This window comes from Paracoccus sigandri (genome assembly GCF_003709565.1).
GTDB lineage: Bacteria > Pseudomonadota > Alphaproteobacteria > Rhodobacterales > Rhodobacteraceae > Paracoccus > Paracoccus siganidrum.
Map to the genome: position 1 here is coordinate 56371 of NZ_QNRC01000006.1, position 112101 is coordinate 168471.

General features: G+C 70.0%; 102 protein-coding genes (1 of these 102 only partly in view). 57 read left to right on the plus strand and 45 right to left on the minus strand.

Annotated features, from left to right (window positions below):
* On the minus strand, nucleotides 1-1934 hold the 5' portion of the coding sequence (locus tag C9E82_RS24960) for a calcium-binding protein (RefSeq protein WP_119899773.1). Its footprint begins 154 nt before the window's first position; only the first 1934 of its 2088 coding nucleotides appear in the window; its start codon is at nucleotides 1932-1934; its stop codon lies beyond the left edge, outside the window.
* Nucleotides 1935-2151: 217 nt separating this feature from the next.
* On the opposite strand from C9E82_RS24960, the gene C9E82_RS07055 reads away from it, so the two are divergent.
* A complete protein-coding gene (locus C9E82_RS07055; RefSeq protein ID WP_119899776.1) occupies nucleotides 2152-3159 on the plus strand; it encodes a MarR family transcriptional regulator in 1008 nt (335 codons plus the stop codon).
* A gap of 15 nt (nucleotides 3160-3174) precedes the next feature.
* Here the strand turns inward: C9E82_RS07055 and C9E82_RS07060 are convergent, their stop codons facing one another.
* A complete protein-coding gene (locus C9E82_RS07060) occupies nucleotides 3175-4128 on the minus strand; it encodes a LysR family transcriptional regulator (RefSeq protein ID WP_119899778.1) in 954 nt (317 codons plus the stop codon).
* A gap of 119 nt (nucleotides 4129-4247) precedes the next feature.
* Between C9E82_RS07060 and chvE the strand changes: the two genes are divergently transcribed.
* From chvE to C9E82_RS07140, 16 genes are all read left to right on the plus strand, one after another.
* Nucleotides 4248-5303, plus strand: a complete 1056-nt coding sequence (chvE, locus tag C9E82_RS07065; protein WP_119899780.1) for a multiple monosaccharide ABC transporter substrate-binding protein — start codon at nucleotides 4248-4250, stop codon at nucleotides 5301-5303.
* 72 nt (nucleotides 5304-5375) lie between these two features.
* A complete protein-coding gene (gene mmsA, locus C9E82_RS07070; RefSeq protein ID WP_119899782.1) occupies nucleotides 5376-6896 on the plus strand; it encodes a multiple monosaccharide ABC transporter ATP-binding protein in 1521 nt (506 codons plus the stop codon).
* Between the two features lie 9 nt (nucleotides 6897-6905).
* Nucleotides 6906-8093: a multiple monosaccharide ABC transporter permease gene (mmsB, locus tag C9E82_RS07075; RefSeq protein ID WP_119899785.1), complete on the plus strand. Its 1188-nt coding sequence runs from the start codon at nucleotides 6906-6908 to the stop codon at nucleotides 8091-8093.
* Nucleotides 8094-8095: 2 nt separating this feature from the next.
* On the plus strand, nucleotides 8096-9088 hold the full coding sequence (araD1, locus tag C9E82_RS07080) for an AraD1 family protein (RefSeq protein ID WP_119899788.1): 993 nt from the start codon (nucleotides 8096-8098) through the stop codon (nucleotides 9086-9088).
* Nucleotides 9089-9095: 7 nt separating this feature from the next.
* The gene (gene araD / locus C9E82_RS07085; protein ID WP_119899790.1) at nucleotides 9096-10838 is read left to right on the plus strand and encodes an L-arabinonate dehydratase; all 1743 of its coding nucleotides are present in this window, start codon (nucleotides 9096-9098) and stop codon (nucleotides 10836-10838) included.
* A 23-nt stretch (nucleotides 10839-10861) separates the two neighbouring features.
* The gene (locus tag C9E82_RS07090; protein WP_119899799.1) at nucleotides 10862-11785 is read left to right on the plus strand and encodes a Gfo/Idh/MocA family protein; all 924 of its coding nucleotides are present in this window, start codon (nucleotides 10862-10864) and stop codon (nucleotides 11783-11785) included.
* Nucleotides 11785-13308: an aldehyde dehydrogenase (NADP(+)) gene (locus C9E82_RS07095; protein ID WP_119899792.1), complete on the plus strand. Its 1524-nt coding sequence runs from the start codon at nucleotides 11785-11787 to the stop codon at nucleotides 13306-13308. Before C9E82_RS07090 ends, C9E82_RS07095 begins: the two co-directional genes overlap by 1 nt.
* Nucleotides 13309-13350: 42 nt before the next feature.
* Entirely contained in the window at nucleotides 13351-14310 is a 960-nt protein-coding gene (ytfQ, locus tag C9E82_RS07100) for a galactofuranose ABC transporter, galactofuranose-binding protein YtfQ (RefSeq protein WP_119899795.1), read from the plus strand.
* A gap of 56 nt (nucleotides 14311-14366) precedes the next feature.
* Nucleotides 14367-15878 carry a sugar ABC transporter ATP-binding protein gene (locus C9E82_RS07105; protein WP_119899797.1) on the plus strand — a complete coding sequence of 504 codons (1512 nt, stop codon included), beginning with the start codon at nucleotides 14367-14369 and terminating at the stop codon, nucleotides 15876-15878.
* Nucleotides 15878-16906 (plus strand): ABC transporter permease, encoded by a 1029-nt coding sequence (locus C9E82_RS07110; RefSeq protein WP_122449227.1) that lies wholly within the window; start codon nucleotides 15878-15880, stop codon nucleotides 16904-16906. The genes C9E82_RS07105 and C9E82_RS07110 overlap by 1 nt, the downstream gene beginning before the upstream one ends.
* Nucleotides 16903-17877, plus strand: a complete 975-nt coding sequence (gene yjfF / locus C9E82_RS07115) for a galactofuranose ABC transporter, permease protein YjfF (protein ID WP_119901153.1) — start codon at nucleotides 16903-16905, stop codon at nucleotides 17875-17877. Before C9E82_RS07110 ends, yjfF begins: the two co-directional genes overlap by 4 nt.
* Nucleotides 17874-18722: an SMP-30/gluconolactonase/LRE family protein gene (locus C9E82_RS07120; protein ID WP_119901152.1), complete on the plus strand. Its 849-nt coding sequence runs from the start codon at nucleotides 17874-17876 to the stop codon at nucleotides 18720-18722. The genes yjfF and C9E82_RS07120 overlap by 4 nt, the downstream gene beginning before the upstream one ends.
* On the plus strand, nucleotides 18719-19699 hold the full coding sequence (locus tag C9E82_RS07125; protein WP_119901151.1) for an aldose epimerase family protein: 981 nt from the start codon (nucleotides 18719-18721) through the stop codon (nucleotides 19697-19699). The genes C9E82_RS07120 and C9E82_RS07125 overlap by 4 nt, the downstream gene beginning before the upstream one ends.
* Entirely contained in the window at nucleotides 19696-20595 is a 900-nt protein-coding gene (locus tag C9E82_RS07130) for a 2-dehydro-3-deoxygalactonokinase (RefSeq protein WP_122449228.1), read from the plus strand. The genes C9E82_RS07125 and C9E82_RS07130 overlap by 4 nt, the downstream gene beginning before the upstream one ends.
* Nucleotides 20592-21215, plus strand: coding sequence for a 2-dehydro-3-deoxy-6-phosphogalactonate aldolase (locus C9E82_RS07135; protein ID WP_119901089.1), 624 nt, complete (start codon nucleotides 20592-20594; stop codon nucleotides 21213-21215). The genes C9E82_RS07130 and C9E82_RS07135 overlap by 4 nt, the downstream gene beginning before the upstream one ends.
* Before the next feature lie 162 nt (nucleotides 21216-21377).
* The gene (locus C9E82_RS07140) at nucleotides 21378-23141 is read left to right on the plus strand and encodes a calcium-binding protein (RefSeq protein ID WP_170162188.1); all 1764 of its coding nucleotides are present in this window, start codon (nucleotides 21378-21380) and stop codon (nucleotides 23139-23141) included.
* Between the two features lie 64 nt (nucleotides 23142-23205).
* Here C9E82_RS07140 and C9E82_RS07145 read toward each other — a convergent pair whose 3' ends face one another.
* Nucleotides 23206-23859, minus strand: a complete 654-nt coding sequence (locus C9E82_RS07145) for a GntR family transcriptional regulator (protein WP_119901091.1) — start codon at nucleotides 23857-23859, stop codon at nucleotides 23206-23208.
* Nucleotides 23860-24144: 285 nt separating this feature from the next.
* Here C9E82_RS07145 and C9E82_RS07150 point away from each other — a divergent pair, with 285 nt between their 5' ends.
* The 9 genes from C9E82_RS07150 to otnC all read left to right on the plus strand — a co-directional run bounded on the left by C9E82_RS07150 (nucleotide 24145) and on the right by otnC (nucleotide 34534).
* Nucleotides 24145-25098 (plus strand): sugar phosphate isomerase/epimerase family protein, encoded by a 954-nt coding sequence (locus C9E82_RS07150; protein WP_240643710.1) that lies wholly within the window; start codon nucleotides 24145-24147, stop codon nucleotides 25096-25098.
* Nucleotides 25082-26827 (plus strand): dihydroxyacetone kinase family protein, encoded by a 1746-nt coding sequence (locus C9E82_RS07155; protein ID WP_122449230.1) that lies wholly within the window; start codon nucleotides 25082-25084, stop codon nucleotides 26825-26827. Before C9E82_RS07150 ends, C9E82_RS07155 begins: the two co-directional genes overlap by 17 nt.
* A gap of 144 nt (nucleotides 26828-26971) precedes the next feature.
* Nucleotides 26972-28033, plus strand: coding sequence for a 4-hydroxythreonine-4-phosphate dehydrogenase PdxA (locus C9E82_RS07160; RefSeq protein WP_119897951.1), 1062 nt, complete (start codon nucleotides 26972-26974; stop codon nucleotides 28031-28033).
* Nucleotides 28034-28079: 46 nt separating this feature from the next.
* On the plus strand, nucleotides 28080-29072 hold the full coding sequence (locus C9E82_RS07165) for a tripartite tricarboxylate transporter substrate binding protein (protein ID WP_119897917.1): 993 nt from the start codon (nucleotides 28080-28082) through the stop codon (nucleotides 29070-29072).
* Between the two features lie 100 nt (nucleotides 29073-29172).
* Nucleotides 29173-29685 (plus strand): tripartite tricarboxylate transporter TctB family protein, encoded by a 513-nt coding sequence (locus tag C9E82_RS07170; RefSeq protein WP_119897918.1) that lies wholly within the window; start codon nucleotides 29173-29175, stop codon nucleotides 29683-29685.
* Between the two features lie 13 nt (nucleotides 29686-29698).
* Nucleotides 29699-31204 carry a tripartite tricarboxylate transporter permease gene (locus tag C9E82_RS07175; protein WP_119897919.1) on the plus strand — a complete coding sequence of 502 codons (1506 nt, stop codon included), beginning with the start codon at nucleotides 29699-29701 and terminating at the stop codon, nucleotides 31202-31204.
* A 13-nt stretch (nucleotides 31205-31217) separates the two neighbouring features.
* Complete coding sequence (locus tag C9E82_RS07180; RefSeq protein WP_119897920.1) at nucleotides 31218-32609, plus strand: SAF domain-containing protein; 1392 nt, start codon at nucleotides 31218-31220, stop codon at nucleotides 32607-32609.
* 12 nt (nucleotides 32610-32621) lie between these two features.
* The gene (otnK, locus tag C9E82_RS07185) at nucleotides 32622-33884 is read left to right on the plus strand and encodes a 3-oxo-tetronate kinase (protein WP_119897921.1); all 1263 of its coding nucleotides are present in this window, start codon (nucleotides 32622-32624) and stop codon (nucleotides 33882-33884) included.
* Nucleotides 33881-34534 (plus strand): 3-oxo-tetronate 4-phosphate decarboxylase, encoded by a 654-nt coding sequence (gene otnC / locus C9E82_RS07190; protein ID WP_119897922.1) that lies wholly within the window; start codon nucleotides 33881-33883, stop codon nucleotides 34532-34534. Before otnK ends, otnC begins: the two co-directional genes overlap by 4 nt.
* A gap of 3 nt (nucleotides 34535-34537) precedes the next feature.
* Here otnC and C9E82_RS07195 read toward each other — a convergent pair whose 3' ends face one another.
* The 6 genes from C9E82_RS07195 to C9E82_RS07220 all read right to left on the minus strand — a co-directional run bounded on the left by C9E82_RS07195 (nucleotide 34538) and on the right by C9E82_RS07220 (nucleotide 42147).
* A complete protein-coding gene (locus tag C9E82_RS07195) occupies nucleotides 34538-36187 on the minus strand; it encodes a glycerol-3-phosphate dehydrogenase/oxidase (protein ID WP_119897923.1) in 1650 nt (549 codons plus the stop codon).
* 3 nt (nucleotides 36188-36190) lie between these two features.
* A complete protein-coding gene (locus tag C9E82_RS07200) occupies nucleotides 36191-37714 on the minus strand; it encodes an FGGY-family carbohydrate kinase (protein ID WP_119897924.1) in 1524 nt (507 codons plus the stop codon).
* Between the two features lie 121 nt (nucleotides 37715-37835).
* Entirely contained in the window at nucleotides 37836-38783 is a 948-nt protein-coding gene (locus C9E82_RS07205; protein ID WP_119897925.1) for a D-ribose ABC transporter substrate-binding protein, read from the minus strand.
* A gap of 96 nt (nucleotides 38784-38879) precedes the next feature.
* Nucleotides 38880-39920 carry an ABC transporter permease gene (locus tag C9E82_RS07210; RefSeq protein ID WP_119897926.1) on the minus strand — a complete coding sequence of 347 codons (1041 nt, stop codon included), beginning with the start codon at nucleotides 39918-39920 and terminating at the stop codon, nucleotides 38880-38882.
* 26 nt (nucleotides 39921-39946) lie between these two features.
* Nucleotides 39947-41485, minus strand: coding sequence for a sugar ABC transporter ATP-binding protein (locus C9E82_RS07215; protein WP_119897927.1), 1539 nt, complete (start codon nucleotides 41483-41485; stop codon nucleotides 39947-39949).
* Nucleotides 41482-42147, minus strand: a complete 666-nt coding sequence (locus C9E82_RS07220; RefSeq protein ID WP_119897928.1) for a DUF2291 family protein — start codon at nucleotides 42145-42147, stop codon at nucleotides 41482-41484. Before C9E82_RS07220 ends, C9E82_RS07215 begins: the two co-directional genes overlap by 4 nt.
* Nucleotides 42148-42570: 423 nt before the next feature.
* On the opposite strand from C9E82_RS07220, the gene C9E82_RS07225 reads away from it, so the two are divergent.
* The 4 genes from C9E82_RS07225 (at nucleotide 42571) to C9E82_RS07240 (ending at nucleotide 47636) form a co-directional block, all read left to right on the plus strand.
* The gene (locus C9E82_RS07225) at nucleotides 42571-44163 is read left to right on the plus strand and encodes an FGGY-family carbohydrate kinase (RefSeq protein WP_119897929.1); all 1593 of its coding nucleotides are present in this window, start codon (nucleotides 42571-42573) and stop codon (nucleotides 44161-44163) included.
* Entirely contained in the window at nucleotides 44147-45664 is a 1518-nt protein-coding gene (locus C9E82_RS07230; protein WP_119897930.1) for a glycerol-3-phosphate dehydrogenase, read from the plus strand. Before C9E82_RS07225 ends, C9E82_RS07230 begins: the two co-directional genes overlap by 17 nt.
* A 10-nt stretch (nucleotides 45665-45674) precedes the next feature.
* Nucleotides 45675-46607 carry a sugar phosphate isomerase/epimerase family protein gene (locus C9E82_RS07235; RefSeq protein WP_119897931.1) on the plus strand — a complete coding sequence of 311 codons (933 nt, stop codon included), beginning with the start codon at nucleotides 45675-45677 and terminating at the stop codon, nucleotides 46605-46607.
* Nucleotides 46608-46685: 78 nt separating this feature from the next.
* On the plus strand, nucleotides 46686-47636 hold the full coding sequence (locus tag C9E82_RS07240) for a sugar-binding transcriptional regulator (protein ID WP_119897932.1): 951 nt from the start codon (nucleotides 46686-46688) through the stop codon (nucleotides 47634-47636).
* Between the two features lie 60 nt (nucleotides 47637-47696).
* Here the strand turns inward: C9E82_RS07240 and fba are convergent, their stop codons facing one another.
* Genes fba through C9E82_RS07265 form a run of 5 tightly spaced genes read right to left on the minus strand, consistent with a single transcriptional unit; the run spans nucleotide 47697 to nucleotide 51732 of the window.
* Nucleotides 47697-48737: a class II fructose-bisphosphate aldolase gene (fba, locus tag C9E82_RS07245; RefSeq protein ID WP_119897933.1), complete on the minus strand. Its 1041-nt coding sequence runs from the start codon at nucleotides 48735-48737 to the stop codon at nucleotides 47697-47699.
* A 12-nt stretch (nucleotides 48738-48749) separates the two neighbouring features.
* A complete protein-coding gene (locus tag C9E82_RS07250; RefSeq protein WP_119897934.1) occupies nucleotides 48750-49730 on the minus strand; it encodes a class 1 fructose-bisphosphatase in 981 nt (326 codons plus the stop codon).
* 3 nt (nucleotides 49731-49733) lie between these two features.
* Nucleotides 49734-50195, minus strand: coding sequence for a D-erythrulose-4-phosphate isomerase (gene derI / locus C9E82_RS07255; RefSeq protein WP_119897935.1), 462 nt, complete (start codon nucleotides 50193-50195; stop codon nucleotides 49734-49736).
* Between the two features lie 12 nt (nucleotides 50196-50207).
* Nucleotides 50208-50963 (minus strand): triose-phosphate isomerase, encoded by a 756-nt coding sequence (locus tag C9E82_RS07260; RefSeq protein ID WP_119897936.1) that lies wholly within the window; start codon nucleotides 50961-50963, stop codon nucleotides 50208-50210.
* A gap of 4 nt (nucleotides 50964-50967) precedes the next feature.
* The gene (locus tag C9E82_RS07265; RefSeq protein ID WP_119897952.1) at nucleotides 50968-51732 is read right to left on the minus strand and encodes a DeoR/GlpR family DNA-binding transcription regulator; all 765 of its coding nucleotides are present in this window, start codon (nucleotides 51730-51732) and stop codon (nucleotides 50968-50970) included.
* A 133-nt stretch (nucleotides 51733-51865) separates the two neighbouring features.
* Here C9E82_RS07265 and tkt point away from each other — a divergent pair, with 133 nt between their 5' ends.
* The gene (gene tkt / locus C9E82_RS07270; protein WP_119897937.1) at nucleotides 51866-53896 is read left to right on the plus strand and encodes a transketolase; all 2031 of its coding nucleotides are present in this window, start codon (nucleotides 51866-51868) and stop codon (nucleotides 53894-53896) included.
* 71 nt (nucleotides 53897-53967) lie between these two features.
* Here the strand turns inward: tkt and C9E82_RS07275 are convergent, their stop codons facing one another.
* From C9E82_RS07275 to C9E82_RS07320, 11 genes are all read right to left on the minus strand, one after another.
* The gene (locus tag C9E82_RS07275; protein ID WP_119897938.1) at nucleotides 53968-54741 is read right to left on the minus strand and encodes a SagB/ThcOx family dehydrogenase; all 774 of its coding nucleotides are present in this window, start codon (nucleotides 54739-54741) and stop codon (nucleotides 53968-53970) included.
* Between the two features lie 4 nt (nucleotides 54742-54745).
* Nucleotides 54746-56056, minus strand: a complete 1311-nt coding sequence (locus C9E82_RS07280; protein ID WP_119897939.1) for a YcaO-like family protein — start codon at nucleotides 56054-56056, stop codon at nucleotides 54746-54748.
* Nucleotides 56053-57177 carry a TOMM precursor leader peptide-binding protein gene (locus C9E82_RS07285; protein ID WP_119897940.1) on the minus strand — a complete coding sequence of 375 codons (1125 nt, stop codon included), beginning with the start codon at nucleotides 57175-57177 and terminating at the stop codon, nucleotides 56053-56055. Before C9E82_RS07285 ends, C9E82_RS07280 begins: the two co-directional genes overlap by 4 nt.
* On the minus strand, nucleotides 57149-59011 hold the full coding sequence (locus C9E82_RS07290; protein WP_170162059.1) for a RiPP maturation radical SAM C-methyltransferase: 1863 nt from the start codon (nucleotides 59009-59011) through the stop codon (nucleotides 57149-57151). Before C9E82_RS07290 ends, C9E82_RS07285 begins: the two co-directional genes overlap by 29 nt.
* A 61-nt stretch (nucleotides 59012-59072) precedes the next feature.
* Nucleotides 59073-59501 carry a hypothetical protein gene (locus tag C9E82_RS24455; RefSeq protein WP_170162060.1) on the minus strand — a complete coding sequence of 143 codons (429 nt, stop codon included), beginning with the start codon at nucleotides 59499-59501 and terminating at the stop codon, nucleotides 59073-59075.
* Nucleotides 59502-59806: 305 nt separating this feature from the next.
* A complete protein-coding gene (locus C9E82_RS07295) occupies nucleotides 59807-60895 on the minus strand; it encodes a glycosyltransferase family 4 protein (protein WP_119897942.1) in 1089 nt (362 codons plus the stop codon).
* A complete protein-coding gene (locus C9E82_RS07300) occupies nucleotides 60892-62448 on the minus strand; it encodes an ABC transporter permease (protein ID WP_119897943.1) in 1557 nt (518 codons plus the stop codon). The genes C9E82_RS07295 and C9E82_RS07300 overlap by 4 nt, the downstream gene beginning before the upstream one ends.
* Nucleotides 62445-63242, minus strand: a complete 798-nt coding sequence (locus tag C9E82_RS07305) for an ABC transporter ATP-binding protein (RefSeq protein WP_119897944.1) — start codon at nucleotides 63240-63242, stop codon at nucleotides 62445-62447. Before C9E82_RS07305 ends, C9E82_RS07300 begins: the two co-directional genes overlap by 4 nt.
* Nucleotides 63232-64230 carry an ABC transporter substrate-binding protein gene (locus C9E82_RS07310; RefSeq protein ID WP_119897945.1) on the minus strand — a complete coding sequence of 333 codons (999 nt, stop codon included), beginning with the start codon at nucleotides 64228-64230 and terminating at the stop codon, nucleotides 63232-63234. Before C9E82_RS07310 ends, C9E82_RS07305 begins: the two co-directional genes overlap by 11 nt.
* A gap of 103 nt (nucleotides 64231-64333) precedes the next feature.
* Nucleotides 64334-65887: a sulfatase-like hydrolase/transferase gene (locus C9E82_RS07315; protein ID WP_342354322.1), complete on the minus strand. Its 1554-nt coding sequence runs from the start codon at nucleotides 65885-65887 to the stop codon at nucleotides 64334-64336.
* Entirely contained in the window at nucleotides 65887-66543 is a 657-nt protein-coding gene (locus tag C9E82_RS07320) for a CDP-alcohol phosphatidyltransferase family protein (RefSeq protein ID WP_119897947.1), read from the minus strand. Before C9E82_RS07320 ends, C9E82_RS07315 begins: the two co-directional genes overlap by 1 nt.
* A 187-nt stretch (nucleotides 66544-66730) precedes the next feature.
* Here C9E82_RS07320 and C9E82_RS07325 point away from each other — a divergent pair, with 187 nt between their 5' ends.
* Entirely contained in the window at nucleotides 66731-67282 is a 552-nt protein-coding gene (locus C9E82_RS07325; RefSeq protein ID WP_119897948.1) for a cytochrome b, read from the plus strand.
* Nucleotides 67283-67369: 87 nt separating this feature from the next.
* Here the strand turns inward: C9E82_RS07325 and glyA are convergent, their stop codons facing one another.
* Complete coding sequence (gene glyA, locus C9E82_RS07330) at nucleotides 67370-68665, minus strand: serine hydroxymethyltransferase (protein WP_119897949.1); 1296 nt, start codon at nucleotides 68663-68665, stop codon at nucleotides 67370-67372.
* Nucleotides 68666-68842: 177 nt separating this feature from the next.
* On the opposite strand from glyA, the gene C9E82_RS07335 reads away from it, so the two are divergent.
* Both C9E82_RS07335 and C9E82_RS07340 read left to right on the plus strand, forming a co-directional pair.
* Complete coding sequence (locus C9E82_RS07335) at nucleotides 68843-69604, plus strand: NAD kinase (protein ID WP_119897950.1); 762 nt, start codon at nucleotides 68843-68845, stop codon at nucleotides 69602-69604.
* 92 nt (nucleotides 69605-69696) lie between these two features.
* Nucleotides 69697-70266 (plus strand): hypothetical protein, encoded by a 570-nt coding sequence (locus tag C9E82_RS07340; protein WP_122449231.1) that lies wholly within the window; start codon nucleotides 69697-69699, stop codon nucleotides 70264-70266.
* 20 nt (nucleotides 70267-70286) lie between these two features.
* Here the strand turns inward: C9E82_RS07340 and C9E82_RS07345 are convergent, their stop codons facing one another.
* The 4 genes from C9E82_RS07345 to C9E82_RS07360 all read right to left on the minus strand — a co-directional run bounded on the left by C9E82_RS07345 (nucleotide 70287) and on the right by C9E82_RS07360 (nucleotide 74989).
* Entirely contained in the window at nucleotides 70287-71696 is a 1410-nt protein-coding gene (locus tag C9E82_RS07345; protein WP_122449232.1) for an amidase, read from the minus strand.
* 44 nt (nucleotides 71697-71740) lie between these two features.
* Entirely contained in the window at nucleotides 71741-72760 is a 1020-nt protein-coding gene (locus C9E82_RS07350) for a hypothetical protein (protein ID WP_119900928.1), read from the minus strand.
* A gap of 102 nt (nucleotides 72761-72862) precedes the next feature.
* Entirely contained in the window at nucleotides 72863-73768 is a 906-nt protein-coding gene (gene rpoH / locus C9E82_RS07355; protein ID WP_119900927.1) for an RNA polymerase sigma factor RpoH, read from the minus strand.
* Nucleotides 73769-73942: 174 nt separating this feature from the next.
* A complete protein-coding gene (locus C9E82_RS07360; RefSeq protein WP_119900926.1) occupies nucleotides 73943-74989 on the minus strand; it encodes an RluA family pseudouridine synthase in 1047 nt (348 codons plus the stop codon).
* Between C9E82_RS07360 and C9E82_RS07365 the strand changes: the two genes are divergently transcribed.
* Nucleotides 74988-75314 carry a DUF6476 family protein gene (locus C9E82_RS07365; RefSeq protein WP_119900925.1) on the plus strand — a complete coding sequence of 109 codons (327 nt, stop codon included), beginning with the start codon at nucleotides 74988-74990 and terminating at the stop codon, nucleotides 75312-75314. The genes C9E82_RS07360 and C9E82_RS07365 overlap by 2 nt on opposite strands.
* A gap of 30 nt (nucleotides 75315-75344) precedes the next feature.
* On the opposite strand, the gene C9E82_RS07370 is transcribed toward C9E82_RS07365, so the two are convergent.
* Nucleotides 75345-75596, minus strand: coding sequence for an accessory factor UbiK family protein (locus tag C9E82_RS07370; RefSeq protein WP_119900924.1), 252 nt, complete (start codon nucleotides 75594-75596; stop codon nucleotides 75345-75347).
* A 143-nt stretch (nucleotides 75597-75739) separates the two neighbouring features.
* On the opposite strand from C9E82_RS07370, the gene lgt reads away from it, so the two are divergent.
* Genes lgt through pgeF form a run of 3 tightly spaced genes read left to right on the plus strand, consistent with a single transcriptional unit; the run spans nucleotide 75740 to nucleotide 78430 of the window.
* Nucleotides 75740-76624, plus strand: coding sequence for a prolipoprotein diacylglyceryl transferase (gene lgt / locus C9E82_RS07375; protein WP_119900923.1), 885 nt, complete (start codon nucleotides 75740-75742; stop codon nucleotides 76622-76624).
* Nucleotides 76621-77682, plus strand: coding sequence for a class I SAM-dependent methyltransferase (locus C9E82_RS07380; protein WP_119900922.1), 1062 nt, complete (start codon nucleotides 76621-76623; stop codon nucleotides 77680-77682). The genes lgt and C9E82_RS07380 overlap by 4 nt, the downstream gene beginning before the upstream one ends.
* Nucleotides 77672-78430: a peptidoglycan editing factor PgeF gene (gene pgeF / locus C9E82_RS07385; RefSeq protein ID WP_119900930.1), complete on the plus strand. Its 759-nt coding sequence runs from the start codon at nucleotides 77672-77674 to the stop codon at nucleotides 78428-78430. Before C9E82_RS07380 ends, pgeF begins: the two co-directional genes overlap by 11 nt.
* Here pgeF and pdxY read toward each other — a convergent pair.
* The 4 genes from pdxY to C9E82_RS07405 form a co-directional block, all read right to left on the minus strand.
* Nucleotides 78427-79302: a pyridoxal kinase gene (gene pdxY, locus C9E82_RS07390; protein WP_122449233.1), complete on the minus strand. Its 876-nt coding sequence runs from the start codon at nucleotides 79300-79302 to the stop codon at nucleotides 78427-78429. The genes pgeF and pdxY overlap by 4 nt on opposite strands.
* 97 nt (nucleotides 79303-79399) lie before the next feature.
* Entirely contained in the window at nucleotides 79400-80389 is a 990-nt protein-coding gene (gene bioB, locus C9E82_RS07395; protein ID WP_122449234.1) for a biotin synthase BioB, read from the minus strand.
* Nucleotides 80386-80943 (minus strand): biotin transporter BioY, encoded by a 558-nt coding sequence (locus tag C9E82_RS07400; RefSeq protein WP_119900010.1) that lies wholly within the window; start codon nucleotides 80941-80943, stop codon nucleotides 80386-80388. The genes bioB and C9E82_RS07400 overlap by 4 nt, the downstream gene beginning before the upstream one ends.
* Before the next feature lie 85 nt (nucleotides 80944-81028).
* Complete coding sequence (locus C9E82_RS07405) at nucleotides 81029-81697, minus strand: GntR family transcriptional regulator (protein ID WP_119900008.1); 669 nt, start codon at nucleotides 81695-81697, stop codon at nucleotides 81029-81031.
* A gap of 34 nt (nucleotides 81698-81731) precedes the next feature.
* On the opposite strand from C9E82_RS07405, the gene C9E82_RS07410 reads away from it, so the two are divergent.
* From C9E82_RS07410 to C9E82_RS07435, 6 genes are all read left to right on the plus strand, one after another.
* Complete coding sequence (locus C9E82_RS07410; RefSeq protein WP_119900014.1) at nucleotides 81732-82307, plus strand: GNAT family N-acetyltransferase; 576 nt, start codon at nucleotides 81732-81734, stop codon at nucleotides 82305-82307.
* 9 nt (nucleotides 82308-82316) lie between these two features.
* Nucleotides 82317-82673, plus strand: a complete 357-nt coding sequence (locus tag C9E82_RS07415) for an MliC family protein (protein WP_119900006.1) — start codon at nucleotides 82317-82319, stop codon at nucleotides 82671-82673.
* On the plus strand, nucleotides 82670-83485 hold the full coding sequence (locus tag C9E82_RS07420; RefSeq protein ID WP_119900004.1) for a GNAT family N-acetyltransferase: 816 nt from the start codon (nucleotides 82670-82672) through the stop codon (nucleotides 83483-83485). Before C9E82_RS07415 ends, C9E82_RS07420 begins: the two co-directional genes overlap by 4 nt.
* Nucleotides 83486-83604: 119 nt before the next feature.
* A complete protein-coding gene (locus C9E82_RS07425; protein ID WP_119900002.1) occupies nucleotides 83605-85422 on the plus strand; it encodes a M3 family oligoendopeptidase in 1818 nt (605 codons plus the stop codon).
* A gap of 113 nt (nucleotides 85423-85535) precedes the next feature.
* Nucleotides 85536-86714, plus strand: coding sequence for a dipeptidase (locus C9E82_RS07430; RefSeq protein ID WP_119899999.1), 1179 nt, complete (start codon nucleotides 85536-85538; stop codon nucleotides 86712-86714).
* Nucleotides 86715-86809: 95 nt separating this feature from the next.
* Nucleotides 86810-86962 carry an entericidin A/B family lipoprotein gene (locus C9E82_RS07435; RefSeq protein WP_119899997.1) on the plus strand — a complete coding sequence of 51 codons (153 nt, stop codon included), beginning with the start codon at nucleotides 86810-86812 and terminating at the stop codon, nucleotides 86960-86962.
* Nucleotides 86963-87015: 53 nt separating this feature from the next.
* Here C9E82_RS07435 and C9E82_RS07440 read toward each other — a convergent pair whose 3' ends face one another.
* Both C9E82_RS07440 and C9E82_RS07445 read right to left on the minus strand, forming a co-directional pair.
* Complete coding sequence (locus C9E82_RS07440; protein WP_119899995.1) at nucleotides 87016-87408, minus strand: DoxX family protein; 393 nt, start codon at nucleotides 87406-87408, stop codon at nucleotides 87016-87018.
* A gap of 56 nt (nucleotides 87409-87464) precedes the next feature.
* On the minus strand, nucleotides 87465-87779 hold the full coding sequence (locus tag C9E82_RS07445; RefSeq protein WP_119899993.1) for a TIGR02300 family protein: 315 nt from the start codon (nucleotides 87777-87779) through the stop codon (nucleotides 87465-87467).
* Nucleotides 87780-87897: 118 nt separating this feature from the next.
* On the opposite strand from C9E82_RS07445, the gene C9E82_RS07450 reads away from it, so the two are divergent.
* Both C9E82_RS07450 and C9E82_RS07455 read left to right on the plus strand, forming a co-directional pair.
* A complete protein-coding gene (locus C9E82_RS07450) occupies nucleotides 87898-88605 on the plus strand; it encodes a M48 family metallopeptidase (protein WP_119899991.1) in 708 nt (235 codons plus the stop codon).
* A 71-nt stretch (nucleotides 88606-88676) separates the two neighbouring features.
* Nucleotides 88677-89321, plus strand: a complete 645-nt coding sequence (locus tag C9E82_RS07455; protein WP_119899990.1) for a GntR family transcriptional regulator — start codon at nucleotides 88677-88679, stop codon at nucleotides 89319-89321.
* A 24-nt stretch (nucleotides 89322-89345) separates the two neighbouring features.
* Here the strand turns inward: C9E82_RS07455 and C9E82_RS07460 are convergent, their stop codons facing one another.
* Nucleotides 89346-89972, minus strand: coding sequence for a lipid-binding SYLF domain-containing protein (locus C9E82_RS07460; RefSeq protein ID WP_420849847.1), 627 nt, complete (start codon nucleotides 89970-89972; stop codon nucleotides 89346-89348).
* 70 nt (nucleotides 89973-90042) lie between these two features.
* A complete protein-coding gene (hemB, locus tag C9E82_RS07465) occupies nucleotides 90043-91038 on the minus strand; it encodes a porphobilinogen synthase (RefSeq protein ID WP_119899986.1) in 996 nt (331 codons plus the stop codon).
* Between the two features lie 120 nt (nucleotides 91039-91158).
* Here hemB and C9E82_RS07470 point away from each other — a divergent pair, with 120 nt between their 5' ends.
* Nucleotides 91159-91731 (plus strand): hypothetical protein, encoded by a 573-nt coding sequence (locus C9E82_RS07470; protein WP_119899984.1) that lies wholly within the window; start codon nucleotides 91159-91161, stop codon nucleotides 91729-91731.
* Between the two features lie 38 nt (nucleotides 91732-91769).
* A complete protein-coding gene (gene mfd, locus C9E82_RS07475; protein WP_119899982.1) occupies nucleotides 91770-95228 on the plus strand; it encodes a transcription-repair coupling factor in 3459 nt (1152 codons plus the stop codon).
* Nucleotides 95229-95289: 61 nt separating this feature from the next.
* Here mfd and C9E82_RS07480 read toward each other — a convergent pair whose 3' ends face one another.
* Nucleotides 95290-95916: a 50S ribosomal protein L25/general stress protein Ctc gene (locus tag C9E82_RS07480; protein ID WP_119899980.1), complete on the minus strand. Its 627-nt coding sequence runs from the start codon at nucleotides 95914-95916 to the stop codon at nucleotides 95290-95292.
* Between the two features lie 198 nt (nucleotides 95917-96114).
* On the opposite strand from C9E82_RS07480, the gene C9E82_RS07485 reads away from it, so the two are divergent.
* Nucleotides 96115-97065 (plus strand): acyltransferase family protein, encoded by a 951-nt coding sequence (locus C9E82_RS07485; protein ID WP_119899978.1) that lies wholly within the window; start codon nucleotides 96115-96117, stop codon nucleotides 97063-97065.
* A 42-nt stretch (nucleotides 97066-97107) separates the two neighbouring features.
* Here C9E82_RS07485 and C9E82_RS07490 read toward each other — a convergent pair whose 3' ends face one another.
* Nucleotides 97108-98289 (minus strand): alpha-hydroxy acid oxidase, encoded by a 1182-nt coding sequence (locus tag C9E82_RS07490; RefSeq protein ID WP_119899975.1) that lies wholly within the window; start codon nucleotides 98287-98289, stop codon nucleotides 97108-97110.
* A 64-nt stretch (nucleotides 98290-98353) separates the two neighbouring features.
* Nucleotides 98354-98638: a hypothetical protein gene (locus tag C9E82_RS07495; protein WP_119899973.1), complete on the minus strand. Its 285-nt coding sequence runs from the start codon at nucleotides 98636-98638 to the stop codon at nucleotides 98354-98356.
* Between the two features lie 75 nt (nucleotides 98639-98713).
* Between C9E82_RS07495 and C9E82_RS07500 the strand changes: the two genes are divergently transcribed.
* From C9E82_RS07500 to ribD, 8 genes are all read left to right on the plus strand, one after another.
* Nucleotides 98714-99301, plus strand: coding sequence for a TetR/AcrR family transcriptional regulator (locus C9E82_RS07500; RefSeq protein ID WP_119899971.1), 588 nt, complete (start codon nucleotides 98714-98716; stop codon nucleotides 99299-99301).
* Between the two features lie 87 nt (nucleotides 99302-99388).
* On the plus strand, nucleotides 99389-101323 hold the full coding sequence (dnaG, locus tag C9E82_RS07505) for a DNA primase (RefSeq protein ID WP_122449235.1): 1935 nt from the start codon (nucleotides 99389-99391) through the stop codon (nucleotides 101321-101323).
* A gap of 147 nt (nucleotides 101324-101470) precedes the next feature.
* Nucleotides 101471-103459 carry an RNA polymerase sigma factor RpoD gene (rpoD, locus tag C9E82_RS07510; protein WP_119901010.1) on the plus strand — a complete coding sequence of 663 codons (1989 nt, stop codon included), beginning with the start codon at nucleotides 101471-101473 and terminating at the stop codon, nucleotides 103457-103459.
* Nucleotides 103449-103874, plus strand: coding sequence for a BLUF domain-containing protein (locus C9E82_RS07515; RefSeq protein WP_119901011.1), 426 nt, complete (start codon nucleotides 103449-103451; stop codon nucleotides 103872-103874). Before rpoD ends, C9E82_RS07515 begins: the two co-directional genes overlap by 11 nt.
* 69 nt (nucleotides 103875-103943) lie before the next feature.
* Nucleotides 103944-105422, plus strand: coding sequence for a DNA recombination protein RmuC (locus C9E82_RS07520; RefSeq protein WP_119901012.1), 1479 nt, complete (start codon nucleotides 103944-103946; stop codon nucleotides 105420-105422).
* On the plus strand, nucleotides 105419-105841 hold the full coding sequence (locus C9E82_RS07525; RefSeq protein WP_119901013.1) for a secondary thiamine-phosphate synthase enzyme YjbQ: 423 nt from the start codon (nucleotides 105419-105421) through the stop codon (nucleotides 105839-105841). The genes C9E82_RS07520 and C9E82_RS07525 overlap by 4 nt, the downstream gene beginning before the upstream one ends.
* A gap of 165 nt (nucleotides 105842-106006) precedes the next feature.
* Nucleotides 106007-106471: a transcriptional regulator NrdR gene (nrdR, locus tag C9E82_RS07530; RefSeq protein WP_119901014.1), complete on the plus strand. Its 465-nt coding sequence runs from the start codon at nucleotides 106007-106009 to the stop codon at nucleotides 106469-106471.
* Complete coding sequence (ribD, locus tag C9E82_RS07535) at nucleotides 106468-107478, plus strand: bifunctional diaminohydroxyphosphoribosylaminopyrimidine deaminase/5-amino-6-(5-phosphoribosylamino)uracil reductase RibD (RefSeq protein WP_342354323.1); 1011 nt, start codon at nucleotides 106468-106470, stop codon at nucleotides 107476-107478. Before nrdR ends, ribD begins: the two co-directional genes overlap by 4 nt.
* Nucleotides 107479-107490: 12 nt before the next feature.
* On the opposite strand, the gene C9E82_RS07540 is transcribed toward ribD, so the two are convergent.
* From C9E82_RS07540 to C9E82_RS07550, 3 genes are all read right to left on the minus strand, one after another.
* Nucleotides 107491-109500, minus strand: a complete 2010-nt coding sequence (locus C9E82_RS07540; protein WP_119900942.1) for a capsular polysaccharide biosynthesis protein — start codon at nucleotides 109498-109500, stop codon at nucleotides 107491-107493.
* A 7-nt stretch (nucleotides 109501-109507) separates the two neighbouring features.
* On the minus strand, nucleotides 109508-110626 hold the full coding sequence (locus C9E82_RS07545) for a polysaccharide biosynthesis/export family protein (protein ID WP_420849870.1): 1119 nt from the start codon (nucleotides 110624-110626) through the stop codon (nucleotides 109508-109510).
* Nucleotides 110627-110729: 103 nt separating this feature from the next.
* Entirely contained in the window at nucleotides 110730-112064 is a 1335-nt protein-coding gene (locus C9E82_RS07550; RefSeq protein WP_119900943.1) for a capsule biosynthesis protein, read from the minus strand.
* Nucleotides 112065-112101: the final 37 nt, after the last annotated feature.

Here is a 112101-nt window from a genome sequence, read left to right on the forward strand (position 1 = left end):
AAGGCCAGGCTCTGGTTGCCCGCCAGGCCGGTATCGGCGTCGATCTGGCGCAGGTCCAGCCGGTCGAGGCCGCGCTGGAAATCCATGATCCGGTCGCGCCCGGCGCCCACCGGGCTGTCGGAGGGGGCGCGGAACACGAAGATATCCGCCCCGGCGCCGCCGTAAAGCACATCGCTGCCCGCGCCGCCGATCAGCCGGTCCTGGCCCGCGCCTCCGCGCAGCGTGTCGTTGCCGGCGCCGCCGTCCAGCAGGTCGTTGCCCGCGCCGCCCTGCAGCAGGTCATTGCCGGCCTGCCCGAACAGCCGGTCATTGCCATTGCCGCCCAGCAGGCGGTCGGCACCCTGGCCGCCATGCAGGCTGTCGTTGCCGTTCCCGCCCAGCAGCGTGTCGCGGCCGGCCGCACCGCGCAGGATGTCGTTGCCTGCCCCGCCTTCCAGCCGGTCATGCCCGGCGCCGCCGTTCAGCGTGTCGTTCCCCGCGCCGCCGCGCAACAGGTCGTCGCCCGCGCCGCCCTGCAGCTGGTCGCGCCCCGCTCCGCCCAGAAGCGTGTCGTTGCCCGCCCCGCCCAGCAGGGTGTCGTTGCCCAGGCCCCCCGTCAGGCGGTCGTCGCCCCGATGGCCCGCCAGCCAGTCGTCGCCCGCGCGCCCGTTGATGATGTCGGCGGTCTGCGTGCCGGCGATGCGGTCGTCCTGGGCGGTGCCGTTGCGGGCCGGCAGCACCAGGTCGAAGACATTGCCGATGATATCCTCGTCCATGCTGGTCTCGGCCTCGCGGATCGAGGCGATCCTGCCGTTCTGCAGCAGCACCAGGTTGCCGCCGCCCATGTCCTCCAGCGCCAGCTCGCTCAGCTGGAAGCGGCTGGTGATCGCGCGCCCGCCGGCATCGAAGACGCGGCCCATCAGCGCGAAGTCGTCATCGCCGCGCTGGCTGTAATAGCTGGCCAGCAGCCGCCCGCCGCCCAGGTCGATCACGTCATGGGGGATCTGCTCGCCCACCCGGTCGCCCTGGTTGACCAGCACCGCCGGGCCGCGCGGATTGCCGCTGCGGTCCAGCAGGCGCAGGAAGACGTCGGTTTCCTCCAGGTCGTCGGGATCCATGCGGCGGCTCCAGATCACCGCGAAGCCGCCCGAGGCCAGCGCCGTGATCTCGGGATGCTGCTGGTGCAGCCCCCGGCCGCTGGGATCCTGCCCGACAATCCGCGCCGGGCCGCGCGCGCCGCCGTCATTGTCGAAGGCGCGGAAATAGATCCGCCGCCCGTCCGGCCCGTCCAGCAGGTCCTCGTAGCCGTACCAGGTGACGCCATAGCCGCCGCCGGGCAGCACGGCGATCCTGGCGCCGGGCTGGCTGTAGAACCCCAGCGAGGTGGTGATCTGGTCGATGTCGCTGACCAGCACCGTGGGCGTGCCGATGGCGGTGCCGTCGGGCCGGGTGCGATAGGCGACCAGGTCATAGGTCGCGCCGGTCAGCTTGTGGGCGGCGACGGTCAGGATCCCGCCGCCGGGCAGCTGCTGCACGTCCTGGACGAACACGTCGTTGTTGCGCTGCGGGCTCAGCTGGATCTCGCCCGTGCGGGGCGTGCCGTCGGCGTTGAAGATACGGATATAGGTGTCGTAATAGCCGTCGTCGATGCCGCTGCGCTGCGAGGGCCCCTCGCTTTCCCAGGCGATGGCATAGCCGCCGTCGCGCAGGGCGGTGATCTGCGGCGCGCGCTGGATGCCGTCGGTTTCCTGCGGGATGCGGGTGTCGATCCGATAGCCCACCCGCATGTCGTCGCGGAACATCGAGCTGTAGACCCCATAGCTGCCCGCGACGCCGGGATCGAGGCGCAGGTCCTCCCACACGCCGACCAGGCGGCCGTTGTTCAGCTGCACCATCTGCGGCGAGGTCTGGCTGGATACGCGCGTCTGGTTCAGGATATAGTCGGTGGTCGGCATCGAGTGGTCTCCTGCGGGCGCGTGGGGCGGGATCGGGTGTCGCGCGGTCTGCGGATATCTTTCGCCCAGGCCGTGATGTGGCGCAACGGTGGGGATGCGGAAGTCGGTCCCGCCGCGGCGATCCGGGAAGAAATCCGCCGATCGCTCGGGGCCGGGAACGCATCGGGGTTGAGCGGGTCGGGCAGCAGGATTCGCAAAGCGGGTATGGGACGCAAGGATGGATGACGAGGACGATCAGTTCGGGGCCGGTTTCGACGCGCTGCCGCCCTTGCCCAGGGCGCCGCGCGGACGGCTGATCGAATCGCGCGACTGGCTGCGGGCCGAGGCGCGATCGGCGCGCGCGCTGGCCCAGGCGGCGATGGCTGTCGGGCGGCTGGACCAGATGCTGGCGGCGATGGACCGGGGCCACCGCGCCGGCGCGACGCGGCGGCTGGCGCTGATCGAGATCGAGGCGATGCTGTGGGCGCAGGCCATCCCCATGCGCCGCGAGGAGATCGGCCGCGACCTGATGGAGGCCCGCGCCGATACCGACCTGGAGGCGATGCGCCTGGCGCGATGGGCCCTGCGGCGGCTGGAGGGGCAGGGCGATCTGGCCGACCTGCGCGGCTTCCTGGGCCTGCGCCGGGTCGATGTCGCGGGCCTGGACGATCCGATCGCGCCGCGCCCGGCGGGCCAGGATTTCGACGCCGCCGCCGCCGCCTTCTTCGAGGTCCTGGCCGAGCTGGCGCCGCTGCACCCGATCAGCCGCGCCCCGGTGGCGCGGATCGCCTGGCGGCTGGCCGAGGTCTCGCCGCCCGAGGACCTGATCGAGGCGGCCTGCTGGAACGCCCGCGCCATGGCCGAGGGATGCGATGCGCTGGCCTTCCTGCCGCTTGGCCGGCACGGCCGCGCGGTCTGGAACGACGGCGGCGAACCCGAGGGGCGGCTGCAGCGCCACCTGGCCGCGGCGGCGGCGGGCGCGGACGAGGCGCGCCAGGCCCTGCGCCGGGTCGCCGACTGGGCCGCCGAGGCGCGCCGCCGCACCGCCCGCATCAAGGGCGACAACCCCGGCCGCATCATCGCGGCGCTGAGTGCCAATCCGCTGATGACCACGGCGATGGTCGAGGCGGCCACCGGCACCAGCCGCGACACGGCCGAGCGGCTTCTGGCCCGGATGCAGGCCGGCGGGTTGGTCCGCGAAGTGACCGGCAGCCGCCGCTTCCGCCTGTGGAGCGCCGCCGCCTGACGGCCTCCGCGCCGCTCAGTCCGTCTGCGACAGTCCCGCGATGGGATTGCCCGAGCTGCGGATCAGGTGGTTGCGCAGCCTTGCGGCCAGGGGCGACAGCGGCCGGCGCTTGACATGCAGCAGGTAATAGGTCGAGACGCGCAGGTCGTAGGGCAGCCGCAGCGCCGCGAAATTGGCCGCGACCGGAGGCCGGATCAGCAGCTGGGCGACCTCTTCCGAGACCGGAGAGATCGCGTCGCTCTGCGCCAGATAGGCGATGGTCAGCAGCAGCGAGGGGCTGTTGACGATGTTCGCGGGCTCGGGCAGGCCGACATCGGCGAAGGCGGCCAGCGTCGCCTCGCGGATCGGCGCGCCGCGCTGCTGCATGATCCATTCGTAATCCGACAGCTCGGTCAGGGTCAGCGCCGAGGCGCGGGCCAGCGGATGCGCGGCGCGGCAGATGAAGGCGACCTTTTCGTCGCGCATCGGCAGGATGCTGAAATCGTTGCTGTCGAATTCCGGCAGGATCCGGCACAGCACGAAATCCATCTCGCCGCTGGAAAGCTGCTGCAGCAATTCGCGGGACGGCATCACGTCGACGGTGATCTCGGCCCCCGGCGAATCGCGCTTCACCTCGCGGATGGCCGAGACCAGGTAGCTGACCGCCGGGCCGGTCACCGCGCCCACATGCAGGCTGCCCGCATCGCCCTGGCGCAGCGCCCGGACATCGGTCTCGATGCTGCCCAGCTCGCGCAGGATGACGCGGGCGCGGCGCAGCACGGTCCGGCCGATCTCGGTGGGGGCCATGCCCTTGGGCTGGCGGTCGAACAGCGGCGCGCCGATCTGGCGCTCGGTCTCGGCCAGCATCCGCGAGGCGGCGGGCTGGGTCATGGCCAGCGCGTCGGCGGCCAGCTGCAGCTGGCCATGCGCGGCGATCTCGTCCAGCAGGCGCAGCTGCGTGGGTTTCAGGGCAAGGCGGCGCTGTGACATATCATTACCGGTATGCAGATTGGCGTTAAACTCATTTTACCGGCATGTGGCTTGGGGCGTAAGAACAAAAGCGCAAACAGAGGGCCGCGGCCGGAAGGGGCGGCGGCAGGGGGAAACCGATGAAACTCAGAACCGCCGCGATCGCGCTTGCGATCGGTGTGTCGTCCATGGCCTTTGCCGCGGCTGCCGAAACCGTGGGGATCTCGATGCCGACGAAATCCTCGGCCCGCTGGATCTCGGACGGGAATTCCATGGTCGAGCAGTTCCGCGCCGCCGGCTACGACACCGACCTGCAATATGCCGAGGACGACATCCCGAACCAGTTGGCGCAGGTCGAGAACATGATCACCAAGGGCGTCGACGTGCTGGTGATTGCCGCCATCGACGGCACCACGCTGTCGAACGCGCTGGCCAATGCCAAGGCCGCCGACATCAAGGTCATCGCCTATGACCGGCTGATCCGCGACACGCCCGACATCGACTATTACGCGACCTTCGACAATTTCAAGGTCGGGGTCGAGCAGGCCAATTCGCTGGTCGGCGGGCTGAAGGAACGCTTCCCGGACGAACAGCCCTGGAACGTCGAGCTGTTCGGCGGCAGCCCCGACGACAACAACGCCTATTTCTTCTATGACGGCGCGATGAGCGTCCTGCAGCCGATGATCGACGCGGGCGAGATCCAGATCGTCTCGGGCCAGACGGGCATGGACCGGGTCGGCACGCTGCGCTGGGACGGCGCGGTCGCGCAGGCGCGGATGGATAACCTGCTGTCGGCCAATTACACCGACAAGGCGGTCCATGGCGTGCTGTCGCCCTATGACGGGCTGTCGATCGGGATCCTGTCATCCTTGAAGGGGGTGGGCTACGGCTCGGGCGACATGCCGATGCCGATCGTGACCGGGCAGGATGCCGAACTGCCCTCGGTCAAGTCGATCCTGGCGGGCGAGCAGTATTCGACGGTTTTCAAGGACACCCGAGAGCTGGCGCGCGTCACCGTGGGCATGGTCGATGCGATGCTGAAGGGCGGCGAGCCCGAAATCAACGACACCGAGACCTATGACAACGGCGTCACCGTCGTGCCTTCCTACCTGCTGGAGCCGGTGGGCGTTGACGGCTCGAACTGGGAAGAGGTGCTGGTCGCCTCGGGCTATTACGGCAAGGACCAGGTGGAATAGCCCGCCTGCGGGGCCGCGCGCGCCGCGGCCCGTCCCGCCCGTTTTCCGCATCCATCCACCAAGGCCAGCCCCATGTCAGCGCTTCTGGAAATGCGCAGCATCACCAAGACCTTTCCCGGCGTGAAGGCGCTGGACAATGTCAGCATCTCGGTCCGCGAGGGCGAGATCCACGCCATCTGCGGCGAGAACGGCGCGGGCAAGTCGACGCTGATGAAGGTGCTGTCGGGCGTCTATCCGGCGGGCAGCTATGACGGGCAGATCACCTATGACGGCCGGCCCGCCGAGTTCCGCACCATCCGCGACAGCGAGGAACGCGGCATCATCATCATCCACCAGGAACTGGCGCTGGTGCCGCTTCTGACCATCGCCGAGAACATCTTCCTGGGCAATGAATGCGCCACCCGCGGCGTCATCGACTGGCCCGAGACCTTCCGCCAGACCGAGGCATTGCTGGCCAAGGTCGGGCTGCGCGAGACGCCGGGCGCGCGGGTGGGCAGCCTTGGCGTCGGCAAGCAGCAGCTGGTCGAGATCGCCAAGGCGCTGTCGAAGAACGTCCGCCTGCTGATCCTGGACGAGCCGACCGCCGCGCTGTCCGAAGGCGACAGCCAGGCGCTGCTGGACCTGCTGCTGGAGCTGAAGGCGCAGGGCGTCACCTCGATCATCATCAGCCACAAGCTGAACGAGGTGCGCCGCGTCGCCGACAGCGTGACGGTGATCCGCGACGGCGCGACCATCTCGACCATCGACGCGCGCGCCGAGCCGCTGACCGAGGACCGCATCGTGCGCGACATGGTCGGCCGCAGCATGGAGAACCGCTTTCCCGACCGCCAGCGCCGCGCGGGCGAGGTGGTGTTCGAGCTGAAGGACTGGAACGTCTGGCATCCCGAACAGGCGGACCGGCAGATGATCCGCGACCTGTCGATGACGGTCCGCGCCGGCGAGGTGGTCGGCATCGCCGGCCTGATGGGGGCGGGGCGGACCGAACTGGCGATGAGCATCTTCGGCCGCAGCTGGGGCCGCAACATCTCGGGCCAGGTGCTGATGCGGGGCCGGGTGGTCGATGTCTCGACCGTCGACCGGGCGATCCGGGCCGGGCTGGCCTATGTCACCGAGGACCGCAAGACCCTTGGCCTGATCCTGGAGGAAACCATCCGCCGCAACACGGTCCTGGCCAATCTGGACGCCGTGGCCACCCGCGGCGTGGTCGAGGAGGGCCGCGAGACCGAGGTGGCCGAGAAATACCGCCGCGCGCTGAGGATCCGCACGCCCTCGGTCTTCCAGAAGGTGATGAACCTGTCGGGCGGCAACCAGCAGAAGGTGGTGCTGGCGAAATGGCTGTTCACCGACCCCGACCTGTTGATCCTGGACGAACCGACGCGCGGCATCGATGTCGGCGCGAAATATGAAATCTACAGTATCATCAACGAGTTGAGCGCGGCCGGCAAGGCCGTCGTCATGATCTCGTCCGAGATGCCCGAGCTTCTGGGCATGTGCGACCGGATCCACGTCATGAACCAGGGCGGCTTCGTGGGCGAACTGGCGGCCGAGGAGGCCAGCCAGGAAGCCATCATGTCGCTGATCGTCAGGGAATAAGGGGGCGCCATGCAGGCAACCAGCACCGCGACCGCGCCGGGGATCGGCGCCTATCTGACCCGGCATATCCGCGAATACGGGCTTCTGTTCGCGCTGATCGCCATCATGGCCTTCTTCCAGGTCGTGACCGGCGGCACGCTGCTGAGGCCGGTCAACATCACCAACCTGTTCTTGCAGAACAGCTATATCATCATCATGGCGCTTGGCATGCTGCTGGTCATCGTCGGCGGCAATATCGACCTGTCGGTCGGCTCGGTCATGGGCTTCATCGGAGCCTTAGCGGCGGTGATGATCGTGAACTGGCAATTGCCGGTGGGCGTGGCGATCCTGCTGTGCCTCATGACCGGCATGGCCATCGGCGCGGTGCAGGGCTATTTCGTGGCCTATTGGCGCATCCCCTCGTTCATCGTGACGCTGGCCGGGATGCTGGTCTTTCGCGGGCTGTCGCTGTGGCTTCTGGCCGGGCAGTCCATCGGCCCCTTCCCGCGCAGCTTCCAGGCGCTGTCCACCGGCTTCATCCCCGACCTGTTCGCCCTCGATCGCCCGAACGGGCTGGCGCTGGCGGTGGGCGTGGCGGCGGTGCTGCTGATCCTGTGGCTGGGCCTGCGCGCCCGTGCCCGCAACGCCCGCTACGGGATCGAGGACGAGCCCTGGGGCCTGTTTCTGCTGCGCAACGCCATCGTCGCCGCCGCGCTGCTGTTCGTGACCTGGAAACTGGCCTGGTTCCGCGGCCTGCCCAACGTGCTTCTGTCCATGGTCGTGCTGACGGTGATCTATGTCTTCATCACCGAACGCACCACGCTTGGCCGGCGCATCTATGCCGTCGGCGGCAATGCCAAGGCCGCGAAACTGTCGGGCATCCGCACCGAGCGGCTGACCTTCCTGACCTTCGTCAACATGGGGCTGCTGGCGGCGCTGGCCGGGCTGGTCTTCGCGGCGCGGCTGAACACCGCCACCCCCAAGGCCGGCTTCGCGGTCGAGCTGGACGTGATCGCCGCCGTCTTCATCGGCGGGGCCTCGATGGCCGGCGGCTCGGGGCGGATCGTCGGCGCGGTGGTCGGCGCCTTCATCATGGGGGTGATGAACAACGGCATGTCGATCCTGGGCATCGGCATCGACTACCAGCAGGTCATCAAGGGGCTGGTGCTGCTCGCCGCCGTCGTCTTCGACGTCTACAACAAGAACAAAGAGGTCTGACCATGTTTCTGTCGCAACTTCGCCTTCCGGGCGGCCGCCGCGCCGTCGCCCTGCGGCAAGACCAGTCGGCCCATCTGGTGCCCGGCGCCACCGGCACGCGCGACCTGGCGCTGGACGCCATCGCGGCGGGCCGCAGCCTGCGGGCCGAGATCGCCCTGCGCGGCCAGGGCGAGCCGGTGGACCTGGCCGCCGCGCTGGCCGAGGGGCGGATGCTGCTGCCCGTCGATCATCCCGATCCCGCGCATCTGCACCTGACGGGAACCGGGCTGACGCATCTGGGATCGGCTTCCACCCGCGACTCGATGCACCAGAAGGCCGATCCCGACCAGCTGACCGACAGCATGAAGATGTTCCGCATGGGGCTGGAGGGCGGCAGGCCGAAGCCCGGCGCGATCGGCGTGCAGCCCGAATGGTTCTGGAAGGGCAACGGCCACAACGCCGCCGCCCCCGGCGCCAGCCTGTGTTCGCCCGCCTTCGCGCTGGACGCCGGAGAAGAGCCCGAGGTCGCGGGGATTTACGTGATCTGCCCCGAGGGCCGCCCGTTCCGGCTGGGCTTCGCCCTGGCCAACGAATTCTCGGACCATGTGACCGAGCGCGGGAACTATCTGTGGCTGGCCCATTCCAAGCTGCGCCCGGCCAGTTTCGGCCCCGAGCTGCTGCTGGGCGATCTGCCCGACCATGTCGAGGGCGAAAGCCGCATCCTGCGCGACGGCCGGGTGATCTGGCAGAAGCCCTTCCTGTCGGGGGAATCGAACATGTCCCACAGCCTGGCCAACCTGGAGCATCACCATTTCAAATACGGGCTGTTCTGCCAGCCGGGCGACGTGCATGTGCATTTCTTCGGCACCGCCACGCTGTCCTTCGCCGATGGCGTCAAGGCCCGGCAGGGCGATGTCTTCGAGATCCGCTGCCCGGCCTTCGGGCTTCCCCTGCGCAACCCGCTGGACCAGCAGCCGCCGCAGGGCGAGGCGCCGGTCGCGGTCGCCAGCCTCTGAGGTCGCCATGTCCTTCACCCCCGCCCCCTGGCCGCGCCGGCTGCGTTCGCAGGAATGGTATGGCGGCAATTCGCGCGACACGATCTATCACCGCGGCTGGATGAAGAACCAGGGCTGGCCGCATGACCTGTTTGACGGCCGCCCGGTCATCGGCATCCTGAACACCTGGTCCGACCTGACGCCCTGCAACGGCCATCTGCGCGAACTGGCCGAAAAGGTGAAGGCCGGCATCTGGGAGGCCGGTGGCTTTCCGGTCGAGGTCCCGGTCTTTTCCGCCTCGGAAAACACCTTCCGCCCCTCGGCGATGATGTTTCGCAACCTTGCCGCCCTGGCCATCGAGGAACAGATGCGCGGCCAGCCCATCGACGGCGCGGTGCTGCTGGTCGGCTGCGACAAGACCACGCCCAGCCTGCTGATGGCGGCGGCCTCGACCGACCTGCCGTCGATCGTCGTGACCGGCGGGCCGATGCTGAACGGCTATTTCCGGGGCGAGCGGGTGGGATCGGGCACCCATCTGTGGAAATTCTCGGAAGCGGTGAAGGCCGGAGAGATGACCCAGGCCGAATTCCTGGAGGCCGAGGCCAGCATGTCGCGGTCCTCGGGGACCTGCAACACGATGGGCACGGCCTCGACCATGGCCTCGATGGCCGAGGCGCTGGGGATGGCGCTGTCGGGCAATGCCGCGATCCCGGCCGTGGATTCGCGCCGCCGGGTGATGGCGCAGCTGTCGGGACGGCGGATCGTGCAGATGGTCCGGGACGACCTGAAGCCCTCGGACATCCTGACCCGCGCCGCCTTCGAGAACGCGATCCGCACCAATGGCGCCATCGGCGGTTCGACCAATGCGGTGATCCACCTGCTGGCGCTGGCCGGCCGCGTGGGCGTCGACGTGACGCTGGACGACTGGGACCGGCTGGGCCGCGACGTGGCGACCATCGTGAACCTGATGCCCTCGGGCGAATACCTGATGGAGGAGTTCTTCTATGCCGGCGGCCTGCCTGTCGTGCTGAAGCGGCTGGGCGAGGCGGGGCAGCTGCACAAGGACGCGCTGACCGTCAGCGGCCGCAGCATCTGGGAGGAGGTCCGCGAGGTGGTGAACCACAACGAGGAGGTGATCCTGCCGCTGGACCGGGCGCTGACCCGGCAGGGCGGCATCGCCGTCCTGCGCGGCAACCTGGCCCCGCGGGGGGCGGTCCTGAAGCCCTCGGCCGCCAGCCCGCATCTGCTGACCCATCGCGGCCGCGCCGTGGTCTTCGAGGATATCGACGACTACAAGGCGCGGATCGAGGACGAGGCGCTGGACATCGACGAGACCTGCGTCATGGTGCTGAAGAATTGCGGCCCCAGGGGCTATCCGGGCATGGCCGAGGTCGGCAACATGGGCCTGCCGCCCAAGGTGCTGCGCAAGGGCATCACCGACATGGTGCGGATCTCGGACGCGCGCATGTCGGGGACGGCCTATGGCACGGTGGTCCTGCATACCGCCCCCGAGGCGGCGGCCGGCGGCCCGCTGGCGGTGGTCCGCGACGGCGACATGATCCAGCTGGACGTGCCGAACCGGCGCCTGCACCTGGAGATCGGCGACGATGAGCTGGCCGCGCGGCTGGCGGCCTGGCAGCCCCGGCATGAGAGGCCCGACAGCGGCTATGCCTGGCTGCACCAGGCCCATGTCGAGGGGGCCGATACCGGCGCGGACCTGGATTTCCTGAAGGGCTGCCGGGGCAATCCGGTCGGAAGGGACAGTCACTGATGGGGGCACGGATGGGGGCCGGGATGAAGATCGCGCTGGTGGGCATCGGGAAGATCGCGCTGGACCAGCATGTCCCGGCGCTGGCCGCCAGCCCGGACTGGAAGCTGGCGGCGACCGTCTCGCGCAATGGCTCGGTTCCGGGGGTCGAGTCCTTCGCGAATCTCGCCGATATGCTGGCGGCGCGTCCCGACATCGCCGCCGTCAGCCTGTGCCTGCCGCCGGTGCCGCGTTTCGAGGCCGCGCAGGCGGTCCTGCGCGCGGGCCGCCACCTGATGCTGGAAAAGCCCCCCGGCGCCACGCTGGCCGAGGTCCACCATCTGGCCGATCTGGCGCGGGCGCAGGGGGTGACGATCTTCGCCACATGGCATTCGCGCATGGCCCACGGGGTCGCGGCGGCGAAGGCCTGGCTGGCCGGCCGCAGCATCCGCGCCGGCCGGATCACCTGGCGCGAGGACGTGCGCAAATGGCATCCCGGCCAGGACTGGATCTTCGAGGCCGGCGGCATGGGCGTCTTCGATCCGGGCATCAACGCCCTGTCGATCCTGACCGAGATCCTGCCCGATCCCCTCCGCCTGACCGAAGCCGAGCTGGACTTTCCCGCCAACCGCCAGGCCCCGATCGCCGCGCGGCTGGGTTTCGCCGGCGGCATCAGCGCCGATTTCGACTTCCGCCAGCAGGGGCCGCAGACCTGGGACATGGAATTTTCGACCGATGGCGGCGATCTGGCGCTGCGCATGGGCGGCAACCGGCTGGAGATCGGTGGTGCGCATCGCGAAGGCTCGGACGACATCATGGGCGAATATCCGGCGCTCTATGCGCGGATGGCCGGGCTGGTGCGCGAGGGCCGATCCGATGTCGACCTGTCGCCGATGGTGCTGGTCGCCGATGCCTTCACGCTGGGGCGGCGGAATACCGTCGCCGATTTCGACTTCCAAAGGATGGGATAATGAGCTTCGAACCGCATGGCAGGCACCTGATCGCAGGGGAATGGGTCGGCAGCGCGCGGCGCTTTTCCAGCGCCCCCGCGCATGGCCCGGCGTATGAGTTCTCGATCGGCACGCCCGAGCTGGTGAACCGTGCCTGCGAAGCCGCCGAGGATGCCTTCTGGTCCTATGGCCATGCCAGCCGCGAGGATCGCGCGACGCTGCTGGACGCCATCGCCGACGAGATCGAGGCCCGCGCCGAGGCCATCACCCGGATCGGCACGCAGGAAACCGGCCTGCCCGAAGCCCGCCTGCAGGGCGAGCGCGCCCGCACCGTGGGCCAGCTGCGGCTGTTCGCGGATCACATCCGCAAGGGCGACTATCTGGACCGCCGCCATGATCCGGCGCTGCCCGAACGCCAGCCGCTGCCGCGCCCCGACCTGCGGCTGATCCAGCGCCCGGTCGGCCCGGTCGCGGTCTTCGGCGCCTCGAACTTCCCGCTGGCCTTCTCGACCGCCGGCGGCGACACGGCGGCCGCGCTGGCCGCAGGCTGCCCGGTCGTCGTCAAGGGCCATCCCGCCCATCCCGGCACCGGCGAGATCATCGCCGAGGCGATCCATGCCGCGATCCGTTCATTGCAGCTCCCTTCCGGAGTGTTTTCGCTGATCCAGGGCGACGGGCGGGATATTGGCACGGCGCTGGTTACGAATCCGTTGATCCGCGCGGTGGGCTTCACCGGCAGCCTGGCCGGGGGCCGGGCGCTGTTCGACCTCTGCGCGCAGCGCCCCGAGCCGATTCCCTTCTTCGGCGAGCTGGGCAGCATCAATCCGGGCTTCGTGCTGCCCCAGGCGCTGGCCAGGCGCGGGCAGGCCATCGCTAAGGGCTGGGCGGCCAGCCTGATCCTGGGGGCGGGGCAGTTCTGCACCAATCCCGGCCTGATGGTCCTGCCCGAGGGCGAGCTTGCCGATGCCTTCGCCCAGGCCGCCGCGCAGGCGCTGCGGGACGCGCCCGCGCAGGTGATGCTGAGCGACGGCATCGCGCGGGCCTATCGCGAGGGCGCGGGCCGGGTCGCGGGGCGGGCCGTGCCGGTGCTGTCGCGCGACAGCGCGGGGCGCGAGGCGCTGCCGAACATCTGCCGGACCACCGCCGCCGAATTCCTGCGCGATCCCGTCCTGTCGGACGAGGTCTTCGGCCCGCTGGGGCTGATCGTCACCGCCCCGGATGCCGGGCAGATGCTGGCGCTGGCCCGCGCGCTGCAAGGCCAGCTGACCGCCACCCTGCACATGGAGGACGAGGACCTGGAGCCTGCCCGCCCGCTGCTGCCGGTCCTGGAACGCAAGGCGGGCCGCGTGCTGGTCAACGGCTTTCCCACCGGGGTCGAGGTGGCCGATGCCATGGTCCATGGCGGCCCCTATCCCGCCAGCACCAATTTCGGCGCGACCAGCGTCGGCACCCTCTCGATCCGCCGCTTCCTGCGGCCGGTCTGCTACCAGAACGTCCCCGAGGCGCTGTTGCCCGAGGACCTGCGGGAGGCGACATCCCGCTAATGCCTGCCGGGACGGCCCGGCACAACACTCAGGGAGGAACACATGAAACTCGGAACTCTGCTCGGCAGCGCGGCCATGCTGGCCATGACCGGCACTGCGGCCCTGGCCGAGGGCGAAACCGTCGGCTTCTCGCAGATCGGCTCGGAATCGGGCTGGCGGGCGGCGGAAACGACGCTGACCCGCCTGCAGGCCGAGGAACGCGGCTATCGGCTGCAATTCTCGGACGCGCAGCAGCGCCAGGAAAACCAGATCGCCGCGATCCGGTCCTTCATCGCGCAGGGCGTGGACGCGATCCTTCTGGCCCCGGTGGTCGCCACCGGCTGGGATTCGGTCCTGCAGGAGGCGAAGGAGGCCGAGATCCCGGTCGTGCTGCTGGACCGCCAGGTGGACAGCTCGGAAGACCTTTACCTGACCGCCGTGGGCTCGAACCTGGTCCATGAGGGCGAGGTGGCGGGCGAATGGCTGGCCGCCGAGGTCGGCGAGCGCGACTGCCGCATCGTCGAATTGCAGGGCACCACCGGATCGTCCCCGGCCATCGACCGCAAGGCCGGCTTCGAGAACGCCATCGCCGCGCACGAGAACCTGACGATCGTGCGCAGCCAGACCGGCGATTTCACCCGCGCGCAGGGCAAGGAGGTGATGGAGAGCTTCCTGCAGGCCGAGAATGGCGGGCGCGACATCTGCGCGCTTTACGCCCATAATGACGACATGGCGGTGGGTGCCATCCAGGCGATCAAGGAGGCGGGGCTGAAACCCGGCGAGGACATCCTGATCGTCTCCATCGACGGGGTGCCGGACATCTTCCAGGCGATGGCCGCGGGCGAGGCGAATGCCACGGTCGAGCTGACCCCGAACATGGCCGGGCCCGCCTTCGACGCGCTGGAGGCCTTCTGGGCGGACGGGACGCTGTCCGAGAAGTTCATCCAGACGGAATCGAAGCTGTTCACCCAGGCCGACGACCCGGCGGGCGAATACGAGGCCCGCAAGGACCTGGGCTATTGACCGACCTGCCGGGCCGCCCGCCGCGCGGCCCGGCCCCATCTGCAAGAGGGGTCGCCATGCTGCTGACCATCCGATCGCTGGACAAGCGCTTTCCCGGAACCCGCGCGCTGGACGGGGTCGATTTCGACCTGCGCGCGGGCGAGGTCCATGCGCTGCTGGGCGAGAACGGCGCGGGCAAGTCCACGCTGATCAAGTGCCTGACCGGCGCCTATCGCCGCGATGGCGGCGAGATCCGGCTGGAGGGCGCGGCGATCGACCCGCGCTCGACCGTCGAGGCGCAGGACCTGGGCATCGGCACCGTCTATCAGGAGGTGAACCTGCTGCCCAACCTGACCGTGGCGCAGAACCTGATGTTCGGGCGCGAGCCCCGGCGCTTCGGGCTGATCGACGCCCGCGCCATGCGATGGCAGGCCCGCGCGATGCTGGCGGATTACGGGCTGGACCTGGACGTGGAGCGCGACCTGGGCAGCTATCCGGTCGCCATCCGGCAGATCGTCGCCATCGCCCGCGCGGTGGCGCTGTCGGGCAAGGTGCTGATCCTGGACGAGCCGACCGCCAGCCTGGACGCGCGCGAGGTCGGCATGGTCTTCGACGTGGTGCGCGGCTTGCGCGACCGCGGGCTGGGGATCGTCTTCGTGTCGCATTTCCTGGACCAGGTCTTCCAGCTGACCGACCGGATCACCGTCCTGCGCAACGGCCGCAAGGTCGTGACCGAGGAGACGCGCGGCCTGGACCGGATGCGGCTGATCCGGCACATGCTGGGACGGGAACTGGAGGCCGAGACCGCGGACCGCGCCGCGCGGGATCGCGGCTCGCGCCCGGCGATGCTGGAATTCCGGGGTATGGGGCGTCCCGGCCTGATCGAGCCCTTCGACCTGGAGATCGCGCAGGGCGAGGTCGCGGGCCTTGCCGGGCTTCTGGGCTCGGGGCGGACCGAAAGCGCCGAATTGCTGTTCGGCCTGCGCGGTGCCCGGACGGGCGAGGCCCGCGACCAGTCGGGCCCGCTGCAGCTGCGCAGCCCGCGCGCGGCCATCGCGGCGGGCTTCGGCTTCGCGCCCGAGGATCGCAAGACCGACGGCATCGTCGCCGACCTGTCGGTGCGCGAGAACATCGCCCTTGGCCTTCAGGCGCGGCGCGGCTGGGCGCGGCCCATCGCGCGGGCGGAACGCAACCGGCTGGCCGACGACTATATCCGCCGCCTCGACATCCGCACCTCGGGCCGCGAGAAGCCGGTCGGAGAGCTGTCGGGCGGCAACCAGCAGAAGGTGGTGCTGGCGCGCTGGCTGGCGATGAACCCGCGCTTCCTGATCCTGGACGAGCCGACGCGCGGCATCGACGTGGGCGCCCATGCCGAGATCCTGCGCCTGATCCGCGAACTGACCGAGCAGGGCATGTCGCTGATGGTCATCTCCTCCGAGATCGACGAGCTGATCGCGGTCTCGGACCGGGTGATCGTGCTGCGCGACCGCCGCCACGTGGCCCAGCTGGCGGGCGAGGAGATCACCGGCGACCGGATCATGCGCGCCATCGCCGCCACCGATGCCGCGGATAGCGGGGAGGCGGCGTGATGGCCGCGACGCTGCGCCGCATCGCCCCGCAACTGGTCGCGCTGGCCGCGCTGGTGGCGCTGGTCACGGCCTTCTATCCGGCCTTCCTGGACATTTCCGTCAACAATGGCCGCCTTGTCGGCCCGATCATCGACGTGCTGAAACGCGCCGCCCCCGTGGCGCTGCTGGCGGTGGGCATGACGCTGGTCATCGCGACGCGCGGGATCGACCTGTCGGTCGGCACGATCATGGCGATCTGCGGCGCCGTCGCCGCCTCGGCCGTCGCCGCGGGCTGGGGGCCGGTCGCGGCGGTGACGCTGGCGCTGGGGGCGGGGGCGCTGGCCGGGCTGTGGAACGGGACGCTGGTGGCGGTGGTGGGCATCCAGCCCTTCGTCGCCACGCTGATCCTGATGACCATGGGCCGCGGCCTGGCGCAGCTGATCACCGAAGGCCGGATCCTGACCTTCACCGATCCGGGCTTCGCGCGGATCGGCTCGGGCAGCTTCCTGGCTTTGCCGGTGCCGGCCTGGATCTGGTTGCTGACCGCGCTGCTGGTCGCGCTTCTGATGCGGCGCACGGCGCTTGGCCTGCTGATCGAGGCGATCGGCATCAACCGCCGCGCCAGCATGCTGGCCGGGGTCAATGCGACCGTGCTGCTGATCGCGGTCTATGTCGCCTCGGGGCTCTGCGCGTCGCTGGCGGGGCTGATCGTGACCGCCGACATCCGCGGCGCGGATGCCAACAACGCCGGATTGTGGCTGGAGCTGGACGCGATCCTGGCGGTGGTGATCGGCGGCAACTCGCTTCTGGGCGGGCGGTTTTCCATCGCCGCCTCGGTGATCGGGGCGCTGATCATCCAGACCATCACCATCGGCATCCGGCTGGCGGGCTTCCCCTCGGAATACAACCTGATCATCAAGGCGGTGCTGGTGCTGATCATCCTGGTGCTGCAATCGCCCCGCATCGCGGCGGAATGGCGGCTGTGGAAGGACAGCCGCCGCGCCGCGCGCGAGGCGGCGTTGAAGCCCGCGGAAAGGGCCGCAAAATGAACACCCGCGCCTTGCCCCTCTATGCCACCATCGCGATCTTCCTGCTGGCCTGGCTGGTCTTCTGGCTGCAGTTCCCGACCGTGCTGTCCACCCGCGTGATCGGCAACCTGCTGACCGACAACGCCTATCTGGGCATCGTCGCGGTCGGCATGACGCTGGTCATCCTGTCGGGCGGGATCGACCTGTCGGTGGGCGCGGTCATCGCCTTTTCGGGCGTCTTCATCGCGGTGATGCTGCGCGATACCGGGCTGCACCCGCTGGTGGTCTTCGCGATGCTGCTGGCGCTGACCACCGCCTTCGGCGCGGCGATGGGCTTCCTGATCGACCGGCTGGCCATGCCCGCCTTCATCGTCACCCTGGCCGGGATGTTCCTGGCGCGCGGCGCGGCCTATATCCTGTCGATCGATTCCGTGCCGATCCAGCATCCCTTCTATCAAAGCCTGCAATCGGCCTATTGGCTGATGCCGGGCCGGGGGCGGCTGACGCTGATCGGCGTGCTGATGGTGCTGACCTTCGTGCTGGGCATGGTCATCGCGCACCGGACCCGCTTCGGCGCCAGCGTCTATGCGCTTGGCGGGGGCGAGGCGACCGCGCGGCTGATGGGCGTCCGGCAGGGGCGCACCATCGTCATGGTCTATGCCTTTTCGGGCGCGATGGCCGGGCTGTCGGGCATCGTCTTCTCGATCTATACCGGCTCGGGCTATTCGCTGGCCACCGTCGGGACCGAGCTGACCGCGATCGCGGCGGTGGTGATCGGTGGCACGCTGCTGACCGGCGGCTCGGGCTACATGTTCGGGACCTTCATCGGCGTGCTGACCATGGGGCTGATCCAGACCTACATCGTCTTCGACGGCAGCCTGTCCAGCTGGTGGACCAAGATCGTCATCGGTATCCTGCTGCTGGCCTTCATCCTGCTGCAGAAGGGAATCATGAAACTGTCCGACCTGCGCCTTGCGAGGCAGGCGCGATGAGCTGCCTGATCCATGACGACCGCCCCTGCGAGCTGGGCGAGGGCGCGCTGTGGCACCCGCAGCGGCGGCAGTTCTTCTGGTTCGACATCCTGGGCCGCCGGCTTTTGTCGCGCGACGGCTCGGGCGCGCGGGAATGGCGCTTCGACCGGATCGCCTCGGCCGCGGGCTGGATCGACCGGGACCGGCTGCTGGTCGCGACCGAGACCGGGCTGGCGATCCTGTCGCTGGAAACCGGCGGGCTGCGCGACCTGGTCACGGTCGAGGCCGGGCAGCCGGGCACCCGATCGAATGACGGGCGGGCGGACCGGCAGGGCGGGTTCTGGTTCGGCACGATGGGCAAGGCGGCCCAGGCCGGCGCGGGCGCGATCTATCGCTTTTACCGGGGGCAGCTGCGGCGGCTTTTCGACGGGATCTCGATCCCCAATTCGATCTGCTTCTCGGCCGATGGGGGGATGGCCTATTTCTCGGACACGGCGCGCGGCATCGTCTGGCGGCAGGCGCTGGACGGCGACGGCTGGCCCGAGGGCGCGCGGCAGGTCCATCTGAACCTGGGGCCCGACGGGTTCAGCCCGGACGGCGCGGTCATCGACGCGGATGGCGGCCTCTGCTGCGCGATCTGGGGCGAGGGCGCGGTGATGCGCTTCGATGCCGGGGGGCGGCCGACCCACCGTTTCGCGGTGCCGGGGCGCCATGCCTCTTGCCCGGCCTTCGGGGGCGAGGGCTTCAGGCAGATGCTGGTGACGACCGCGCGCGAGGGGATCGCGCGGCCCGACCGCCACCAGGGGCTGACCTATCTGCTGGAGCCCGGCCTGGCCGGGCTGGCCGAGCCGAGGGTGATCCTGTGAGCGCGGGCGCGACCCTGACCCTGCCCGACGGGCGCGCGGTGCGGCAGGTCGCGCTGCGCGGCGGCGGGCTGTCGGCGAAGGTGCTGACGCTTGGCGCCATCCTTCAGGACCTGCGGCTGGAGGGGGTCGATCATCCGCTGGTGCTGGGCTGCCCCAAGGTCGCGGATTACCTGGGGCCGGGGCGCTATCTGGGCGCGGTCGTCGGGCGCTATGCCAACCGGATCGCGGGCGCGCGCTTCGGCCTGGAGGGCAGGGTGTTCCGCACCGATCCAAACTTCCTTGGCCGGCACACGCTGCATGGCGGCGCGGACGGCGTGGACATCCATATCTGGCGGATCGAGGAGCTGGCGCCGGACCATGTCGCGATGCGCCTCGATCTGCCCGACGGCCATATGGGCTTTCCCGGCAACCTGCGGATCGGCGTGACGATCGCGCTGCGGGACGGCGCGCTTTCGCTGGATTTCGCGGCCGAAACCGATGCGCCCACGCCCTGCAGCCTGGCCCATCACGGCTATTTCGACCTCGACGGGACGGGCGATGTCCGCGACCACCGCCTGCGCATCGCGGCCGCCCATTACCTGCCCGTCGATGCCGAGCTGATCCCCTTGCCCGGCACCGCGCCGGTCGCGGGCACGCGCTTCGATTTCCGCGCGCCGCGCCGGATCGGCCCGGGCGGCCATGACCACAATTTCTGCCTGTCGGACGGCCCGGTCGCCGCGCGGGTCGTGGCGGAACTGACCGGCCTCTCGGGCCTGTCGATGCAGGTCGAGACCGACGCGCCGGGGCTGCAGCTCTACGATGGCGGCCATTTCGACGGCGTGCCGGGGCTGGAGGGGCGCCTTTACGGCCCCCATGCCGGGCTGGCGCTGGAGACCCAGCACTGGCCCGATGCGCCGAACCGGCCGGATTTCCCCGATGCGATCCTGCGCCCCGGCGGCATCTATCGCCACCACGTCGCCTACAGGTTCCGGCGATGAGCGCGGCGCTGATCGGCATCGACTGGGGCACCAGCTCGTTCCGGGCATGGCGCATGGACCGGGACGGGGCGGTGATCGACTCCGTTGCCGAGGGGCCGGGCATCCTTGCCGCCGCCGCGCGGCCCGGCGGGTTCGAGGCCGCGCTGCAGGAGGTCCTCGGGCCGTGGCTCGGCAGCGCGCCGATCATCGCCTCGGGCATGGTCACCAGCCGCAACGGCTGGGCCGAGACGCCCTATCTGCCCCTGCCGCTGGACGCCGCGGCGCTGGCCGGGGCGCTTCATCCGCATCGCTGCGGGCTGGGCGTGGTCCATCTGGTGACCGGGGCCGTCAGCGATCCCGACGGCCCCGCCCCGGACGTCATGCGCGGCGAGGAAACCGAGATCGTCGGCCATCTGGCGGACGGGGCCGGCGAGGGGCTGTTCGTGCTGCCCGGCACCCACAGCAAATGGGCCCGCGCCGAGGCCGGGCGGCTGGTCGGGTTCCGCACCGCGATGACCGGAGAGCTGTTCCAGCTGCTGCGCGACGGCTCGATCCTGGGGCGCCCGGCCCGGCCCGGCCCGTTCAGCGCCGAAGGTTTCGCGCGCGGGCTGGAGGCGGGGCGGGCGGGGGGATCGCTGGCCGGCCGGCTGTTCTCGGCGCGGGTGCTGCCGCTGCTGGACCGGATGGCCGGGAACCAGGTGGCGGACTATCTGTCGGGGCTGCTGATCGGCGACGAGATCGCGCAGGGCCTGGCCGGACATGCGGGCGGTGCGCCGGTCATCATCGGGCGGGGCGACCTGGCCGAACGCTATCGCCTGGCCTTCGCCGCCTTCGGCCAAGAGGCGCAGGTCGCCGCGCCCGGCATGGCGCGGCGCGGCCTGTGGGAAATCGCAAGACGCGCGGGGATCATCGCATGACCGACTGGACCAGGGCCTTCACCACCTGCCCGCTGATCGCCATCCTGCGGGGCCTGCCCGCAACGGATGCCGAGGATACCGCGCTGGCCCTGACCGGGGCCGGATTCACCATCATCGAGGTGCCGCTGAATTCGCCCGACCCGCTGGACAGCATCGGCCGGATCGCGGCCCGCGCGCCCGATGCGCTGGTCGGGGCGGGCACGGTGCTGACCCCCGCGCAGGTCCGCGACGTCGCCGCGGCGGGCGGGCGGCTGATCATCGCGCCGAATTTCGACCCCCGCGTCGCGGCCGAGGCCGCGCGCCTGTCGCTGTCCTATTGCCCCGGCATCGCCACCGTCTCGGAAGCCTTCGCGGCGCTGGAGGCCGGGGCGGCGGCGCTGAAGCTGTTCCCGGCCGAGATGATCCCGCCGGCGGCCCTGGGCGCGATGCGCGCGGTGCTGCCGCGCGCGACCAGGCTGCTGCCGGTGGGCGGCATCACCCCCGGCAGCGTCCCGGCCTATCGCGAGGCGGGCGCGGACGGCTTCGGCCTCGGCTCGGCGCTCTACCGGCCCGGCCAGGCGCCCGGCGTGACGGGGGAAAGGGCGGCCGCCTTCCTGGCGGCCTGGCGCGGCGCGGCCTGACCCTCCGATCCCCCGGCCCGCGCCGGATCCCCGTCCCGATCTCGTCGCACGGCCAAGGCCTTGGGCTTCATTCACGACCGTTTCACGCCGCCGGCGGTATCGATGGGGGCGGGATCTGATCCCGTTTGCGCAGGCAACGCTCGGAAGCGAAAGGAGCTCGAGATGCCTATTGGAACCAATTTCAACGACACGCTCATCGGGGACAACACCGCCGAACTGTTCTTCGGCCTTGGCGGCAACGACCTGATCCTTGGCAATGGCGGCAACGACACCATCTATGGCGGCACCGGAAACGACACGGTCGATGGCGGCAGCGGCAACGACCTGATCTATGGCGAGGCCGGCAATGACAGCCTGGTCGGCGGTGGCGGTACCGACACCATCTATGGCGGCGAAGGCAATGACACGATCCGCTCCAGCGGGGCGGGTTTCTATGACGGCGGCAATGGCAACGACTATGTCTATGCCGGGCTGGGCGTTGCGGAAACGCTGCGCGGCGGCGCCGGGGTCGACTGGCTGAACACCACCAATTGGAATTCCGCCTATGTCATCAACCTGGCCACCGGCCTGACCAACTTTGCCGGCGAAAGCTTCACCCAGTTCGAGAACCTGGTCACCGGCAACGGCAATGACAGCCTGACCGGCACGGCCGATGCCAACACCATCTACAGCGGCGGCGGCGACGATACCGTGCGCGGCGAGGCCGGCAACGACTATATCTCGGCCGGCGGCGGCAATGACCTGCTCTATGGCGGCAGCGGCAACGACACGGTCCTGGGAGGCGACGGCAACGACCGGCTCTATGGCGAGGCCGGCAACGACTATCTCTATGGCGATGCCGGAAACGACACGATCGATGGCGGCAGCGGCAACGACTATCTCTCGGGCGGCAGCGGCAATGACAGCCTGACCGGCGGCGGCGGCACCGACACCATCTATGGCGGCGAGGGCAATGACACGATCCGCTCCAGCGGGGCGGGGGTCTATGACGGCCAGGCGGGCGACGACCATGTCTATGCGGGCCTGGGCGTCGCGGAAACGCTGCGCGGCGGCGCCGGCGTCGACTGGCTGGACACGACCACCTATGGCGGCAACTACCAGGTCGACCTGGCCAGCGGGCTGACGAATTACGCGGGCGAGAGCTTCGTCCAGTTCGACCATCTGCAATCGGGCCAGGGCCACGACACCCTGTTCGGGACCGCCGGGGACAACCAGATCCGCGGCGGCGGGGGTGCGGACCGGATCCACGGCCGCGCCGGGCATGACCTGCTGAACGGCCAGGCCGGCCATGACACGCTGAACGGCAACAACGGCAACGACACTTTGCTTGGCCAGGCCGGCAACGATGTCCTGAACGGCGGCGCCGGGCAGGACGTGCTGCGCGGCGGCGCGGGCAGCGACATCCTGTCCGGGCAGCAGGGGCATGACCAGCTGTTCGGCGAGGCGGGACCCGACCAGCTGCTGGGCGGGGCCGGCAACGACACGCTGAACGGCGGTGCCGGTCACGACACGCTGAATGGCGGCGCGGGCAATGACCTGCTGATCGGCGGGGCCGGCAACGACCTGCTGATCGGGGGCGGAGGAGAGGACACGTTCCGCTTCGTCAGCATCTCGGATTCGCCCAGTGGCGGCAATCACGACACGATCAGCGGCTTCCAGGGTGCCGGCAACCGGCCCGCCGCCGCGATCGAGGACCTGATCGACCTGTCCCAGATCGACGCGAACACGCTGGTGGGCGGCAACCAGGCCTTCACCTTCAACGGCACCACGCCGGGCGGGGTGGGCACGATCTGGCTGCAGAATGTCGGCAATGCGACCTGGCTGCACCTGAATGTCGACAATGACGCCGCGCCCGAGATGACGATCCGCATCCTGGACGGCGCCACCACGGCCGGCGACTATTGGGCGGGCGATTTCATCCTGTGAGGGCGCGCCCGGCCCCTCTCTGCCCGGCGTGGCGGGGAGGGGCTGTCGCGGTCGCCCCCGGCGTTCAGGCGTCCAGTCCGTCCTTGACCCGTTCCCAGGCCTGGGTCAGGTGCTTGCCCAGGATCGCCGCCAGGCGATCCGCGTCGCGGGCCTCCAGCGCGGCGATCATCTCCTCGTGTTCGGCCACGGCATTTGCCCATTTCTCAGGACCCTCGTGGCCGACGAAGCGGATGCGCTTCAGGCGGGTCTGCAGCCGCGCATGGACCTCGGACAGCGATCCGTTGTCGGCCAGGGCGACGATGCCGGTATGGATCGCCTGGTTCAGCTTGTAATAGGCCAGCCGGTCTTGGCGCCGGTAGCAGGCCAGCATCTCGTCATGCAGCGCGCGGATCTCGGCGATGGCCTCGTCGCTGGCGATCTCGCAGGCGCGCGCGCCCGCGTGCTGTTCCAGCATCCGCAGCACCTCGATCATGTCCAGCACCTCCTTGGCGCCGAATTTCTTGACGACCGCGCCGCGCGTCGGGACCAGCTCGACCAGCCCTTCGCTGGCCAGGAACTTGATGGCCTCGCGCAGCGGGGTGCGCGAGACGCCGAGCTGCGCGCCGATCTGGCCTTCGTTCAGCCGCGAGCCCGGCGGCAGGTGGCCCTCGATGATCATGTCGCGCAGACGGTTCAGGATGGCGTCGTGCAGCGATTGCCGCTCGATCCTGACTTCCATGCCCTGCGTATCCGATATGCCGGATCTCTCCACGTTCCTGCCTCTCCTCACCCGTCTTTCCGAATGGCTATGCGCCGCGTGGGGATAAGTCAATAATGCGTTCTGAACTCTGTATACAGCATACTTGATAACGCCTTTGCGGCGTGCTAGCACCTTCCTGGCAGGGGGACTGATTCGGGAGGAGCCAATGTCGCCAGATCGGCAGGGACCGCGTGTCCGGCTTGCGCTTGCGCAGGGCGGGCGGCATCCAGCCAGCTGCAGCAGCCGTCGCGCGGGGGTCGGGTCGTGACCCGCCGCTGGAGCGCCGGAGACTGGCCCATCGCGGCGGCGATGATCCCGTTTCCCAACCACCTGCCGGACGGGCGCCCGATCCAGGATGCGGCGCCCGAGGTCTGGGCGCGCGACCTGGTCCAGGTCGCGGATGCCGGGTTTGATGCCGTCGATCCCACCGATTCCTGGCTGCGCCTGGCCGACCTGGACGCTGCGCGGCGGGCCGACTTCGTGGCGATCTGCAAGGACCTGGGCCTGGCCATTCCCGCCATCTCGACCGCGCGGCGCAGCGTGATCGACCCCCAGCATGGCGACGACCACCTGGCCTACAGCCACCGGGTGATCGACACCGCGGCCGAGCTTGGCGTGGGCCATGTCAGCTTCGGCTTCTTCGGCCCGCTGACGCCGCGCCAGCAGAAGGCGCTGTGGTTCTGGACCGAGGAAGGGGTGCGAAATCCCGACGACCCGGCCGTCTATCGCCTTGCCGTGGAGCGGATCCGCGAGCTGGCCGCCCATGCCGAGGGCTGCGGGGTGCGGATCGCGCTGGAAATGTACGAGGACACCTATCTGGGCACGGCGCGCGATGCGGTGCGTTTCGTGACCGAGGTGGATCATCCCGCGGTCCGGCTGAACATCGACATCGGCAACCTGATCCGCCTGCACCGCCCGGTGGAACCCTGGGCCGAGATGATCGAGCTTTGCGCGCCCCATGCCGGCTATTGGCACGTCAAGAACTATTACCGGATCGAGGAGCCGCGCACCGGCCAGGTCATGACCCATCCGGCGCCGCTGATGGGCGGCACGATCAACTGGCGTGCGGCGATCCGCCGGGCGCTGGAACTGGGCTTCGACAGTCCCTTCCTTGTCGAGCATTATGGCGGCGACGGGCTGTCGGTCTGCGCGGCCAACCGGGACTATATCAGACGCATTCTTTCGGACAGGACGATCAGCAATGACCAGGGTGTTTGACAAGCCAGAAGATTTCGCCGCGACGGCCCTGTCGGGCTTCTGTGCCGCGAATGCCGACCGGGTCGCCCAGGTGCCGCATGGCGCCGTGCGCGCCCGGCCGGGTCCCCAGGGCAAGGTGGCGCTGCTGGTGGGCGGCGGATCGGGGCATTATCCGGCCTTCCTGGGCTATGTCGGGGCCGGGCTGGCCGATGCGGCGGTGGCGGGGGATGTCTTCGCCTCGCCCTCGACCAGCGCGGTCGCCGGGGTGGCGCGGGCGGCGAACCGGGGCGGCGGGGTGATCCTGGGCTTCGGGAACTATGCCGGCGACGTGCTGAATTTCGGCGCCGCCGCGGAACGGCTGCGCGGCGAGGGCATCGACGCCCGCATCCTGGCAGTCACCGACGACGTGGCCAGCGCCGGCCCAGAGGAACGCAGCAGGCGCCGCGGCGTCGCCGGGGACCTGCTGGTGTTCAAGATCGCCGGGGCGGCCGCCGAGGCGGGGCTGGACATCGACGCGGTCGAGGCGGTCGCGCAGCGCGCCAACGCTGGCTCGGTCTCCTTCGGCGTCGCCTTCGACGGCTGCACCCTGCCGGGCCAGGCGGGGCCGCTGTTCACCGTCGATCCGGAGCATATCGCGCTGGGTCTGGGCATCCATGGCGAGCCGGGCATCCGCACCGAGCGGATGATCCCCGCCGCGGAACTGGCCCGGATGCTGCTGGCGCCGCTGCTGGCCGAACGTCCCGCGGGCCATGACGGCCGCGTGGCGGTCGTGCTGAACGGCCTTGGCCGCACCAAATACGAGGAACTTTTCGTGCTGTGGCATCACCTGTCGCGGCTGCTGGCGGACGAGGGGCTGACCCCGGTCGATCCCGAGGTCGGGGAATTCGTCACCAGCCTGGACATGGCGGGCTGTTCGCTGTCGATCCTGTGGCTGGATGACGAGTTGGAGGCGTTCTGGCGCGCGCCTGCCGATGCTCCGGCCTTCCGCAAGGGCAGCATAGCCCGCCCGGACGCGGCGGTCGCGGCGCCGCAGGACGCCGCGCCGGTGGCCGCTGCGGAAACGATCCAGCCCGGCTCCGAGGTTTCGCGGCAAGCCGGTGCCTGCATCGCGGCATTGATCGCCCGGATGGCCGATGCGCTGGCCGAGGCCGAGGAAGAGCTTGGCCGCATCGACGCGCAGGCCGGCGACGGCGATCACGGCCAGGGCATGGCGCGCGGCTCGGGTGCCGCCGCATCGGCGGCCGCCGAGGCATCCGCAGCCGGTGCCGGCGCCGGGGGCGTGCTGGTCTCGGCCGGCGATGCCTGGGCGGACAGGGCCGGCGGCACCTCGGGGGCGCTGTGGGGCGTGGCCCTGCGCGGCTTCGGGCTGGCGCTTGGCGACGACGCCGCAATCGCGCCCGGCCTGGTCGCGGCGGGGGCGCGGGATGCGCTTGACGCGGTGGTGCGCCTTGGCGGGGCGCAGCCGGGCGACAAGACGCTGGTCGATGCCCTGGTGCCTTTCGTCGATGCCCTGGCCGCCGAAGCGGATCGCGGCCAAGCCCTGCCGGAGGCCTGGCGAAGGGCGGCCACCGCCGCGACCGAGGCCGCCGAGGCCACCGCCGACCTGGTCCCGCGTCTGGGCCGGGCCCGGCCGCTGGCCGAACGCAGCGTCGGCCATCCCGACGCCGGCGCGGTTTCGCTGGCGCTCTGCGCCCGCGTGATCGCGGATGCGCTGGAAAAGGGTGCGGGCAGCAGCGCCCGGCCGTCCTGACACCATCCGCGCCGCAGGCGTGATCGCCCGCGGCACCGCTTTCACCCCACATCGGTCCCCGATCCTGCCGCATCCTGGCGCGGCACAAATTTCTGGACCGAATGTGACATGTTGTATACAGAACTCTGAATGGAGGAATCGCACATGCGCATTGCACTTGCGATCGGAGATGCGGGGGGCGTCGGCCCCGAACTGGCGGCGAAACTGCTGGCGCATGAGGGCATGCGGGACCGTGACGTCATCGTGGTGGGCGATGCGAGCGTCCTGAGGATGGGCGCGGAACATGCCGGCGTCGATCTGGACCTGGCGGTGATCCGCCCCGACCAGCTGACCGGCGACCTGCCCGCCGGGCAGGTGATGGTCGACCTGGCCAACTGCCCGGCCGATCAGGTGCAGCTGGGCGCCTCCAGCGCGGCGGCGGGGGCGGCCTCGCTGCAGAATTTCGCCGCGGTGCTGCGGCTGGCCCAGGCCGGCATCGCCGATGCGGTGATGTTCACGCCCTTCAACAAGCATTCGATGCGGCTGGCCCGTCCCAGCTATGTCGACGAGATCGGCTTCATCGACATGGTGCTGGGCAGCGGGCGTAGCGGCCGGGAATTCAACGTGCTGGACGAGGTCTGGAACGCCCGCGTCACCTCGCATATCCCGCTGAGCGAGGTCGCCGGCAAGATGAGCGTCGGGCGGATCCTGGACAGCCTGCGCCTGACGCATGAGGTGATGACCGGGGCCGGCAAGCCCGCCCCGCGCATCGGCGTGGCGGCGCTGAACCCCCATGCCGGCGACGGGCGCAATTTCGGGCACGAGGACGAGGATATCATCGCCCCCGCGGTCGAGGCCGCCGTGGCCGAGGGCGTCGACGCCAAGGGGCCGATCCCCTCGGACACCGTCTTCGTGCGCGCCGTGCGCGGCGAATTCGACGCGGTGCTGACCATGTATCACGACCAGGGCCAGATCGCGATGAAGCTGATGGGCTTCGACCGTGGCGTGACGCTGATCGCGGGCTACGGCTTTCCGATCGTGACCCCGGCCCATGGCACCGCCTTCGACATCGCCGGCCAGGGCAAGGCCGATCTGGGCGCGACGCTTGCCGCCGCCCGCCTGGGCAGCGGTCTGGCCGCGCTCAATCCCCCGCGCCGGGGGCAGCCCGCCCTGTCCGCGGGATGGTCCGTCGACGGGGTCGCCGAGAAGGCCCTGGTCGCCGAATAGGATTTCCGGCCGCGAGGGCGGCTGGTTTGTGAGGAGGAGAAACACCATGACCAAGACGAGAACAGCAGTGGCCGCCGCCGCGCTGATGCTGGCAGCGGTGCCCGCATTGGCCGAATGGGCGCCGAACCGCCCGGTCGAATTCGTCGTCGCCTCGGGCGCCGGCGGCGGCAGCGACAATTTCGCCCGCACGATCCAGTCGGCGCTGACCCGCAACGACCTCTTTTCCGCGCCGATCGTGGTGTTGAACAAGGGCGGCGGATCGGGGGCCGAGGCGTTCCTCTATGCCCGCCAGAACGCGGGCGATGCGAACAAGCTGATCTTCGGGACGAACAACGTCTATCTGCTGCCCCATGTCGCCAAGCTGGCCTATAGCGCCGAGGACCTGCAGCCGGTCGCGGCGCTGGCGCTGGACGAATTCCTAATCTGGGTCAAGGCGGATGCGCCCTATGAAACCGCGCTGGACCTGGTCGAGGCGGCCAAGGCCGCGCCGGGGACCATCCCCTTCGGCGGCAGCCAGTCCAAGGATACCGACGAAACCCTGGTCGCGCTGATCGAGCAGACGACGGGTGCGGATTTCAAATATGTCCCGTTCAACGGCGGCGGCGAGGTCGCCGTGCAGCTGGCCGGCGGCCATGTCGCGGCCAATGTGAACAACCCCAATGAGAACCTCGGCCAATGGCAGGCCGGCGCGGTCCGCCCGCTCTGCGTCTTCTCGCCGCAGCGCATGGCCGAGAGCGAGCCGGTCAGCGGCGACATGGGCTGGCACGACATCCCGACCTGCAAGGAACAGGGGCTGGAGATCGAAAGCTATCAGATGCCGCGCACCATCTGGCTGCCGGCGGGCACCGATCCCGAGGTCCTGGCCTATTACCAGGACGCCCTTCGGAAGGTCGCCGAGACCCCGGAATGGCAGGACTACCTGGCCAAGACCTCGCAGACCGGGGCGGTCCTGGTCGGGGAAGAGCTGGCCTCGTTCATCGAGACCAACGAGACGGGCACGGTCAAGGTCTTCGAGGCCGAAGGCTGGACCGCGAACTAGGCACCGGGAATGCGGCTTCGCGCCGGCGGCCGGGAAACCGGCCCGACCGGCCAGGGCAGGGAGCTTCTCCCTGCCGGTCCGCAGGCGGAAAGGAAGCATCATGACCGTCAGACGTTTTCACGCCGAGATCGGCACGGCAATCGCCACAGGCGCCCTGGGCGTCGCCGCCATCATCGGCGCCTCGGAACTGGGCTATGGCTGGGAAGGCCACGGGCCGCAGGCGGGGTATTTCCCCTTCTATGTCGGGCTGATCCTGATCGGCGCCAGCCTGTGGAACCTGGTCGGCGCGGTCCTGAGGCACCGCGAGGCGATGGCGCGGGTCCGCGCGGCGCTGGAGATCGAGGAGCCCTTCCTGCAGCGCGAGCACCTGGGCCGGATCGGCACCTTCCTGGCCGCTATGGCAGGCTTCGTCATCGGCACGGTGACGCTGGGGGTCTATGTCTCCTCGCTGGCCTATATCGCCTGGAGCGCCTGGCGCCAGGGCGGCTATCGGCTGTGGGTGGCGCTGGCCATCGGCGCGGGCTTCTCGGTCGTCCAATACGTGATCTTCGAGGTGATCTTCAGGATTCCGCTGCTGAAAGGCCCCATCGAACCCCTTCTGGGCATCTATTGAGCGAGAGCTGAACATGGGTAACTTCGATCTTCTGATGCATGGCTTCGCCATCGCCATCACGCCGATGCACCTGATGCTGATGGTGGGCGGCGTGCTGATGGGCCTGGTGGTCGGCGTGCTGCCGGGGCTCGGCGCGCCGAACGGCGTGTCGCTTCTGATCCCGCTGACCTTCGCGCTGGATCCGACCTCGGCCATCATCCTGCTGTCCTCGATGTATTGGGGCGCGCTGTTCGGCGGCTCGACCACGTCGATCCTGTTCAACATCCCCGGCGAGCCCAGTTCGGTCGCGACCACCTTCGACGGCTATCCGATGGCGCGGTCGGGGCAATCGACACGGGCGCTGACGCTGGCCTTCATGTCGGCCGGCATCGGGGCGCTGATCGGCGTCGTGGTCATCACCCTGCTGGCCGGCTGGGCGTCGAAATTCGCGATGAGATTCGGCGCGCCCGAATATTTCGCGGTCTACTTCCTGGCCTTCGCCGCCTTCATCGGCATGGGCAGCGCCGCGCCGATGAAGACGCTGGTCTCGCTGACCACCGGCCTCTTGCTGGCCTCGGTCGGCATGGACACCGTGACCGGCGAGATCCGGCTGACCTTCGGGCTGAATGAATTGCTCAGCGGCATCAGCTTCCTGGTCGTCGTGATCGGGTTGTTCGGCATCGGCGAATTGCTGTCCACCGTGCAGGAGGGGCTGCGCTTCCGCGGCGTCGCCTCGAAGATCGACCTGCGCGACGTGCTGAAGACCATGGCCGAGCTGCCGCGCTATTGGGCGACGACGATCCGGTCCGGCCTTGTCGGCATCTGGATGGGCATCACGCCGGGCGGCCCCACCGCCGCCTCGTTCATGAGCTATGGCATCGCCCGGCAGGCTTCGCGCAAGGGCGAGCCCTTCGGCACCGGCCGCCCCGAGGGCATCGTCGCGCCCGAGACCGCCGACCACAGCGCCGGCAGCTGCGCCATGCTGCCGATGCTGGCGCTGGGTGTGCCGTCCTCGGCCACGGCGGCGGTGATGATGGGCGGGCTGATGATCTGGGGCCTGACCCCCGGCCCGATGCTGTTCGCCACCAAGCCGGATTTCGTCTGGGGGCTGATCGCCAGCATGTATGTGTCGAACCTGATCGGGGTCATCCTGGTGCTGGCGACCGTGCCGATGTTCGCCGCGCTGCTGCGCATCCCGTTCACCATCATCGGCCCGATGATCGTGGTGATCTGCTTCGTCGGCGGCTATACGGTGTCGAATTCCAGCTTCGATCTGTGGCTGGTGCTGGTCTTCGGGCTGGTCGGCTACCTGTTCACCAAGCTGAACTATCCGCTGGCGCCGCTGGTTCTGGCGATGGTGCTGGGCCACAAGGCCGAGAACGCCTTCCACCAGTCGATGATCCTGTCGGACGGGTCGCTGGCGATCTTCTTCTCGAACACGCTGGTCGCCTCGATCATGGCGATCGGGATCGCGCTCCTGGTGCTGCCCAAGACCCTGCAGCTGGGCTCGCGCCTGCGCCGCCGGGTCCCGGTCGAGTAGGCGGGGAACGCGGATGAACCATCTTCGATATTTCCGCGATCGCGGCAGCCGCGTGGTCGAATGCGCCATCATCGGCAGCGGCGGCTTCGGGCGCAGCTTCCTGTCGCAGGCCCGGCATGTGACCGGGCTGGCCTGCCGCGTCGCCGTGGACCGCGAGACCGCGATCGCGGCCCGCGCCCTGGCCTCGGTCGGCACCGCGCCGGACCGGATCGCCGAATGCGCCGACGCCGCCTCGGCCCGCGCGGCCTGGGCGGCGGGCAAGGCGATTGCCGTGGCCGATTTCGCGCTGGTGGCGGAACTGCCCGTCGAGGTCGTGCTGGAGGCGACCGGCGATCCCGAGGCCGGCGCCCGCCATGCCCGCCTCGCCATCGAGGCCGGCAAGCATGTGGTCATGGTCACCAAGGAAACCGACAGCGTGGTCGGCCCGATCCTGTCGCGGCTGGCGGCGGAACGGGGTCGGGTCGTCTCGCCCGTCGATGGCGACCAGCCCAGCCTGCTGATCGGGCTGGCGAGCTGGGCCGAGGTGATCGGCCTTGAGATCGTCGCGGCCGGCAAGTCCAGCGAATACGATTTCGTCTTCGACCCCCAGGCCGGGACGATTGCCAGCAATGGCCGCAGCATTGCCGCGCCGGGCTTCGGCGACTGGCTTCGCCCGGATGGCCGCCCTTGGCCCGAGGTCGTCGCCGCGCGGTCCCGACATGCCGCCGCCCTGCCGCAGCGCGCCGTGCCTGACCTGTGCGAGATGACGGTCGTCGCCAATGCGCTGGGTCTGCGGGCCGACCGCGCCGACCTGCACGCGCCCATCGCGCGCATCACCGAGGTCGCCGACCTGATGGCGCCGCGATCCGACGGCGGGTTGCTGGAGGGTGGCGGGCGGCTGGATGTTTTCCACTGCCTGCGCCTGCCCGATGAGCCCAGCTTTGCCGGCGGCGTCTTCGTGACCGTGGCCTGCCGCGACGATGACAGCTGGGAGATGCTGCGCGACAAGGGCCATGTCGTGGCCCGCAACGGCCGGACGGCGATGATCGGCCTGCCGCGCCACCTGCTGGGGCTGGAAGCCGCGACCACGGTGTTCGAGGCGGCGCTGCTTGGCGCTTCCTCGGGGGCGGTCGCGCCCCGGCCGGTGATGGACCTGACCGCCTTCGCCGATGCCGCGCTGCCGGCGGGCACCCTGCTGCGGGCCGAGGGGCATCACCATACCATCGCCGATGTCTCGGCCCGGATGACGCCCGCCGCGCGGCTTGGTGACGATGTGCCGATCCCCTATTATCTGGCGGCGGGCCGCAGGCTGGCGCGGGATGTGCCGGCGGGCCGGCCGATCCGCTGCGGCGATGTCGAGCTGGACGACGATTCCCAGATGTTGCGGCTGCGGCTGGCGCAGGACGCCGTCACCGACTGGTCATAGGAGAGGGGCGCCATGCTGCTGGGCTGCATCGGGGACGATTTCACCGGCTCTTCGGATCTGGGCAACACGCTGGTCAAGGCGGGGATGCGGGCGGTTCAATATGCCGGCACGCCCGCTGCCCCGGCCGCGCCCGAGGTCGAGGCCGGGATCGTGGCGCTGAAATCCCGTTCCCTGCCGCGCGCCGAGGCGGTGCGGCTGTCGCTTGAGGCGCTGGACTGGCTGCACGCGCAGGGCTGCCGGCAGTTCCTGTTCAAATATTGCTCGACCTTCGATTCCACGCCCGAGGGCAATATCGGCCCGGTGGCGGAGGCGCTGGCCGATGCGCTTGGCACCGACCGGGTGATCTTCTGCCCGGCCTTCCCGGCGGCGGGGCGGATGGTCTTCCAGGGGCATCTGTTCGTCGGCAACCGGCTGCTGTCGGAAAGCGGGATGGAGAACCACCCGCTGACCCCCATGACCGATCCCGACCTGCGCCGCTGGCTGGCCCGCCAGACCGCGCGCGGCGTCGGCCATCTGCCCGCCGATGCCGTCTGGGCCGGCGCCGCTGCCGCCCGTGCAAGGCTGGATGCCGAGGTGCAGGCGGGCCGGGGCTTGGTGGTCGCCGATGCAATCCGGGACCAGGATCTGGTGACGCTGGGGCAGGCGGTGGCCGACCTGCCGCTGCTGACCGGCGGCTCCGGGATCGCGCTTGGCCTGCCGGGGAATTTCCGCGCGCAGGGGCTTCTGTCGGCCGAGGGGCCGCGCTGGCGGGGGCAGGCGGGGCCGGCGGCGGTGCTGTCGGGCTCGTGCTCCCGCGCCACGCGGCGGCAGGTCGCGCATCATGTCGCCGGCGGCGCGCCGGCGCTGGAAATCGACCCCGAGGCGGTGCTGGCCGGCCGCGCCAGCGCCCGCCAGGCCGCCGACTGGGCGCTGGCGCAGTACGGGCTGCCGCTGGTCTATTCCTCGGCCGACCCGGAGGCCGTGCGTGCCGTGCAGGCCCGCCACGGGACCGGAACGGTCGCCGCGCGGCTGGAGGCGTTCGTCGCGGAAACGGCGCGGCTGCTGGTCGCGGGCGGAGTCACCCGCCTGATCACCGCGGGCGGCGAGACCTCGGGCGCGGTGGTCGAGGGGCTGGGCCTCGCCAGCCTGGAGATCGGCCCCGAGATCGACCCCGGCGTGCCCGCGATCCGCGCCGGGCGCGACCTGGTCCTGGCGCTGAAATCCGGCAATTTCGGGGCCGAGGATTTCTTCGCGAAGGCCGCCGCCTGTCTGGAAGGCGCAGGGGTGCCGGCATGAGCGAGGAAGCCCGGCTGCGCGAACGGATCTGCACCCTCGCGCGCTCGATGTTCGAACGCGGGCTGACCCATGGCTCGACCGGCAACATCTCGGCCCGGACGGCGGATGGCGGGCTGCTGGTCTCGCCCACCGGGACCAGCTTCGGGCGGCTGGACCCCGGCCGCCTGTCGCGCTTCGACGCCGCGGGGCGCCAGATCGGCGGCGACAAGCCCACCAAGGAGATGCCGCTGCACGGCGCCTTCTACCAGACGCGCGGGCGCACGGCGGCGGTGGTGCATCTGCATTCCTGCCATTCGGTCGCGCTCTCGGCCCTGCCCGATGCCGATCCCGAGGATTTCCTGCCGCCGATCACGCCCTATGCCTTCATGCAGCTGGGCCGGGTGCGGCTGCTGCCCTATTTCCGTCCCGGCGATCCGGCCATCGGCGAGGCGGTGCGCGGGCTGGCCGGCAGGCGCTCGGCGGTGATGCTGGCCAATCACGGGCCGGTTGTGGCGGGCCTCGACCTGGAAGGGGCCTGCAACGCGATCGAGGAGCTGGAGGCCACCGCGCGGCTGGCGCTGCTGCTGCGCGGGACCACGCCCAACCTGCTGACCCCGGCCCAGGTCGATGAGCTGGTGCGGCTGCACGACATCGCCTGGGGCGACGCCTGAAACCTATAGCAGGCGGATGCGGTGGCGCGAGCTGAGCAGCGCCTGAAGTTCGGCCAGTTCCTGCGCCTCGCGCGCCGCGTCCCAGCCAAGCGCGGCTGCGCAAAGCGCGGCGATCGCCGCCAGGTCGCGGCGCGACAGCCGGCCGCTGACCGCGATCGCGCTGCGGCGCATCACCACATCGGCCAGGTGGCGGACGCTCTCGTGGCGGATCATCCAGTCGAATTCGGCCAGGCTGTATTCGGGCGCGTCCTGCAGCAGGCGCGGGCTGGCGCCCTCGGCCATCAGGATCGGCCGGGCGGTGCTGCCATAGCGGTCCAGAAGCAGCGCCGTGCGCGCCACGCTGGCGCCGCTGGCCTGCGCCACCTGGTCGATCCAGCGCGCGCGCGTGTCCTCGTCGCGCGGCATGTCGCGCCCGCCGCCGATGGGCAGCTCCTGCGTGGACCGGCGGCGGGGCCGCTCCAGCCGGGCCAGGATGCCGTCCGCGACCTCTTCGGCGAAGCCGCGGAAGGTGGTCCATTTCCCGCCCACCAGCGAGATGATCGGCCAGCGCCGCGCCCCTTCGGGCGGGGCCACGGGCGCGGAATGGTCGCGGCTGATCAGCCCCGGCGCGGTCCCGTCCGAGGCGGGCAGCGGCCGGATGCCGGAATAGGCATAGACGATCTGGCCCTGGTGGAAATCCAGTCCCGGCAGCAGGCTTTTCAGCGCGGCCATGAAATAGTCGATCTCGGCCTCTTCGCAGGTCACGCTGTCGGGATCGTCGGCGCGGATGTCGGTCGAGCCGACCAGCGCCCGGCCCAGATAGTCGAAGACCAGGCAGATGCGGCCGTCATCGGCCTCGAAATAGATCATCCGGCCCCTGAGCGCCGCCAGAAGCGCGGGATGGTCCAGCAGGATATGCGAGCCCTTGGTGCCGCCGATCAGCCGCGAGGGCGCCCCCAGCGCCGCGTTCACCCGGTCGATCCAGGGACCCGCCGCATTGACGACGATGCGCGGCCGCAGCACCAGCGGACCCTCGGGCGTGGCCAGCCGGACCACCTCGCCATCGGTCGCCTCGATCGCGGAATGGTTCAGAGCGCGGCTGGCGGGATGGGCGCGCATGCCGTCGGCCAGCAGCTCCCACACCAGCCGTTCGGGCTGGATCACGGTCGCGTCGTAGTACTGCCCGGCGGCGACGATGCGCGGGGTCAGCGGCGGGATCTCTTGCAGGGCGCGGCGGCGGGACCACAGCTGGTGGCGCGGCATGACGCGGTGGCGGCGGCCGTAGAAATCATACATGGCCAGGCCGATCTTCATCAGCACCGCGCCCCGGCTGCGCGGCGCGGTGGTCGATCCGAACAGCGTCCTCAGCGCCGCCGGGATCCCCTTCAGCCAGGAAAAGATCGGGATTACCGTCGGCAGCGGGCGCACCAGATGCGGCGCGTTCCGCAACAGCAGGTTGCGTTCCAGCGTCGATTGCGCGACCAGCCCCAGCTCGCCCGTTTCCAGGTATTTTATGCCGCCATGGATCAGCCGCGAGGGCGCCGCCGAGGTGCCCCCGCCGAAATCGCCCTTGTCGGCGATGACGCAGCGGACGCCCTGTTCGCACAGGTCGCGAAACAGCCCCGCCCCGTTCACCCCGGCGCCCAGGATCAGCACGTCGATGTCGTCGGTCATGGTTCAGCCTTCGGTCGGGGCCAACGCCTCGATCCGCGGCCAGAGCGGCGCAAGCGCATGGGTCAGGTCGGTGAACAGCGCATAGCGCGCGGCAAGCGCGGCGCTGCGGTCGGGATCGGGCGCGTAGGCGCGGGTCAGCGCCGCCAGGTCGCGCGGGTCCTGCGTGGGCGACGGATAGAGCCCGATCGCCGCGCCCGCGCACAGCGCCGCGCCCCAGGCGGCGGCCTCGTCGGTGTCGCTGACGCTGACCGGCATCCCCAGGGCATCGGCGAACAGCTGGGCGAAAAGCGGGCTGCGCGAGATGCCCCCGGTCAGCCGGGCGGCCTGCGGGGCGAAGCCGTCGCGCAGCGCGTCGACATGGTGGCGGTGGTTGAAGGCGATGCCCTCGATCACGGCGCGCAGCATGTCGCCGCGATCCTGCCAGCCGCGCAGGCCGAAGAAGCCGGCGCTGGCCACCGGACCCAGGGGCGAGCCGAACAGGAACGGGTGGAAGATCGCGGTCGAGGGGCGGGCCATGGCGGCCTCGATCTCGGGGATGATCTCGGCATGGAAGGCGCGGCCCGCGACCTCGGCGGCGCGGCGTTCGACCCCGCAGAGCCGGTCCAGGAACCAGTCGTAATTCGCGGCCGAGGCCGGCGAGATGGACATGCTGTTCCATTCGCCGCGCTTCAGCCCGTTGCGGCAGAACCAGCGCGCATCCACCCTGGGCCGGTCAAAGACCGTCTCGTTGATCGAATAGGTGCCCGCGACGATGGCGACCGTGCCCTGCGCATATCCGCCCGCCCCCAGCGCCGAGGCGGTCACGTCATGCAGCCCCGCCGCGACCGGCGTGCCCTCGGCCAGGCCGGTCGCGGCCGCGGCCTGGGGCGTGACGGCGCCCGCGATCCGGTCGGGCGCCAGGATCGGCGGCAGGGCATGGGCCAGCGCCTTGAGGCCGAAGATCCCCAGGATGTCGGGGGCATAGTCCTGCGTCGCGACATCGGTGAAAGAGGTGCTGGCCTCGGTCAGGTCGGTGGCGATCTGCCCGGTCAGGCAGAAGCGCAGCCAGTCCTTGCAGGCCAGCACATGGCCGATCCGGGCGAAGCGGTCCGGCTGGTTGGCGCGGATCCAGCCCAGCAGCGCCGAGGGGGCCGAGGCGTGCGGCATCTGGCCGGTGCGGGTCAGCGCCTGCTCGGCGGTGCCGTCCCGCTGCCAGCCTGCCGCGACATCGCCGGCCCGGCTGTCCAGCGACAGGATGCCGTTGCCCAGGGGCTGCGCCTCATGGTCCAGAAGATAGATGCCGTCGCCATGCGCCGTCGCCGCGACCGCCGCGATGTCCCCGGCCGGGCGGCCGCAGGTCGCGACGGCCTCGGCGATGGCGGCGGCGCTCTGGGTCCACAGCACGGCCATGTCGCGTTCGACATGGCGGGGGCGGGGCATGATCTGCGGCACCCGGCGCCGCGCGACCGAGAGCGGGCGGCCGGTCTGATCGAAGACCACCGCCTTGGTGACGGTCAGGCCATTGTCGATGCCAAGCAGCAGGGGCATGGGACCTCGGGGCTGTCGGGATGCGTCGCGGGGCCGGGTGGAACGATCCGGGCGGAAAGGGCCGGGCGGGCAGGGCCGGCGGCGGGCGAAGGGGGCGCGGTTGCCCGCGCCCCGCGATCGGTTACTGGTCCAGCACGAAGGGCGCGCTGTAGTTGCCGGCATTCTCGGTCGTGATCAGCAGGCAGTCGAACAGCTGCTTTTCGGCATCCGCGCCGGTCTCGCCGGTCTTGATGAAGTTGTCGGCCTGGCGCACCGCCTCGGCCGAGAAGATCGCGACCGGCTGCAGCACGGTATAGGCCAGCTCTCCGGCCAGCACCGCCTCGACCGCGTCGGGCGAGCCGTCGAAGCCGCCGACCGTCACCTGGTCCAGCTTGCCGGCCTCCTTCAGCGCGGCGATGGCCCCCAGCGCCATCTCGTCATTGCCCGAGATCACGCCGTTGATGTCGGGATTGGCCTGCAGCAGCGACTGCATCCGCTGATAGCCCTGCGTGCGGTCCCAGTTGGCGACTTCCTGGCCGACCTTCTCGAATTCGGGATACTGGCTCAGCACGGTCTCGTAGCCGTTCGAGCGGGTCTGGGCGTTGTTGTCCGAAGGCGCACCGAACAGCTCGACATACTGGCCGCCGTCGCCCATCGCCTCGACCCATGCCTGCGCGCCAAGTGCCGCGCCCTGCGCGTTGTTCGAGACGAGCTGCGCCTTGGCCAGGCCCTCCTGGTTGATCTCGGCATTGACCAGGAAGACCGGGATATCGGCGTCCACCGCCTTCTGCACCGCGCCGACCGAGCCGTCGGCATTGGCCGGATCGAGGATGATCGCCACCGAGCGGTTGGTGATCGCGGTATCGATCAGCGTGCTTTCGGTATTGGTGTCACCGCGATGGGCGGCGACATTGGCGGTATAGCCCAGTTCCTCGGCCGTGGCCTTGGCGACCTCGCCCTCGGTGAACCAATAGGGGTTCGCCGGGTCGTTGACGATGATCGTGATCAACCCCTCGGCTGAAGCGGCCGCTGCCATCAGCGGAACCGAGGCGGTGGCGACAAGCAGCATGCGGCGCGTCATCTTGAACATTGGTCTCACTCCCTTCTGTTGAACCCGGCCGTGATCGGCGGGCATTTTGCCGGGCGGCCGAAAGCGCCGCCCGACGAAATCGGATATCGGCCGGCCTCAGCCTCGGCGGGTCCCGCGGCCGTATTGCAGCGAGTTCATCAGCACCGCGAAGACGATCACCGCGCCGGTGAAGACGGTCTGCCAGTAGGAGCTGACGCCGATGATGACGAGGCCCGCCGACAAAAACCCGATCACGAAGGCGCCCAGCATCGTGCCGCGCACCGTGCCGCGCCCGCCGGTCAGCGCGGCGCCGCCGATCACCACCGCGGCGATGGCGGTCAGCTCGTAGGTGGTGCCCGCCGTCGGGCCGGCCGAGGTCAGCTGCGAGGACAGCACCAGCCCGGCGATGGCGGCCAGCGCGCCCGACAGCGTGTAGACGGTGATCTTGACCCGGCGGACCTGCACGCCGGACAGTTCCGCCGCGCGCTCATTGCCGCCCGAGGCGTAGAGCCAGCGCCCGAAGGCCGAGCGCGACAGCATCAGCCCGGCCAGGACGGCGATGGTCGCCAGCACGATGACGCTGATCGGCACGCCCCACAGCCGGTTGAAGCCCAGCCAGTTGAAGCCGGTATTGCCCAGGGCGGCGCTGCCGCGCAGGTTGTTGTAGGTCAGCCCGTTGGTCATCAGGAGCGCGACGCCGCGCGCGACATACATCACCCCCAGCGTGGCGACGAAGGGCGGCACCTTGAAGAAGGCGACCAGCACCCCGTTCAGCGCGCCGACCAGCGCGCCCACGGTGACGGTCAGCACCACCACCGCCCAGACCGGCGGATAGAGGATCACCCCCGCGGCCGAGATCTCGACCCCCTGCATCATCGCGCCTGCGACCACCCCGCACAGCGCCAGGATCGAGCCCACCGACAGGTCGATGCCGCCGTTCAGGATCACCAGCAACATGCCGATGGACAGGATGCCATAGATGGCGACCTGGCTGGACATGATCAGGAAGTTCGACAGCGTGAAGTAGTTCGGCGACAAGAACGAGAAGACCGCGATGATCGCGATCAGCGCGAAGAAGGCGCGGCCTTCCAGCAGGAAGCGCCCGATGCTGAAGTCGCGGCCCCTGGACGGGGCGGCTTGGGCGGTATTGGCAGACATGGGTTTTCCTCCCTCGCAGGCGTCCGTCAGGCGGCCACGGACTCGCCCGAGGCGGCCATGATCATTTCCTTGGTGACGGTGGAATCGAATTCGGCCGAGATGCGGCCCTTGTGCATGACGATGATCCGATGGGCGATGGACAGGCATTCGCTGACCTCGGAAGTCGAATAGACGACCGCCAGCCCCTGTTCGGCGCCCCTGGCCAGCAGCCTGAACACCTCGGCCTTGGCGCCGATGTCGATGCCGCGCGAGGGCTCGTCCAGCATGATGACGCGCGGCTTCGTGGCCAGGATCTTGCCGATGACGACCTTCTGCTGGTTGCCGCCGGAAAGCGAGCCGATGGCGGCATGGCCGCCCGAGGTCTTGACGGTGACTTCGCGGATGCTGTCGCCGACCAGCTTCTTCTCGGCGCTGCGGCTGGTGAACAGCCCGCGCGTGAAGCGGCCGATCGAGGCCAGCGACAGGTTCTCGCCCACGGTCATGGTCTGGACCAGCCCGTCGCGCTGCCGGTCCTCGGGGACCAGCGCCAGCCCGCGCGCGATGCGCTCGGCGATGGACAGATGCGAGATCTCGCGGCCCTCCAGCACGATCTCGCCGCCCGAGGCGCGCAGCCGGCCGGCGCAGGTTTCCAGAAGCTCGGTGCGGCCGGCGCCCATCAGCCCGTAGATGCAGACGATCTCGCCCGCGCGCACGTCCAGGGACAGCTGGTCCACCAGGTTGAAGCCCGCCGGGTCCGGCACCGAGAGGTTGCGGATCGACAGCGCCACCTCGCCGAAGCGGCTGGCGGGGGGCGCGCCCAGGTCGTAATTGTCGCCGACCATGTTGCGCACGATCCATTCCAGGTCGATCTCGGCGCGCGGCGCATAGGCGGTCATGTTGCCGTCGCGCAGCACCACGGCATGGTCGGTGATGGTCAGCGCCTCTTCCAGGTGATGCGAGATATAGACGATGCTGACCCCCTTGGCGGTCAGGTCGCGGATCACCTTGAACAGCACCTCGACCTCACTCGCGGAAAGCGCGCTGGTCGGCTCGTCCATGATCAGGATGCGGCTGTCCACCGACAGCGCGCGGGCGATCTCGACGATCTGCTGCTGGCCCAGGCGCAGGTCCTCGACCGGGGTCAGCGGGTCGATGTCTTCTTCCAGCTCCTCCATCAGCCGGCGGACCTGGCGCTCTTCCTCGGCGAAATCGACGCCGGTCGGGCCGATGATCTCGCGGCCCATGAAGATGTTGTCGCGCACCGACATGTTGGGCGCCAGGCTCAGCTCCTGGTGGATGATCGAGATGCCGCGGTCGCGCGCCTCGTTGGCATTGTTGAAGACCACCGGCTGGCCGTCCAGGATGATCTCGCCGGTGCTGGGCTGGATGACGCCCGAGAGGATCTTCATCAGCGTCGACTTGCCGGCGCCGTTCTCGCCGAACAGGGTCGTGACCTGGCCGCGATGGATGTCGAAATTGACGCCCTTCAGCGCATGGACGCTGCCATAGGACTTGGCGACGTTGCGGGCGGCCAGCACGATCTCGCGCGCGTCGGGCCTGGCGTCGGGGATGCTGGCGGCGCTCATTTCACGCTGACCTCGACCGGGGTGATCAGCCAGTTCTGGGGATTGATCAGCCGGAAGGCGCCCACGACCTCGACGGTCTGGCCGGTCAGGTTGGCGGTGTCGATCGGGTCCAGGACGGCCGCCTTCATGGCGCGGTTGAGGCCGGCGCCGGCGTTCTGATACTCGATCTGGTTCCTGAACGCGCCGAATTCGATGTCGCCGGGCGCGTCGCGCAGGTCGGTGCCGTTGATCGCCGGGCCGGTCTGGACGCGGACCGTGATGTCCTCGGGCAGGCCCTCGACGGCCAGCGGATGGATGCCGGCGCGCGGTTCGCCCGCCACGCCGGTGACGCGCACCGCCAGGATCGCCCCGGTCGAGGCCGGGGTGCCGAATTGCGCGATCGCCGCCTCCCTGTCCGCCTCGATGGCGGCGGCAAGCTCGGAGGCCTCGGCGGCGCGCTGGCGGACGAATTCCTGGATGCGCGGGAATTCCGCCTGGCCGAAGCCGTCGGGCGAAAAGGCCTGCTGGCGGATATCGGCTTCCGAGCCGACATGGACCACCGTCGTGTCAAGCGCGATGGCCGCCAGCACGACGGCAGCCGCGGCGATGCCGATGAAAAGCCCGCGCCGCGACGGGGCGGGGGCCTTCGGGGCGGAGCCGGTCGGGATGGTGCTCTGGACCATGATGCAGCCTCGGGATTGGTCAGGTTCGATAGGTGGCGGAAGGCGCGGCGGGCATCGGGGATGATGCCGGGCCCGGCCGGGGCTGGTCGCAGATGGCGGTCGGATGGGTCTGCATGGTGTCCTCCCCTGGCCGGGCGCGGACTTGCCCGCGCGGCCTGTTCCCCCTTGCCGGCGGCACCCGCACCTCCTTGCGAATCCCGCCATTGCAGTCACAGTAACTGAAATATTTTGCTGTGTCCGTAAAAAAATGCATTCACGGCGAGATAATTCTGCGATATGAATTCCTGCGAGGAGACGCGCCATGTCCGGTCCCCGTTCCGGCCCTGGCGTCCGGCAAGGGGCGCGCCGGCGAAGGCGCCCGATCGCGGAGGAGGAGAGCAATGCGCTGCGGAACATCCGGTCCCGTCCGCCGAAAGATGCGCCATGCCCGGCGCTGACATCCTGATCGGCATCGATGCCGGGACCTCGGTCATCAAGGCGGTGGCCTTCGACCTTGGCGGCGGGCAGCTGGCCTCGGCCTCGGTGGCGAATCGCTATGTCTCGGGCCGGGACGGCGCGGTCACGCAATCGCTGGACCAGACCTGGCGCGACTGCGCCGCCGCGCTGCGCGGGCTGGGTGAAAAGGTGGACGGGCTGGCCGCCCGCACCGCCGCGCTGTCGGTGACGGCCCAGGGCGACGGCACCTGGCTGGTCGGCCGCGACGGGCCGGTGGGTGATGCCTGGCTGTGGCTGGACGCGCGCGCCGCGCCCACCGTGCGGCGCCTGGCCGCCGGCCCGGCGAATCGCGCGCGGTTCGAGGCAACGGGCACCGGGCTGAACACCTGCCAGCAGGGCGCGCAGATGGCGCATATGGACGCCCATGCGCCCGAGCTGCTGGACCGGGCCGAGGTGGCGCTGCATTGCAAGGACTGGCTTTACCTGAACCTGACCGGGATAAGGGCGACCGATCCGTCCGAGGCCAGCTTCACCTTCGGGAATTTCCGCGACCGGCAATATGATCCCACCGTGATCGAGGCCCTGGGGCTGGGCCATCGCCGCGCCCTTCTGCCCGAGATCGTCGAGGGCACCCGGATCACCCATCCGCTGACCCGGATCGCGGCGGAACAGACCGGCCTGCTGGCGGGCACGCCGGTCAGCCTGGGCTATGTGGACATGGTGATGACCGCCCTGGGCGCCGGGGTCTATGGGGGCGCGGGGGATGTGGCCTGTTCCACCATCGGCTCGACCGGCGTGCATCTGCGGGCGGTGGCATCCCGCGACGTGCATCTGAACGACCAGGGCACCGGCTATGTCATCTGCCTGCCGATCCCCGGCATCGTCACCCAGGTGCAGACCAACATGGCCGCGACGCTGAACCTGGACTGGATCCTGGGCGTGGCGGCGGGGATCCTGTCCGATGTCGGGCAATCGGTCACGCATCGCGACCTGGTGGCCCATATCGAGGACTGGCTGGCGCAGTCGCGGCCGGGCCAGATCGTCTATCACCCCTATATCTCGGACGCGGGCGAACGCGGCCCCTTCGTCAATGCCGATGCCCGCGCCGGGTTCATCGGGCTGTCGGCCGGGCACCGCTATCCCGACCTGCTGCGCGCGGTGGCCGAGGGGCTGGGCATGGCCATGCGCGACTGCTACGCGGCGATGGGTCCCCTGCCGCGCGAACTGCGCCTGACGGGTGGGGCCGCGCGGTCGAAGGGGCTGCGCGGGATCCTGTCGGCCGCGCTGGACGCGCCGGTCCGGGTGTCCGGGCGCGACGAGGCCGGTGCGGCGGGCGCGGCGATGATGGCCGCGGTCGCGATCGGCGCCTATCCCGACATGGATGCCTGCATCGCCGAATGGGTCACGCCGTTGCTGGCCGCGCCCGAGGCCCCCGACCCCGATCTGGTCGCGGCTTACGGCCGGCTTTTCCCCGCATTTTCCGCCGCGCGACAGTCCCTGCCGCCTGCCTGGGCCGCGCTTGCCGCCGCCAGGGCCGCCGGCACGGCCCCGAAAGGAGATCGAGATGACCAAGGACAATGAGATGATCGACCTGTTCGTCATCGGTGGCGGCATCAACGGCGCAGGCGTGGCGCGCGATGCCGCCGGCCGTGGCCTGAAGGTCGTGCTGTGCGAGAAGGACGACCTGGCCGAGGGCACCTCGTCGCGCTCGGGCAAGCTGGTCCATGGCGGGCTGCGCTATCTGGAATATTACGAGTTCCGGCTGGTGCGCGAGGCCCTGATCGAGCGCGAGGTGCTGATGAACGCCGCGCCGCACATCATCTGGCCGATGCGTTTCGTGCTGCCCCATTCGCCGCAGGATCGCCCGGCCTGGCTGGTCCGGCTGGGGCTGTTCCTCTACGACCACCTGGGCGGCCGCAAGAAGCTGCCCGGCACCCGCACGCTGGATCTGCGCCGCGACCCCGAGGGCGCGCCGCTGCTGGACCAGTATGTGAAGGGGTTTGAGTATTCCGACTGCTGGGTCGACGACGCGCGCCTCGTGGTGCTGAACGCGCTGGATGCCCATGAGCGGGGCGCCGTGGTCCTGACCCGCAGCCCCTGCATCTCGGCCCGGCGCGAGGGGGGCGCCTGGACCGTCCAGACCCGCAGCGAGATCACCGGCGAGACCCGCAGCTTCCGCGCCCGCTGCGTGGTGAACTGCGCCGGCCCCTGGGTCAGCGACGTCATCTCGCGCGTGGCGGGGTCGAAATCGACCCGCAACGTGCGGCTGGTCAAGGGCAGCCATGTCATCGTGCCGAAATGGTGGGCGGGCGCGAATGCCTATCTGGTGCAGAACCACGACAGGCGGGTGATCTTCATCAACCCCTACGAGGGCGACAAGGCGCTGATCGGCACCACCGATATCGCCTATCAGGGCCGCGCCGAGGATGCCGAGGCCGAGGAATCCGAGATCGAATACCTGCTGGCCGCCGTGAACCGCTATTTCAAGCAGAAGCTGCGCCGCGACGACGTGCTGCACAGCTTCTCGGGCGTGCGGCCGCTGTTCGACGACGGCAAGGGCAACCCCTCGGCGGTGACGCGGGACTATGTCTTCGATCTGGACGATACCGGCGGCGCGCCCCTGCTGAACATCTTCGGCGGCAAGATCACCACCTTCCGCGAACTGGCGGAACGGGGCATGCGCCGGCTGAAGGAGGTCTTCCCGGAGATGGGCCCGGACTGGACGGAAACCGCGCCCCTGCCCGGAGGCGAGATCGCCAATGCCGATTACGAGGCCTATGTGAACCTGCTGCGCGAGCTGCATCCCTGGATGCCGCGCCCGCTGGTCCAGCATTACGGCCGGCTTTACGGCGCGCGCACGAAGGACGTGGTGGCCGGCGCCATGGGCATGGCCGACCTCGGCCGGCATTTCGGCGGCCAGCTCTACGAGGCCGAGGCGCGCTATCTGGTGGCCAGGGAATGGGCGCTACGCCCCGAGGACATCCTCTACCGCCGCACCAAGCATTACCTGCACCTGACCGAGGATCAGCGGCGCGCCTTCGCCGACTGGTTCGACCGCGCCGACCTGGCCCGCGCCGCCTGAGGGAACCGCCATGCCGCTGACGCTTTCGCTGAATACCAACCCGCTGGTGAACCGCTTCGCCGATCCCGACGACCTGATCGACACGGTGGCGCGCGACCTGAAGATCCGCGACCTGCAGCTGACGCATGAATTCATCAACCCAAGCTGGCCCGCCCCGGTGATCCGCCGCCTGACGCGGCAGATGGGCGCGGCGCTGGCCCGCACGGGGTTGCGCGTCACCTCGGGCATGACCGGGCCCTACGGCCGGCTGAACCATTTCGGCCATCCCGACCGCGACGTGCGGCGCCATTACCTCGACTGGTTCAAGACATTCGCCGACATCACCGCCGAGCTGGGCGGCCGCGCCATCGGCACGCAATTCGCGATCTTCACCTATCGCGATTACGACGATCCCGCCCGCCGCGAGGATCTGACCCGGATCGCCATCGACTGCTGGGCCGAGGTCGCGGATCATGCGAAGGCGGCGGGGCTGGATTACGTCTTCTGGGAACCGATGAGCGTCGGGCGGGAGTTCGGCGAGACCATCGCGGCCTCCATGGCCCTGCAGGACCGGCTGTCCGCCGCCGGCATGGCGATCCCGATGTGGATGATGGCCGATATCGACCACGGCGACATCACCAGCGCCAATCCCGACGATTACGATCCCTATGCCTGGGCGCGCGCGGTGCCGCAGGTCAGCCCAATCATCCATATCAAGCAGTCGCTGATGGACAAGGGTGGCCATCGCCCCTTCACCGCCCGCTTCAACGCCCAGGGCCGCATCCAGCCCCAGCCGCTGCTGGAGGCCCTTGCCGAGGGCGGGGCCAAGGACAACGAGATCTGCCTGGAACTCAGCTTCAAGGAACGCGAGCCGGACGACCGCCAGGTCATCGCCCAGATCGCCGAAAGCGTGGCTTTCTGGGCGCCGCATATCGACTCTGGCGCCGATAAGCTGAATATCTGACCCCGTCACAGCAAGGACCGACGCCATGACCCGCCAGCCCGCCCGCGCCGCCGCGATCCGCCCAGGGGCCGCACGCTGATGGCGCGGCGCGGCGGGATCGACCCCGAGCAGAGCCTCGCCATCCGCGCGGCCTGGCTGCATTACGCGGGCGGACTGACCCAGGCGACGGTGGCGAAACGGCTGGGCGTGGCCTCGGTCAAGGCGCATCGGCTGATCGCGCGGGCCGTGGCCGAGGGCGTGGTCAAGGTCTCGATCGACGGCGAGATCGTCGAATGCGCCATGCTGGAGCATCGGCTGTGCAGCCGCTTCGGGCTGGATTACTGCGAGGTCGCGCCGGATCTGGGCGAGGAGGGGATCCCGCTGAGGGCGCTGGGCATGGCGGGGGCGGGCTTCCTGCGCCGCCAGATCGAGCGGGGCGAGCATCAGGTGATCGGCCTGGGCCATGGGCGGACGCTGGCATCGGCGGTGCATCAGCTGCCGCGCTTCGACGCGAACGGCACGCGCTTCGTGTCGCTGCTGGGCGGGCTGACGCGCAATTACGCCGCCAATCCGCATGACGTGATGCACCGGATCGCGGAAAAGACCGGGGCGATGGCCTATGTGCTGCCGGTGCCCTTCTTCGCCAATTCCGAACGCGACCGCGCGATCCTGCTGGCCCAGCCCGGCGTGCGCGAGATCTTCGACCTGTCGAACGGCGCGACGCTGAAATTCGCCGGCATGGGCACGGTGGATGCGGGCGCGCAGCTGGTCGCCTCGGGGATGATCGAGCCGCAGGAGATCGCCGAGATCAATGCCGCCGGCGGCGTGGGCGAGATCCTGGGCCATTTCTTCGACGCAAGCGGCCGCGTGCTGGAAACCCGGCTGAGCAGCCGCACCCTGTCGGCGGATCTGGAGGGGCCCGAGACCAGCCAGCTGGTGGCGATCGCGGGCGGCGCCGACAAGATCGCGGCGATTCGGGCGGTGCTGAACAGCGGGCGGCTGTCGGGGCTGATCACCGACGAGCTGACCGCGCAGGCCCTGGCAGAGTGATCGCCCCCGCCCGGTGCGGGCCGGGCCGATTGCCCCGGCGCGACCCCGGACCGGACCGGCTCAGGCGGCGTAGCGCCGGGCCATCGCGGCCAGCGGCAGCGGGCGGATCTTCGAGGCGTTGCCGGCGGTGCCGAAGGCCTCGAACCGGGCCTTGCAGATCTCGGCCATCATCTCCATCGCCGGTTTCAGGTATTTGCGCGGGTCGAATTCGGACGGGTCCTCGGTCAGCGTCCGGCGGATCGCCGCGGTCATCGCCAGGCGGTTGTCGGTGTCGATATTCACCTTGCGCACGCCCGAACGGATGCCGCGCTGGATCTCCTCGACCGGCACGCCCCAGGTCGGGCGGATGTCGCCGCCATAGCTGTTGATGACGGCCTGCAGGTCCTCGGGGACCGAGGATGATCCGTGCATCACCAGATGCGTGTCGGGCAGGCGGCGGTGGATGTCCTCGATCACATGCATCGCCAGGATCGCGCCGTCGGGCTTGCGGGTGAACTTGTAGGCGCCGTGGCTGGTGCCCATCGCGACGGCCAGCGCATCGACGCCGGTATCCTTCACGAATTGCTCGGCCTCGGCCGGGTCGGTCAGCAACTGGTCCTCGGACAGCTTTTCGGTCGCGCCATGGCCGTCCTCCTGATCGCCCATGCCGGTCTCCAGGCTGCCCAGCACACCCAGCTCGCCCTCGACCGAGACGCCGCAGGCATGGGCCATTTCGGTCACGCGGCGGGTGATGCCGGCGTTATAGGCGTAATCGGCGGGCGTCTTGCCGTCAGCCTTCAGGCTGCCGTCCATCATCACGCTGGTGAAGCCGTTCTGGATTGCCGTGGCGCAGGTCGCCAGCCCGTTGCCGTGGTCCAGGTGCATGCATAGCGGGATGTCGGGAAAGGCGCGCGCCAGCCCCCTGATCAGCCCGGCCAGCACCAGGTCGTTCGCATAGGCGCGCGCGCCCCGGCTGGCCTGCAGGATCACCGGCGAATCGGTGGCCGCCGCGGCATTCATGACCGCCAGTCCCTGTTCCATGTTGTTGATGTTGAAGGCGGGCACCGCATAGCCATGCTCGGCGGCGTGGTCGAGAAGCTGGCGCAGCGTGATCATGGCCATGGGATCGTCCTTTCAGTGCGAATCGGATGCGGCGATATGGGCGAGGATCGTCCGAACCTCGTCCGCGGCGCCGAAAATCAGCGGGGACATGTCGTGATGTCCCGCAGGCTGGCGGTCGAGGATCGCGCCCTCTCCGTCCGAGGCCCCCCCGCCCGCCTGTTCGATCAGGAAGGCGATGGGCGCGCATTCATAGATCAGCCGCAGCCGGCCCCGTTCATAGCCCGGCCGGGCATCGGCGGGATAGAGGAACGCGCCCCCCTGCAGCAGGATCCGGTGCAGTTCGCCCACGGCGGCGGCCAGCCAGCGCATGTTGAAATCGCGCCCGCGCTGCCCGTCCTTGCCTGCCCGGATCTCGCGGACCCAGGCCTGCAGACCCGGCGCCCAATGGCGCTCGTTCGAGGCGTTATAGGCCAGCGTCGAGGCTTCGGGCTTCAGCGTGACGTTCTCGCGCACCATGCGGAACGCGCCCGCCTGGGCGTCGAAGCCCGCGACATGGGTGCCGTCGCCAAGCGACCAGCCGAAATCCATCGAATGCCCGAAAGAGGCATAGCCCGCCGCCACCACCGCCCGGCCCGTCCGCAGGAAGCCCTGTGGCGCGGCGGGCAGGACGCTGAACAGCATCCCCAAAGGCGCGCCGATGCCGATGCTGCCCGAGCCGTCGATCGGGTCCATCGCCACGTCGAAGGCGCCGTCGGGGTTCAGGTCGATCACCGCCTCGACCTCTTCGGACAGGACCTTGCGGACGCCCGCGCGGGCCAGCACCGCGACCATGTGGTGATGCGCGCCGACATCCAGCGCCTTCTGCCGGTCGCCGCTGTCGTTGACGCCGACGATCTCGGTCGGATCGCCATGCAGGCGCCCGGCGGCTAGCCGCGCGGCCAGCGGCGGCTGTGCCTCGGCGATGGCGCGGATGATGGCGGCGGGACCGTCGCCCGCCAGCACCTCGGACAGCAGCCGGCCGGTCGCGGGCCCGTCATTGGGCAGCTTCAGCATCGCCTAGGCCTTGTTGTATTTCGCATCCACCGCGTCGATCGCCTCGACATTCCCGGCCGAGCGGCCGGCGGCGTCGAAATTCATCGTCTCGGCCAGGAAGGCATCCGCGATGGCCTTGGCCAGTTCCGGCCCGATCACCCGCGCGCCCATGGTGATGATCTGCGCATTGTTCGAAAGCGCCGCACGCTCGGCCGAATAGGTGTCATGGGTCAGCGCGGCCCGGATGCCGGGGACCTTGTTGGCCGCGATGCAGACGCCGATGCCGGTGCCGCAGACCAGGATGGCGCGGTCATAGGTGCCGTCCCTGACCTGGCTGGCCACCCGATCCGACAGGTTCGCATAGAAGGCATCCGCGCCGGCATCGGTGCGGCTGATCTCGGCGACCTCGTGGCGGTCCTTCAGGTGATCGGCCAGGATCTTCGCCAGACCTTCACCCGCGCTGTCGCCTGCAATTGCCAGTTTCATCTCGTCTCTCCTTCAGAGTGTCGCGGCGCAGCGCGCCAGAATGTCCAGATAGCCCTCGACCGCCCAGGCCGAGCGTCCGATGAACAGCCCGTCGATATGCGGGCATCGGATCAGCTCCTCGCAATTTCCCGGATTGACCGAGCCGCCATAGAGGCAGGGCACCCGCCGCCCCAGCACCTCCTGCGCCACGGCGATGATCTCGGCCTGGCGCGCATCGGCGTAATCCGAAGTCGCGGGGATGCCGTTCACGCCGATGGCCCAGACGGGCTCGTAGGCCAAGAGGATCGGGGCATCGCTGCCGGCCACGCGGGCCAGGGCGCCGCGCACCTGTGTCTCCAGCACCTCTTGCGCGCGGCCGGCCTCGCGTTCGGCCAGGGTCTCGCCGATGCAGATCAGCGGGATCAGCCCGTGGCGCACCGCCGCTTCGGTCTTCAGGCCCACGGTCTCGTCGGTCTCGCCGAAATGCTCGCGCCGTTCGGAATGGCCCAGCTCCACGATGTCGAGATCGCAGTCCCGCAGCATCACCGGGCTGATCTCTCCGGTCCAGGCGCCCTCGTCGGCCCAATGCATGTTCTGCGCGCCGACCTTGACGGATGTGTCCTTCAGCATCGCCTTGACCTCGCGCACCGCCGTGAAGGGCGGGATCACGAAGCGCTGGATGCGCGGGTCGCGGGCGCCGTCGGCTTCGGCCAGCCCTTCGGCGAAGGCGCGCGCCTCGGCCAGGGTCTTGTTCATCTTCCAACTGGTGCCGATCCAGAAATCGCTCATGTCGTCAGTCCTTGGCAATGGTCAGGGCAATCCCCGCCCGGTCGATCGCCGCGCGCGTCGGGGGGGCGGGGGGTGCGTCGGTGATGATCGCGTCGAATTCGGCCAGATCGGCCAGCACATGCAGGGCCGAGCGCCCGAAACGCTGGTGATTGACCAGCAGCACGGACCGTTCGGCGGCGGCCATCATGGCGCGTTTCGCCCGCACCGCCGCGTCGTCCATGTGGAAGGCCTGCAGCCCCGCCAGCGCGGGGGTCGAGATGAAGGCGATGTCGGCCCGCAGCCGCGACAGCGCATGTTCCGTCACCACGCCGAAGAAGCCGTTGAACTTGGTGCTGAACGTGCCGCCAAGCGCGATCAGCGTCAGGCGCGGCGCGTCCTTCAGCCGGTCGATGACCGCCGCATTGTTGGTGATCACGGTCAGCGGCGCCTTTTCGGCCAGGCTGCCGCCCAGCAGGGCCGCCATCGAGCCGTCATTGACCATCACCGTCATGCCGGGCTCGACAAGCTCCAGCGCCGCGCGCGCCATGCGCGTCTTGGCCTCGCTGTCCTGCAGCTGGCGGATGCGGAAATCGCTTTCGAACCGGGTCCCGGCCTCGATCGAGGCGCCGCCGCGCACCTTGCGCAAGAGCCCGGCCTGTTCCAGGTCGTCCAGGTCGCGATGGATGGTCATCTTCGAGACGGCGAAACGTTCGGCCAGGTCGTCCAGCTCGACGGCGCGGGCCTCGACCAGCAAATCCATGATCGCCTGCCTGCGTTCGTCGCGTTTCACGGTTTCCCCCTTGTTCCGATGGTTTTCTAACATAGTTCTGATAGATTTCAACATGAATTATGTTGTTTTGTGATTTTATCTTGTGATTTTTCACATTCCGGCCTATTGCGGCGGGGACAAAGGAGGATCGTCCATGCCCATGCCGTCACCCAAGGACCCCGCGATCGCTGCCAAAGCCGCCCTTGACCCCGCGAATTTCGCTTTGGCGAACTGCATCCGCGCGCTGTCCATCGACGCGGTGAATGCCGCGAATTCCGGCCATCCCGGCGCGCCGATGGGCATGGCGGATGCCGCCGCGGTGCTGTTCCGCAACCACCTGAAATTCGACGCGAAACACCCCGACTGGCCGGATCGCGACCGCTTCGTTCTGTCGAACGGGCACGCGTCCATGCTGCTCTACAGCCTGCTGCACCTGACCGGCTACGAGGACATGACCATCGAGCAGATCCGCAACTTCCGGCAATGGGGCGCGATCACCGCGGGCCACCCGGAATACGGCCATGCCAAGGGGATCGAGACCACCACCGGCCCGCTGGGGCAGGGGCTGGCCACCGCCGTCGGCATGGCGCTGGCCGAGCGCCGGCTGGCCGCCGAATTCGGCGAGGACCTGGTCGATCACCGCACCTGGGTTTTCGTCGGCGACGGCTGCCTGCAGGAGGGCATCGGGCAGGAGGCCGCCAGCCTCGCCGGCCATCTGGGCCTGGGCAGGCTGATCGTGCTTTACGACGACAACAGCATCACCATCGACGGGCCGACCTCGGTCAGCTTCTCGGAAGACGTCCCGGCCCGGTTCGCGGCACTGGGCTGGCATGTGCAAAGCTGCGACGGCCATGACGGCATGGCGCTGGACGCGGCGATCACGGCGGCCAAGGCGGAAACCGCCAGGCCCTCGCTGATCGCGATGAAGACGGTGATCGGGTTTGGCTCGCCCAACAAGGCGGGGTCCTACGCCGTCCATGGCGCGCCGCTCGGCAAGGACGAGGCGGCGCTGACGAAAGCGGCCATCGGCTGGACGCATGAGCCCTTCGCCATCCCCGAGGACCTGCTGGCGCAATGGCGCGAGATCGGCCAGCGCGGCGCCAGGGAGCGCGCGGCATGGCAGGCGCGGCTGGCCGCGAAGCCCGCCGATATCCGCGCCGAGTTCGAGCGCCGCCTGTCGGGCGCCCTGCCGGATGGCTATGAGCCGGCGCTGCTGGCCGCGCGCGAGGCGCTGTTCGCCCAGCCGAAGAAGGCCGCGACCCGCAAGGCCAGCCAGATGGCGCTGGAGGCGCTGGCCCCGGCGCTGCCCGAGATGATCGGGGGTTCCGCCGACCTGACCGGCTCGAACCTGACCCGCGTTGCGGCGGTCGACAGCCAGTATGCGCGCGAGGCGCCGGGCCGCTATATCGGCTATGGGGTGCGCGAGTTCGGCATGGCCGCGGCGATGAACGGGCTCAACCTGCATGGCGGCTTCATCGCCTATGGCGGGACGTTCCTGGTGTTTTCCGACTATGCGCGCAATGCGATCCGGCTGTCGGCGCTGATGGGGGTGGGCACGATCTACGTGATGACCCATGACAGCATCGGCCTGGGCGAGGACGGCCCGACCCACCAGCCGATCGAGCATCTGGCGAGCCTGCGGGCGATCCCCAACCTGACCGTGCTGCGCCCCGCCGACACGGTCGAGACGCTGGAGGCCTGGGACATCGCCATCCGCAACCGCCATGTGCCGTCGCTGCTGGCCCTGTCGCGCCAGGACGTGCCGCAATTGCGGCTGGAGGCGGGCGACGAGAACCTGACGGCGAAGGGCGCCTATGTGATCCGCCAATTCGGGGAAACCCGCGACGTGACCCTGATCGCCACCGGCACCGAGGTGGCGCTGGCCGTCGAGGCTGCCGAGGCGCTGCACGCCGACGGGTTGTCGGTCGCCGTGGTCTCGATGCCCAGCTGGGAGCTGTTCGACGCCCAGTCTGATGCCTATCGCGACGAGGTGCTGGGCACCGCCCCGCGCATCGCCATCGAGGCGGCGGGCAAGTTCGGCTGGACCCGCCATGTCGCCAGCGAGGAGGACGTCATCGGCATGACCGGCTTCGGCGCCTCCGCCCCCATCGACAGGCTCTACAAGGAGTTCGGCATCACAAAGGAAGCCATCGTCGAAAGGGCGAAGGCGCTGGCCGGAAGGTAGGGCGGCGCGGTTCGGCTGCTGCCGGCCCCGCGTGTGGCGACGATGGGCGCCGCATCGTCGTCGATGCGGGCTCAGCCGGCCGCTGGCGGAGCTTCCGGGCCGGTCGCGGCCTCGCCGATGGCCAGCGTATAGACCACGCCCTCCTCGGGCGGGCGCAGCCCGATCAGGGCATTCAGGCGGGCGTCGCGGAAGCCGCCCATGCACAGGCTGGCAAGGCCCAGTTCCGCCGCCGCAAGGCACAGGTTCTGCGCCACATGCCCGGCCTCCAGCAGCACATAGCGATAGCCGCGCGGGCCGTATTTCCGCTGCGTCCGCCCGAAGATCGCCGCAAGGCACAGGATCACCGGCGCCTGCGCGACGAAGGGCCAGGTGTAGAAGATGTCCTCGGCCGCCTGCTGCCAGGGGCCGGGGCGCAGCGCCTCGATCGCCTCGCCGTCGGCGTCGTAATGATGGATGCCGGGCGCCAGCCCCTGAACCCGCGCGACCAGCGCATAGATCTCCAGCGGATAGGTGCCGCCGGCCGAGGGCACGCTGCGGCGCAAAAAGCGCCCGCCGGAGTCGAAGCGCTCGGGACCCGAGACGCCATAGCCCGCCCGCAGCAGGCGCGCCAGCATCGCCAGCGGCAGCGGCTCGGGCCGGTAGGCGCGGGTCGAGCGGCGGGCCATGGCCAATGCCTCGACCCCGCCCGGATCGGTCGGCGGCAGGGGCAGGCGCGGGGCGCCGGGATGGCTGCGGAACTGCTGCAGATAGGGACCGGCGCGATAGGCGGCCTCGTTCATCCACGGCTCGGAATTCAGGTGGAACAGGCGCGACAGGGCGGTGGGATCGTCGGCGGGGATGCTCATGGGATCAGGCCAGGGGATGGGGGCATGGGTTCAGCTCTGCCTCGGCCAGCGGCGCGTCGCGCAGGCCCCAGCGGACGGGCGCGTCGAACAGGCGGCGGCCGCCGAAGCGGCCCTCGCCGGCGCCGAAATGGATCGGTTGCAGCCCGGTGGCGAAGCAGCGCACCACGCGCGGGCCAAGCGGGGCGATGTCGGGGGCGGTGATCTCGGCATAGGCGACCCGCGCGCCCGAGGCGGTGGCCGCCGCGACCACCCGCGCCAGCGCGTCGGCGGGGGTCGCGGCCGGATCGGGGCGGGGCAGGTCCTCCAGCCGCGCCTGGCGCTCGCCGGCGAAGAGGAAGTCGAACTCGGCCAGATTGCGCGGCAGGGCGTGGAACAGCGGGTGGTCGTCCAGCTCGCGCACATCGGCATGGGTCTTCAGCCGCCCGGCCGGGTCGTCCTTGGCCAGCCGCGAGGCCAGGCTGGGCCGCGACTGGCACAGCTCGAACACCGCCTTGTCGATGGCGCCGGCCGGGTCCAGGTCGCAGCCCATGCCGATCACCCGCGCGCCATGGCCGGGCTCGGGATTGTCGGCCACCGCCATGACCACCAGCGGCGCCTGGTCGGTGGCCAGCGACAACAGCCTGACCTGGACCCCGAAGCGGCGGTAATGGCGGATGATCGCGGCAGCCATGCAGCCGGTTTCGGGCGGCTGGATCAGCGTCGCGGGCAGGCGGTTCAGCCAGGTGATCATCAGCGCGTCGCGCTCGATCAGCTCGTAGAGCCCGCCGAGGATCGCCCGCTCCAGATCGGCCCCCGCGGCCAGCCCGTTCGAGGTGATCGCGGTGACGTGGTCGGCCGGGGCCGGGGTCGGGCTGACCAGATAGACCAGCGCGGCGGGCAGTTCCACCGGGCGGCCCGAGGGCAGCTCGACCCCGGTGATCCAGCTTGTCGCGGTCTGCGGCGTCCAGCGCGGATAGGGCAGCCCGCCGGCATATTGCGCGTCGGAATGCAGCACGCAATCGGCCGGGGTGATGGCGCCGGGCGCGGCCGGCCCGACGCGGATGCGCGCCGGGTCCCAGTGATAGGCCGAGTAGCGCTCGATCGCCTCGCCAAGCGCCGACAGCTGCGCCTCGGCCTCGCTGCGGCCCTTGCCGGCGTTCAGCCGTTCGGAGAGGGGGGCAGGGCGGAAATCGTAATGCGCCAGCGTGGCGGTCCACAGATGCGGCGGGCAGGGTTCCTCGGGGCCGCGCCCCTGCGGCGCGAGTTCGCGCAGCAGTCCGCAGCGGCGGCTGACAAGGGCGGCGGTCAGCCGCGCGGCTTCGGCCTGGGCGCTCATGTCGTGTCCCCGCTGACCGGCCCGCCGCAGACGGGGCAGCCGGGCTTGCGCAGCAGCACGTGTTTCTCCTGGCGCAGGCCGGGCAGCTCGACCACCAGGAAGCGGCCGTCCAGCGCCGGCTGCCCGGCGCCGCCCAGGACCGAGATCACCTCGGCCGCCATCATGCCGCCGACGATATCGGCCGCCGCCGCCAGGTTCTCGCGCCGCCCCGACAGGTCGCGCCGCTGCCGGTCCAGATGCCGCTCCAGCGCGAAACGGGCCTGCGGATTGGCGGCGCAGGCGACCTCGCGCATCCGCCAGCACATGTAGCAGGCCGCATCGGGATCGCCCGGAAAGCCGGGGCCGACGACCAGGTCCAGCCCCTCCATCGAGCCGGCCAGCCAGCGCATCCCGAGATCCCGGCAGGCCCGGTTCAGCTTCAGCGCCAGGTTCAATTCTCCCGCATCCAGGCAGCACAGCACCTGCGAGACCCCGGCGATCAGCGCGGCGACGTCCTCGGCCGTGTCGGGGCGGGCGGTGTGGGCGCGGATGGTGCAGCCGGGGGTCAGGCCGTCCAGCGCCCCGGCCAGGACCTTTGCCCGCGGCAGGCCCAGGTCCCCGGCGCGATAGAGGCCCGAGAAATACGGATCGGTCGGGCCGGTTTCGGCCGGATCGACGATCAGCAATTCGCCGATCCCGGCGGCGACCAGGGCGCGCGCGGCGCAGGCCCCCGGCCCCCCGGCGCCGAACAGCACCAGCCGCGCCTTGCCCAGCCGGCGCTGCGCCGCGCGGCCCTCGGGCGCGGTTTCGCCCAGCCAGGCCAGTTGCGGCGCCAGGTGCGGCGGCAGATCGGCCTCATCCGCCACGGCCTCGACCACGATCCCCTGTGCGCCCAGCATGTCCAGCGCCGCCTCCAGGTCCCTCCGCTCGAAGATGTCGGCGACCTGGTCGCAGATGTCGTCGATGCCGGTGCGGCCGTCCAGCAGCGGCACCACCTCGCGGCTGAACTCGCGGAAGGAATGCCCCTTCAGCGTCAGCGCCCGCCGCCACGAGACGATGCGGAACAGCTCTTCCCCGTCCCTGTCGGGCGGTTCGGTCCAGCTGAGGAAATGGTCAGGCAACAGCGGCTTGCGGTAGGCCATGGCTTTGTTCCTGCGGGGTGGGGGGACGAATGCGGAAGACGGCCAGCGCCAGCACCCGGTCGCCCTGCCGGGCGATCAGCCGGTCGCGGTCCAGCTGGTCCAGCGCCGCCTCGATCCGGGACGGGGCGGCATCGGCGGAACTGGCCAGCCCGGCCAGCGTCGCGGTGCTGTCGCAAAGCGCATAGAGCCGCGCCGCCAGCCCCTCCAGCCGGTGCAGCGGCCGCGTCGCCACCGCGCGGCTGTCGCGGATCGTCACCCCCCCGGCGTCGAATTCCGCATCCAGCGCCGGGGGCCCGGCGGCGGCCATGCGCGCCGCCTGCCAGCGCAGCACCTCGGCCTGGACCGGGCGGATATAGCTGTCGGGATCGCGCCCGTCGGCATGGTCGAAATCGAAGAAATAGGCCAGCCGCTGTAATTCCCGCCGCCCCAGCGGATAGACGTAGAAATAGGCCCGCGCCGGGCGCATCCGGCGGATGCCCAGCTCCTCGGCCCGGCTGTGGAAGGGGCTGAAGCGGTCCAGCCGCAAGATGCCGCAGGAACAGGGCGGGTCCAGATGGGTCAGCCGCGGCATCAGCCGGGCCATGGCGGCATATTCCTGCGGCTCCTCGCCCGGAAAGCCGGCCAGCACGTTCCAGGACACCTCGATCCCCAGCTCGCTGCACCAGCGCATCAGCTGGATGTTCTGGAAGCCGGTGCAGCCCTTCTGCATCAGCTTCAGGACCGGGTCCGAGAAGCTTTCGATGCCGGGCTGGATCTGGGTGACGCCCCCGGCCCGCATCAGCCGCAGCTGGTCCAGCCGCAGGTTGGACTTCACCTCGTAGAACAGGTCCAGGTGATAGCCCGCCTGGGCCAGGCGCGGAAACAGCGTGGTGACGTATTTCATGTCCAGGATATTGTCCACGCAGCCGATCCGCGCCGCCTTGTGCCGTTCGGCCAGCCAGGTGATCTCGGCAAAGGCCCGGTCCGGGGTCTTCGAGCGGAAGGCCATGGTGTCGCCATTCAGCCCGCAGAAGGTGCAATGGTGCTTGGCCCCCCACCAGCAGCCGCGCGAGGTCTCGAAGACCAGATGGCCGTCGAACTGCCCGGCCAGGGGCGAGCTGGCCAGACGGGCGAAATAATCGTCGAAATCGGGATAGGGCAGCGCGTCCATGGCGGTGACGCCGACCGACCGCAGCGGGGCTTTCTCTGCGGCGCCTTGTTCCAGGACGCCGGGCACCGGGTCGTTCCCGCGCGCCGCCAGCCGGTCCAGAAGCCGGGGAAAGCTGATATCGGCCTCGCCCGAGCAGAGATAGTCGATCCAGGGAAAGCTGCGGATCATCTGCCAGCCCATCTCGCCCTCGCAATTGGCGCCGCCGAAGACCACGACCGGCGGATCGGGCAGGGCCTTCAGCCGTTGCGCCAGCGCCAGGCAGGCGCAGGTCTGGTGAAAGACGGTGCTGAAGCCGACCACGTCGGGCCGGCGCGCCATGATCTCGGCAATGCAGCGGTCCAGATAGGCGGGCAGCAACTGCCGGATCCGCATCATCGAGGCGTAGAGATCGGCATCCTCGCCCAGGAAGGGCATGAGGATGTCGGCGATGAAATCCTGGGGACTGGCGGTGCCGTCGCCGAACAGCTCGCCCGCGAAGATCCATTCGCCGATCAGCAGGTTGGGCGGGAAGCTGGTCGCGATGCGCTGATAGGGCACCATTCCGACCAGCCCGGCCAGGTCGATGTTGAGATAGACCGCCTCGGCGCTGTGGCCGGCGGCGCGCGCCTCGGCGATCAGCAGCCCGACGCCCATGGCCGGCCGGCCGATATCGGCGAAGGGAACGACTGGGAAGACGACATGCATTCGCCCTGCCTCCGCGCTTGCGACAAGGGGCCGGGGCGGCGCGCGGCCGCCCCGTCGATTATCAGCCGCCCAGGTTGCCGAACCCGCCGCCGCCGAACCCGCCGCCGCCCGGCGCGCAGCCGCCGCCGCATTCGTTGATGCAGGCGCTGATGCATTGCTGGATGACGGTGCAGGGCCGGATGCATTGCTGCACGACCGTGCAGGGCCGGATGCACTGACTGACGACGCAAGGGTGGATGACGCATTGCTGCACCACGGTGCAGGGACGGACGCACTGGCTGATGATGCAGGCATCCGGCGCCGGGATCATCGCCGGATCGTTGATCGCCGCGGGGCTCGCCGCGGGCTGGGCCCCCGCCATCATCGCCGAGACCTTGTTATAGGCGCGCATCTCTTCTTCGGTGACCTGCATCCCCTGCAGCTTGTCCTCAAGCTCGGCCACGCGCATTTCAAGGGTCTTTTCGCTGCCTTTGCTCTCCTTGTCGGCCATTTCGGAATCCTCCGCGAATGCTGGTTGCTTCCGATAATATCCTAGCATGATTCACGTGTGCGTGATGAGTTTTCGAGCGTTGTCGATTTGTTTTCAGATCAATTTTCGTAGAGATTTGTTATTGAATGGATTTGTTTCACATAATTGAAAAGCAGGCTTCTGTCCTGGTTCCCCGTTTAATAAGCGGTAAGCATGGCTTCGTTTTCGCGTTGCCATGTATTTCGGCCGAATCCCGCCTGCCCGTGCTGCATCGGGAAAACAGGTTTGAAATCCTGCCCTATTCGAATCGCGACCGGAAAGGCTGCTCAATCGCCCATTCCCGCGCCACCTGCGGGCCGGTCATCGGCCGCGATCTGCTGGATGACGCGGCTGGCCTCTCTCGCGGTCCGGTCCCAGCCCGGCAGCCGGTGGCCGGCATCGGATGCCGCCCGTTGCAGCTGCTGCCGCCGGGCCGGGTCGGTCAGCAGCGCGCGCAGCGCCTCGGCCAGCGCCTGCGCGTCTTCGGGCGGCACCAGCAGCCCCGCCTGCGGGGGAACGGTATCGGGAACCGCCCCGGTCCTGCAGCTGACGATCGGCAGGCCATGGGCCAGCGCCTCGTCGAAGACGATGCCATAGCCCTCGAAGCGGGTGGCCAGGGCGAAGATGGACGCGCTTGCGTAAAGCCGCTCCAACTCGTCGGCCGAGACGCGGCCGGCCAGGCGGATCCTGCCCGCCACGGGCGAGGCGGCGGCCAGCCGGGCCAGCCGGGCGGCATGGGCGGTGTCCCAGGGATTGCCGACGATCACCGCCTGCCAGTCCAGCTCTGGCAGTTGCGACAGCGCCTCGATCAGGATGTCGTGGCCCTTGCGCGGATGCAGGATGCCCACCGACAGGATCAGCGGCGGCGCGACCGGGGCGGGCGGCAGCCGGGGGCGGTCGGTGCCGGGCCGGGCCACGGTGATGCGACCGGCGGGAACGCCGTAGCTCTCGATCAGGATGCGCCGGGTATGCGGGCTGGGCACAAGCACATGCCGGGCCAGTTCCAGGTTGTCGCGCTCGGTGCGGAACAGGTGGTCGCGTCGGGCCGGGGCAAGGTCGCTTTCCAGCGCCAGCGGGTGGTGGCACATGGCGATGACCGGTGCCCGCACCCCGGCCAGCCCCCGCGTGTCGATGGCGCCGAAGACCAGCCCGTCCAGGATCAGCGGGCGGGCGGGATCGACGCCGCGCAGGGCGGCCACGGCCTGGGCCATCTGCGCCGGGTCGGGGTCGGGGAAGCTGGCGGGCAGCTCCAGGTGCTGCATGTCGTGACCCAGCGCGCGCAGCCCCTCCAGCAGGCGGCGTTCATAGATATAGCCGCCGGTCAGCGTGGCGATGTCGCCCGGAATGGCGAAGGCGGCGGAGCAGGGGTCTGTCATCGGCGCAGCTGCTCGGGCGCATAGACCCGCAGGACGCGCCGCTCCAGCAGGGCGACTGCCGCGTGGCACAGGGCCGAGATCACCGTGACCACGACCACCGCCGACCACAGCAGGTTGTAGTTCGAGGTCGAGGCCGACAACGCCATCAGGCTGCCCAGCCCGCGCCCGGTGGTCAGCCACTCGACCACGGTGACGGCCAGGATGGCGGCGGGCACGCTCATCCTGGCGGCGGCGAAAAGCGCGGGCAGCATGGCGGGGATGCGGACATGGATCATCTGGCGCAGTGACCCCGCCGCATAGGTTCGGAACAGGTCGAGGATCTGGCCGGGGGCCTGGCGCAGCCCGTGCAGGCAGGCGACCAGTGTGGGGAAGAACACCATGACCGCGACCAGCGTGATCGTGCCGGTCGCGCCGCGCCCCAAAAACAGCACGATCAGCGGCGCGGTCGTCACGATGGGGATCGAGCGCAGGGCGACGGCAACCGGCATGATGGGCAGCGCCAGTCCCGGCCGCAGGGTCAGAAGCGTCGCCAGCCCGGCGCCCAGAGCCAGCCCGGCCAGATAGCCCGGCAGCAGGAACAGCGCCGTCTCGCCGGTGGCCCGGATCAGCGCGGCGCGGGTGGCCGCGGCATCGGGCGCCCATGCAAGCGCCGCGACGACGTCCCAGGGGCGCTTGGCGAAGAAGGGGTCCAGGCCCAGCAGCTCCATCGCGCCCCACCAGCCGGCCAGCACCGCCAGGATCAGGACCGCTCCGTCCAGCGCCTTTCCGGCCCGCGACCCGGCGACCGGGCGCGGCGGCGCAAGGATCACCGGCGGCCGGTCATGCGAGAGGTGCCGCGCCAGCGCGCCGATCGCCGCATAGGCCGCCATCGACACCGCCGCCGCCAGCGCGGCGATGGCCCACAGCGCGGTCGCGTCCATGGCCCGCATGAAGCGGATCGTCAGCACGCCCATGCCGCGCTCGGCCCCGGTGAACTCACCCACCATCGCGCCCAGGAAGGCGGCCGGGGCAGCGATCTGCAGGCCGGCGAACAGATAGGGCAGCGCCGCCCGCGCCCGCACATGGACCAGTTCCGCCAGCCGCCCCCGGCCATAGCTGTGGACCAGGTCCAGCCAGGCGGCCGGCATGGCCCGCAGGCCGGTCAGCAGCGGGATCAAGGTCGTGTAATAGACCGCCAGCGCGGCAAGGGCGATCTGCGGCCCCTCGCCCGGTCCCATCAGCACGCGCAGGACCGGCCCGGTTGCGATCAGCGGCAGGCAGAACACCACCAGCGCCAGGCCGCTGATCAGGTTCAGGGATCGCGGCCATGCCAGCGCCACGGCGGCCAGCAGGATCGCCGCCAGGTTGCCCAGGGCGAAGCCGGCCGCCGCATTGCGCAGCGTGACGGCCAGCGCCCGCCCGATCAGGCCGGGATTGTCGGCGATCCACGCGATGACCTCGACCGGGCCGGCGATCAGCTGGCTGTCGGCCGTGGCTGCCGCCAGCAGCGACCATCCGGCCAGCAGGAAGGCAGAGCCGGCCAGGGCCGGCGCGAAAGCCGCCTGCCGGGTCATTGCGCGGCCAAAGGCGGGCTGCCCGCATCGCCAAGCGCCAGCGCCGCCGAGGCATCGGCCAGAATCTGGCGGAAGGCCGGGTCGTCGGCCAGGGCCGGCCCGCGCGGCCGCTCCAGCGGCACGGCGATATCCGCGACGATCCGCGCGGGGCGGGGCGAAAGCACGATGATGCGGTCGGCCAGCATCGCCGCCTCATGGATCGAATGCGTCACCAGAACCGCGGTCGTGCCGCGCGGCTGCCACAGGGGCGGCAGGTCGCGCGCCAGCTGCTGCCGTGTCAGCTCATCGACCGCGCCGAAGGGCTCGTCCAGCAGCAGGATTTCCGGCTCGGTGACCAGCGCCCGCGCCATGGCCGCCCGCTGGCGCATCCCGCCCGACAGCGCCGCCGGCCGGGTATCGGCAAAGCCGCCAAGGCCGACAAGGCCGATCAGCCCGTCGACCAGCGCCGGATCGGGCGCCTGCCGCGCCAGCTTGCGCGCCAGGGCGACATTGCCGCGCACCGTCAGCCAGGGCAGCAGCGACGGGTCCTGGAAGGCGATCGAGATCGCGGCCCGCCGGCGCTGTTCCGCGGGCGTCAGGCCGGCCAGGCGGACCTGGCCCTGCGTCGGCTCCTCCAGCCCCGCGATCAGGCGCAGCAGGGTCGACTTGCCGCAGCCCGAGGGCCCGATCAGCGCGGTCGTGTGGCCCGCCGCAAGGGTCAGGTCCAGGGGCGCCACCGCCCGGATCCCGCCGGCAAAGACCTTGCCCAGTCCGGTGCAGGTGATCTCGGCCCTGGCGCGGGGGTCAGCCGGCATGGATTTCCTCGAGGATCGAGCGATCCCACAGGTCAGGCGTGACCTCATGCCCCAGCAGGGCCAGGGTCTCGATATTGGCGGCGACGCCGTCATCGCTCCACCAGCCGAAGCCCATCTGGTCGGTCAGGTCGGAAAACATCAGCGGCAGCTGCCGTTCCGCCTGCAGCTTCTGGGTCGCCAGGTCCAGCCCGGCATCGGGGAACATCCGCAAGGTCAGCTCGGCCGCGGCATCGGTGTCCGCGCGGCAGGCCTCCCACCCGCGCGCCTCGCCCGACATCAGCGCGACCAGTTCCTGCCGGCGGGTGGCAAGGCTGTCCTCGGTCGCGATATAGGTCTGGGAATGCAGCGCATAGCCGTGATCGGCCATCAGCATCGTTACCGCCTGAATGCCGTTGATCGCCATCGCCACCGGCAGGTCGGTTTCCCAGCACAGCAGGCAATCGACTTCGCCGGCCAGCAGGGGCTGGGCGGAATATTGCGTGGGCACGATCCGGATGGCGTCGAAGTCGACGTCGTTCAGGCGGCACAGCGCCTGCAACACCGGCCGGTTGGCCAGCGCCATCCCGATCCGCTTGCCCATGAGGTCGGCGGGGGTCCTGACCGGGTCGGCGGGCAGCGAGGCGATGACGAAGGGGTTCTTCTGCATCGCCACGCCGATGATGCGGAACCGCGCGCCCTGCGCCACGGCGGCGGCGGTATAGTCGGCGGCCGAGATGCCGACCAGCGCGGTTCCCGAGACGACCGGCGGCTCGACCGGCGCGTTGGGGCCGCCCTGCAGCAGCGTCACGTCCAGCCCCGCCTCCTGCCACCAGCCGTTCTCGCGCGCGATATAGCTGCCGGCGAACTGCACCGAATGCAGCCAGGACAGCTGCAGGCCGACGGCGGTCCGCGCCTGCGCGCGCGCCGGCCGCAATCCCGCCTGGCCGACCAGCAATCCGGCGGCGCCGCCGGCCAGCAGCCGTCTCCGCGTCAGGCTTGGGGGATGCATCGGGGAACCTCCATCATCGCATGATCGGGCAGCAGGGTGTCCCGAATCAACACTCTTTTCCCGCCTTGCGTTCCCTGCGGCGTGAACCGGGCGGCCCGGCCCGTCACGGCGGCTCCTGCGGGCGGCTGAAGCCCTTGAGGATCAGGTCCCGCATCCGGTCCATCGGGATCGCCGCGCTGTCCGGCGCGGGGATCAGTCCGGGCGCGAAGCCCCAGGCGGCCGCGCGGCCCACCAGCGCCTCGGGGCCGATCACATGGATCGCGACGTCCGGGCCCTCGTCCAGCGCGATGCCGGGGGCGGCCTGGTGATCGCCCAGGATGAACAGCAGCGGCCCCTCGGGCCCCTGGCGCGCGGCATGGTCCATCACGGTCCGCAGCGCGTAATCGACCGCGTCCCGGTACTGCCGCCTGACCCGGTCGCGGTCGCGCCAGACGATCTCGGGCGGGTCGCCGACCTGGGCCATGGCGTCGAATTCGGTGCCGTCGCCCAGATCCTCCCAGGGCAGCAGATGCGGCACCGGCACCCAGGGCGCATGGGACGAGATCAGCGCCACCTGCACGAAGAGGGGCGCATCGCCGGGCGGGTCGCGCAGCAGCCGGTCGGTGGCGGCCAGCGTGAACTGGTCGGGCATCGTGACCCAGTTGAAGGGCCGGCCGCGATAGCCCAGGTCGGCGGCCGCCAGCACCCGGTCGAAGCCCATCGTCGCGGATTCGGGCCAGGGCCGGGTGATCGCGGGCATGACCGCCGCGGTGCGGAAGCCGGCGCGGCGGGCGTGGTGGAACAGGCTGTCGCGCCCGCTGGCCAGCACCGCCCGATAGCGCGTCGCGTCGCTGATCCACAGGCCATTGGCGAATGTGGCATGGGACAGCCAGCTCTGCCCGCCCCGCGTCGGCGCCCGCAGGAAGCCCGAGCGCATCGACAGCCCCGCCGCCGCAAGCCGGTCCTCGGCCCGGCGCAGGGTCTGCAGATGCGCCTCGGCATGGAACGGCACCGAGAAGCTGGCCCGGCCGTAGCTTTCCACGAAGATCACCATCACGTCGCGGTCGATGGCGCCCAGCAGGCCCTCGCGGCGGGCGAAGGGGTCGTTGGCCGCCGCCTGCCGCAGCCGGGCCAGGTCGTCGGCCGTGCGCAGCGCTGTCTGATAGCGCGAGATCGCATAGAGGCTGCTCTCGGCCCGGACATGGCCGGTCAGCGCCGGGATCAGGGCCAGCCCGGCCAGCAGCGCGGCCAGGATCCGGTGGCGCGGGCGCCAGCCGCGGGCCGACCAGGCGCCGGTCGCCCACCACAGCCCGGCCGCGATCCCGGCCGCGGCCAGAAGCGCCGCCGCGGCCGCCCCGATCGCCGCCGCCCTGCCGAAGCTGCCGGCGATCAGGCGCGCCAGGGCGTCGATCAGCGGCAGGTCGGCGACCGGGTTGAACGACCGCCCCAGCGCCGAGACCATGGCCAGATCCGCAAGCTTCTGGATCGCCAGCGCGGACAGCGCCAGGGTCGCGGCCAGGCGCGCCACGCCCCCGCCCAGGCACAGCAGCGCCAGCAGGACCGGCAGTTCCGGCGGCGTGCGCGACAGGACCTGCGGCAATGGCATCGGTGCGGCGGGCAGGATCAGCACCAGGTGGATCGCCAGCGCGGCAAGCAGCAGGGAAAGGGCAGCCCGCATCATCCGCGATGCCGCGCCAGCCAGCGGATGTCGGTCGCGAAGGACCACAGCAGCGCCACCGCCACGGCGCGGGTCGCCCAGATCGCCGCCTCCGGGGGCATGACCGGCAGCTGCAGCGCGACCAGCACCGTCAGCTGCACGACGCAGACCAGCTTGCGGCGAAACCGTTGCGGCAGCGGCGCGCGCAGCCATGGCCGCAGCCAGCCCGCGACCAGGAAGGCATAGCGGATCAGGCCCAGCAGCAGCACCTCGGCGCCGACCACGCCGTCGGCCAGGGCATGAAGCGCCAGCACCAGCGCCAGGGCGGCATCGACCTCCATGTCGAAGCGCGCGCCGAAGCCGGATGCCAGCCCGCTGCGCCGGGCCAGCCAGCCATCCACCCCGTCCAGCGCCAGCGCCGTCCCGCCGACCGCCGCCACCGCCCAGCCTGCCGTGCCGCTTGCGTGAAGCGGCGGCAGCAGCGCGCAGACCAGCGCCCCGCGCAGCAGCGTCACGACATTGCAGCCGCCCAGCCGGTCATGGGGATAGCCGCGCCGCATCAGCAGGGCGACGGCGAGGCAGCCCAGCAGATAGAGCGCCGAGGCGGCCAGCCATGCCTCGGTCTCCCCCGGCAATCCCGCCAGGTGCAGCGCATGGATGGCGATGAACCCGGCCATCGCGGTCGCGGCAATCCGGCCGGGGATCCCGGCCCCCAGGCGGGAAGGCCGCGGCCTGAAGGATCGGGCGGGCTCGGGTTCGTGCATCGTCCAAGCCTAGGCCAACCCCGGCTTGCGTCAAGCGCGACATCGCCCGCCTATGCAGCGGCGCCGCGCTGGTCTAAGCTGGACGAAAGGAGCCCGTGCGATGCTGGATCAGCAACCCGGTTACCGGACGCCCGCCCGGATGTTTCACTGGGGCATCGCCGTTGCGGTGCTGCTGATGATCCCCGCCGGGCTGGTGATGACGCGCGAGGGGCTGGACCGCGGCCTGCAGGATGCGCTGTTCGTGTTCCACAAGAATCTCGGGGTGCTGCTGATCCCGGTCATCCTGGCGCGGCTGGCCTATCGCCTGCGGCACAGGCCGCCGCCCCTGCCCGAGACTGTGCCGGCCTGGCAACGGCGCATCGCCGGGCTGTCCCATGCCGCGCTGTATCTGCTGCTGATCGTCATGCCGCTCAGCGGTTTCGTCCGGGTCCGGGCCGGGGGCTTTCCGATCGAGCTTCTGGACTTTCTGGGCGTCGGGCCCTGGCTGGCGAAATCCGAGCCGCTGGCCGACAGCGCCAAGCTGCTGCACGCCACGGCGGCGGCGCTGCTGATCGCCCTCCTGGCCCTGCATGTCGCGGCGGCGCTGCATCACGCGCTGTTCCTGCGGGACGGCGTCTGGTCGCGGATGTGGCCGCCGCGCCCGTCTGGCTGAGGGCGGCTCCCGCCCGCGTCCCGCGACGGAAAAACCCCGCCGCGATCTCTCGGGGCGGGGCAACCCAGGCCGGCCGGGGGCCGAGGCTCACATCCCCGCGTAGAGCGGGAACCTTGCGCAGAGTTCCTTGACCTCGGCCTTGACCCTGGCCTCGACCTCGGCATTGCCGTCCTCGCCGTGCTGGGCCAGGCCGTCGACCACCTCGACGATCCAGCGGGCGATCTGGCGGAACTCGGCCTCGCCGAAGCCGCGCGTCGTGCCGGCAGGCGTGCCGAGACGGATCCCCGAGGTCACGAAGGGCTTTTCCGGGTCGAAGGGCACGCCGTTCTTGTTGCAGGTGATATGGGCGCGGCCAAGCGCCGCCTCGGTCGCCTTGCCGGTCACGCCCTTGGGCCGCAGGTCCGCCAGGCACAGGTGGTTGTCGGTCCCGCCCGAGACGATGTCGATGCCGCCGCGCATCAACTCGTCGGCCATGGCGCGGGCATTGGCCACGACCTGCGCGGCATAGTCCCTGAACTCGGGGCGCAGCGCCTCGCCGAAGGCCACCGCCTTGGCGGCGATCACATGCATCAAGGGGCCGCCCTGCAGGCCCGGGAAGACCGCCGAATTGATCTTCTTCGCGATCTCGGCGTCGTTGGTCAGCACCATGCCGCCGCGCGGGCCGCGCAGCGATTTGTGGGTCGTCGTGGTCACCACATGGGCGTGCGGCAGCGGCGAGGGATGCTGGCCGCCCGCGACCAGCCCGGCGATATGGGCCATGTCGACCATCAGATACGCCCCGACCTCGTCGGCGATCCTGCGGAAGGCGGCCCAGTCCCAGACGCGGCTGTAGGCGGTGCCGCCGGCGACGATCAGCTTCGGCTTGTTTTCCAGGGCCTTCTGGCGGACGTCCTCCATGTCCAGCAGCTGGTCCTGCTGGCGCACGCCGTAGCTGACCACGTTGAACCACTTGCCCGACATGTTGACGGGCGAGCCATGGGTCAGGTGGCCGCCCGAATTGAGGTCCAGCCCCATGAAGGTGTCGCCGGGCTGCAGCAGCGCCAGGAACACCGCCTGGTTCATCTGGCTGCCGCTGTTCGGCTGGACATTGGCGAATTCGCAGTCGAAGAGCTGCCTGGCGCGCTCGATGGCCAGGTTCTCGGCGATGTCGACGAACTGGCAGCCGCCGTAATAGCGCTTGCCCGGATAGCCCTCGGCATATTTGTTGGTCAGCACCGAGCCCTGCGCCTCCAGCACCGCGCGCGAAACGATGTTCTCGGACGCGATCAGCTCGATCTCCTCGCGCTGACGGCCAAGCTCCCGGCCGATCGCATCGGAAATCGAAGGGTCGCGGGTGGACAGGGGTTCGGTGAAGAATCCGTTCTCGCGGGTCGGTGCGTTCATCTGGGCGCGTCCTTTCAGGCTGGAGCGGCTGGGATTGGCGTCCTTCTAGCCTATGGGTCCCGGTGCGGAAAGTGACAAAACGACCGGATTTGCGCCGCTTGCGCGGGCCGGACGGGTCTTGCCTTCCGGGTCGGCCGGGCCGATGCTGCCCCACGCTTCAGGAGACAGCGCCGCAAGATGACCCCCAGGATCCACTTTACCGCCAGCAATGCCGAACTTGCCGAGGCCGCGTTCGGGCGGCTGGTGCAGCGCTATGGCCATCACCCGCTGGAGCGGGCCGAGATCGTCGTGGCCCTGGGCGGCGACGGTTTCATGCTGCAGACCCTGCATGCGACGCAGGGGCGCGGGCTGCCGGTCTACGGGATGAATCGCGGCACGGTGGGCTTCCTGATGAACGCCTATTCCGAGGATGACCTGGTCGCGCGCCTCTCGGCGGCCGAGGAGACCGTGATCAACCCGCTGAGGATGCGCGCCACCCGAAAGGACGGCACGGTCCACGAGATGCTGGCCATCAACGAGGTCAGCATGCTGCGCGAGGGGCCGCAGGCGGCCAAGCTGCGCATCTTCGTGGACGGGCGGCTGCGGATGGAGGAGCTGGTCTGCGACGGTGCGCTGATCTCGACCCCGGCGGGCTCGACCGCCTACAACTATTCCGCCCATGGCCCGATCCTGCCCATCGATTCCGAGGTCCTGGCGCTGACCGCCATCGCCCCCTTCCGCCCCCGACGCTGGCGCGGCGCGCTGCTGCCCAAGGCGGCGCGGGTCGAGGTCGAGGTTCTGAGCCCCGACCGCCGCCCGATCATGGCGGATGCCGATTCCCGCTCGGTCCGCCATGTCACGCGGGTCGAGATCGCCAGCGCCGCCGATGTCTCGCACCGGCTGCTGTTCGATCACGGCCACGGGCTGGAGGAACGCCTGCTGCGCGAGCAGTTCGTCTGATCGCCGCCCCCTTCGGCCGCGGATGATCCAGATCAACGTCGGCCGGGTCGGGGCCGGCTATCACCCGAATCGCAACGATCCACGGCTATTCCATGACCTATGCAGCCTTCCTTTCCGCCGTCCTGGCGCTTCTGCTGGCGCCCGGCCCGACCAACACGCTGATGGGCCTTGCCGGGGCGCAGCGCGGGCTGGGCCGTGTCGCGCGGCTGCTGCCGGCCGAGCTGCTGGGCTATCTGACGACGATCCTGCCGCTGGTCTTCCTGGGCGGCGCGCTGCTGGCGGAATGGCCGGTCGCGGCGGTGTTGCTGAAGATCGCCGCCGCCATCTGGGTGATGGTGCTGGCGGTGCGGCTGTGGGGGCTGCGGCGCGACGACGGCGCCGGGGGCGAGGTGGGCGCGGGCAAGGTCTGGCTGACCACGGTGCTGAACCCCAAGGCGCTGATCTTCGGGCTGGTGCTGCTGCCCGGCCCAGAGGAGGCGCAGTTCCTGCCCAGGCTGGGGCTGTTTCTGATGATGGTGGTCGCGGTGGCGCTGGTCTGGGGCGCGGCGGGGGCGATGTCGCGGATGGGCGGCGGAAGGCGGCTGCACCTGGTGCAGCGCGGCGCCTCGCTATGGCTGGCGCTGGTCTCGATCACGCTGATCGCGGGGGTGATCCGGGCCTGACGCCCGCTCAGCCAGCCCGTTCAGCCGGGCGGGCGCCGGGCCGGCCAGTCGGTCGTCTGGTGCCAGGCCTGGCCCAGCCGCAGGATCGCCGCGTCCTGCCCGACCGGCCCGGCCAGCTGCATGCCCATCGGCAGGTTCTGGGCGCCGAAGCCCACTGGCACCGACAGGCAGGGCAGCCCGGCCAGGCTGACCGGCACGACGATCTCCATCCAGCGGTGATAGCTGTCGGCGGGCCTGCCGCCGACGGTCTCGGGCCAGCGCCATTCGGCCGGGAAGGGCCAGAACTGCGCGGTGGGCAGGGCGATGACATCGACATCGCGAAACAGCCGCGCCAGCCGGCGGAACCATTCGCTGCGGATCGCGCTGGCCTGATAGACCGCGCTGGCGGGCAGTTGCAGGCCCTGCTCGATCTCCCATATCGCCTCGGGCTTCAGCTGCGCGCGCGTGGCCGGCTCGTCGTAGAGCGCGCGTTTCGAGCCGGCATTCAGGAAGGCGCGCAGCACCATCCAGGACTGCCACAGCTTTTCGGCCGGGAAGGGCGGGTCCAGCGCGACGATTTCGCAGCCCAGATCCGCGAAGCCGTCCAGCGCGGCCTCGCAGAGCGGCAGGATCCCGTCCTCGCAGGGATAGGCGCCGCCCCAGTCGCCCAGCCAGCCGATCCGGGTGCCTTCGACCGGGCCGTCCAGCGCGGCGGGATAGTCCGCGGCGTCGCGCCCGAAGGGCAGGGCGGGATGGGGGCCGGCCATGATCGCCAGCAGATGCGCCAGATCCTCGGGGCAGCGCGCCATCGGCCCCAGCGTCGCCATGGTGGACATGAAGCTGTCGCCGATCGGGTCGCCCGGCACCAGTCCCCAGCTGGGGCGGAAGCCGTAGACATTGCAGAAGGCGGCCGGGTTGCGCAGGCTGCCCATCATGTCGGACCCGTCGGCCACCGGCACCAGCCGCGCCGCCAGCGCCGCCGCCGCCCCGCCCGAGGATCCCCCGGCCGTGCGCGCCGGGTCATAGGGATTGCGCGTGACCCCGAAGACCTCGTTGAAGCTGTGCGAGCCGAGGCCCCATTCGGGCGTGTTGGTCTTGCCGATGAAGATCGTCCCCGCCGCGCGCATCCGCGCGACCACCACGTCGTCGGCGGCAGGCACATGGTCGCGGAAGATGGTCGAGCCCCAGGTGGTGCGCAGCCCCGCCACCGCCGCCAGGTCTTTGACCGCCACCGGCAGCCCGTGCAGCCAGCCCTTGCGCGACCCGCGGTCGGCCGCGCGCGCCTCGGCCATCAGCTGGTCGCGCGGGCGCAGGCTGACGATGGCGTTCAGCCGCGGGTTCAGCGCCTCGATCCGGTCCAGATGGGCGGCCATCACCGCTTCGGCGGTGATCCGGCCCGCCGCCATGGCCCGCGACAGCGCCGCGGCGCTGGAACCGGTCGGGTCGTTCATCGGCTTTCCTCCCTCGTTGGCCGGTCTTGGCGGGTCGGCGCGGTTCAGCCCGCGCAGATCTGCTGCAGCGCCGTCCATTGCGGCGGTGTCAGCAGCGGGCGGGCGGGCGTGGTGCCGCGCATCGGATCGGCCTCGATCAGCCCCAGGACGGATTCCCCGGTCGGGTCCAGCGAGCGGGCATAGGGCGTCGAGGGCAGCTGCTTCTGGGTGAAGCGCGCCAGCAGGGCCTCGTCGCCGGGGCGCGGCGGATGTTCGGTCAGCAGCTTTTCCCCGTAACCCTGCAGCGCGCCCTGCGGCAAGGTGCCAAGCGTCAGCAAGCGCAGCGCCGCCTGCGGGCCGGCATATTCCAGAGCCGCCAGCGTCACCTCGTCATCGCCCTGGGCCTCGGCGGCGGCCAGCAGATGGCCGGCGGCGGCCTCGGGGCCGGGCGCGGCATCGACCAGGTCGGCGCCGAAGACGAACAGGTCGCCCGGCAGCCGCCGGGCCGAATTCAGCGTCGGCACGACCCGGATCGCGGCTTCTTTCTGCAGCAGCTGCGGGGTCAGCCAGTCCAGCACCGCCTGGCCCGAGGCGCGGGTGCAGGTCGCGCCGGTGCTGCGGTTCAGCTCGGCCAGGACCGCCTCGCCGATGGCGCGGGCCTGCGCGGGGGGCGCCACGCGGGCGGCATGGCGGACCAGCGCGTCGGGCAGCCAGAAGACCAGCCCGGCGATCATCAGCAGCGCCGCCAGCAGGGTCAGCCCGCCGCGCAGCCGCCCCGGATGGGCGCGGCGCGATTCAATGGCGCGATGCACCCGCTCGATGGCGTCGATCATCAGCTGGTCGTCGATCTCCAGCTGCTCGTCCGGCTCCTCGGGGCGGGGGGTATAGAGCGCCGGCATCCGGCCCGGATTGAGCCGCGTGACCGCGGGCAGCGACCAATGCGACAGCGGCACCTCGGATTTCGGGTCGACCAGGATCAGCGTCGCGTCGCCGACCGAGACGATCACCTCGCGCAGCCGCGCATCGGGCGATTCGCGCCAGGATCCCTGCGCCTCCAATCGTTCGAATTCGGTCAGCGCGGTCATGGTCTTGCGTGAATCCTGCCAGTCTTCCCGACCATAGCGCGGCGGCGGGGCGGGTCAATGAGCAGGATCGCCGCCGCCGGACCCGAAGACCCGGCGGCCGGGTCAGGCGCTTTCGGGAACGCGCATCCCCTTTTCCCGCGCCAGGACCCGCATCCGGTCCTGCAGCTTCTCGAAGGCGCGGACCTCGATCTGGCGGATCCGCTCGCGCGAGACGCCATAGCGTTCGGACAGGTCCTCCAGCGTCATCGGATCGTCGCGCAGGCGGCGCTCCATCAGGATGTCCTTCTCGCGGTCGTTCAGCACGTCCATGGCGGCCAGCAGCATCTGGCGGCGGGTGTCCATCTCGTCGGCCTCGGCATAGGCCTCGGCCTGGTTGGCGTCCTCGTCCTCCAGCCAGTCCTGCCATTGCGCGGTGCTTTCGCCGTCGCCCGACCCCACCGTCGCGTTCAGTGAGGCGTCGCCGCCCGACAGGCGGCGGTTCATCTCGATCACCTCCTGCTGGGTGACGTTCAGGTCATTGGCGATCTGGGCGACGTTCTCGGGGCGCAGGTCCCCTTCCTCCAGGGCGCCGATCTTGGATTTCGCCTTGCGCAGGTTGAAGAACAGCTTCTTCTGCGCGCTGGTCGTGCCCATCTTCACCAGGGACCAGGACCGCAGGATGTATTCCTGGATCGAGGCGCGGATCCACCACATCGCATAGGTCGCGAGGCGAAAGCCCTTTTCCGGGTCGAAGCGCTTGACCGCCTGCATCAGGCCGACATTGGCCTCGGAAATCACCTCGGCCTGGGGCAGGCCATAGCCGCGATAGCCCATGGCGATCTTGGCGGCCAGCCGCAGGTGGCTGGTCACCAGCTTGTGGGCGGCCTCGCTGTCCTGGTGGTCGGCCCAGGCCTTGGCCAGCATGTATTCCTCTTCCGGTTCCAGCAGCGGGAACTTGCGGATTTCCTGCAGATAGCGGTTCAGCCCCTGTTCGGGGCTCGGGGCCGGGAGGGATGTGTAATTCGCCATATCGGTTGACTTTCGCAGAGATCGGAAAACGCGGCAGAGCCTGTCACGGTTCCGCGACGGGCGCCGTTCGCAAGCCGCGCGAGGGGCCGCACGGGGGCAGGCAGGGCGGGTCTGGACGGGATCATTGTGAAGGATAAAGCGGGCCGTGTAATCTGGGAATGCTTCACGTTCTCGTCAAGGGGAGGGTTTCGTCCCGCCGCCTTGCGCGTCGCGTAGCGCCTGAAGCAGGGCGGCCATGTCGGCGGGCAGGGGGCTGTCGAAAGCCAGTTCCGCGCCGCTGACCGGATGGGTGAAGCCCAGATGCGCGGCGTGCAGCGCCTGTCGCGGGAAATCCGCCGCCGCCTGCGCGGCCGGCCCCAGCGCCCGGCTCGATGCGCGCCGCGCGCCGCCATAGACCGGATCGCCGATCAGCCCCAGCCCCGCATGGGCCATGTGGACGCGGATCTGGTGGGTGCGCCCGGTTTCCAGCCGGCATTCGACCAGCATCGCGGCGGGCGGCGTGCCGAATCGCTCCAGCATCCGGGCGCGGGTGACCGCGTGGCGGCCCCTGTCGAACCAGACCGCCTGTTTCTGCCGGTCGCTGGCATGGCGCGCCAGCCGCGAGGTGATCTTCAGCACGCCGCCTTCCTCGAAGCTGATGCCCGGCGTGCCGCGCAGCCGCGGATCGCCCGCGTCGATCACCCCATGGGCCAGCGCCAGATAGCGGCGCTGCGCGGTATGGGCCTCGAACTGCGCGGCCAGCCCGTGATGGGCGCGGTCGGATTTCGCCGCGACCAGCAGGCCCGAGGTGTCCTTGTCGATCCGGTGGACGATGCCGGGGCGCCTTTCGCCGCCGATGCCGGACAAGGTATCGCCGCAATGGGCCAGAAGCGCGTTGACCAGCGTGCCGCGGGGGGCGCCGGGGGCGGGGTGGACGACCATCCCGGCGGGCTTGTCGATCACGATCAGGTCATCGTCCTCATGCACGATGGCCAGCGGAATCGGCTCGGGCAGGGTCGCGACCGGCTCGGGCTCGGGCAGGGTGATGCGGTATTCCTGCCCCTCGGCCACCCGCGCCTTGCCGTCGCGCGCCACCCCCTCGGGGCCGCTGACCGCGCCGTCGGCGATCAGCCGCGCCAGGCGCGAGCGCGACAGGGCCGCTTCCTCTGGCACAGCCAGCGCAAGCGCCTTATCAAGCCTTTCGGGCGGATTGGCCGGGATGGTGACGACAAGGTTCGACATGGGTGACGATCATAATGACTGGAAGGCGGCGGCGAAAGCGGTCCCGGAGCTGCGCTTCCTGAAGGCGCTGGTCACCGGGCTGACGCTGGTGATGGGGCTGGGCATGATCGCCATCGTGGCGCTGCTGTGGACGCGGCTGGGCCAGCCCGCGCTGCCGCAACTGCCCGAGAACATGGCGCTTCCCGAGGGCGCGCGGGCCGAGGCGGTGACCTTCGCCCGCGACTGGATCGTCGTCGTCACCGATGCCGGCGAGGTGCTGCTGTTCGATCGCGCGGGCGCGCTGCGCGACCGGGTGGTGCCCCCGCCGGGCCAATCGGCGCCCTAGGCCCGGCTGCCCCGGCCCCGGTCGCCCGCCTCAGTCGCCCTGGCGCCCGGCTTCCAGCGCGTCCAGCCGCGCCTTCAGCTCGGCATTCTCGGTCCGGGCCTTGATCGCCATCTCGCGCACGGCCTCGAATTCCTCGCGCGTCACGAAGTCGCGGTCGGCCAGCCAGCGGTCGATCCAGCCCTTCATGGCGGTCTCGGCCTCGCTCCGGGCGCCCTGCGCGACACCCATCGCATTTGTCATCAGCTTCGAGAGATCGTCGAAAATGCGGTTCTGCGTGGTCATTTGCCCTGCCTTCATGGGTTGCCAGGCCCCTATATGGCCGCCCGCGCGGCCGGGTTCAATGCGGCGTTCATGTTGACACCGCGGCTTTGCCGACTAGCGTGCGCCCCGCGAACCGGCACCCCCGCCCGAAGATCCGAGGACCCATGATCCCCTTTCCCGATATCAGCCCCGAAATCTTCACCATCGACCTGGGCGGCTTTTCGCTGTCGCTGCGCTGGTATGCGCTGGCCTATCTGGCGGGCCTGCTGATCGGCTGGCGGCTGCTGGTCGTGATGATGCGCCGCCCGGCGATCTGGGGCGGTCGCGCGCCGATGGCGTCTGACGCGGTGGACGATCTGCTGACATGGGTGATCCTGGGGGTGATTCTGGGCGGTCGGCTTGGCTTCGTGCTGTTCTACGAGCCCGCCTTCTACCTCGCCAATCCTTTCGAAATCGTGAAGGTCTGGGAAGGCGGGATGAGCTTCCACGGCGGTTTCGCCGGGGTCATCGTCGCGTCCTGGCTGTTCTGCCGCGCCCGCGGCATCCCGGCGCTGGGGCTGGCCGATGCGATGGCGGTGGTCGCGCCGATCGGGCTGTTCTTCGGCCGCGTCGCCAATTTCATCAATGCCGAGCTGTGGGGCCGCCCGACCGACGCGCCCTGGGGGGTGATCTTTCCGGGCGAGGCCGCGCAATACTGCCCCGGCATCGAGGGCGCCTGCGCCCGCCATCCCAGCCAGCTCTACGAGGCGGGGCTGGAGGGGCTGGCGCTTGGCCTGATCCTGTGGGCGGTGCTGCGCGCGGGCGGCCTGCGTCGTCCCGGCCTGTGCTTCGGGATCTTCCTGTCGGGCTATGCGCTGGCCCGCGGCTTCGTCGAGATCTTCCGGGTCGCCGATGCGCAGTTCATCACCCCCGACAACCCGCTTGGCCATGTCGTCGGCGGGCCGATCTGGGGGCTGACCATGGGCCAGCTTCTGTCGCTGCCGATGCTGGTCCTGGGGCTGTTCTTCATCCTGCGCGCCCTGCGCCGCCCGGTGGTGGCGGCCGCATGACGCCTCTGGCGGCGATCATCGCGCAGCGCATCCGCGCGGCGGGGCCGATCACGCTGGCGGATTACATGGAGACCTGCCTGCTGCATCCGCAGCACGGCTATTACGCCACCCGCGACCCGTTCGGCCGGGCCGGGGATTTCACCACCGCCCCCGAGATCCACCAGCTTTTCGGAGAGCTGTGCGGCCTTGCCCTGGCGCAGGCCTGGCTGGACCAGGGCAGCCCCGCCCCCTTCACCCTGGCCGAGCCGGGGCCGGGGCGCGGCACGCTGATGGCCGACATGCTGCGCGCGATCCGGGTCGCGCCGGGCATGGCCGAGGCGGCGCAAGTCGCGCTGGTCGAGGCCTCGGCCCATCTGCGCGACCTGCAGCGGCAGAAGCTGGGCGCGGTGACGCATCTGGACCGCGTGGACGACCTGCCCAGCCGGCCGCTGTTCCTGATGGCCAACGAATTCTTCGACGCCCTGCCGATCCGGCAGTTCCAGCGCGCCGGGGACGGCTGGTCCGAGCGGCTGGTCGGGCTGGACGACCGGGGCGGGCTGCGTTTCGGCCTGGCGCCGCCGATGGACCTGCCGCGCCCCGGCCAGCCCGGCGACGTGATCGAGGAATGCCCCGCCGCCGCCCCGGTCGTCACCGCCATCGCGCGGCGGATCGCCGATCACGGCGGCGCGGCGATCATCGTCGATTACGGCGGCTGGAACGGCTATGGCGACACCTTCCAGGCCCTGCGCGACCACCGGCCCGAGGATCCCCTTGCCCATCCCGGCGAGGCGGACCTGACCGCCCATGTCGATTTCGCGCCGCTTGCGCTGGCGGCGATGCGGGCGGGGGCGGCGGTGTCGCGCCCGGTCCGCCAGGGCGACTGGCTTCTGTCGCTGGGGGCCGAGGCGCGCGCGCAGCGGCTGGCCGCTGCCGGGGACGGCGGCGCGATGGCCGCGCTTCACCGCTTGACCCATCCGGGTGAAATGGGTCACCTGTTCAAGGCGATTGCCATTTGGCCGAAAGGGGCGCCCGCGGTGCCCGGATTCGAGGCACTTGAACCCGATGCAGATGACGCTTGAAATCCTGACCCATCCCCTGCTGCAAGGGGTCCGCCACGGCTTCTTCACCCGCAAGGGCGGCGCCTCCTCGGGCCTGTTCTCGGGGCTGAATTGCGGCCGCAGGTCCACCGATCAGAGCGAGATGGTGGCCCTGAACCGGGGGCGGGTGGCGCAGGCCATGGGGGTCACGCCGGCCACCCTGGCCACGGTCAAGCAGGTGCATTCGGCCGATGTGGTGACGCTGCGCGCGGGCGCCGACCTGGAGGCGATCGGCAAGACCGAGGCCGACGGCATCGTCACCGACCAGCCCGGCATCGCCATCGCGGTGCTGACGGCGGATTGCCAGCCGGTGCTGCTGGCCGACGCCCAGGCCGGGGTGATCGGCGCCGCCCATGCCGGCTGGCGCGGCGCGCTGGCCGGGGTGCTGGAGGCGACGGTCGATGCGATGCGGGCGCTTGGCGCGACCGAGATCCGCGCGGTGATCGGCCCCACGATCAGCCAGCGCGCCTATGAGGTCGGCGAGGAATTGCTGGACCAGTTCCTGGCCGAGGATCCCGACTATCACCGCTTCTTCTCGGGCGGGCCGAACGGGCGGCCGATGTTCGATCTGCCCTCTTTCGGGCTGTCCCGGCTGCGCGCGGCGGGGGTCGAGGCCGAATGGTCGCGCCATTGCACCTATTCCGACCCCGAGCGTTTCTTCAGCTATCGCCGCTCGACCCACGAAGGACAGGTGGATTACGGCCGGCTGATCTCGGCCATCGCGCTCTAGGCCGGCGCCCGTTCCTGCCCCAGCCGCAGCAGGTCCTCGCGGAAAGCGGGATCGGTCAGCATGACCTCGCGCGCGCCAAGCTCGCGCGCATGGGCCAGCGCGCGGGCGGTCAGATCCTGCGCCAGCTCGACCGCGCGGGGCAGGTCAAGCCCGCGGCCCAGCCCGGCGGTCACGATGCCGGTGAACAGGTCCCCCGTGCCCGGCAGCGCGATGGGCAGGTGCCGCACCGGATGGCGGCTGAGCCCGTCGGGACCCAGGATCACGCTTTCGATCACCCCCGGCGCGGTATCCTCCAGCGCGCAGCCGGTGGCGATCAGCCGCGCGCCGGGCGCCATGCGCAGCGCCGCCGCCGCCCGGTGCAGGTCCGCGGCCGTGCGGATCGGGGTCCCGGTCAGCCAGCCCAGCTCGAAGGGGTTGGGCGTCGCGATGTCGGCCAGCGGCAGCAGCCGGTCGCGCATCACGTCGGCGATGGCTTCGGGCACATACAGCCCCGGCCCGGCATCGCCCAGCACCGGGTCGCACAGATAGACCAGCCCCGGATTGGCCGCCTTGGCGCGGGCGATGAAATCGGCCGTCAGCTCGGCCACCTCGACCGAGCCGATATAGCCCGACAGCACGAAGCGCGCCCGCCGGGGCAATTCGCGCTCCTCGGCGCCGCGCAGCAGGTCGGCGAAGAAATCGCCCGGCAGGGCGCGGCCGCGCAGGGTCGGGTAATCGGGCGTGTTCGAGAAGATCACCGTCGGGATCGCCGCCACCTCCAGCCCCGCCGCCTGCATCGGAAACAGCGCCGCGGAATTGCCGACATGGCCAAGCACGACCTGGCTCTGGATCGAGATCACCAGCGGCGGGGCGGAGGGGGCGGGAGGGGTCATCGCGGCTCCTGGAGGTGGCGCGCCGGGCGTGGCGCCTCGGGGCCAGTTAAGCGCGCGGGCCGGGGCGGCGCAATCGCCATTCCCGCCCCCCTCCGGCCTATTCCGCCGCCAGCGGCCCCGCGGTGGGGCTGGCGGCGGGGCTGGCGGGCGCGATCCGCATCCCCAGCCGGGCCAGCAACTCGGCATCCTTCCAGGCCGCCGGGTTCTCGGTCGTCAGCAGCTGGTCGCCGAGGAAGATCGAGTTCGCCCCGGCCAGGAAGCACAGCGCCTGCAATTCGTCGCTCATCTCCGTGCGCCCGGCCGAGAGGCGGACGACCGAGGCCGGCATCAGGATCCGCGCCAGCGCCACGACGCGCACCAGCGCGAAGGGATCGACCGGGCGGGCATGGCGGTCGACCGGCACGCCCTCGATCCGGTTCCACAGGTTGACCGGCACGCTGTCGGGATGGGCGGGCAGGGTGGCCAGCGTCACCAGCATGGCGATGCGGTCGGATTCATCCTCGCCCATGCCCAGGATGCCGCCGCAGCAGACGCGGATGCCGCCCTTGCGGACATGGTCCAGCGTCTCCAGCCGGTCCTCCATCGTCCGGGTGCTGGCGATGCGGGCGTAATAGCCGGGCGAGGTGTCGATATTGTGGTTGTAGAAATCCAGCCCCGCCTCTTTCAGCCGGGCGACCTGGGCGGGCGACAGCATCCCCAGGGTCATGCAGGTCTCCAGCCCCAGCGCGCCAACCTCGCGGACCATCCGGCACAGCTTGTCCATGTCGCGGTCCTTGGGGCTGCGCCAGGCCGCGCCCATGCAGAAGCGCCGCGCGCCGCTGGCCTTGGCGCGGCGGGCGGCGGCCAGCACCTCGTCGGGCTGCATCAGCCTGGTGGCCTTCACGCCGGTATCGTGATGCGCGCTTTGCGAGCAATAGCCGCAATCCTCGGGGCAGCCGCCGGTCTTGATCGACAGGAGGCTGGCGGTCTCGATCACCTGCGGGTCGAAATGGGCGGCGTGAAGGTCCTGCGCGCGCCGCATCAGCTTGGGGAAGGGCAGGTCGTGGATCGCCTGCGCCTCGGCCATGGTCCAGTCGGTGCGGATCATGCGCCGCGCCCCCGCAGCCGCGCCCAGCCCGACAGCAGCAGCGTGGCCAGCGCGATCTTCAGCAGGTCGCCCGCGATGAAGGGGGCAAGGCCCGCCGCGACCAGGCCTGATGCCGGGATGAAGGCGGACAGCCACAGCAGCCCCGCCGCATAGACCGTGGCCAGCCCGGCCAGCATCGCCAGGCCGCGCCCGATCCAGCCGCGCCCCAGCGCCAGCCAGCCGGTCAGCCCGGCGGCGACCAGGTAGCCCAGCAGATAGCCGCCCGTCGGCCCCGCCATATAGGCCAGCCCGACGCCGCGCGCGGGGCTGCCCGAGAACACCGGCAGGCCCATCGCCCCCGCCGCCAGATAGGTGGCCATCGCGGCCATGCCCAGCCGCGGGCCGAGCGCCGCGGCGATCAGCATGACCGCCAGCGTGTGCAGCGTCATCGGCACCGGCCAGAAGGGGATCTGCAGCTTGGCGCCGAGGGTGATCAGCGCGGCGCCGGCCAGGGTCAGGGCGAGGGGGCGCCAGAGTGTTGTCGGCCCGGTATGCGGGCGGGTCAGGGACGTCATGCGAAGCTCCTCCGATGGATTGCGGGCGAATCTATCTATAATCAGGAGGGATGCTATGCGGGTGGGCAAGATAGATTATAGATAATCAGCCGGAAATCGCGTAAGCCACGCGCGTGTCGCCATTTTTTGTCCTGACCGGGCGGCGGCCGATCCAGCCGGAATGGCGCGCCAGCAGCTTGCAGGCCAGGTCCGCCTGGCCCTTGCGCAGGGCATCCAGGATCGCGCGATGGTCGTGATCGGTCCGCCGTTCCCATTCCTGCCGCCAGGCGGCGAACAGGAAACGGGCGCTGGCCGAATGCAGGTCGTCGATGGTCGCCAGCAGGCGCGGCATCGCGCAGGGGGCCAGGATCAGCCGGTGAAATCGCCGGTTCGCGGCCTCCCAGTCGCGGACGTCGCGGGCCTCGTCGGCGGCGCGGGTGGCCTGTTCGGCCTCGTCCAGGACCGCCCGCGTCATCCGCGGCGCGGCATGGCGCAGGGCCAGCGATTCAAGGGCGGCGCGCATCTCGGCCACCTCGCGTAGCTCGTTCATGTCGAAGCTGGTGACGCGCACGCCGCGCCGGGGCAGGCTTTCGGCCAGGCCCTGCGCCTCCAGCCGCCGGAAGGCCTCGCGCACGGGGACGTGGCTGGCGCCGAATTCGGCGGCGATATGGTCCTGGCGCAGCCGCGCGCCGGGCTCTATCCGCCCCGAGATGATGCGGTCGGCCAGGATCCGGGCGATCCGCGCGGCATGGGTCTCTTCGCTCTGCTTGGTCATGAATTATAGATAATTCTGCGCGCGAGGGATGTCGATGGCCATCGGCCGGGCGCGGGCTCGTGACTGGACCTTGGCGCCAAGACGGGCGAAGCTGTCGCGGAAACGGCGGGGATGCGAGGCAGGGATGACCGACGGGACGGTGGCGGACCAGGAACTGACGATCGCGCGGGAAAGCCCGCTGCGGGACGATCTGGCATTGCTGTTCCAGCGCCACACCGCCGACATGCATGCCGACACGCCGCCCGAATCGATCCACATGCTGCCGCGCGAATCGCTGGCCGTGCCCGGCATCGGCTTCCATGTCGCCAGGCTGGGCGGGGTGCCGGTGGCGATGGGCGCGATGAAGCGGCTGGACGACGCGCATGGCGAGCTGAAATCCATGCATGTCCTGGCCGAATATCGCGGCCGCGGGCTGTCGCGGCTGATGCTGGAGCATCTGATCGCCGAGGCGCGCGCGGATGGCCTGCGGCGCCTGTCGCTGGAAACCGGGGTGCAGCCGACCTTCCTGGCCGCGCGCGCGCTCTATGCCCGCGCCGGCTTCGCGGATTGCCCGCCCTTCGGCGATTACCGGGCGGATCCGAACAGCGTTTTCATGACCCGAACCATCTGAGGTAGCCTCATGCGTCTTGCCCTTCCCGCCCTTGCCCTGCTTCTGGCCTCTCCCGTGGTCGCGCAGGATGCCGCCGAACTGGTCAGCGTCACCTATCGCTGCGAGCGCGGCGTGGAACTGCCCGTCGTCTATGTCAATGACGAGGCCGGCCATGTCGTGGCGCTGATCGAGGGGCGGTTGCTGGTGCTGCCGCGGGCGATCTCGGCCTCGGGCGCGCGCTATCGCGCTGATGCGCCGGATGCGGGCTATGAATTCTGGAGCAAGGGCGACACGGCCTTCCTGTCCTGGGGGACCGAGGCCGAATCGCAATTGCTGCTGGAGGAATGCGTCGCGGAGGATGCCGGCGACGAGGGGGCGGCGCAATGAGCTGCGCCTGCGGACATGACCACCACCGGCCCGGCCAGAGCGACGACAGGCTGCCCGAGGATGCGGTGCCGGTCCATCTGGAGGCGCCGATGGTCGCGCTGCAGGGGCGGCTTATCTGCGCCGATGCCGCGCAGATGATGGTCGCGCTGTCGCTGCTGCCCGATCATATCCGTCTAAGTCGCGAGGAACCGGGCTGCCTGCGCTTCGAGATGTGGCAGGACGAGGACCCGCTGATCTGGCACCTGTCCGAGCTTTTCGCCAGCGACCGGGCCTTCGCCGACCACCAGGCGCGGACGAAGGACAGCGAATGGGGGCGCGACAGCGCCGCGATCGGCCGGGACTTCCAGCGCCGCCATGTCGAGCCGCATCTGCGGGTCGAGACCCGCGCCGACCAGGACCTGCTGGACGGGGTGCTGGCCGCGGCCTTCGGCGGGCCGGACGAGGCGCGGCTGCTGCGCGCCCTGCGCGCCGATGGCGATCTGTCGCTGTCGCTGGTGGCCGAGGCGGCGGGCTGCCTGTTGGGCCATGTCGCGCTGTCGCCGCTGCAGGCCGCGCGCCCGGCCCTTGCGCTGGCGCCGGTGGCGGTGGTGCCGGGGGCGCAGGGGCTGGGGATCGGCCGCGCGCTGGTGGCCGAGGCGCTGGCCCGCGTGGGCGATGCGGCGGTGGTGGTGCTGGGCGATCCGGCCTATTACGGCCGCTTCGGCTTTCGGCCGGCGGAGCTGGAATCGCCCTATGCCGGGCCGCATCTGCAGATCCTGGGCGATCTGCCCGCCGGCAGCCGGATCGCCCATGCGCGGGCCTTCGGCGGCTGAACGGGGGGAAGCCCTGCGGCCCCCATCGAAGGGGCCGCAGGGCTCGGCGGCGGGGCCGCCCTGCTTGCGTATCGCGGGATCGCGGTCCACATTCCCGGCAAAGCAGAAAAGGACATCACATGGCCCGCATCCCGCATCATGACGCCTCCGATCCCGTGACCGCGACGCCTTTCGGGGATCTGCCGGAATGGGACCTGAGCGACCTCTATCCCGCGCCCGATTCGCCGGAACTGTCGCGCGACCTGGAGGCGCTGACCGATCGGGCGCAGAAATTCGCCACCCGCCACCAGAACCGGCTGGCCGCCCTGACCGCCTCGGAAATGCTGGCCTGCATCGAGGAATATGAAGAGATCGACATCCTGGCCGGGCGGATCATGTCCTATGCCGGGCTGCGCTATTACCAGAACACCACCGATGCCGGGCGCGCCAAGCTGATGGCCGACCTGCAGGTCCGGGTGACCGATGCGACCACGCCGCTGGTCTTCTTCAGCCTGGAATTCAACCGCATCCCCGACGCGACCTACGAGGCGGTCTTCGCGGCGCCCGAGGGCCCGGCGCGCTACAAGCCGGTCTTCGACCGGATGCGCGCCATGCGCCCGCACCAGCTGTCCGACGAGTTGGAGCAGTTCCTGCATGACAACTCGGTCGTCGGCGCGGCGGCCTGGAACCGGCTGTTCGACGAGACGACGGCGGCGCTGGAATTCGATGTGGACGGCGAGGCGATGGGGCTGGAGGCGACGCTGAACCTGCTGACCGACCACGACCGGGCGCGGCGCGAGGCGGGGGCGAAGGCGCTGGCCGCGGTGTTTTCGCGGAACGTCAAGCTGTTCTCGCGCATCCACAACACCCTGGCCAAGGAAAAGGCGATCGAGGACAAGTGGCGCAAGATGCCCACGCCGCAGGCCGCGCGGCACCTGTCGAACCATGTCGAGCCCGAGGTGGTCGAGGCGCTGCGCAATGCCGTGACGGCGGCCTATCCGCGGCTGTCGCATCGCTACTATGCGCTGAAGGCGCGCTGGCTGGGGCTGGAGAAGCTGCAGGTCTGGGACCGCAACGCGCCGCTGCCGACCGAGACGCCGAAGACCATCGGCTGGGACGAGGCGCGGGCGACCGTGCTGGATGCCTATGCGGGCTTTTCGCCGAAGCTGGCGGAACTGGCCGGGCCCTTCTTCGACAAGGGCTGGATCGATGCCGGCGTGAAGCCCGGCAAGGCGCCGGGCGCCTTCGCCCATCCGACCGTGACCACCGTGCATCCCTATGTGATGCTGAACTATCTGGGCAAGCCGCGCGACGTGATGACGCTGGCCCATGAGCTGGGCCACGGCGTCCACCAGCGGCTGGCGGCGGGCCAGGGCGAGCTTCTGGCCTCGACCCCGCTGACGCTGGCCGAGACGGCAAGCGTCTTCGGCGAGATGCTGACCTTCCGCGCATTGCTGGCCAGGACCGCCGATCCGGCCGCGAAGAAGGCGCTGCTGGCCGGCAAGGTCGAGGACATGATCAACACGGTCGTGCGCCAGATCGCCTTCTACGATTTCGAGTGCAAGCTGCACGCGGCCCGCGCCGAGGGCGAGCTGACCCCCGAGGACATCAACGGGTTGTGGATGTCGGTGCAGGCCGAGAGCCTGGGCCCGGTCTTCGAGTTCATGCCGGGCTACGAGACCTTCTGGACCTATGTGCCGCATTTCGTGCATTCGCCCTTCTACGTCTATGCCTATGCCTTCGGCGACGGGCTGGTGAACGCGCTCTACGCCGCCTATGAGGACGGGCTGCCGGATTTCCAGGCGAAATATTTCGAGCTGCTGGCGGCGGGCGGATCGAAGCATCACAAGGAACTGCTGGCGCCCTTCGGGCTGGATGCCTCGGATCCCGGTTTCTGGGACAAGGGGCTGTCGATGATCGAGGGGCTGATCGACGAGCTGGAGGCGCTGGAGGGGTGATCCGCCGGGCATGATGCCGTGGAGGGGGCTGCCGCCCCCGGCCGCGCCATGCGGCGCGTCCTCCCCCGCGGATATTTGGGCCAAGATGAAAAGGCAGTGCAGGGGAGGGGCGGATGCTGAGGCGGATATTGCTGGGGCTGGCGGGATTGGTCGTCGCGGGGGCGGCGGCGTTCTTCGCCCTTGCGCCGGGTCATGTCGAGCGCGGGTTGAACCCCCTGACCATGCCCGAGGAGGGCTGGCCGGTCGGCGCCGAGGCGGCGGCGCTGCACGGGCGGCTGGTGATCGGGGACTGGCATTCCGACGCGCTGCTGTGGGACCGCGACATCCTGAAGCGCGCCGGGCGCGGCCATACCGACATTCCGCGCCTGCAGGAGGGCAATGTCGCGCTGCAGGTCTTCACCACCGTGACGAAGAGCCCGCGCGGGCAGAACTATGCCGCAAACAGCACCGATGCGCCCGACAACATCACGCCGCTGTTCATGGGGCAGCTGCGGCCGCTGCGCGCGTGGTTCTCGCTGAGGGAGCGCGCGCTGGTGCAGGCCGAGGCGCTGGAGCGGGCGGCCGCGCGCGATCCCGAGGCGCTGCGCGTCATCCGCACGCGCGGCGACCTGGCGGCCTTGCTGGAGGCGCGGGCGGCGGGGGCGCGGGTCGTGGGCGCCATCCTGGGATCCGAGGGCGGCCATCCGCTGGAGGGCGAGCTGGCCAATCTGGAGGTGCTGCATGAGGCGGGCTTCCGGCTGATCGGGCTGACGCATTTCTTCGACAACGAGCTGGGCGGCAGCCTGCACGGCGCCGGCGACGGCGCGGGCCTGTCGGATTTCGGGCGGCAGGTGGTCGAGGCCATGGCCGCGCGCGGGATGGTGGTCGACGTGGCCCATGCCAGCCCGCAGATGGTGCGCGACGTGCTGGCGATGGAGGGGGTGCGGCCGGCGCTGTCCCATACCGGCATCCGGTCCCATTGCGACAGCCCGCGCAACCTGTCCGACGATCTGGTCGCCGGCATCGCCGCGAAGGGCGGGGTGATCGGCATCGGCTATTGGGCCGATGTGGTCTGCGGCCGGACGCCCGCCGATATCGCCGGCGCGATCCGGGCGGCCATCGCGCTGGTGGGCGAGGATCACGTCTCGCTAGGGTCGGATTACGACGGCTCGGTCGATGCGCCCTTCGATGCGGCGCATCTGTCGGCGCTGACCCAGGCGCTGCTGGATGCGGGCCTGTCCGAGGCGCAGATCGCCAAGGTCATGGGCGGCAACATGGTCCGCTTCCTGTCCGAGACCCTGCCCGAGGGTTGACGCCCGAGGGTTGACGCCGGGCCTGGGCGGGAACCCCCCTTGCGGGGGCCGCGTTGGGGCCGCGGAAAAGAAACTCTCTGAGAGGAGCAATGAGGATGCAGAAATTCTTGGGACTTGGCGCGGTGCTGGCACTGATGGCGGTGGCGGGTTGCGAGACGGTGCAGGGCGCCGGGCGCGACATGCAACATGCGGGCCAGGCGATCTCTCAGGAAAGCGCCGAGGTGCAGGCGGGGCAGGCGAACTGGTAGCCCGCCGCCTTGCCGCGAATGAAAAACGGGACCCTGGGGTCCCGTTTTTTTGTTCAGCCGTCGCGGCCCATCTTTGCGTCCAGGCTCCACGGGCCGGGGCCTGCGCAGAAGATATACAGGAACACGAAGCAATAGAGGATCGCCGCATCGCCGCCGTTCAGCACCGGGAAGGGGCTTTGCGGCGCATGGGCCAGCCAATAGGCGAAGGCCATCAGCCCGGACAGAAGGAAGGCGACCGGGCGCGAGAACAGGCCGACGAACAGCAGCGCGCCGCCGATCAGCTCCATGATTCCGGCCGTCCAGGAAAGGGAAAACGCTGGCGGATTCATGTCGCTGGCGGGAAATCCCAGGATCTTCTGGCTGCCATGGGCGAAGAAGATCAGGGAGGCGATGATGCGCAGCACGCTGCGCATCTGCGGGGCGAAGCCGTTGAGGGTCTGGTTCATGTCTGCCTCTCAGCCTTGGTGGGTGGCCGCGGGGCGCGCGCATGCGCCCGGCCGGTTCAATCGTCGTCGTCGTCCGAGACGTCGGCAATGTCGTCAAGCGAGACATCGCCGTCGTCATCATCCTCTTCCAGCAGGTCGTCGTCCAGATCTCCGGTGTCGTCGTCCAGATCGTCCTCGGCATCGACCAGGTCGTCATCGTTGCGGGCCGCGGTCTTTTCGCTGACCAGGGTCTTGCCGCGCCCCTCGCTGAGGCTTTCGACCGTGAACTGGTTGCCGCAGGCCGGGCAGGTCATCGGGTTGTTCATCAGGTCGTAAAAGCGCGTATGGCAGTGCGGGCACAGGCGTTTCGTGCCCCATTCCTCTTTGGGCATGGTATTCTCCTTCAGCCGCGTTTAGGGAATTTCCGGCACGCCCTGCCACAGTGGGCGGGGGCTGTCAAAGGCTTTTCTGACGAAGGGCCGCGGGCGGGGAACCCAGGCGGCGTGGGACATGGCGGAACGGGTGGGGCAGGTGTCGGGCAGGATCGTCATCGCCGAGGGGCTGGAGGTCGTCCTGCGCCGGTCGGCGCGGGCGCGGCGCATGACGCTGCGGGTGCCGCGCGACGGCGGCGATCCGGTGCTGACCCTGCCGCTGCGCACCCCCGAGGCCGAGGGCCGCGCCTTCGCGCTGTCGCGCGGCGACTGGCTGGCGCAGGCCCGCGCGCGGGTGCCGCAGCCGCAAAGGCCCGCGCCGGGCGCCCTGCTGCCGGTCGAGGGCCGCGCGCTGCGGGTCACGCCCTTTCCGCTGCGCGCCGTCCGGGTCGAGGGGGACCTGCTGCTGGTGCCGCAGGCCCGTCCCGTCGCGCCGGTCGTGCAGGCCTTCCTCAAGCACCTGGCCCTGCAGCGCCTGCGTCCGGCCTGCGACCGCCATGCCGCGGCGCTGGGGCGGCCCTATCGCGCTCTGGTGCTGCGCGACACGCGGTCCCGCTGGGGCAGCTGCAGCGTCGAGGGGCGGCTGATGTTTTCCTGGCGGCTGGCGATGGCGCCGCCCGAGGTGCTGGATTATGTCGCCGCCCACGAGGTCGCGCATCTGGCGCATATGGACCATTCGCCGCGTTTCTGGGCCGCGGTCGAACGGCTGATGCCCGAATGGCGGGGCCGGCGCGACTGGCTGCGCCGGAATGGCGGCGAATTGATGCTGTGGCGGTTCCGCGACTGACGCCGGAGCCCGCGGGGGATTGGGGCCTGCGGGGGATTGACGGGCGCGCGATTTGTGATCACATCCGGGTCATGACAGCGACCCGCACCGCCGATCCCACGGCGCATGAGACCCTCTACCGCAACCTGCGCGCGCGCATCATGGTGGGCGAACTGCCCCCCGGCAAGCCGCTGACGCTGCGCGGCCTGGCCCATGACTACCATGTCTCGATGACGCCCGCGCGCGAGGCGGTGCGGCGGCTGGTGGCGGAGGGCGCGCTGACGCTGTCGGCTTCGGGGCGGGTGGCGACTCCGGCGCTGTCGGACGACCGGATCGAGGAACTGGCGGCGCTGCGCGCGCTGATCGAGCCGGAACTGGCCGCCCGCGCGCTGCCGCGCGCGCATTTCGCGCTGATCGACCGGTTGGCCACGATGAATGCCCGCATCGCCGATGCGGTCGAGCGTCACGATGCGGTCGGCTATATCCGCTGCAACCTGGATTTCCACCGGATGCTGTATCTGCGGGCGCAGGCCCCCGCGATGCTGGCCATGCTGGAGACGATCTGGCTGCAACTGGGCCCGACCATGCGGGCGCTCTATGGCCGGGTCAGGCGCAACGAGCCGCCGCGCCATCACCGCATGATCCTGGCCGCCCTGCGCGCCGGGGACGAGCCCGCCTTGCGGCTGGCCATCCGGGCCGATGTGACCCACGGGCTGCGCCACCTGACCGGCGCCTGAGGGCGCGGCGGCCGGTGTCGCGGTTCAGCCCTGCTGCGCGCCGGGCAGCGCCAGCCCGCCGAAGGCCGGGACGCCGCTCATGGTCGAGGGCACGATGCGGTTGTATTTCGTCCCCGCGATCGAGGCGCCCGCCATCAGCCCCGCCTGGCCGAAGATCAGCGCCACGACCGGATGCTGGGCGGTGACGGTATCGGCGCCCATCGCCATGCCGCCGCGCGGGATCGCGTAATAGGCATCGGCCTCGGCCACCCAGCCCGGCGCGGCGCGGAAGGCAGCCAGCGCCTGATCGGTCTGGAAGATCAGCACATGCGCATATTGCTGCGCGCCCGCCTGAAACCCGACGCTGGCGCGGGTGGCTGAGTAATAGTCCACCGTCGCGCCCCCGATGCGCAGCGCGCCCTGGCCGTAAGCGCCGCCGACGCCGAACGCGGCCGAGGTCATCAGCGGCATGTACAGCACGCCGCGGGCGTTTTCGACCATCTGCGCGGCCTGCGGATAGGTCTGCATCAGATATTGGTGGGTCTGGTCGACCCGCGCGTCCAGCTGCGCCGAGGCATTGCTGCCCACCGCATTGCTGCAGCCCGCCAGGGCCAGCGCCGCGCCGCCGCCCGCCAGCAGCGACCGGCGGCTCATCAGGTTGGATCTGCTCATCTTTTCGCCTCGCTTCGTTTGTCGGACCTGCTCCGGCCCGTTGCGTTCAAGAATACGCGAGGGGGCGCCCTCATGCCAGCATTTCGGCCACCGACGGCGCGAAATAGCTCAACACCCCGTCGCAGCCCGCGCGGCGGAAGGCCAGCAGGCTTTCCAGCATCACCTCGCGCGACAGCCAGCCGTTGCGGATCGCGCCCTCCAGCATCGCGTATTCGCCACTGACCTGATAGGCGAAGGTGGGCGCGGCGAAGCGGTCCTTCACCTCGCGGCAGATGTCCAGATAGGGCATCCCCGGCTTGACCATGACCATGTCGGCGCCCTCGGCCAGGTCGCGGGCGACGCAGCGCAGCGCCTCCTCGCGGTTGGCGGGGTTCACCTGATAGGTCTTCTTGTCGCCGACCAGCCGGCCCGACGCCCCCACCGCGTCGCGGAACGGCCCGTAGAAGGCGCTGGCGAATTTCGCCGCATAGGACAGGATCGCCACATGGCGGTGGCCGGCACCCTCCAGCGCGCCGCGCAGCGCCCCGATCCGGCCGTCCATCATGTCCGAGGGCCCGAGGATGTCCGCCCCCGCCTCGGCCTGCGCCAGGGCCATCCTGACCAGCGCCTCGACGGTCTCGTCGTTCAGGATCTCGCCGTCCACGACCAGCCCGTCATGGCCGTTGGCGTTGTAGGGATCCAGCGCGATGTCGGTCATCACCGCCAGGTCCGGCACGGTCTCCTTGATCGCCCGGATGGCGCGGTTGCCGATATTGTCGGGGTCCCAGGCGCGTTCGCAGCTCTCGGTCTTCAGGTCCTGGTCGGAATGCGGGAAGATGCAGATCGCCGGGATGTTCAGCCGCGCCGCCCGTTCCGCCGCCCGCTTCGCGCCGTCCAGCGTCAGCCGCTCCACGCCGGGCATCGAGGCGATCTCGCCCTCGGCCCCGGCGACCTCGGTCACGAAGATCGGCCAGATCAGGTCGGCGGCGGTCAGGTTCACCTCGTGGACCATCGCGCGCAGGTTGGCGGTGCGGCGCAGGCGGCGCAGGCGCGCGGCGGGAAAGGGGGCGACGATGGGCGTGGCCATGGCGGGCATCCTTCGGCTTGGATCGGCGAAACGGGGCAGGGCGCGCCTTCCCCTCGGCTTGCGGCTGTTCTAAGGTCGCGCGCAGCCAAGAACAAGGAAACCGGGCGGGGAAGGTGGCGCGTGCCGCAGATTGACGGTGTGATCGGTTTTCTGGACAGCCGCTCCTTCGGCACGATCTGGTTCTGGATCGTCCTGATCGGCCTGTGGTCGGCCAGCGGCCGCCATGTGCTGGGCGTGCCCGCCGAGGTGCTGATGCGCGCCCGCCGGGCCCGCCGCGCCGGCCGCCCCGAGGCCGACGAGGTCATCGCGCTGCTGGACTGGCTGTCGCTGACCCTGCCGCGCTGGCGGCTGGGCCGGTCCGAGGGCGCCGTCTTCCTGGGCGCCAGCCTGTTCGCGCTGACCTCGCTGGCGATCCTGGGCTTCGGCTATTGGCTGGAGATGGCGCAGGCTCTGACCCTGCTGGCGACGCCGTTCCTGGTCCTGTTCTGGATGCGGGTCTGGCTGGCGCGCGGCCTGGCCCCGGTGCTGGCCGAGGCGCAATCGGGCGCGCGCCCCGTCGCCGAGGCGGCGGCCGAGGCGATCCGCCGCATGGTGATCCACCGCCGGCTGGCCTCGGTCCTGTCGATCGCCTCGGTGGCGGCGACGGCGCTGTGGGGCACGCTGTGGATGCTGATGCGCCCCTATGGGCTGTAGAGCTTGACACCGCCGCCCGGCGCTTTACCTGACCGCTCATGTCCGATCACCTGATCCTTTCCGGCGCGCCCGAGGGCTATGACGCGGCCCTGATCGCGCGCGAGGCGGCGCGGCCCGAGAACCGGGGCGCCCCCGTCATCCACATCGCCCGCGACGACCGGCGCATGGCGGCGACGCGCGCCGCGCTGGAATTCCTGTCGCCCGGCACGGTGGTGCTGGAATTCCCGGCCTGGGACACGACGCCCTATGACCGCGTCTCGCCCGCGCCCGAGGTGCAGGCGGCGCGCATGGCCACGCTGGCGGCGCTGGCGCAGGGGGCGGTGCCGGGGCCCTTCGTGCTGCTGACCACGCTGAATGCGGTGCTGCAACGGCTGCCGGCGCGCGAACTGCTGTCGGACGCCAGCTTCGTGGCCCGCGTCGGCGACCGGATCGACGAAGCCGCGCTGCGCGGCTTCCTGTCCCGGATGGGCTTCGTGCAGTCGCCCACCGTGACCGAGCCCGGCGATTACGCGATCCGCGGCGGCATCATCGACATCTATGCGCCGGGCGACGCCGGGCCGGTGCGGCTGGACCTGTTCGGCGACGTTCTGGACGGCGCGCGCCGCTTCGATCCGGTGACGCAGCGCACCACCGAGAAGCTGGACCGGGTCGAGCTGGCGCCCATGTCCGAGGTGATCCTGGACGAGGCCGCGATCACCCGCTTCCGCCAGAACTATCGCGCCGAATATGGCGGCGGCACCAGCGACCCGCTGTATGAAGGCGTCAGCGCCGGCCGCAAGATGGCCGGGATGGAACATTGGCTGCCCTGGTTCCACGACCGGATGGAAAGCCTGTTCGACTATCTTCCCGGCGCCTCGGTGGTTCTGGACGACCATGTCGGGCAGGTCATCGACGCGCGGCGGGGCATGATCGCCGAACAATATGACGCCCGCCGCGCCGCGCTGGCCGCGAAGGGCCGCAGCGATACCGTCTACAAGCCCGTGCCCCCCGACGCGATGTTCCCGACGCCCGGCGAATGGGACGGCTGGCTGGCCGCGCGCCGGGTGCTGCGCCTGTCGGTCCTGGCGCAGCCGCCCGGCCCCGGCGTGCTGGACGCGGGCGGCCGCGCGGGCCGCAATTTCGCGCCCGAGCGGCAGGCGGAATCGGTCAATTTGTTCAAGGCCCTGGCCGATCATGTGAAGGCCCTGGGCAGGGATCACCGGGTCATCGTCGCCAGCTTCTCGGACGGCGCGCGCGACCGGCTGGCCGGGCTTCTGGCCGATGAGGGGCTGACCGGCGCCCGGCCCATCGGCGACATCCGCGACCTGCCCGAGGCGTCGGGCGCGGTCGGCCTGGCGGTCTGGCCGCTGGACGAGGGGTTCGTGGCCGAGGGCCGGGCGCTTGGCGCCATCGCGGTGATCTCGGAACAGGACGTGCTGGGCGACCGGCTGATCCGCGGCGCCAGGAAGCGCCGCCGGGCCGAGAATTTCCTGCAGGACACCACCGCGCTGAGCCCCGGCGACCTGGTCGTGCATGTCGAACACGGCATCGGCCGCTATACCGGGCTGGAAACCATCAAGGCCGCCGGCGTGCCGCATGATTGCGTGGCGCTGGAATATGCGGGCGGCGACCGGCTGTTCCTGCCGGTCGAGAATATCGAGCTGCTGTCGCGATACGGCCACGAGGAAGGGCTGCTGGACCGTCTGGGCGGCGGCGCCTGGCAGGCGCGCAAGGCGCGGCTGAAGGAACGCATCAAGCTGATCGCCGACAAGCTGATGCGCGTCGCGGCCGAGCGCCTGTTGCGTCCCGCCCCGGTGCTGGAGCCCGAGGACCACGACTGGCAGGCCTTCTCGGCGCGCTTCCCCTATAGCGAGACCGACGATCAGGCCGCCGCCATCGAGGATGTGCTGGAGGATCTGGCGGCGGGCCGGCCGATGGACCGGCTGGTCGTCGGCGACGTGGGCTTCGGCAAGACCGAGGTGGCGATGCGCGCCGCCTTCGTCGCTGCCAGCCAGGGGATGCAGGTCGCCGTGGTCGCGCCGACGACGCTGCTGGCGCGGCAGCATTTCCGGACCTTCGCCGAACGTTTCCGCGGCTCGGCCATCACCGTCCGTCCGCTGTCGCGCTTCGTGTCCGCCAAGGATGCCGCCCAGACCCGCGCCGGGCTGGCCGAGGGCACGGTGGACATCGTCGTCGGCACCCATGCGGTGCTGGCCAAGCAGGTGCGCTTCAAACGCCTCGGTCTCTTGATCATCGACGAGGAGCAGCATTTCGGCGTCGCCCACAAGGAACGCCTGAAGGAGATGCGCAGCGACATCCATGTGCTGACGCTGACCGCCACGCCGATCCCGCGCACGCTGCAACTGTCGCTGACCGGGGTGCGGGACCTCTCGATCATCGGCACGCCGCCGGTCGACCGGCTGTCGATCCGCACCTATGTCAGCGAATTCGACAGCGTGACCATCCGCGAGGCGCTTCTGCGCGAGAAATATCGCGGCGGGCAGAGCTTCTTTGTGGTCCCGCGCCTGTCCGACCTGCCCGATATCGAGCATTGGCTGCAGGAAAACGTCCCGGAAGTCAGCTACATCGTCGCCCATGGCCAGCTGGCGGCGGGCGATCTGGACCAGCGGATGAACGCCTTCTATGACGGCAGCCATGACGTGTTGCTGGCGACGACCATCGTCGAATCGGGTCTGGATATCCCGACCGCGAACACCATGGTCGTCTGGCGCGCCGACATGTTCGGTCTGGCGCAGCTCTACCAGATCCGGGGCCGGGTGGGGCGATCGAAGACCCGCGCCTATTGCTATCTGACCACCAAGCCGCGCGCGCCCCTGACGCCGCAGGCGATGCGGCGGCTGAAATTCCTTGGCTCGATCGACGGGCTGGGGGCGGGCTTCAACCTGGCCTCGCAGGACCTGGACCTGCGCGGCGCCGGCAATCTTCTGGGCGAGGAACAGTCCGGCCATATCAAGGAGGTCGGCTTCGAACTTTACCAGCAGATGCTGGAGGAAACCATCGCCAAGCTGAAATCGGGCGAGATCGAGGGCACGCCCGAGGACGAATGGGCGCCGCAGCTGAACCTGGGCGTGCCGGTGACGATCCCCGAAAGCTTCATCCCCGACCTGGACGTGCGGCTGGGCCTCTATCGCCGCCTGGCCGAACTGACCACCAAGGTCGAGCTGGAGGGCTTCGCCGCCGAGCTGATCGACCGTTTCGGCCCCCTGCCGCGCGAGGTGAACACGCTGCTGCTGGTGATCCGCATCAAGGCCATGGCCAAGCGCGCCAATATCGCGCGGCTGGATGCCGGGCCGAAGGGCGCGACGGTGCAGTTCCACATGGACAAGTTCCCCAACCCGGCGGGGCTGGTGGAATTCCTGACCGACCAGCGCGGTCTGGCCAAGGTGACGGACAACAGGATCGTGATCCGCCGCGACTGGGCCTCGGACGCGGACCGGATCAAGGGCGCCTTCGCCATCGCCCGCGACCTGGCGGCGAAGGCCAAGGCGGCGAAATAGCGCAAGCGAAAGGGGCGGCGCCACCGGCACCGCCCCCTGATATCCTTGCGCGAGGCGCGGATTACTCGGTCGCTTCCTCGGCGCCTTCTTCCGCTTCGCCGCCATCGCTGGAACGCAGCGCCGACGGGGCGGCGATATTGGCGATGACGAAGTTGCGGTCGATGGTCGGCTTCACGCCGGCGGGCAGGGTCACTTCATCGATATGGATGCTGTCGCCGACCTCATGGCCCGCCAGGTCGACGGTGATGTGGTCGGGGATGTCGCCCGCGGTCACGATCAGCTCGACCTCGGGGCGGACCGTCACCAGGGTGCCGCCCTTCTTCAGGCCGGGGCACTTCTCCTGGTTGATGAACTCGACCGGGATGAACAGGTTCACCTTCGAGGTGCGGCGCAGGCGCATGAAGTCGATATGGATCGGCAGATCCTTCACGACATCCTTCTGCACGCCGCGGCAGATGACGCGGACGTCTTCCTGGCCCTCGACCTTCAGGTTCCACAGCGTGGACATGAAGCGACCGGCGCGCAACTGGGTCAGCAGCTTGTTGAATTCGAACGCGATGGTGACGGGTTCCTTGTTGTCACCATACACGATGCCGGGCACCTTGCCTTCGCGGCGAGCTTGGCGGGCGGCCCCCTTGCCTGTCCCCGCGCGTGCCTCGGCCACCAGATCCGGGATCTCTTTGGCCATAGTCATGTTCCTTCACACAGATTGACACCGCCATCCTCCAAGGGTGCATGGCGGCAGAGCGCGGGCCATAGCGCAGCTTTCGGGGAAAGGGAAGATGAAAAGACAATCATCTGCAATGACAGTTTGACTCGGCAGGTATTTGCCGATTAAGAACGGTCTGGTAGACGGTTTCTTGCTTATGGTTTGGTGCGGCGATTCATGCAAGCGCGAAGTTATTCCATTGATTACATGCGCTTGGTACTCGCCGCCTTCGTGGTCTTCGGCCATAGCGGGCTGGGCCAGCAATCCATCGGACTGATGGGAATCATCCTGGCCAGCAGCGTGTTGCGCACGGCCGTGCCGCTGTTCTGCCTGATCTCGGGCTTCTTCCTGCTGCGCAGCATAGAGCGGGGGCGGTTCACCGGCTGGGTGACGCGCATGTTCACGCTCTACACCGTCTGGACCTTCATCTATTTCTTCCTGATGCAGCTGTGGGACCGGCCGCTGCAGCAGACCCTTTACGAATTGTTCATGGGCTTTCGCCACCTGTGGTTCCTGCTGGGGCTGGGGCAGGCGGCGCTGATGCTGATGTTCTTCCGCCGCTGGGGGCTGCGGGTGCTGATCTGGTCGGCGCTGGCCTTCGGCCTCGCCGGGCTGCTGCTGCAATATCTGCGGCTGACGGGCCTGGCGCCGATCCCGCTGGAGGTGTTCCGCAGCGGCCCCTTCGATCTCTATCCCTTCGTGGTCATGGGCTATGTGATCGCCTCGGTCCATCGCGATCCCGACCTGTTCTGCCGCCTGCGGCCGTCGAATCGCGTCCTGTGGGGGATGATCCTGGGCGGGCTGGTGCTGGCCAACCTGGAACAGATGTTCTGGCTGGGCCTGTTCCGCCCCGACATGCTGGTCGAATTCACCGCGGGGTTCTGGCTGATCTGCCCGGCCGTGTTCCTGCTGGCGCTGGACATGAAGGCGCCGGCCCACAGCCTGCCGATGGCGATGATGGCCTCGGCCATCTATGTGCTGCACATGGCCTTCCTGCATATCGGGACCCAGCTGCAGTTGGACAGCCCGCTGCTGCCGGCCCTGGCGGGCTTCGTGGTGCCGGCGCTCTGTGTCCATGCGCTCAGCGTCTCGCAGCGGGGCCAGAGGCTGATGGCGCAGCTGTTCTGACGCGGACGCCGGCGCCCCGCGGGACGCCGGCGCGGCGCCATTTCAGGCGCCGTATTCCTCGGCGAAGCCCTGCGGGATCAGCAGGTTGTGGCGCCCCACCGCCTTCACGTCGCGTTCGCCGCACAGCGCCATGCTGATGTCCAGCTCCTTCTGGATCACCTCCAGCGCCCTGGTCACCCCGGCCTCGCCCATCGCCCCCAGGCCATGGACGAAGGCGCGGCCGATCCAGGTGGCATGGGCACCAAGCGCCAGCGCCTTCAGCACGTCCTGGCCCGAGCGGATGCCGCTGTCCATGTGGATCTCGACCTGCTCGCCGACCGCCGCGACGATATGCGGCAGCATGCGGATCGAGCTGAGCGCCCCGTCCAGCTGCCGCCCGCCGTGATTGCTGACCACGATCGCATCGGCTCCGAAATCGGCGGCGATGCGGGCGTCCTCGGGATCCATGATTCCCTTCAGGATCAGCTTGCCGCCCCACATGTCGCGGATCCGGGCGACCTTGTCCCAGTCCAGCTTCTCGTCGAACTGCTCGGCCGTCCAGCTCATCAGCGAAGAGGTGTCGCCGACGCCCTTGGCATGGCCGACGATATTGCCGAAGAAGCGCCGCTTCGTGCCCAGCATCCCCATGCCCCAGCGCCATTTCGTCGCCAGGTTCAGCATGGTCGGCAGGGTCAGCTTGGGCGGCGCCGATAGCCCGTTCTTCAGGTCCTTGTGCCGCTGGCCCAGGATCTGCAGGTCCAGCGTCAGTACCAGCGCGCTGCAATTGGCGGCCTTGGCGCGCTCGATGATCGCCGCCAGGAATTCCTGGTCCTTCATGACATAAAGCTGGAACATGAAGGGCCTGGTGGTGTTCTGCGCCACGTCCTCGATGGAACAGATCGACATCGTCGACAGGCAGAAGGGCACGCCGAAGCGCTCGGCCGCGCGGGCCGCCAGGATCTCGCCATCGGCGTGCTGCATCCCGGTCAGCCCGACCGGTGCCAGCCCGACCGGCATCGAGACCGGCAGCCCCGCCATCTCGGACGCGGTCGAGCGGTTCGACAGGTCCACCGCCACCTTCTGGCGCAGCTTCAGCCGCGCGAAATCCGTGGTGTTCTCGCGGAAGGTCTGCTCGGTATAGCTGCCCGATTCGGCATAGTCGTAGAACATGCGCGGCGTGCGCGCCCTGTGTAGGGTCTTGAGATCCTCGATGCAGGTGATGACCGGCGCTGACAGAACGGGCATGGGCTCCTCCGCTGGGTTGGTAAAAATTTCTTACCACCATGTCGCGGCCTGGGCAATTGCGCTGTCAGCCTCCGGGACCGGCCTCCGCGGCGGGCGTCATCCGGGCGCGGGTGCCGGGCTCGATCACCGGGCCGCGCAGGGCATCGGCCCGCGCCCGCAGCGCCTCGGCGCGGGCGACGACGGCGGCTTCCGGCGGGACATCGGCGGCCACGGTCGCGGCATGGGCGGGCAGCGCCGGCTCGGCCAGCACCTGCTCGGTCGGCAGCAGGCGCGGATAGTCGTCCTGACCGCCGGCACAGGCGGACAGCGCGCAGGCGGCGCAAAGCGCCAGGATCGGTCGGTTTCTCATCCGGCGCAGGTTACGCGCGCCGCCGCCCGGCCACAACGGGCTTTCCCGGCGGCGCAGGGCGTCCTATGAACCCCCATGGCCCGCACCCATGGTTCACGCGCAGAGATCACCGGCCCCCTCGTCAGGGCCGAGGCCAGGCGGCTCTTCGCCCGCCACGGCTATGCCGCCGTCTCGATGCGCCAGATCGCGGCGGCGGTCGGCGTGCAGGCGGGCGCGCTCTATGCCTATACGCCCGACAAGCAGGCGCTGCTCCACGACCTCCTGGACAGCCACATGCAGGAATTGCTGGCCGCCTGGCAGGACGACCCCGCCGCGCCGCCGCTGGCCCGGCTGGAGGCCTTCGTGCGCTTCCACATCGCCTTCAGCCTCGACCATTCCGACGCGGTCTTCCTGTCCTACATGGAGCTGCGCAACCTGACGCCCCAGAATCACCGCCGCATCGCCGACCTGCGCGGCCGCTACGAAGCCGCGCTGGAAACCATCCTGCGGGACGGGATCGCCGCCGGCGTGATGCGCCTCGACGATCCGAAACTGGCGACCATGGCGCTGATCGCCATGCTGACCGGGGTGACCAACTGGTATCGCGAGGGCGGCCGGCTCGACCGCCGGCGCATCGGCGACATCTACTGGGGCCTGGCACGGGGCGCGGTCGGTGCCGATTGACCGCGCAACCGATGGCGGCTTCTCTGTTGCCCAAATACCCCGATCCCGCCGCTTGCCCAGACCGCCCCGCCGCCCGATAATCGCGCCATGAGCCTGCCGCCCGGTTTCCTCGACGAACTTCGCGCCCGCGTGCCGATCAGCCGCGTGATCGGGCGCAAGGTCGTGTGGGACCTGCGCAAGTCCAACCAGGCGCGCGGCGACTGGTGGGCGCCCTGCCCCTTCCACCAGGAAAAATCCGCCAGCTTCCATTGCGACGACCAGAAGGGCTTCTATTACTGCTTCGGCTGCCAGGCCAAGGGCGACGCGCTGACCTTCCTGCGCGAATCGGACGGGCTCGATTTCATGGAGGCCGTCCGTGTCCTCGCCGCCGAGGCGGGCATGACCGTCCCCGAACCCGACCCGCGCAGCCGCGAACGCAGCGACCGGCGCGACCGCCTGCTCGAGGTGACCGAGGCCGCCCTGCGCTGGTTCCGCCTGCAGCTGCAGACCGCCGCCGCGGCCGAGGCGCGCGACTACCTGGCCCGGCGCGGGCTGGACCGCGCCGCCGAGGACCGCTTCGAGATCGGCTTCGCCCCCGACAGCCGCCACGGCCTGATTCGCGCCCTGCGCGAAAAGGGTCTCGACGAGGAACGGATCGTCGAGGCCGGCATGGCGATTCGCCCGGATGACGGCGGGGCGGCCTATGACCGGTTCCGCGGCCGCATCATCTTTCCGATCCGCGACGGGCGCGACCGGGTCATCGGCTTCGGCGGCCGGGCGATGGACCCGAATGCGCGGGCGAAATACCTCAACAGCCCGGAAACGCCGCTCTTCGACAAGGGCCGCAACCTCTATCACCTCGGCCCGGCGCGGGCGGCGGTGGCGAAGGGCCAGCCGCTGGTCGTGGCCGAGGGCTACATGGACGTGATCGCGCTGGCCCGCGCCGGTTTCGAGGGCGCGGTCGCGCCCCTGGGCACCGCCATCACCGAAGACCAGCTGCGCCTGATGTGGCGCATCAGCCCCGAGCCGATCATCGCGCTGGACGGCGATGCGGCGGGGTTGCGCGCGGCGCAGCGGCTGATCGACCTGGCCCTGCCGATGACCGGGCCGGGTCAGGCGCTGCGCTTCGTGCTGCTGCCCTCGGGCCAGGATCCCGACGACCTGATACGCGCGCAGGGGCCGGGTGCGATGCGGGCGCTCCTGGACCAGGCGCGGCCGCTGGTCGATCTCCTATGGTCGCGCGAGACCGAGGGCCAGCGCTTCGACAGCCCCGAGCGCAAGGCCGCGCTGGACCGCCGCCTGCAAGAGGCCATCGCCCGCATCCCCGACGAGCTGACCCGCCGCCACTATGCCGAGGAGATCCGCCGCAAGCGCTGGGAGCTGTTCGGCAAGCGGGGCGGTTCCGAGGCCAGGACCCGCGCGGGTGGGCGGCAGGCGGGCGGGCGGCAGGCGGGCCGCGGGCCCGCCCGGCCCGGCGGAGCCTCGATGGCTCCGGCCGGGCCGATCCCTGCCATTCCGCTGGACGGTCCCAATGCCGGCGAGGCGCTGCTGGAAGGCGCCGCGCTGCTGATCTGCGCTCTGCGCCCCGAGATGGTCGCCGAGATCGAGGCGCGGCTGGAACGGCTGCCGCCGCGCGATCCCGACCGCGCGGCGCTGCTGCACGACCTGCTGACCGGGCAGGGCAGCGAGGCCGGGCGGCGGGCCCTTGAAACGCTGCGGGCCGACGCCCATCTGGGCCTGACTCCCGCCGTGATCGAACAGCAGGACGCCGAGGCCGCGGCCGCGATCCTGACCAATCTCCTGGACCGGCTGGAGGCCCACCGCGCCGCCAGCGCCGAGCTGGCCCGCGCCGAAGCGGAAATCCAGGGCGAGGCCGATGAGGGCCTGACCTGGCGGATGCAGCAGATCACGCGCGCCCGGCACCGCGCCGAGCGCCCGGACATGGAGGATTCGGGCGATCTGAACGAGGATCGCGACGCGCTTTCGGCGCAGCTTCAGACCTGGCTCAGCGGTGAAATCTGGCGCAAGCCGCCGCGCCGCTAGGCCGATTCGCCGAACCCGTGGGCGATTCGCGAATCATTGGCGGCCCCGGCCTTTGATTCGCTTTTGAAGCGGGATAGAAACGACCATCGAATTCCAGACGATTCGCGGCCGAGGCCCGCGAGTGTCCGCCCCCAGAAGGAGCCATCTATGGCCGCCAAGGACGACGAGCACGACAAGACCGACAAGGACGACAACGCCCATTCGCTGGACATGAGCCAGGCGGCCGTCAAGCGAATGATCGCCGAGGCGCGCGAGCGCGGCTTCATCACCTATGACCAGCTGAATTCGGTCCTGCCCCCCGAGCAGGTCAGCAGCGAGCAGATCGAGGACGTGATGTCGATGCTGTCCGAGATGGGCATCAACGTCATCGAGGACGAGGACGAGGCCGAGGACGCCGAAGGCGGGGCCGTGGCCACCACCGATTCGGGCTCGCGCGAGATCGCCGTCGCCACGACCGAGACCGAGAAGCTGGACCGCACCGACGACCCGGTGCGCATGTATCTGCGCGAGATGGGCTCGGTCGAGCTTCTGTCGCGCGAGGGCGAGATCGCCATCGCCAAGCGGATCGAGGCCGGCCGCAACACCATGATCGCGGGCCTGTGCGAAAGCCCGCTGACCTTCAAGGCCATCACCATGTGGCGCCAGGAGCTTCTGGACGAGGAGATCCTGCTGCGCGACGTGATCGACCTGGAAACCACCTTCGGCCAGTCGATGGACGGCGAGGAGGACGGCGACGAGGAAGAGCTGACCGAGACGGAGGACGAGGCCTCGGCTTCGGCCGCGCCCTCGCAGAAGCGCGAGGAGCTGGATGCCGACGGCAATCCGATGCGCAGCGACGACGACGAGGAGGACGAGGAGGGCGCCAACCTGTCGCTGGCCGCGATGGAAGCCAGCCTGAAGCCCAAGGTCCTGGAGACGCTGGAGGCCATCGCCCGCGACTACGAGCGGCTGGCCGATTTCCAGGATCGCCGCATGTCCGCCACGCTGAACGAGGACGGCACCTTCTCGGCCGCCGCCGAGATCGAATACCAGAAGCTACGCAGCGAGATCGTGGTGCTGGTGAACTCGCTTCACCTGCACAACAACCGCATCGAGGCGCTGGTCGACCAGCTCTATGGCATCAACCGTCGCATCGTGACCATCGATTCCGGCATGGTGAAGCTGGCCGACGGCGCCCGCATCAACCGGCGCGAGTTCATCGACAGCTATCGCGGCAGCGAGCTGGACCCGACCTGGGTCGACCGGATGATGCAGCAGGCCGGGCGCGGCTGGCAGGCGCTGTTCGACCGTTCGCGCGAGGCGGTTGAAAAGCTGCGCGGCGACATGGCCGAGGTCGGGCAATATGTCGGCGTGGACATCGAGGAATTCCGCCGCATCGTGTCCCAGGTCCAGCGCGGCGAGAAGGAAGCCCGCCAGGCCAAGAAGGAAATGGTCGAGGCGAACCTGCGTCTGGTGATCTCGATCGCCAAGAAATACACGAACCGCGGGCTGCAATTTCTTGATCTTATTCAAGAAGGCAATATCGGTCTGATGAAGGCCGTGGACAAGTTCGAATACCGCCGCGGCTACAAGTTCTCGACCTATGCGACCTGGTGGATCCGCCAGGCGATCACCCGGTCCATCGCCGACCAGGCCCGCACGATCCGCATCCCGGTCCACATGATCGAGACGATCAACAAGCTGGTCCGCACCGGCCGCCAGATGCTGCACGAGATCGGCCGGGAACCCACGCCCGAGGAACTGGCCGAAAAGCTGCAGATGCCGCTGGAAAAGGTCCGCAAGGTGATGAAGATCGCCAAGGAGCCGATCTCCCTCGAAACCCCGATCGGGGACGAGGAAGACAGCCAGCTGGGCGATTTCATCGAGGACAAGAACGCCGTCCTGCCCTTGGACAGCGCGATCCAGGAGAACCTGAAGGAAACCACGACCCGCGTCCTGGCCAGCCTGACCCCGCGCGAGGAACGGGTGCTGCGGATGCGCTTCGGCATCGGCATGAACACCGACCACACGCTGGAAGAGGTCGGCCAGCAGTTCAGCGTCACCCGCGAACGCATCCGGCAGATCGAGGCCAAGGCGTTGCGCAAGCTGAAGCATCCCTCGCGCAGCAGAAAGTTGCGGTCCTTCCTTGACCAATGAGATCCTGCCGCGGGACGGTCTGGCGTTTTTCCTCTATCGCAGCATGGCGGTTCCGGGCTTGGGCGAAAGCGACCTGGCAGAGATCGTCGCTGTCGCCCGCGCGCGCAACCAGGCGACCGGGCTGACCGGCTGCCTGCATTACGAGGACGGGCTGTTCTTCCAATGGCTCGAAGGCCCGGCGCCGGACCTGTGGCGGGTGGTCGACTCGATCCGGCGCGATCCGCGCCACCGCGAGCTGACGGTGCTGGAACAGGGCCCGTTGGCCGGGCGCCGGTTCCAGTCCTGGCGGATGCGCTTTTCCGATCGCGACCATGCCTCGCTGATGGACTGGTTCGCGGGCAAGGGGGTCTCGACCGTCGATCCGTCGGTCTATGCCGGCAATGTGGCCAGCTTTCTTGTGAGGGCGGCGGGCTGAGCGGCGCCGCAGGGCTTGCAGCCTGCGCACAAAAAGTGAACACTTGCGGCGCAAGCCGAAGGAACCCCCATGCCGCAGGCCATCGAGACCGCCCTGAACGACCTGGAAACGCTGCGGCTTTTGCTGGCGCTGGCGGTGCTGGCCATCGTCGTCGGGCTGCTGCTGATCCTGCGCGCCCGCCGCGACCTGGCCAGTGAACGCGATGCCGCAAGGGCCGAGGCCGGGCGCCGCGACGACCTGGAAGCGCGGCTGGCCCGGCTTGACGTGCAGGCGCGCGCGCAGGAATTGCACGCCGGCCAGCAGGAGGTGCGGCTGGAAAGCCAGGCCGCGCGGCTGGCGGAACTGATCGAGGAGCGCGACGGGCTGACCGATGCCCTGCATCAGGCCCGGCAAGAGGTGGCGCAGGGCGAACGCGCGCTGGCCGAGCTTCGCCTTGCCGCCGAGAAGGACCGCGAGGCCGCCGCGCGCGAGATCGCCACCCTGCGCGAATTGCGCGAGGAGATGACCGGCCAGTTCAAGCTGATGGCGGCCGAGACCCTGCGCCTGCAGGGGGCGGATATGCAGAAGGTCCATGGCGAGCAGCTTTCCGCGTTGCTGACCCCGTTCCGCGACCAGGTCCACCGCTTCCAGACCGAATTGCAGGCCCGCAACAAGGTGCTGGACGAAGAGGGTGCGCGGCTGCGCGAACAGATCGCCTTCCTGCACCGGCGCTCCGAGGACATCTCGCGCGAGGCGGTGAACCTGACCCGCGCGCTGAAGGGCGAAAAGCAGCGGCAGGGCGCCTGGGGCGAGATGGTGCTGGAACGCATCCTCGAAGCCTCGGGGCTGCAGGCGGGCACGCATTACGACATGCAGGCCAGCTGGCGCGACGAGGATGGCAAGCTGTGGCGCCCCGACGTCGTGGTCAGGATGCCGCGCGGCAAGGTCATGGTGATCGACAGCAAGGTCTCGCTGAACGATTACGAGGTTTCGGTGAATGCCGAGGATGCAGCCGAACGCGACGCCGCCCTGCGCCGCCATGTCGCGGCGATCCGTGCCCACATCGCCGCGCTGGGGGACAAGGGCTATCACCGGATGGACGACAATTCAGTGGATTACGTGCTGATGTTCATCCCGATCGAGGGCGCCTTCTCGGAGGCGCTGCGGGCCGATCCTGACCTGGCGGGCTTCGCGCTGGAACGCGGCGTCGGGCTGACCACGCCGACCACGCTGATGCTGACCCTGCGCACGGTCGAGCATATCTGGGCGGTCGAGCGGCGCGAGAGCAACGCGATGGAGATCGCCCGCCGGGCCGGCGCGCTCTATGACAAGGTCGCCGGTTTCGTTGACTCGATGGAAGCCGTGGGCCGCGCGCTGGACCAGGCGTCCCGCGCGCATGGCCAGGCGATGGACCGGCTGACGCGCGGCTCGGGCAATGTCGTCCGCCAGGTCGAGATGCTGCGCGAGCTGGGCGCGCGGGCGCAGAAGCGGATCGCGCTGGACCATGACGGCGACGAGGATCCGGCCGCCCTGACCGACGGCCGGGACGGGCAGGAGGCCGCGGAATGAACACCGTCTTCACCCTCGCCACCCACGGCCCCGCCTGCCATGACTTCACCCGCGACATCGCCGGCTGGCTGCGCGAGATCGGCGCGCAGGACGGCGTGCTGACGCTGATGGTGCGCCATACCTCCTGTTCGCTGCTGATCCAGGAAAATGCCGATCCCGACGTGCAGGCCGACCTGCTGGCCTGGCTGGACCGGATCGCGCCGCCGTCCGATCACCCCTCGATGGGCTGGATCACCCATCGCGACGAAGGCCCCGACGACATGCCCGCGCATCTGAAGGCCGCCATCCTGCCGGTCAGCCTGCAGATCCCGGTGGCGGGCGGCAGGATGAGCCTTGGCACCTGGCAGGGCATCTATCTGGTCGAACATCGCCGCGCCCCGCATCGCCGCCAGGTCGCGGCGATGTTCCAGGGCGTCTGATTTCACGCGCCAATCGATTGAATTTTCGGCATTTGCCGGCGCGGCAACGCGACTTTCGGGCCACAGGTCCCGCACCGCCCATCTTGTGGCCTGTGGATAACACTACCCAAGCCCTGCCGGGCTGCCTATAGTCGCTGTGGATCAAGGGGCCGAGGGGACAAAAACATGCGATGCCCGTTCTGCGGAAATGTCGACACGCAGGTCAAGGATTCCAGACCGGCCGAGGATAATGTCGCCATCCGCAGACGCCGCTTCTGCCCGGCCTGCGGCGGCCGTTTCACCACCTATGAACGGGTGCAGCTGCGCGATCTGGTCGTGGTCAAGTCGAACGGCCGGCGCGAGGATTTCGACCGCGACAAGATGGCCCGCTCGATCCGCATCGCGATGCAGAAGCGCCCGGTCGAGCCGGAACGGATCGAGCAGATGATCAGCGGCATCGTGCGGCGGCTGGAAAGCACCGGCGAGACCGACATCCCCTCGAAGATGATCGGCGAGATCGTGATGGAGGCCCTGTCGCGTATCGACAACGTGGCCTATGTGCGTTTCGCCAGCGTTTACAAGAACTTCCAGAATGCGGACGATTTCGACAAATTCGTGTCCGAACTGCGTCCCAACCATGTCGCGGATTGAGTAGCCAGCCCGCAGAGGATGCCCGGCACATGGCCCATGCGCTGCGCCTGGCGCGGCGGGGGCTGGGCAATGTCTGGCCCAATCCGGCGGTCGGCTGCGTGCTGGTCGGCGACGGCCGGGTGGTCGGCCGCGGCTGGACCCAGCCGGGCGGGCGGCCCCATGCCGAGCCCGTCGCGCTGGCCCAGGCGGGGGACGCGGCGCGCGGCGCCACCGCCTATGTCACGCTGGAGCCCTGCGCCCATCACGGCCGCACCCCGCCCTGCGCCGAGGCGCTGGTGCGGGCGGGCGTGGCGCGTGTCGTCACCGCCCTGACCGATCCCGATCCGCGCGTCGCCGGGCGCGGCCATGCGATCCTGCGCGCGGGCGGCATCGAGGTGACCGAGGGCGTGCTGGAGCCCGAGGCGCGGGCGCTGCAGGCGGGGTTCCTGTCGCGCGTCACCCGCGGCCGGCCGTTCCTGACGCTGAAGCTGGCGACCAGTTTCGACGGCCGCATCGCCATGGCCTCGGGGGAAAGCCGCTGGATCACCGGCCCGGCGGCGCGCGCCCATGTCCATGCGCTGCGGCTTGGCCATGATGCGGTGATGGTCGGCGGCGGCACGGCCCGCGCCGACCGGCCGGCGTTGAACGTGCGCGGCTTCGGCCCCGTGCGCCAGCCGGTGCGGGTGGTGGTTTCCGCGCAGGAATTGCCGGACCTGCCGCCCGAGGATGCGGCGCACGGGCCGCTGTGGCAGGTCTCGGGCGATGCCGCTGACGTCATGGCCGAGCTTGGCGGAAGGGGGCTGACCCGCGTCTTCTGCGAGGGCGGCGGGGAGCTGGCGGCGGGGCTGCTGGCGGCGGGGCTGGTCGATCAGCTTGTCGGCTATACGGCGGGCCTAGTGCTGGGGGGCGATGGCCGTGCGGCGGTCGCGCCGATGGATCTGCCGCTTCTGGCCGATGCCCCGCGTTTCGACCTGGTCGAGACCCGCCCGATCGGCCCCGACCTGTTCCATCGCTGGCTGGCGCGCTGACAGCGACCCCGATCAGCGCCGCCAGATCCAGGCATGTCCCGACAGCAGGCCCTGGGCCTTGGCCAGGACGCGCAGCGCCGGGCCGCCGCGGGTGGCCGCCGGATCGGCCAGGCGGTCCAGCGCCAGTTCGGGCGGGCAGGGCAGGCCGGACACAGGGTCGACATAGCGCGGATAGGCGATCAGGCAGGCATGGACAAAGGCGGCAAGGCCGGGCCGCGCCTGCCGCCGTGACGGGACGGGACCCAGGTCGCGGGTCAGCCCCCAGCCCGCATAGAAGGGCGCGCCGAGCGTCGTGACCGGCAGGCCGCGCAGCAGCGCCTCGAAACCCAGCGTCGAGGTGATGGTCCAGACCGCATCCACCTGGTCCAGCAGCGCGACCGGATCGGCCTTATGGGCGACCAGGTCCGCCAGCCGGTCCAGATCGGCCGGGGCGATCGCGCCGGGGCGCAGCCCGGCCTCGACATCGGGATGCGGCTTGTAGATCAGCCGCGCCTCGGGGTTTTCCGCCCGGACCCGCTGCAGCAGCGCCAGATTGCCGCGCTCGGCCCCGGCGCCAAGGCGGATCGAGGCGTCGTCCTCGACCTGGCCGGGCACCAGGATGACCGGGCCGTCGCCGGGCGGCAGGGCGATCCGGCAGCCGGCCAGGTTGTATTTCGACAGCCGGGCCTCGCGGATCGCGGCGATCAAGGCTTCGGTGCGCGCCTCGGCCCCCGGCGGCGGCGGGGCGGCGATCAGCCGCTCCAGTCGGCTTTCGCGGTTCGGGTCATAATAGATGCCCAGATCGTCGGCGACCAGCGACAGGGGCGGGGTCAGCGCCGCCCCCAGCCCGCGAGAGCGCAGGAAACCGTCCTCGACCCGGATCGCCTGCGGGACCTGGTCGGCCGTGCCCGCCCAGGCCAGCGTGACCTGCGGCGAGGGGCGGCGGGTGAAGCGCACGCCCCGGCCGCTGCCGAAGGCGCGGGCGATGAAGGGGCGTTTCCACAGCCGCATCCCATAGGCCAGGTGACCGTCGCGATCCTGCCGGAAGACGCGGGTTTCGGCCTCGATCTGGTCCAGCGCGCCGTCGAAATCGCACAGCCGGTCGCGGCAGGGATCGTACCAGACCGGCGCGCGCAGATGGCTGGCGGCGAACAGCGTCTCGGGCGCGGCGCGGCCGCGGCGCCCGTCGGGCAGGGGAAATTCGTCCTCGCTGAGCCCCCAGCCGGCATAGAAGGGCTGGCCGAAGAGGCGCGGGCGATGGCCGGCCAGCAGCGCCTCGTATCCCAGTTGCGAGCTGACCGCATAGACCGCCGCCGCCCCCTTGACCAGTTTCCAGGGCGAGAGGGGGGCGTCGCAGAAATGCTCGCCCGGTAGCAGGTCGTCCGGGGTCAGATGGCCGGGGCGCAGGCCGGCAGCGGTTTCGGGATGGCTGCGGATCATCAGCGGCCTGCCCGGATGTTCCGCCCGCGCCGCCGCCAGCATCCGCAGGAACAGCGGCCGCCCCGCGCCCATCAGCGAGGCGTCGCCGCGCGTCTGGTCGATGACCAGGACATGGCCGTCGCAGGGCGGATCCAGTTCCGGGCGGTGGGCATTGTATTTCGACAGGTCCAAGGCCCGCAGCCGGGCGATCCCGCGGCGCGCCGCGTCGTGCAGGGCGGCGCTGGCGGGATCTTCCACCAGATGCTCGATCAGCGAGGGGCGGCGGGGGTCGAAATGCAGCCCATGCGGGTCGATCAGCAGGCCGATCGGGCCGCGCCGGGCGAGCGCGCCCTTCGCCCGCCCCGGCAGGACCGAGCGCAGGAAGGCATCCTCGACCGTGACCAGGGTGCCGTCGCGGCGGGCGGCCATCGCGCGGCCGCGCCAGGCGGTCGGGCTGGCCCCCCAGATGCCGATGGCAGCCCCCCGCGGCGCCAGGCCGGTCGCGATCTGCCAGCCCGCCAGCGCCAGGATCCGCCGCAGGCGCGGCTTCAGCCAGAAGCCGCCATTGTAAACGAGAAGCCGCCGGGGATCGCCCCCGGCGGCCGGAATTTCCGCGGATGGCATCGCTGCCTTATTCGCCGAAGGTCGCCACGGAATCGGCCGAGGCGATGCCGCCGGTGATGGCCGAGATCGTCTTGTTCCACTGAACATAGGGCGCTTCGGTGACGTAGATCGTATCCTCGTCGCGGATCAGGAAGTCGCGGGCCAGGAACAGCCCGTTGGGCCGGGTCAGGTCCAGCACATAGGCCATGCGCTGCGCGCCCGAGACCGGCCTGCCCAGCACGCGGCTGGCGACCGATTCCGGCTCGTCGCGCAGCACGAAGACGCCGGTCGGATCGGCCAGGTGGGTGTTCAGGCCGCCGACCATGGCCACGGCCTCGACCGCGTTGATCATCTCGTTGCCAAGCGGCACGCGGGTCTGGCCGCCAAGCGCGCCAAGGGCGGTGAAGGCGCGTTGATCCTCCTCGACGACGATCAGGTCGCCGGGACGCAACGCGATGTCATTGGCCGGGCTGGCATAGAGATCGGTCAGCCAGACCCGCCCGCTGTCATTGCCGCGCTTGACGGTGACGACGGCGATCTCGGGCTCGATCGAGACGCCGCCGGCGCGGGCCAGCATGGAGGAGAGGTTGCGGGTCGGGCGTTCGATCGGATAGACGCCCTGGCCGGTGACGCGGCCCATGACCGAGACCGTGGCGCCGTCGCCGGCGACGCGCGCCACCGTGACCTGCGGGTCGGGCGTCTGCGAGCTGAGCCGCTCGGTGATGATGTTGCGCAGCTGGTCGGGCGTGTTGCCCGCCGCGCGGATGCGGCCCGCATAGGGCACGAAGATATAGCCGCCGCTGTCCACCTGGATCTCGGTCAGCTCGGTCGAGCTGGTGCCGAGCGAGGTCAGCAGCCCGTCATCGACGTTTTCCCAGATCGACAGGCCCAGCACGTCGCCGGGGCGGATCTCGTCGGCGCCGACGGTGGCGGCCTGGCGGAAGCTGTTCGAGAAGCCGTAGGCGGGGGCGAAATTCGTCGTCCGCGCCACATGGTCGTTGACATAGATCACATGGGCATTGCCGCCCCGTTCGACCGATCCCGCATAGATCTCTTTCTTGCTGGGGCCCGACCGCGGCAGGCCGCAGGCGGTGACGAGGCAGAGGGCGACCATAATCGTCAGTCGGAAAAGCCCGCTGCGGGGCATCAACACTGTCACCTCGTGATCTCCTGTCCTTGGTAGTCTGCTTGTCGCATGTTTTGCCGCACTGTAGCGACAGACGCTTGCGGACGCTACATCATCCTGTGGATCAATGTTCCGTATCGGTCAGTTGATGCCGATGGGTAACACGACCGCTGGCCAATGAATCATAGGGATCCTCGGGCGCAAGTATCAGATCGCTGACCAGCCGCAGCGCATGGGCGCGCGAGCGGGCAGAGTAGAAGCCGCCGGGAATCTGGCTGGTCTGCAGCAGATAGTCGCGGAAGCTGCGATAGGCCTGGGCGTCGGGGGCATGGGGTTCGGCCAGGAATTCGGAGAGGTCCTGGTCCGAGACGATGCCCGGCTTCTCGTAGACCGCGCGCCCCAGGGTCTTGACCGGAATGCCGCGCCACAGGGCCTGCTGGGCGGCGGTCGAATTGACCGTCACGACCGAACGGGCCTGGCCCAGAAGCTCGGCCAGCTTGCCGCCGCGCAGGTAATGCACCCGGTCGGCGATGCCATGCCGGGCCGCGGCCGCGCGGATGGCGCTGCGATTGCCGGCGCGGCCATCCTCCAGCGGGTGGGCCTTGAACAGCAGGTGGTGATGGCGCGGCGCGGACCGGGCGAATTCCGCCACGACCAGGTCGACGAATTCCGCGTTGCGGGTGAAGGGCGAATGGCCGAGGAAGTTCGAATCGTGTTCCAGCTGCATCAGCACCAGCGAATAGGGCGATCCGCCGCGCCGGAAGCGGCGCCATTGCAGCGCCCGCTGGCTGTTGTAGAGCGGCGCCAGCACCAGCCGGCGCAGGTTCAGCCGGAATTCCTGCAGGACCGAGATCGCCCGGTGCCCGCGATAGGCGCGATAGCGGCCATTCGCCACCAGCACCAGGAAGTGATAGAAGGCGCCGTAGAACTTGTGGTGGCGCATGTCGCCCCAACGGGCGGGCGGGCGCCGGATCTCGGTCAGCGTGTCGCGCAGCACGCTGCGCATCTGCGACAGCGGAATGCGCATCAGCACCGAATTGCCGTTCGAGCCGCCCCGCTCGTAGCTGATCCAGTAGGGCCGCAGATAGCCTTCCTCGAACACATGGACGCGCAGGTCCCGTTCGGCGGCAAGTCGGCGGGCGGCGGCATGGATCGGGCGGACATCGCCGTAAAGGACGATATCGGTCACGCCCTTTTCGGCCACGATCCGGCGCAGGTGGTCGGGCCAGTCGTCGACGCCGCCGGAATGGCGGATGAAGCGGGCCTTGTCGGACCAGAAGAATTCGTCGCCGGCGTTGAAGCCGCAGCGCCAGACGGTCGCGCCCGCATCGCGCAACAGCTTGCCCAGCCGGTCGAAGAACGGCCCGTGCGGGCCTTGCAGCATCAGGAAGACCTGCGCCCCGGCCGCGGGGGGGCCGCTGCCGGCAGCCGGCCGGGTCTGGACGGAGGAATGAAACATGCGGCGCTGAAATCCCGGCTGCGTTCTTCAAATGGTC

Bases quoted from the DNA above. Each gene is read 5' to 3' on its own strand.
- C9E82_RS07055 (WP_119899776.1), top strand. From the start codon at position 2,152: ATGGATGACGAGGACGATCAGTTCGGGGCCGGTTTCGACGCGCTGCCG.
- C9E82_RS07060 (WP_119899778.1), bottom strand. From the start codon at position 4,128: ATGTCACAGCGCCGCCTTGCCCTGAAACCCACGCAGCTGCGCCTGCTG.
- chvE (WP_119899780.1), top strand. From the start codon at position 4,248: ATGAAACTCAGAACCGCCGCGATCGCGCTTGCGATCGGTGTGTCGTCC.
- mmsA (WP_119899782.1), top strand. From the start codon at position 5,376: ATGTCAGCGCTTCTGGAAATGCGCAGCATCACCAAGACCTTTCCCGGC.
- mmsB (WP_119899785.1), top strand. From the start codon at position 6,906: ATGCAGGCAACCAGCACCGCGACCGCGCCGGGGATCGGCGCCTATCTG.
- araD1 (WP_119899788.1), top strand. From the start codon at position 8,096: ATGTTTCTGTCGCAACTTCGCCTTCCGGGCGGCCGCCGCGCCGTCGCC.
- araD (WP_119899790.1), top strand. From the start codon at position 9,096: ATGTCCTTCACCCCCGCCCCCTGGCCGCGCCGGCTGCGTTCGCAGGAA.
- C9E82_RS07090 (WP_119899799.1), top strand. From the start codon at position 10,862: ATGAAGATCGCGCTGGTGGGCATCGGGAAGATCGCGCTGGACCAGCAT.
- C9E82_RS07095 (WP_119899792.1), top strand. From the start codon at position 11,785: ATGAGCTTCGAACCGCATGGCAGGCACCTGATCGCAGGGGAATGGGTC.
- ytfQ (WP_119899795.1), top strand. From the start codon at position 13,351: ATGAAACTCGGAACTCTGCTCGGCAGCGCGGCCATGCTGGCCATGACC.
- C9E82_RS07105 (WP_119899797.1), top strand. From the start codon at position 14,367: ATGCTGCTGACCATCCGATCGCTGGACAAGCGCTTTCCCGGAACCCGC.
- C9E82_RS07110 (WP_122449227.1), top strand. From the start codon at position 15,878: ATGGCCGCGACGCTGCGCCGCATCGCCCCGCAACTGGTCGCGCTGGCC.
- yjfF (WP_119901153.1), top strand. From the start codon at position 16,903: ATGAACACCCGCGCCTTGCCCCTCTATGCCACCATCGCGATCTTCCTG.
- C9E82_RS07120 (WP_119901152.1), top strand. From the start codon at position 17,874: ATGAGCTGCCTGATCCATGACGACCGCCCCTGCGAGCTGGGCGAGGGC.
- C9E82_RS07130 (WP_122449228.1), top strand. From the start codon at position 19,696: ATGAGCGCGGCGCTGATCGGCATCGACTGGGGCACCAGCTCGTTCCGG.
- C9E82_RS07135 (WP_119901089.1), top strand. From the start codon at position 20,592: ATGACCGACTGGACCAGGGCCTTCACCACCTGCCCGCTGATCGCCATC.
- C9E82_RS07140 (WP_170162188.1), top strand. From the start codon at position 21,378: ATGCCTATTGGAACCAATTTCAACGACACGCTCATCGGGGACAACACC.
- C9E82_RS07145 (WP_119901091.1), bottom strand. From the start codon at position 23,859: ATGGAAGTCAGGATCGAGCGGCAATCGCTGCACGACGCCATCCTGAAC.
- C9E82_RS07155 (WP_122449230.1), top strand. From the start codon at position 25,082: ATGACCAGGGTGTTTGACAAGCCAGAAGATTTCGCCGCGACGGCCCTG.
- C9E82_RS07160 (WP_119897951.1), top strand. From the start codon at position 26,972: ATGCGCATTGCACTTGCGATCGGAGATGCGGGGGGCGTCGGCCCCGAA.
- C9E82_RS07165 (WP_119897917.1), top strand. From the start codon at position 28,080: ATGACCAAGACGAGAACAGCAGTGGCCGCCGCCGCGCTGATGCTGGCA.
- C9E82_RS07170 (WP_119897918.1), top strand. From the start codon at position 29,173: ATGACCGTCAGACGTTTTCACGCCGAGATCGGCACGGCAATCGCCACA.
- C9E82_RS07175 (WP_119897919.1), top strand. From the start codon at position 29,699: ATGGGTAACTTCGATCTTCTGATGCATGGCTTCGCCATCGCCATCACG.
- C9E82_RS07180 (WP_119897920.1), top strand. From the start codon at position 31,218: ATGAACCATCTTCGATATTTCCGCGATCGCGGCAGCCGCGTGGTCGAA.
- otnK (WP_119897921.1), top strand. From the start codon at position 32,622: ATGCTGCTGGGCTGCATCGGGGACGATTTCACCGGCTCTTCGGATCTG.
- otnC (WP_119897922.1), top strand. From the start codon at position 33,881: ATGAGCGAGGAAGCCCGGCTGCGCGAACGGATCTGCACCCTCGCGCGC.
- C9E82_RS07195 (WP_119897923.1), bottom strand. From the start codon at position 36,187: ATGACCGACGACATCGACGTGCTGATCCTGGGCGCCGGGGTGAACGGG.
- C9E82_RS07200 (WP_119897924.1), bottom strand. From the start codon at position 37,714: ATGCCCCTGCTGCTTGGCATCGACAATGGCCTGACCGTCACCAAGGCG.
- C9E82_RS07205 (WP_119897925.1), bottom strand. From the start codon at position 38,783: ATGTTCAAGATGACGCGCCGCATGCTGCTTGTCGCCACCGCCTCGGTT.
- C9E82_RS07210 (WP_119897926.1), bottom strand. From the start codon at position 39,920: ATGTCTGCCAATACCGCCCAAGCCGCCCCGTCCAGGGGCCGCGACTTC.
- C9E82_RS07215 (WP_119897927.1), bottom strand. From the start codon at position 41,485: ATGAGCGCCGCCAGCATCCCCGACGCCAGGCCCGACGCGCGCGAGATC.
- C9E82_RS07220 (WP_119897928.1), bottom strand. From the start codon at position 42,147: ATGGTCCAGAGCACCATCCCGACCGGCTCCGCCCCGAAGGCCCCCGCC.
- C9E82_RS07225 (WP_119897929.1), top strand. From the start codon at position 42,571: ATGCCCGGCGCTGACATCCTGATCGGCATCGATGCCGGGACCTCGGTC.
- C9E82_RS07230 (WP_119897930.1), top strand. From the start codon at position 44,147: ATGACCAAGGACAATGAGATGATCGACCTGTTCGTCATCGGTGGCGGC.
- C9E82_RS07235 (WP_119897931.1), top strand. From the start codon at position 45,675: ATGCCGCTGACGCTTTCGCTGAATACCAACCCGCTGGTGAACCGCTTC.
- C9E82_RS07240 (WP_119897932.1), top strand. From the start codon at position 46,686: ATGGCGCGGCGCGGCGGGATCGACCCCGAGCAGAGCCTCGCCATCCGC.
- fba (WP_119897933.1), bottom strand. From the start codon at position 48,737: ATGGCCATGATCACGCTGCGCCAGCTTCTCGACCACGCCGCCGAGCAT.
- C9E82_RS07250 (WP_119897934.1), bottom strand. From the start codon at position 49,730: ATGCTGAAGCTGCCCAATGACGGGCCCGCGACCGGCCGGCTGCTGTCC.
- derI (WP_119897935.1), bottom strand. From the start codon at position 50,195: ATGAAACTGGCAATTGCAGGCGACAGCGCGGGTGAAGGTCTGGCGAAG.
- C9E82_RS07260 (WP_119897936.1), bottom strand. From the start codon at position 50,963: ATGAGCGATTTCTGGATCGGCACCAGTTGGAAGATGAACAAGACCCTG.
- tkt (WP_119897937.1), top strand. From the start codon at position 51,866: ATGCCCATGCCGTCACCCAAGGACCCCGCGATCGCTGCCAAAGCCGCC.
- C9E82_RS07275 (WP_119897938.1), bottom strand. From the start codon at position 54,741: ATGAGCATCCCCGCCGACGATCCCACCGCCCTGTCGCGCCTGTTCCAC.
- C9E82_RS07280 (WP_119897939.1), bottom strand. From the start codon at position 56,056: ATGAGCGCCCAGGCCGAAGCCGCGCGGCTGACCGCCGCCCTTGTCAGC.
- C9E82_RS07285 (WP_119897940.1), bottom strand. From the start codon at position 57,177: ATGGCCTACCGCAAGCCGCTGTTGCCTGACCATTTCCTCAGCTGGACC.
- C9E82_RS07290 (WP_170162059.1), bottom strand. From the start codon at position 59,011: ATGCATGTCGTCTTCCCAGTCGTTCCCTTCGCCGATATCGGCCGGCCG.
- C9E82_RS24455 (WP_170162060.1), bottom strand. From the start codon at position 59,501: ATGGCCGACAAGGAGAGCAAAGGCAGCGAAAAGACCCTTGAAATGCGC.
- C9E82_RS07295 (WP_119897942.1), bottom strand. From the start codon at position 60,895: ATGACAGACCCCTGCTCCGCCGCCTTCGCCATTCCGGGCGACATCGCC.
- C9E82_RS07300 (WP_119897943.1), bottom strand. From the start codon at position 62,448: ATGACCCGGCAGGCGGCTTTCGCGCCGGCCCTGGCCGGCTCTGCCTTC.
- C9E82_RS07305 (WP_119897944.1), bottom strand. From the start codon at position 63,242: ATGCCGGCTGACCCCCGCGCCAGGGCCGAGATCACCTGCACCGGACTG.
- C9E82_RS07310 (WP_119897945.1), bottom strand. From the start codon at position 64,230: ATGCATCCCCCAAGCCTGACGCGGAGACGGCTGCTGGCCGGCGGCGCC.
- C9E82_RS07315 (WP_342354322.1), bottom strand. From the start codon at position 65,887: ATGCGGGCTGCCCTTTCCCTGCTGCTTGCCGCGCTGGCGATCCACCTG.
- C9E82_RS07320 (WP_119897947.1), bottom strand. From the start codon at position 66,543: ATGGCCGGGTTCATCGCCATCCATGCGCTGCACCTGGCGGGATTGCCG.
- C9E82_RS07325 (WP_119897948.1), top strand. From the start codon at position 66,731: ATGCTGGATCAGCAACCCGGTTACCGGACGCCCGCCCGGATGTTTCAC.
- glyA (WP_119897949.1), bottom strand. From the start codon at position 68,665: ATGAACGCACCGACCCGCGAGAACGGATTCTTCACCGAACCCCTGTCC.
- C9E82_RS07335 (WP_119897950.1), top strand. From the start codon at position 68,843: ATGACCCCCAGGATCCACTTTACCGCCAGCAATGCCGAACTTGCCGAG.
- C9E82_RS07340 (WP_122449231.1), top strand. From the start codon at position 69,697: ATGACCTATGCAGCCTTCCTTTCCGCCGTCCTGGCGCTTCTGCTGGCG.
- C9E82_RS07345 (WP_122449232.1), bottom strand. From the start codon at position 71,696: ATGAACGACCCGACCGGTTCCAGCGCCGCGGCGCTGTCGCGGGCCATG.
- C9E82_RS07350 (WP_119900928.1), bottom strand. From the start codon at position 72,760: ATGACCGCGCTGACCGAATTCGAACGATTGGAGGCGCAGGGATCCTGG.
- rpoH (WP_119900927.1), bottom strand. From the start codon at position 73,768: ATGGCGAATTACACATCCCTCCCGGCCCCGAGCCCCGAACAGGGGCTG.
- C9E82_RS07365 (WP_119900925.1), top strand. From the start codon at position 74,988: ATGGGTGACGATCATAATGACTGGAAGGCGGCGGCGAAAGCGGTCCCG.
- C9E82_RS07360 (WP_119900926.1), bottom strand. From the start codon at position 74,989: ATGTCGAACCTTGTCGTCACCATCCCGGCCAATCCGCCCGAAAGGCTT.
- C9E82_RS07370 (WP_119900924.1), bottom strand. From the start codon at position 75,596: ATGACCACGCAGAACCGCATTTTCGACGATCTCTCGAAGCTGATGACA.
- lgt (WP_119900923.1), top strand. From the start codon at position 75,740: ATGATCCCCTTTCCCGATATCAGCCCCGAAATCTTCACCATCGACCTG.
- C9E82_RS07380 (WP_119900922.1), top strand. From the start codon at position 76,621: ATGACGCCTCTGGCGGCGATCATCGCGCAGCGCATCCGCGCGGCGGGG.
- pgeF (WP_119900930.1), top strand. From the start codon at position 77,672: ATGACGCTTGAAATCCTGACCCATCCCCTGCTGCAAGGGGTCCGCCAC.
- pdxY (WP_122449233.1), bottom strand. From the start codon at position 79,302: ATGACCCCTCCCGCCCCCTCCGCCCCGCCGCTGGTGATCTCGATCCAG.
- bioB (WP_122449234.1), bottom strand. From the start codon at position 80,389: ATGATCCGCACCGACTGGACCATGGCCGAGGCGCAGGCGATCCACGAC.
- C9E82_RS07400 (WP_119900010.1), bottom strand. From the start codon at position 80,943: ATGACGTCCCTGACCCGCCCGCATACCGGGCCGACAACACTCTGGCGC.
- C9E82_RS07405 (WP_119900008.1), bottom strand. From the start codon at position 81,697: ATGACCAAGCAGAGCGAAGAGACCCATGCCGCGCGGATCGCCCGGATC.
- C9E82_RS07410 (WP_119900014.1), top strand. From the start codon at position 81,732: ATGGCCATCGGCCGGGCGCGGGCTCGTGACTGGACCTTGGCGCCAAGA.
- C9E82_RS07415 (WP_119900006.1), top strand. From the start codon at position 82,317: ATGCGTCTTGCCCTTCCCGCCCTTGCCCTGCTTCTGGCCTCTCCCGTG.
- C9E82_RS07420 (WP_119900004.1), top strand. From the start codon at position 82,670: ATGAGCTGCGCCTGCGGACATGACCACCACCGGCCCGGCCAGAGCGAC.
- C9E82_RS07425 (WP_119900002.1), top strand. From the start codon at position 83,605: ATGGCCCGCATCCCGCATCATGACGCCTCCGATCCCGTGACCGCGACG.
- C9E82_RS07430 (WP_119899999.1), top strand. From the start codon at position 85,536: ATGCTGAGGCGGATATTGCTGGGGCTGGCGGGATTGGTCGTCGCGGGG.
- C9E82_RS07435 (WP_119899997.1), top strand. From the start codon at position 86,810: ATGCAGAAATTCTTGGGACTTGGCGCGGTGCTGGCACTGATGGCGGTG.
- C9E82_RS07440 (WP_119899995.1), bottom strand. From the start codon at position 87,408: ATGAACCAGACCCTCAACGGCTTCGCCCCGCAGATGCGCAGCGTGCTG.
- C9E82_RS07445 (WP_119899993.1), bottom strand. From the start codon at position 87,779: ATGCCCAAAGAGGAATGGGGCACGAAACGCCTGTGCCCGCACTGCCAT.
- C9E82_RS07450 (WP_119899991.1), top strand. From the start codon at position 87,898: ATGGCGGAACGGGTGGGGCAGGTGTCGGGCAGGATCGTCATCGCCGAG.
- C9E82_RS07455 (WP_119899990.1), top strand. From the start codon at position 88,677: ATGACAGCGACCCGCACCGCCGATCCCACGGCGCATGAGACCCTCTAC.
- C9E82_RS07460 (WP_420849847.1), bottom strand. From the start codon at position 89,972: ATGAGCAGATCCAACCTGATGAGCCGCCGGTCGCTGCTGGCGGGCGGC.
- hemB (WP_119899986.1), bottom strand. From the start codon at position 91,038: ATGGCCACGCCCATCGTCGCCCCCTTTCCCGCCGCGCGCCTGCGCCGC.
- mfd (WP_119899982.1), top strand. From the start codon at position 91,770: ATGTCCGATCACCTGATCCTTTCCGGCGCGCCCGAGGGCTATGACGCG.
- C9E82_RS07480 (WP_119899980.1), bottom strand. From the start codon at position 95,916: ATGGCCAAAGAGATCCCGGATCTGGTGGCCGAGGCACGCGCGGGGACA.
- C9E82_RS07485 (WP_119899978.1), top strand. From the start codon at position 96,115: ATGCAAGCGCGAAGTTATTCCATTGATTACATGCGCTTGGTACTCGCC.
- C9E82_RS07490 (WP_119899975.1), bottom strand. From the start codon at position 98,289: ATGCCCGTTCTGTCAGCGCCGGTCATCACCTGCATCGAGGATCTCAAG.
- C9E82_RS07495 (WP_119899973.1), bottom strand. From the start codon at position 98,638: ATGAGAAACCGACCGATCCTGGCGCTTTGCGCCGCCTGCGCGCTGTCC.
- C9E82_RS07500 (WP_119899971.1), top strand. From the start codon at position 98,714: ATGGCCCGCACCCATGGTTCACGCGCAGAGATCACCGGCCCCCTCGTC.
- dnaG (WP_122449235.1), top strand. From the start codon at position 99,389: ATGAGCCTGCCGCCCGGTTTCCTCGACGAACTTCGCGCCCGCGTGCCG.
- rpoD (WP_119901010.1), top strand. From the start codon at position 101,471: ATGGCCGCCAAGGACGACGAGCACGACAAGACCGACAAGGACGACAAC.
- C9E82_RS07520 (WP_119901012.1), top strand. From the start codon at position 103,944: ATGCCGCAGGCCATCGAGACCGCCCTGAACGACCTGGAAACGCTGCGG.
- C9E82_RS07525 (WP_119901013.1), top strand. From the start codon at position 105,419: ATGAACACCGTCTTCACCCTCGCCACCCACGGCCCCGCCTGCCATGAC.
- nrdR (WP_119901014.1), top strand. From the start codon at position 106,007: ATGCGATGCCCGTTCTGCGGAAATGTCGACACGCAGGTCAAGGATTCC.
- C9E82_RS07540 (WP_119900942.1), bottom strand. From the start codon at position 109,500: ATGCCATCCGCGGAAATTCCGGCCGCCGGGGGCGATCCCCGGCGGCTT.
- C9E82_RS07545 (WP_420849870.1), bottom strand. From the start codon at position 110,626: ATGCCCCGCAGCGGGCTTTTCCGACTGACGATTATGGTCGCCCTCTGC.
- C9E82_RS07550 (WP_119900943.1), bottom strand. From the start codon at position 112,064: ATGTTTCATTCCTCCGTCCAGACCCGGCCGGCTGCCGGCAGCGGCCCC.